Below are 115343 nucleotides of genomic sequence, written 5' to 3' on the forward strand. Positions count from 1 at the left end.
GAAGACGACCCCGGGCATGATCGACCCGGTCACCGCCACCAGCAGTGCCAGGACGATCCCCACCGCGATGGCGACGACCACCTGGAGGATCTGGTCGAGGCCGGTATACCCCCGCGCGAGGTTGACGACGTGTCCGAGGCCGAAGGTGACTCCCGAGATGACGACGGCCCTGCGCACACCGCTGCGGTGGGCGATGGCGCGGTAGAGGAAGCCGCGGAAGATCAGCTCCTCGGCGAAGCCGACGCCGACCATCAGCAGGATCACCAGGGCGATCGCGACGGCGTCCAGGTCACCGTCGAGCCCTTTGGCGTACTGCAGGCAGGCAATGACCAGCAACGGCAGGTAGAACAGGCAGGTCCGGTAGTCGGCGGATCGCGGGGCCCGCACGCCGTACTCCCTCAGGCGGCTCGTCGCCCCGAGGTACAGCACCAGTCCGACGGAGAGCGCCAGCACGACGACCGCCGTCGCGGAGTTCTCGCGACCGATGGACAGGGACAGGGTGTCCCCCACCCCGATGGCGACGATGTAGACGACGATCCAGACGATCGCGAGCCAGAGCGGGAAGATCCGGTGGCCTTGCGCCCTCGAAGGCTGCTCAGCGGTGTGCGGCATGTGCCTCCCGCCCCCGTTCCAGGGAGAGCGCGGCCCGCTGGGTGGAGCCCAGCAGGGTGGACGACAGGCCGAAGCCGGTGATCATGACGAGCAGGATCCAGATGTAGTCATCACTGGCCTTCGCGGCCACGGCCGTCCCCATCAGGGTGGCTGCCCACACCACGGCCATCAGGACGGTCAGACGACCAAGCAGGGCGGTCATGCAGGGCTGGGGATGTTCGATCTCAGGGTTCCTCTCGCGGGGACGGTACCTCCCACCCTCGCCTCCGGGTGCCACCGTGCCCAGAGGCGAAGGCCTGCACCCCGGGCAGGACCTTCTGCTCTACCTCTCGCCGCACGGGAGCCGGACCATGGGACGTGCCCGGCTCGATGGTGCCGTCCGTCGCCTCGGCACGTCCCTCGTCACCGCGTTGCGACGACACCCCACGCAGAGTCGGAGTCGCACGATGAGCACTTCCCTCCAGGACCGGCGCGGAGCAGGCCCGGAGCGGATGCCCCGAACGGCCACGCCGGCAGCCGTCTCCAGACCCAGCGCCCTACGGCGCGTCTCGCGGCCGATGACCCTCGCCGTCCTCTCGCTCGCCGGCGCATGGGGACTCCTCGCCGGGGTGTGGACCCCGCGTGGTCCGCTGACCTCTGGGGAGGCACTCTGGTCCATCGCGATCAGCCTCGGGGTGGGCCTCGTCGCCGGTCGTGCTCTCCGCAGCCGGTGGACCATGCTCCTGGCGCCGACGGTGTTCGTCATCATCTTCGAGCTCGCCCGAGTAGGCGTGGACGGCCCCATGGTCGACGGACTCCACGCGAGCTTCTACGGAGCGATCGCTCTTGCCACCGGTCGGGGCTTCCACGCCCTGGTGTCCCTCCTCCCGTTGGTTCTCGGCGCTGCGGTGGGGGCCGGTATGGCGCGCAGGCACGCGCATGACGTGGAGACGTCATTGCCCCGGTCACCGCGCGGCGTGCGGCGGACCGGGACCGTCCTCGTCGCGCTGATGCTCACGACCCTCGGCATCGGTCTCGCACGACCGTCGACCACCGCGCCCATCACCGGTCAGGACGGGCATCTCCTCCCCGGGTCGATCGCGGAGCTGACGACCGTGCGTATCGGGGGACACGACCAGGGTCTGATGATCCGAGGTACCGATACGGACAACCCGGTCCTGCTCTTCCTAGCCGGAGGACCCGGGGGCTCCGAGCTCGGGGCGATGCGCCGCCACCTGCCCGAGCTCGAGGAGCACTTCGTCGTCGTCACCTGGGACCAGCGCGGAGCCGGCACGTCCTACCCCGCGCTCGACCGGACGCGCACGCTCTCTCTCGAGAGCTACGTCTCGGACACCATCGAGCTGACCAACCATCTGCGGCGAAGCTTCGAGGCCGACGACATCTACCTGCTCGGGCAATCGTGGGGGACGACCCTCGGCGTGCTCGCCGTCCAGCGGGAGCCGGACCTGTACCGCGCCTTCATCGGCACCGGCCAGATGGTCAGCCAACGCGCCACGGATCGCATCTTCTACGACGACACCGTGGCGTGGGCGGCCCGGTCCGGTGACGCGACGTTGTCGCGACAGCTGGAGCAGGACGGGCCGCCACCGTACGAGGAGATGTTCCCGTACGAGACCGCCCTCTCGCACGAGAAGGACGTCTACCCCTACGACCATCGCGCGAACTCCGAAGGTGCCGGTCAGATGTCGGAGAACCTGCTGGTGCAGGAGTACACCCTGATCGACCAGGTGCACGTCCTCGGAGGCTTCATGGACACCTTCGCCGCTCTCTACCCTCAGCTGCAGGCGGTCGACTTCCGGGAGAGCGCCACCACCTTCGAGGTGCCGATGTTCTTCGTGCAGGGTGCCCATGAGGCCCGAGGGCGCCGCGAACCGTTCGAGGACTGGTACGCCATGGTCGAGGCGCCGACGAAGGGCCTCGTCGTGCTCGACAGCTCCGGCCACCGCCCCCTGTTCGAGCAGCCGGAGGAGTTCGTGGACTACCTGGTGGAGACCGTCCTGCCATCAGGTGGCTAGGTGCGGGTCGCCCTGCTTCGGCAGAGGCCCGTCCCGCCAGGGAATGGTCTGATCAGTCACCTGGGCTCCGCTCCGACGGACATCGTGCTGTGACCTCACCCACTCATTCCTCGGGGATCGGGGCCTAAGGGCCCTGCCGGTCTGGGGACTTCGGCTCTGGCCCGGTTCGAGGTGAACGACAAGGCTGAGGGTCGGTGGAGAAACGGCGTCTACGACACCGGACGGGTCATGATCGGCCCGACTACCGGTGGGCGACCCGCACCCACACCTCGAGGGAAGACCGGTATGAACACGCGAACAAGCCCGCCGAACACCCGTGAGCTGCCATCCTCCTACCGGATGCATGAGTCGGTGGACCTGAAGGAGAACGGCAAGGTCGCAGTACTCATCCAGGTGATATCGGTCCTAGTGGCCGTAGCCATGATGGGCCTGGCAGTCGTGCAGGATCTGGCCTTGGCCAGCGGCTGGAGCAGCGCGGTCACCGTCGCGGTCACCCTGTTCTCCTGCGTCGTCTACATGGCGGCGCACGAGCTCACGCACGGCGCCTTCCTCTGGGCCCTCACGGGTGCCCGCCCCCAGTTCTCGGTCCGGCTGCCCTACCTGACCACAGGCAACGAGGCATACCTGAACAAGCGGAGCTTCGTGGTCGTGGCGTTGGCCCCGCTGCTCGTGTGGGGCGTCGTCTTCGTCCTGCTCCTGCTCCTGGCCCCGCAGGATCTCCTGCTCACCACCTACGTACTTCTGGTGCTCAACCTCGCGAGCTCAGCGGGCGACGTCGTCCAGGCCATCGCCGCTGCACGGTTCCCGGCCGCTGCGCTCATCCGTGACAACGGCCACGACACGACCGTGTACCTGGCGCACACCTGATCGTCGTGAGCTGCGGCTGGCGCAGCCGTCCGGCTCACCCCTGCCTCGACCTGTTCGTCACCAAGGAGCCTCATGACCAGCTCGACCCCGCAGATCGCTTATCCGCTACGCATCGATGCCCAGCTCGACACAGAACTCAGCCGGTGGTTGTGGCTCGTGAAGTGGTTCTTGGCGATCCCGCACTACCTGATCCTCGCCTTCCTCTGGGTCGCCTTCCTCACCACCAGCGTGATGGCCTTCTTCAGCATCCTGTTCACGGGAAGATACCCACGCGCACTCTTCGAGTTCAACGTCGGCGTCCTCCGCTGGTCCTGGCGCGTCTCCTACTACACCTACGGTGCCCTCGGTACCGATCGCTACCCCCCGTTCACCCTGCACGAGGTGGCCGACTATCCGGCACACCTCGAGGTCGACTACCCACAGCATCTCTCGCGTGGGCTCGTGCTGATCAAGTGGTGGCTCCTGGCCCTGCCCCACCTCGTGGTCGTCGGTCTGTTCCTGGGCGGTGCCAGCTACGTCGCACGGGAGGGCTCCGGTGAGATGTCCGGGGTGGGCTTGATCGGCATTCTCGTGCTCGTGGCTGGCGTCTTCCTGCTCGTCGCCGGTCGCTACCCGACCCAGCTCTTCGACCTGATCCTCGGCCTCAACCGTTGGGTACTTCGTGTCGCCGCCTACGTAGGCCTGATGACTGACCGCTACCCACCGTTCGCGCTCGACCAGGGCGGCCAGGAGCCCGGCCCGATGCGCACCCGGCCGCACCCCGTTCCGGCCGCCCCGGCCGCCCTCGTCGGACACCCCGCGGGCCACGCTTCCGCGCGTTCCCATCAGTCAGACTGGACGGCTGGTCGGGTGGTTGCCCTGGTCATCGGATCTGTGCTGATCCTGTGCTCCCTGGGCCTGGGCGCGGCCTCTGGCACGCTGGCGCTGGTCGACCAGGGCCAGCGTGACCAAGACGGCTTCCTGATGAGCGACGCCCAGCTCTTCCAGAGCTCCGCTCATGCCATCACCTCGAGCAACCTGCAGCTGCACACCGATGCCCCGGGTGCCTTCCTGCCGGGTCGGATCCTCGGCGATGCGAGGCTCACAGCGGACCCGGTCGCCGCGCAGGAGCTCTTCCTCGGCATCGGCGCCACCACCGACGTGCAGAGGTACCTGTCGGGGGTGGACCACGACAAGGTAACCGACATCCGCGGCGGTGAGCCCGTGTTCACCGCCCGTACCGGTGGAGCACCCGCAACGGCACCGACCGACCAGCAGTTCTGGGTCGCCCAAGGCTCAGGTGGCGGCGAACAGAGCATCACGTGGCCCCTGGCAGCTGGTGACTGGACCGCAGTGGTGATGAACAGTGACGGCAGCCCGGCCATCGCGGCCGACATCACCATCGGCGCCGACATCCCCTCACTGACACGCCTCTTCATCCTGCTGGCAGTGCTGGCAGGCCTCTGTCTGATCGCCGGGGTCGTGCTGGTCACCCTGCCCCTGAGCAAGGTCTCCAAGGCGGGTCCGCGCTGATGCAGACCAGGCACCACCCCAAACCATCTCCCACAAGAAGACGCAAGCGTTCCAGGAGGAACCGTGAAGGCAGCAGTAGTCACCCGGCTGGGTGCGCCCTTGGAGATCCACGACATCCCCATCCCGACGCCCGGTCCTGGACAGGCTCTGGTCCGGATCGAGGCGTGCGGCGTGTGCCACACGGACATCCACGCCGCTAGGGGTGAGTGGCCAGCAGAGCCGAAGGACCCCCTCATCCCCGGCCACGAGGGTGTGGGTGTCATCGAGCAGGTCGCGCGGGTCGTCACCAGCAGTCGCCGCCTCGAGGACGTCAACGAGTGCTTCGAGGACGTCCTGTCCGGGAAAGCGCCAGCTCGTCTCGTGTTCGAGATGACCGAGAGCTCGTCGTGAGCACCCTGGTCGTGTACGAGTCGATGTGGGCCAGCACCCGCGCTGTCGCTGAAGCGGCCGCCCACGGGACCGGTCTCCGCAGCGACACCCCAATTCTCGCACCCGCAGCACCCACCTCACCAGGGGCCCACCTGCAGTCCGTCTTGGAACACCTCGGCCACCGCTGCCCTGGGGCCTGCCGCTCGACGGCAGAAGAGATCGGTGCCAGCGTCTGGTTCGCTCGTCGCCGCATCGTGGTGGACTCTGGGCGGCCGGCGGCACTGGTGGTCCTGGACTGCAGCGCCTATACCGGCCCACTGCTGATGCAGAGGCTGCTGCTCCGTCGCATCAACGCCTGCACCAGCATCGACGGCGTCCAGGTGTGCGAGCGGCGTTCGGGCGACGTGGGGCACGCTGTTGCGGCCGTGCGTGCCCTACGCCTGGGGACTCCATCGACCGATCTGGTCGCCGACCTGACGGCGTGTGGATCCTGATGGGACTGCTGGACGATCAGGTGAGGGGTTCCTCCCCGTCGTCAAGCGGCGTGCCGACCGTCACGCTCACAGCACGCCATCGGTCAGGGGGACGTTCGCCTCTAGTCGGACCTAGGTGCCCGCGCCACCCTGCTTCTATGACCCCGGCGCGCATCCGACGCTTCACCCCTACCAGCGCGGCTCTGGCCGCCACCCGACTCGCGAACCGCTGCCTGATCGCGGTGCTCGAAGGCCCGGCAGGCGGTGTCCTCGGGCGCCGACTGGCCGTGGTCCGATACACCGGGCGCCGAACGGGCCGGAACCACGAGCTCGTGGTCGCGTACACGGTCGACGGGCCGGCCGTGCGCATCGCTGTTGGAATGGCCGAGCACAAGACGTGGTGGCGCAACTTCAAGGACCCGCGAGGCCTTCGGCTGCGACTGCACGGCGTCGAGCACGACGCGATCGCTCATGTGGTCAACGACCGGGATCAGGTGATGGTCATCGCCGAGTTGACCCAGACTCCCGAGCGCCCACTCACCACCGCCCCGATCCATCGCGGCCTGCCCCGTCGTGGAACCGGACGACTGGTGCCGACGGTGCGGCTGCCAGGGGGTCACGCGCAATGCCGTAACCAGGAGCTGGCGCACGCGGCCAAGTGTGGCGCCAGGACACCACTGCGGTGGCGGGCTGTCACCAAGTGCTCCCGCGCAGGGCTGCGGTGGATGTGATCGTGTCCATCACTTGTCCATGTCCCGCGCCCCACTCACGCCATTGCCTTGATGACCACTGCGACTGAGGGCCAAGGACGCCGGGATCGGCGTCCTAGTGTGCGCACGTGTGGGGCGACGATCGGCATGCTGCTGAGAGCTGGAACAGGGATGGCGCTGGGGATCAGTCTGGTGAGGTCCCGTCGTCATGGCGGGTGCCGCGCTAGGCCTACGTCGATCAGGTAGGCGTCCCTATGCCGCTGTCGCGCCGACTCCTCCGATCGGCCCAGCAGTACTCGACGTTGTGTCACACGCGTGTACTTCAACGGTGCATCAGCGCGATCGTGCCGGTCTTCCCCGGGCGGCTACACAGGCGGATGGCGCTTGGAGCTGCGGAGGTCCGGTTCCAATCGGTTGCTAGGCTTCTCGCCGTGGGAGAGGATGCTCGGCACCGCCTGCGCCGTAAGTACTTGAATCTGGGCAGCGGGGAACTGGCAGCGGCCGGGCTGTCCTTGGGGATCGGAGTCGTGCAAATCGCCCCTTTGCTTGGCAGATCGGCCTCGGCCCTTCCGCTGTGGTTCGCTCTGGGACCCCTCGTTATGATCTTGCTCCAGGCGGGCGTGTACTGGCTCTGCGCCAGAAGTTGGGTGGAGCGAACATGCATGCCGCCCGGGCTCGCCGCGACCTACAAGGCGCTGCGGGGTCTCAATCCCGTGCTGCTTCTTGGGGCTCTCGTCGGGCTCATCATTACATGGCCGGACAACGCCGCCGTGGGGTTTGCCCTGCTTGGCGTCTGGGGCTTCGGGGTAATCGAATACATCAACTACTTCGTTGTCCGGTTGTCCTACCCACCTACCAAATGGGTGTCACGTATCAGGCAATGGCGCACACCTCGCCTCGTGCAGGACATAGAGGGCGCTCGATCCGGCACGCAATAAGTACAAGCGCTTGACCCTCCCCCACCGGTGGAATCGTCGAACGCGCCGCCGACCTGCGGAACTCAGACCTGTCCGACACCGACACCGACATCATCAGCCAACTGGAGCACTCCGCCCAGACCCTGCACCGCGCCACCGGGAACGCCGACCAGGTCGACCCCTTGCGTCTCGCCGAGCCAGCCCTGGGACCTCTCCAGTGCAGGCGCTATCAGCATGTAGAGGCCTGCACCTAGAGTGGGGCCGGCCGCGGCTCCCGTGGCTATCCGATCCACGCCCGAACCGCCCGATCGAGAGTTCGGGGCTAGGCCATGCTCAGCTCGCGTGTGGTCGGTGGACGAGTACCGGGCACGGGGCGTGGTGAACGCAGTAGTTGGCGGCCGAGCCCAGATGGAAGCCCTCCCCACCTCCGTGTCCGTGCGCGCCCACGACGAGCAGATCGGCCTGCTCCGCGCGGTGGCACAAGGCCGGCCCGGGCCGCGCCTCGGTGAATTCCCAGGCCACGGGCAGCCCCTCAGCGTCGGCGCTCACCAGTTCCTTGACGTGCTCGAACATTTCCTTGTGCGGTCGCTGGTAGTCGACCTCGGTCTTCGTGGGCGAGATCATGATGGTGGGTGGTACCTGCCACGTCATCAGCACGGTCACGGAGGACCCGTGCGCCCAGGCGAATCCCAGAGCCCAGCGCAGCGCGCCCATACTCACCTCAGAGCCGTCCACACCGACCACCATGGTGGCGGGAGTAGTCCACGTCATGGTCATATCTTCTCCTACGTTCTGTCTACACCCCGGAACTTCAGAAGTCCACGGACTGTGAAGAAGCAGACACTCTGCTACCTGGTTGTCATGGCCAGGGTGAGCAGGACAGCGAGGACCCCCACGAAGACCGACGTGTGAACAAGTCTTGAGCACCAGTTCTCCTGCGCGGTGGACTGCGGAATCAGGTCGGCGGCGGCGATGTAGAGAAAGTTCCCGGCATCAAACGGTATGAGTATCGCGACATCGACCGAACCTGCCAGGCCGTACGCGACCAAGCACCCGAGCAGGAACGTCAAGGTTGAGGCCACGTTGTACAGCACCGCGAGGCGGGGATCCACTCGCTATGCACCAGGAGGCCGAAGTCACCCAGCTCCTGAGGGACCCGTGCGGCCGCAACGATCCAGGTGACGATCCCCAAGCTGGACGTCGATGAGGAAGGCGCTGGCGACGGCGAGACCGCCGATGAAGTTGTGTAGCCGTCGGCCACCAAAAGGAGGTAACCGACAGGGCGGTGACGGCTCAGCCCGCGGTGGCAATGGTGCCAGTGCAGGAATTGCTCCAGCACGAGGAAAGTGACGAAACCCAGAGCGAGGGCACCGTAGACCGACAACTCGTTGCCCAGAGCGGTGACAGCCTCCGGCAAGGATGAATCGCCCTTGATCTAGTGGAGGCTCTCAGTCCAGGAGGATGAGAGTCATGGCAGCGACCTCGCCCGCCACATCATCCCGAGCTCCGTCCAGACGCCCGCGCTCGACCTCATCGACGCCGCACTCGTCCACGCCGCGAACACCCCCGACGCTCGGCTGATTCTCTCCATGCCTCCACCGGAGGGCAAGAGCACCGCGCCTTTGCTCGGAGATTCATGGACTGATCAAAGGATTCGGACACGCATGTGGTCCGCTCCACGGCACGGCGCCTGAACCGGCGATCCGCCGACCGAGGCTTCGCTTCCAGTGCAGCAGCACCCTGCGCGCTGGCCGCGAGGCACGCGTAGTCCCTGTGCAAGATGCACGCAAGGACAACTCGTGTGGGGTGAAGAGTGCATTTTTGCTGGTGAGAAGCCTTTCGGCGGGGTGGACGTGGAGGGACTCGAACCCCCGACCTCTCGCGTGTGAAGCGAACGCTCTAACCAGCTGAGCTACACGTCCGGACGCCCCTGCGGGCGCGGGTCAACTTTAGCCTCCCGCACGTCGGGGGCGAAATCGCACTCGCACCCGTTACGGGTCCGGGGTCGCGGCCGCCCGCCGGGCGAAGATCTCCGACGCCGCGCGGGCCACCGGTCCCGGGCCGTCCCCCAGCTCGCGGCCGGTGAGCGGCACCGCGGGCAGCTCCTCGCCCGACGCCAGCCGGACCCCCGGGGCGACGCCGATCGTGGTCACCGCGCTGACGTCGCGCAGGCTGCTGGTGAGCCATACCTCCTGCGCCTCGGCGAGCACGGACAACGGCAGCTGCGACTCGCACACCTCGATCCCCTCCTCCCGCAGCCACTCCAGGAGCAGCCCCCGGGTCACCCCGGCCAGCGGGCCGCAGGACAGTGCCGGGGTGTGCACGACCCCGTCCAGCACCACGAAGACGTTCGTCCCGGTCCCCTCGCACAGCAGGCCGGCGGTGTTCGCCAGCACCGCCTCGCTGTGCCCCATCTCCTTGGCCGCCGCCAGCGCCACCACGTTCTCCGCGTAGGAGGTCGACTTCACCCCGGTCAACGCCCCCCGCTCGTTGCGGGTCCAGGGCACGACCGCGACGCTCGACGTCGGGCCCGGCACCTCCTGGGCGACCGCGGTCACCAGGTGGGTGGCGGCCCCCTCGAGCCGGTCGCTGCCCAGTGGACCGACCCCCGCGGTGACCGTGTACCGCAGCCGGCCGAACGGCATACCCCCCTGGCCGAGCACCGCGTCGATCCCCTCCTGGATGCGCCCCCGGTCCACCGGTGGCAGCCCCAGCGCTGCCAGCGACCGGTCCATCCGGGCGTGGTGCCGGGAGAGCGCGAACGGCTGCCCGTCGACCACCTTGCAGGTCTCGAAGACCCCGTCGCCGACGGTGAGGCCGTGGTCGAGCGCGCGCACCCGCGCGTCGGGACCGGCGAGGTCTCCGTCGACCCACACCCGCACCCCGTCGAGGGCGGCGGCCGTGGCCCTGGCCACGTCCATGTCCCGGGTCGTCGTGCTGCTCATGTCCCGAATGCTATGCGCTGGCTACGCTGGGCCGGTGACCACCAGCCTGTATGTCGCCTCCGCCGAGTCCAGGTCGGGCAAGTCGGCGGTCTCCGTCGGTCTGCTGGCCGAGATGTGCGCCCGCGGAGGGCGCGTCGGCGTCTTCCGACCGGTGGTGCAGGACCGTGGGGCGGACCCGCTGGTCGAGCTGCTGCACCCGATGTCGACGTCCGGCGCCGACCCGCAGGACGCGATCGGCGTCACCTACGACGACGTCAACCGGCACCGGGACCAGGCCATCAGCACCGTCGTCGACCGCTTCCACCGGTATGCCGCCGAGCACGACAGCGTGCTGGTGATCGGCTCCGACTTCACCGGGGTCCCGGCGCCCACCGAGTTCTCCACCAACGCCGCGATCGCCGCTCACCTGGGTTCTCCGCTGCTGCTCGTGGTGCCCGGCTCCGGGCGGGACGCCGAGGACACCGCCACCGCCGCGCAGATCGGGCTGCAGGAGGCGCGCAGCCGGCACGCCACCGTCGCCGCGATCCTGCTCAACAAGGTGACCCCGGGTGACGAGCTGGCCGAGGTGGTGCGGGAGCGGCTCACCGGCGGGGACGACCCGGCCGACCTGCCCCTGCTCTTCGCGATCCCGGCCGACGAGCTGCTGTCGGCCCCCACCGTGCGGGACCTGGCGGAGGTCTCCGAGGGCACCCTGCTGGCCGGCGACGAGGGGTTGCTGGACCGGGAGGTCACCGGCCTCATCGTGGCGGGCATGACGATGCCCAACGTGCTGGACAGACTGCGCGAGGGCAACGTCCTCATCTGCCCCGGCGACCGCGAGGAGGTGCTGCTCGGGGCGATCCTGGCGCACCGCTCCTCGACCTTCCCGTCGCTGGCCGGGATCGTCCTCAACGGCGGGTTCCGGCCCAGCGCCCAGGTGTGGCGACTCATCGAGGGCCTGGAGGTGGAGCTGCCGATCGTCGGCTGCGAGGGCGGCACCATGCGGACCGCGATGGCGATGCACGAGGTCCCCGGCCGGATCCGGGCCCACTCGGAGCGCAAGCTGGAGCACGCGCGGTCGTTGGTGCACACCCATGTGGACCTGGACCAGCTGCTCTCCGCCGGCGACGGCGGCGGGCAGGGCGCCGACCACGTTCACGACCAGGGTCCCGCCCCGGTGGTCACCCCGTTGATGTTCGAGCACCAGATCATGGCCCGGGCCCGGTCCACCGGTGCGCACGTGGTGCTGCCCGAGGGCGGCGAGGACCGGATCCTGCGGGCCGCGGACACCCTGCTCACCCGCGGCGTGGCACGGCTCACGCTGCTCGGGGACGAGTCACGGGTGCGGGAGCGCGCCGCCGGGCTCGGACTCAGGATCGACGACGCCCGGATCATCGACCCGCACCAGAGCCCGCTGCGGGACCGGTTCGCGCAGACCTACGCCGAGCTGCGGGCGCACAAGGGCGTCACCGTCGACCAGGCCCACGACATGGTGACCGACCCGGCCTACTTCGGGACGCTGATGGTGCACGCCGGCGAGGCGGACGGCATGGTCTCCGGCTCGATCACCACCACCGCGCACACCATCCGGCCCGCGCTGGAGGTGATCCGCACCTCCCCCGGCGTCTCCGTGGTGAGCAGCGTCTTCTTCATGTGCCTGGCCGACAAGGTGCTGGTCTACGGCGACTGCGCGATCAACCCCGACCCCAGCGCCGAGCAGCTGGCCGACATCGCCATCTCCTCGGCCGCGACGGCCGCGCAGTTCGGGGTGCAGCCCCGGGTCGCGATGCTGTCCTACAGCACCGGCGGCTCCGGGCGCGGCGCCGACGTGGACAAGGTGCGCAGAGCGACCGCGCTGGTGCGGGAGCGGGAACCGGACCTGCTCGTCGAGGGCCCGATCCAGTACGACGCCGCCGTCGACCCGGCGGTGGCCGCCACCAAGCTCGAGGACTCCGAGGTCGCCGGGCGCGCCACGGTGCTGATCTTCCCGGACCTCAACACCGGCAACAACACCTACAAGGCGGTGCAGCGCAGCGCGTCGGCGGTCGCGATCGGCCCGGTGCTGCAGGGACTCAACGCGCCGGTCAACGACCTGTCCCGAGGAGCCACCGTGCGGGACATCGTCAACACGGTCGCGATCACCGCGATCCAGGCCCAGGCACACCGGGGTCAGCCGTGAGCCCGCAGGTGAGCGGTCCGGTGGTGCTGGTCATCAACGCGGGCTCCTCGTCGGTGAAGTACCAGCTGGTCGACCCGCGGACCGGTGAGGCCCACGCCAAGGGGCTGATCGAGCGGATCGGGCTGGACGACGCGGTGCTGCACCACACCGCCGGCGAGACGGCATACGAGCGGACGCTGGAGGTGCCCGACCACGCCACCGCCATCGAGCTCGCGACCCGGGCGTTCGCCGAGCACGGTCCGCACCTGGCGGAGGTAGACCTGGTCGCGGTCGGTCACCGGGTGGTGCACGGCGGTGACGACTTCGCCGACCCGGTCCTCATCACCCCGGAGGTGGTCGCAGCGGTGGAACGGCTGGTGCCGCTCGCGCCCTTGCACAACCCCGGCAACCTGCAGGGGATCGCCGCGACCCGGGAGGCGTTCCCGGACCTGCCGCAGGTGGCGGTCTTCGACACGGCGTTCCACCAGAGCATGCCCGCCGCTGCCTCCACGTATGCCGTGCCGCAGGTGTGGCGGACCGAGCACCGGGTGCGGCGCTACGGCTTCCACGGCACCTCGCACGCCTACGTCTCGCGCCGGGTGGCGGACCTGCTCGGCCGTGACCCCGGGGACGTCTCGTGCATCGTGCTGCACCTGGGCAACGGGGCCAGCGCCGCCGCGATCCAGGGCGGCCGCAGCGTCGACACCTCGATGGGGCTGACCCCGCTGGAGGGGCTGGTGATGGGGACCAGACCCGGTGACGTCGACCCCGGGCTGGCCGCGCACCTGGGCCGGGTCGCCGGGATGAGCCTGGACGACGTGGACCGCGCGCTGTCGAAGGAGTCGGGGCTGCTCGGGCTGACCGGGTCGGCCGACTTCCGGTCGGTGATGGAGCGCCGGGCCGAGGGTGACGAGGCAGCGGTGGTCGCCTTCGAGGTGGTCGTGCACCGGCTGCTGCGCTACGTCGGCGGGTATGCCGCGGTCCTCGGTCGGCTGGACGCGATCGCCTTCACCGCCGGCGTCGGGGAGAACAACGCCGAGCTGCGGGCCGCGGTGCTGGACCGGCTGACCGGCTTCGGGGTGGTGCTGGACGCCGCAGCGAACGGGTCGGTGGACGGTGAGACACGGATCACCACGGCCGACAGCGCGGTGGCAGCCTTCGTGGTGCCGACGAACGAGGAGTGGGAGATCGCCCGCCAGTCCGCCGCCCTCGTCACCACCCTCTGACCCTGACCCCTCCCCCCGACCCCCTCCCCGACCGAGCGTCGCGCATGGTTGTTCTAGGGCCCACCGGGCTAGGGCAACCACAAGCGACGCCCGGTCGGAGTGTGGGGCGGGCTCGAGCTCGTCAGCGGACGCGGTATGCCGGTGCGCTGGGGACGGCGGTCAGGAAGTGGGGCCTCTCCAGCCCGGCGTCGTCGAAGGCCGCCGCGACCGCACGAGCCACCTCCTCGACCGCAGCCTCCTCGACCAGCGCGATCGCCGACCCGCCGAAGCCGCCGCCGGTCATCCGGGCCCCGAGCGCGCCGGCACCGACCGCCGCCGCCACCGCCAGGTCGAGCTCCCGGCAGGACACCTCGTAGTCGTCCCGCAACGAGGCGTGCGAGGCGAGCATCAGCTCCCCCACCCTGTCGGCGTCCCGTTCCCGCAGGGCCGCGACGAGGTCCAGCACCCGAGCGTTCTCGGTCACCACGTGCCGCACCCGCCGCACCTCCTCCGGCTCCCCGCTCACCCTGCGCTCGCCGCTCGCCCCGCTCCCCTCATCCGACCGCTCTCCATGGCCCTCCCCCAGCGTCGCCAACGCCACCTCCAGGTCGTCGACCCCGACGTCCCGCAGGCTCCCCACGCCGAGCGTGGCCGCGGCCCGCTCGCAGGTCGCACGCCGCTTGCCGTACTGCCCGTCGGCCAGCGAGTGGTGCGCCCGGGTGTCGATCACCAGCACCTGGTGGCCCGGCAGCGTCCACGCGACCGGCGTGAGCGAGAAGTCGCGGCAGTCGATGAGCAGCGCGTGCTCGTCGACCGCCCGCAGCGACACGCTCTGGTCCATCCCCCCGGTCGCCGCCCCGGCGTACTCGTTCTCCGCGCGCACGCAGGCCGCCGCCAGCTCCGCCCGGTCCACCCCGGCCAGCCCCGGCACCAGCTCGGCCCACGCGAGCGCCGCCGAGCAGGACAGCGCGGCCGAGGAGGACAGCCCCGCCCCGAGCGGCACGTACCCGTCCACCAGCACGTCCGCCCCGAGGCCTGCCGGGTCGACCTGCTCGGCGAGCACCGCCGCGACCCCCGCGACGTAGGACGCCCAGCCCCCGGGTGAGTCCTGGCTCACCTCGGTGACCGTCCCCTCCCAGGTCCGGTCCGGCGCCTGCCGGGAACCGATCCGCAGCCCACCGTCGTCCCTGCTGCGGACCGCGACGTAGGTCCGGTGCGCCAGCGCGAGCGGCAGGCAGAAGCCCTGGTTGTAGTCGGTGTGCTCCCCGATCAGGTTCACCCGGCCGGGTGCCGCCCACACCCCGTCCGGTTCCCCACCGAAGGACTCACCGAAGGCCGCGAGCAACCCGTCGGCGACCACCGTGTCGTCGGCCGCCCTCGACCAGGTCAGCTCGCCCATCCCTGCACCCTCCACGTCATCGTTCAGATCCCCAGCCGGTCCAGGAAGTCGTTGCGCAGCGCGCCGCGCGGGTCGAGCCGGCCGCGCAGCGCGCGCACCCGCGCCAGCTGCGGGTAGAGCTCGTGCACCCGTCCGGCGAGCGCGTCCTCGGCGAAGAGCTTGGCCCAGTGCGGCCGCGCGCCCAGCGGCGCGAACCCGGCTTCGATCCGGGGAAGCAGCGCCGTCACCGCCGCCTGCTCCGGTCGCCAGGTGAAGTGGAAGGCCACGCAGTCGACCCCCTGGGTCATCCCCAGCCACTGACGCCCGGCGGCGACGGTGCGCATCTCGCACCCGTGCAGCACCGGCGCCATCTGCGCGGCCAGCCCCTGCAGCACCTCGATCGCGGCCGCCGCCCCGGCCCGCGGCAGCAACCACTCCGACTGGAGCTCGGCACCGTTGGAGGGGGTGAACTCCAGGCGGAAGTGGGGCAGTCGGTCCAGCCAGGGCCCCGGTATGCCGCCCTGCTCGGTGCAGCTGTCCGCCCGGTTCCCCCGGTGCGGGTGACGCGGCTCACCGGCCACGGTCAGGCCCAGGGCGTCCGGGTCCCCGCCGGGCCGGTCCACCCGCTGCTTGACCCACACCTGGGTGGTGCGGTCCCGGTCCAGCCAGTCGGTGAAGACCGACACGCTCGTCCCCAGACCGGTGACCGCGTCCAGGTCGGTGGCGACCTGCTCCCAGGTGAGCCCGTCGTAGACCGTCTGCGCGACGTCGTAGGTGGGCTCGATGTCCAGCTCCAGCGTGACGAGCGCCCCGAGCATCCCCAGAGCCACCACGGCACCGTCGAACTCCTCGTCCCCCCGCTCCAGCCGGACGTGCTCCCCGCCGGTGGTGACCACCTCCACAGCGGCCACGCCCTCGGCCAACGACGGTGCGCCGTCGCCGGAGCCGTGGGTGTCGGTGCTGACCCCGCCGGCGACGGTGATGTGCGGCAACGAGGCCATCGCGTGCAGTGCCCAGCCCTGCTCCTGCAGCCGGGCCCCGAGCTCGCCGAAGGTGATCCCTCCGCTGGTGCGCACCACCCGGCGGTCCTCGTCGACCTCGACCTGGACCGGCATCCGCCCCAGACCCACCATCGTCCCGGTGGTGTCGGCGACCCGGTTGAACGAGTGCCGCGACCCCAGCATCCGCACCCGGTCGGCTCCGGACAGCACGGCCGCCAGCTCCTCGACACCGGTGGGCTCGACGAGCTCGCGCGCGGAGTACTCGAGGTTCTTGGCCCAGGTGGCCCCTGCCGGACTGCTCACCGGGTCAGCATAGGTCGGCCGCCAGCACCCGCCAGAGCTGGCTGTGCTCGGGGTCCACCGGCTGCATCGGCAGCCCCACCTGCGCGAGCGCCCGCCCCGGCAGGGTGATCCCCTCGACCGCCCAGGGCACCACCCCGCGGCCGGCCTCCAGCGGGGGCCGACCGGGACGCTCCAGGCATACCCGGTAGCGACGCTCCGGCTCCAGCCCGGGCAGCCGCACCCGGTGCGGGCCGGTGGTCGCCGACCGGCGCAGCAGCGCCACCTCGAAGAGCGCCTCCGACGCGTCCTGGGCGACGACCCCGTGCACCCACGTCCCCTCGTCGTGGTGGTCGCCGTTGACGACCCTGCCGGTGTGCAGCAGCCCGCGGTGCTCGCGGTGGAAGGCGACCCAGGTGGCCAGCTCCACCAGCTCCTCCTCGGTGCACGTGGTCAGGTCCCACTCGATCCCCAGGTGCCCCCAGAGCGCGGTCGAGGCACGGAAGTCCAGGTCGTGCCGCCGACCGGTGGTGTGCGAGCGCCCGGAGGCCACGTGGGTGCCGACCAGCTCGGGCGGCACCAGCAGGAAGGTGCCTCGTTGGATCTGCTGCCGCTCCAGCGGGTCGATGCAGTCGGAGGCCCAGACCCGCACCGCCCGGTCCAGCACCCCCAGGTCGACGCGCCCTCCCCCACCGGCGCAGGACTCGATCTCCAGACCGGGGTGCGCCGCGAGCAGCTCGTCCATCAGCCGGTATGCCGCCAGCGTGTGGGCGCGCACGCCCGGCTCCCCGCCGGGGGTGTGCCCGGCGTCGTTGAGGTACCTGTTGTGGTCCCACTTCAGGTAGGCGATGTCGTAGCGGTCCAGCAGCGCCAGCAGCTGGTCCCGGACGTGCGCGTAGGCCCCCGGGTGCCCCAGGTCCAGCACGTGCTGCTGCCGGGACTCCAGCCCGCGACGCCCACCCGCGGAGAAGATCCACTCCGGGTGCGCCCGGGCCAGGTCCGAGTCGGCGCTGACCATCTCCGGCTCCACCCACAGCCCGAACTCCAGCCCGGCGGCGTGCACGTGGTCCACCAGCGGGTCCAGGCCCTGCGGCCAGACGTCGGGCGAGACGACCCAGTCACCGAGGCCGGTGGTGTCGTCCCGCCGGCCACCGAACCACCCGTCGTCCAGCACGAAACGTTCGGCCCCGACCCGCGCCGCCCGGTCGACCAGCGCGGTGAGCCGGGGCAGCGAGTGGTCGAAGTAGGTCGCCTCCCAGTTGTTCAGGGTGACCGGCCGGGGCCGGATCGGGTGCTGCGGCCGGGTCCGGAGCCAGGCGTGGAAGCGGGCGGCGACCTCGTCGAGCCCGGTCCCGTGCGCGGCATACATCCACGGCGTCGTGGTGCCCTGCCCACCGGCCAGCCGGACCTCCCCGTGCTCGAGCAGCTCCCCGGCGCCGAGCACCCGCGACCCGTTGTACTGCCGCTCGGCGTAGGTCACCTGGTTGCCGCTCCAGCCCAACTGCACCGCCCAGACCTCGCCGTGGCCGAAGCCGAAGCCGCTCTCCCCGGCGCACAGCAGGTGCACCGCGTCCAGGCCGGTCCGCCCGGTGCGCACCTCCCGGCTGTGCGCGCCGGCGGTGAACGCCTGCCGCTGCGGGGCCCGCTCCATCGTGTGCCGCCCGGTGAAGTCGAGCAGCTCGTCGGCGTGCTCGGGCACCGGCAGCGTGGTGCGCACGGCACCGAGGTCGTACACCTCCTCACCGGTGTTGGTCAGGGTGGCCCGGGTCCGCAGCAGGCCGCCGGGGTGCAGCTCGATCTCCAGCTCGACGGCGAGGTATGCCTTCTCGTCCCTCGCCTGCACCACCACCCGCTGGGTACCGTCCGCCAGCCGGTGCACGCCGGGTGCGGGCGCGCCGGTCGTGCGGAAGGCGGGCGACCAGCCCCGCCCGCCGCGCGAACCCTCGACACCCGGCCGCCCGATCCAGGCGCGGGCGTGCTCGGGCAGGATCGCCACCTGGTCCGCGCGGTCGAAGGGGCTGTCGTTGATCGCGACCCGGCTTGCCAGGGCGAGCGACGCGAGCTCGTCCTCGGTGAGCTCCCCGAGGTCGGAGCCCCAGTGCCGGACGACGGGGAGCAGGTCGTCGGCGAGCTCGAGGAGCAGCGAGGTGCCGGCGGCGCGCAGGTGGAGGTGCGTGCGGTGCGTCGTCATCACCCCAGCCAACTGAGCGCGGCCTCGGTTGTCCAGCCCGATGCCCGACGTCCGACCCGCGACCGGTCACGGGCTGTTCACGTCATGTCCACCGTCGACCACCCACCGGTGCACCTGCGCTGGCTAGGTTCGCCCGATGGCCCGTGAGCTGGAGTTCATCAAGGGTGTCGACAAGCTGCACGCGTTCTACACCGAGCACGTGCGGATGCTGGCGCACGCCTACGACCTGAGTGACGAGGACGCGGCCCGGGTGCTGGATCGGTTCGACTTCAAGAACGTGGCCCGATCGATCCTGCGCGAGCCCCGGGTCGACCTCTTCCAGGCACCGCCCGAGCTCTGAGGCCCCCACCCCGCGACCCAGGGAGGGTCCAGCCGCCCTCACTATGATCGAGGGGTCCCCACGGTGATCGTGTGCCCCGGCCGGTGATGCAGGGAGCACGAGCCCCGTCTCGCCGACCCCCGGACGTGTATGCCGACACCCGAGTCCCGCCCTCGCCCTGGCGCCCGCGCGCGGCTGCACGGTCTCGACCTGGCCCGCGGCCTGGCGATCATCGGGATGGTCATCGTCAACGTGGGCCCCACCGAGGTCGAGTCGCTGCTGCAGCGGATCTACCTGCTCCCCTTCGGCCGCGCGTCGGTGCTCTTCGTCGTGATCGCGGGGGTCGGCATGGGGTTCCTGCTGCGCAGCCGCCGCGGGCACGGCCTCTGGCGCGAGCTGTCGTGGCGGATCGTGCTGCTGCTCGTCATCGGCCTGGTCCTGCAGACGCTCACCGACCGGGTCAGCGTCATCCTCACCACCTACGCGCTGCTCTTCCTGCTGGCACCCCTGGCCTGGCGGCTCCCCTCGCGCTGGCTGCTGACGGCGGCCGGGGCGATCACCGTGGCCGGCCCGGGATGGATCGTCTGGCACGAGATCGCCCCGCACCGCATGCACGCCCAGGAGGCGGTGAGCCTGACCACGCCTCCCGGGGACGTCCTGCACTCCCTCTTCATCTCCGGTCCCTACCCGCTGGCCAGCTGGACGGTCCCCTTCCTGGTGGGCCTGTGGCTCTCCCGCATCGACCTGGGTGATCGCACGGTGCAGCTGCGGATGATGGCCTGGGGCGGCGGGGTCGCCGTGGTGAGCTTCGTCCTGGCCGACCTGTCCTACGCGTTGCTCGGGCCGGAGGCCGACGTCGGCTGGACCCGGCTGCTCACCGGCGTCGGCCACGGCCAGATGCCGCTGTGGATCATCAGCGCCACCGCCGGCGCCTGCTTCCTCATCGGGGCCTGTGTCAGGTGGGGGGTGCGCGGCCGGTTGAGCCGGTGGCTCACCCGGGCCGGCACGATGGCGCTGACGCTCTACGTCGCGCACGTCCTCGTGCTGGCCGTGGTCAAGCCCGAGGACGGCTTCGGCTTCGCCGCCGGGGTCGCCACCGCCACCGCCCTGTCCACCGCCCTGGTCGTGCTGGCCGTGCTCTGGCAGCGCGACGGCCGCACGGGCCCCCTGGAACGGCTGCTGCGCCGGACCTGGCTCCGACCGACCTCGTCCCCTCCTACCCCGCAGGAGCGCCCCTCGTGAACCTCCCCCGCACCGCCCTGACCGCCGTCACCCTGCTGGGTCTGGCCGCCTGCACGCCGTCCGAGCAGCCGGCCGACCCCTCCTCCTCGACCGGAGCCGAGGCAGCCGGGACCTCGGCACCGGACGACGACGCAGCGACGACGAGCCCGAACACGTCTACGGCAACGCCACCTCCTCCCGAGCCGTCCGCCGCGCCGGAGCCCGATCCGGAACCCGAGCCCGCCCTGGGCGCAGCGGGTGTCAGCGCCGGTCACCCGCTGGCCGCGGAGGCCGGGATGGAGATGCTGGAGCAGGGCGGCACCGCGGTCGACGCCGCGATCGCGGCCGCCTTCGCCGACGCCGTCACCCAGCCGGTCTCCTCCGGCATCGGCGGTGGGGGCGTCACGATCGTGGCCGAGGCGGGCAGCGCCACCAACTACGACTACCGGGAGGTGGTCAACGCCGCCGGTGAGGTGCCTGCGGACGGGGTCGGGGCGCCCGGCTTCGTCGCCGGGATGCAGCTGCTGCACGAGGAGCACGGCACCCTGCCCTGGCAGGACCTGCTGGAGCCGGCGATCGAGATCGCGGAGGACGGCCACCCCGTCTCGGAGTTCCTCGCCGCCGCCCTGGCCATGCCGCTGGGCCAGGAGGTGACCGCCGACCTCCCGCACTTCCGCGACGACACGGGCGCGCCCCTGGGGGCCGGCGACACGCTGGTGCAGACCGAGCTGGCGCAGACCATGCGGACGCTGGCCGACGAGGGTCCCGAGAGCCTCTACACGGGGTCGCTCTCCGGCGACGTCGCCCAGGTGCCGGGCCTGGACGCCGGCACCCTGGAGGACTACGAGGTGCAGGTCTCCGACCCCGCTGCCGGGCCGTTGGGCGAGCACATCTTCGTCTCCGGGGCCCCGGCCCTGCCCGGCGCGGCGATCATCCAGATGGCGCAGCTGGCCGAGGCCGGCGGCATCGCCGAGGTGGACCCCGACTCGGCCGGCTTCGTGGACCGCATCTCCCAGGCCTGGCTGGTCGCCGAGCGGTCGGTGCAGGACTCGTTCGGTGACCCGGACTACGTCGACGTGCCCGTGGACGAGCTCACCGACCCCGAGGCCAACGCCGCGATCGCGGCCGACCTCTACGACGGGGACGGCGGCACGGCCGCCGCCCCGCCGGGGGCCTACGACGGTGCCCCCAACACCACCCACATCTCGGTGGTCGACGAGGACGGCACCGGTGTCTCGATGACCAACACCGTCACGAACTACTGGGGCAGCGGCCGCTACCTGAACGGCTTCTTCCTCAACGACCAGCTCGGCCGCTTCGGGGACATCGGCGCCACCGGCAGCAACGACCCCGAGCCCGGCCGCCGGTCGGTGACCTGGAGCTCCCCCTCGATGGTGGTCGACCAGGACTACCGACCCCTGCTGGTGCTCGGCACCCCCGGCGGCCGGCAGATCCCGAACACCACCGCCGCCGTGGTGCTGCGCTGGGCCCTGCACGACCAGGACCTGGAGGAGGCCGTGCCGGCCGGCCGGTTCATCCTCACCGACGGCGAGCTGCGGCTGGAGACCCCGGAGCTGGCCGACGACCTGCGCGGGCTCGGCTACCCGGTCCGGGTCATCGACCCTCTCTACCGCTCCGACTTCGGCTCGGTGCAGGCGCTGGAGGTCGACTGGGAGGCCGGATCCGTCGCCGGCTTCGCGGACGACCGGCGGGCGGCCGGGTTCGTCCTCGACTCACCGTGAGCGACCGGTGAGCACCTCCGCGCCGTCCTCGGTGATGGCGATGGTGTGCTCGCTGTGCGCGGTCAGACACCCGGTGGCGCTGCGCAGCGTCCAGCCGTCGGCGTCGGTGACCAGCTCGGCGGTGTCCGCCATCACCCAGGGCTCCAGGGCCAGCAGCAGACCGGGCTGCAGCCGGTAGCCCCGACCGGGCCTGCCGATGTTGGCGATGTGCGGGTCCTGGTGCATCGTCGACCCGACTCCGTGCCCGCCGAAGTCGGTGTTGACCGGGTAGCCCGCGTCCTGCAGCACGGTCCCGATGGCGTGCGAGAGGTCGCCGACCCGGGCGCCCGGGCGGGCGGCGGCGATGCCGGCGTCCAGGGCCCGCTCGGTGGCCTCGATCATCGCCCGGCTCTGCGGGTCCCGGGCCTGCCCGACCACGACGGTGACGGCCGAGTCCGCGACGACCCCGCCCAGCGAGACCGCCAGGTCCAGGGTGAGCAGGTCCCCGTCGGCGAGGGCGTAGTCGTGCGGCAGCCCGTGCAGCACGGCGTCGTTGACGGAGGTGCAGATGTAGTGGCCGAAGGGGCCCCGGCCGAAGGACGGCGCGTAGTCGACGTAGCAGGACTCCGCCCCCGCCTCCTCGATCATCGAGCGGGTCCACCGGTCGATGTCGAGCAGGTTCGTGCCGACCGTGCTCCGCTCCACCATGGTCTGCAGGATCCGTCCCACCAGGGCACCGGTCTCCCGGGCGCGGGGGATCTGGACGGGGTCAAGGATCTCGATCACGGGGACCACTCTAGGACCAGCACGACCGGTCCCCCGGGGGGCACCCGGACCCACGTGACCGCTGTCGCCACCGCCGCACCGTCGTCGCCGACCGCGCGCACCGCATACCGACCGGGCACCGGCACCTCGAGGTGGAAGCCGCCGTCGGCACCGGTGAGCAGGGCCAGGTCGGGCAGCGGCACCGGCCCGTCCCCGAACGCCACCCGGGCGTCAGGGACGGGCCGGCCGCGTGCGTCGACGACGTGGCCGTGGATGCTCGGCGGCACCGCCTCATCCCTTCCAGAGCTGCAGGTTCGCGAAGACCGGCGCGTTGATCCGGGTGGCGCTGTTGCTGCTGGAGCCACCGTAGGCGTGGATCGCGACGCCGTAGCGCGCCCCGTCCCGGATGACGTAGACGGCACTGCCGCTCTGCCCGCCGGCGGTGTCCAGGCCGTAGTAGACCTTGCGCGGGCTGAGCGAGGCCACCGGGCTCCAGTGGTACCACTGCGTGCCCGAGGGCTTGTCGCCCGGATAGCCGGACAGGTTGAGCGTGCTGCCCTGCAGCGTGCTGTCCGACCAGCTCGCGAAGCCCAGCCACCCGGTCTGCAGACCCAGGTCGCTCGGCAGCACCATCGCGCCGTAGTCGTACTCGTGGTCGGGGCTGCTCACCCAGCCGTTGACGGTGCGCATCCCGGACCGCGGCACGACCACCCGGCCGTAGGGCAGGGTGGCGCCGTTGCGCCCGGGCATCACCTCCACGCTGCGTACCCACCCGTGCCGGGTGGTGCCCGGCGCGTGGATGAACACGCAGTGGCCGGCGGTCGCCACCGTGCGCGGACCGATGAACCAGCCGGTGCCGATCCACCGGCTGCCGTCGTTGGCGGTGATCAGCAGCGAGCAGTGCGCCCGCCACGGATAGCTGCCGGTCCCGGTGATCTGCACCCGGTTGTCCGGGCCCTGCACGGTCTCGGTCCTCGGGTCCGGGGGTCCGTAGGTCGCCTCCCCGACGGGGTGCAGGGCGCTGGTGTCGGGAGCGGTGGCCGTGGCGGCGAGCGCGAAGGCCTCCGCCATCGCGGCCGCGACCGGCTCCAGCTCGAGCCCCTCGATGCTGGTCTGCTCGCCGCCGTCGCCGGTGCCGGGGGCGTCCGAGGTCTGCTCGGTGATGACCTCATCGTCCACCTCCTGGTCCGGCGCGACGGGCTCGTGCGGGTTGCTGCTGGTGTCCTCGTGCATGGCTCTCTCCTCGGGCTTCGGCGACGCCGGGCGACGTCGTCCGCACAGCAGGAGGTATGCCGCCCGCCCGCAGATACGCCCCGCACCCACCCGTTGCGGACCTTAATCGATTTAGGTAGTCTGCCGAACACCAAGGAAATGGAGCTGGCAATGACGCACACATCCACCCGCACCCGGCACGCCGCCCGCACGCTCACCCTCGGGGTGGCCCTGACGCTGGCCCTGGCCGGCGCCCCTCCCCTGGCCTCGGCCGCCGTGCAGACCACCGGCCAGGACGGCGCCGCCCCCGCGCAGGAGTGCGCAGCACCCGAGGTGGTGGCGCACCGCGGCTCGGCCGGGACGAGCCCGGAGAACACCGTCGTCAGCATCCGGGACGCCCGCCGCAGCGGCGCTCAGTCGGTCGAGATCGACGTGCAGCTCTCCGCCGACGGGGTCCCCTTCCTCTTCCACGACGCCACCGGGGCGCGGACCACCGACGTGGCACAGGTCTACCCGGACCGGGCCGGCGACCCGATCGTCGACCTGACCTGGGCCGAGCTGCAGCAGCTGGACGCCGGCAGCTACTTCGCCCCGCGCTTCGCGGGCGAGGGCATACCTCACCTGAACGAGGCCGCGAAGGCGCTGGCCGGCGGCCGGACCACGGTGAACATCGAGCTGAAGAGCCCGGAGGACTCCCCCGGCGTGGAGGAGGTGCTCGCGCAGACCCTCGCCACCGACCGTCACTGGCAGCGGCTGGTCGCCCGCGACAAGGTCGTCGTCAGCTCCTTCGACGAGGCCTCGCTGACCGCCTTCCACGAGCTGGCACCGGAGATCCCGGTGCTGCAGATCGGGACCATCCCCGCCGACGACGCCACCCTCGAGCGGTGGGCCGGCTTCGCCGACGGCGTGGTCACCAACTACCGGACCCTGGACCCGGCCGACATCGAGCGGGTGCGCGCGGTCGGCCTGGACCTGGGCCTCTACACGCTGAACTCGCCGGAGGCCGTCGAGGCCGCGGCGGCCCTGTGCGTGGACGAGGTGACCACCGACTTCCCGACCCAGATGGTCCGGCTGCTACGCGACCAGGACCCCATCCCGGCCGCCAACGGCATCGAGGTCAGCGACGTCGTGGACAACCCGGACGGCAGCGACCTGCAGCCGGAGACCGGGGAGCACGTGGTGCTGACCAACACCTCCTCCCGCACCATCGACGTCAGCGGCTACCTGCTCCAGGACGCCGTCGTCAACCGGCTCGTCGTGGGCGAGGGCTACACCCTGGCCCCCGGTGCCGAGCTGCGGGTCTACACCGGCCCCGGGACGGACACCGCGGACCGCTACTACAACGACCTGGGCCGCAACGTGCTCAACAACACCGGTGACTCGGTCGCCGTGTACACCCCGCAGCTCCGGCTGATGGACCTCTATGCCTACTGAGCCCCGAGGGGCGAGGTGAGCTGGCCGCTGCTCGCGGCCGCCGTCGCCTTCGCCCTCGTCAACGGCGCCAACACCGGCGCCACCCTGCTGGCCGCCACGCACACGCTCGACTCCGTCGGACACGGCCTCGGCCTGGTCCTGCTCGGGGTCGGCGTGGTGGTCGGCCCGCTGCTGGTCGGCACCGGGGTGGCCGCGCGCTTCGCGCAGGAGATGGTGCCCTGGGGTGGTGAGGCCTCGGAGACCGGGATGCTGGTCGCCGTCGTCGTGTCCCTGGTCGTCGTGCTGGGCCTGACCCGGATGGGCATCCCGACCGGCCTGACCCTGGCGTTCGTCGGGGCGCTCGCCGGCTTCGGCGCGGCCTCCGGTGCCGGGGTCGCCTGGCACTCGGTGCTGGTGGTCCTCGGGATGATGGCGCTGGCCCCGGTCCTCGGTGGTCTGATCGCCGCCGCGGTGATCACGGTGCTGGCCCGGCGGATGCACTCCCGGCACGTCAGTCGCGCCCTGGGCCGGGTGCACGCGGTCTCCTTCCCGGCGCTGGCACTGGGGTACGGCGCCAGCGACGGGCAGAAGATGCTCGCCATCTCCGCGGTGGCGCTCGGCCTGACCGGCAGCGGGGCCGGTGGTGGCGCCGTCCCGGCACCGCTGATGCTGATGCTGGCCCTCGGGGTGCTCTTCGCCCTCGGCAGCGCCGCCGGGTACCGCCGGATGTCGCTGCGCCTGGGTCAGGGGGTGCTGCCGGTGCGTCCCCTGTATGCCGTGACCTCCGAGGTCGCCACCGCCGGCGCGCTCCTGGGCTCGGCCGGGGTGGGCGCCCCGGTCGGCGTCGCCCAGACGCTCACCGGGTCGCTGGTCGGCGCCGGGGCCAGCCAGGGGCTGAGCCGGGTCCGCTGGCCCCAGGTGTCGACCATCGTCACCGCGTGGCTGGTCACCCTGCCGGTCACCTTCGGACTGTCCGCCGCGGTGGCCGGCGGCCTACGAGCAGGAGGAGCCCTGTGAGACTGTCCCGCGTGCTGAACAGGCGACCCGACAGGACGTTGGTCGACCTGCTGCACTCCCAGGTCGCGAGCGCCATCTCCGGGGTCGAGCTGGCCCGCCGGGCGGTCTCCGGCGACCTCGCCCCCGAGGAGGCCCGCTCCCGTATGGCCCGTGTCGAGCACGAGGGTGACCGGCGCCGCTCGGCCACCGTGACCCGGCTGGCCACGGCCTTCGCGAACCCGATCGACCGGGAGGACCTGTTCCGGCTGTCCCGGTCCACCGACGACATCCTGGACAACCTGCAGGACTTCGTCCGGGAGCTGGACCTCTTCGCGGTGGAGCCCGACCCCGGCCTGGACACCATGCTCGCCGCGATCGGCGACGGCCTGCAGGACCTGGAGGCGGCGATCTCTGCGATCGCGGAGAACCCGCTGCAGATCCGGGCCAAGTCGCTGGCGGTCCGCAAGAACGAGATCCGACGGCGCTACCAGGTGTCGGTGGCCCGCACGCTCAGCGGCGAGGTCGACGCGACCTCGCTGAAGAACCGGGAGCTGCTGCGTCGCCTCGACGTCGTGGGGCTGCGCCTCGGCGAGGCGGCCGACGCCCTCGCCGACGGCGCCGTCAAACGCAGCCACTGACCACCACCGCAGACAGCCACACGTTGGGAGACCTTGGATGAGCGGGACGAGCGCAGGGACCGGACGACCGCACGACGGTCAGCACGGCGGGACGGGCACCGGGCGTCCCGTGGTGCGTGGGGAGGTCGTCACCCAGGGCAGCGTCGCGGCGTACCACGGCCTGTCCCTCGGGGACCCGGAGCGGCATATCGTGCGGACCGACCTGGTCGGCGGCACCCGGGCCGAGCGGCCCCGCAGCCTGTGGCACGTGGCCCACCTCACCGACGTCCAGCTCATCGACGCCCAGTCCCCGTCCCGGGTCGAGGCCGTGCACGAGCTCGGTCGGCGCCCGGAGACCCGGCTGATGCTGCCGATGCAGCGCCCGCAGGAGCTGCTGGCCGCGCACGCCACCGAGATGCTGGTGCGGCGGCTCAACGAGCACCCGGGATCCGCGGTCACCGGGGCACCCCTGCAGGCGGTGATGACCACCGGCGACAACATCGACAACATGCAGCACAACGAGCTGGTCGCGTTCCTGCGGCTGTTCAGCGGCGGGACCGTGGACCTCGACTCCGGGGGGACGGCATACCAGGGCTTCCAGGACGGCAGCGTCGACTGGGCGTGGGCACCCGAGGACCCGCACAACCGGTGGGGCCGCGAGCACGGCTTCCCCACCATGCCAGGTCTGCTCGCGCGCAGCCTGCAGCCGCTCGCGGCCAGCGGCCTGGAGATCCCGTGGCTGACCTGCTTCGGCAACCACGACGGGCTCATCCAGGGACGGGTCCCGGCCGGTCCGGAGCTGGTGGACATCACCCTCGGGCACCGCAAGGTGACCCGGGTCCGGGCCGAGGACGTCGCCGACTTCACCGGCGACCCGCTGCCCGCCTTCGCCGAGCTCGGCCGGGAGGTCACCCCGGACGCCCGGCGCCGACCGGTGGACCGCGCCGGGTACGTCGCGGCGCACTGGGACCGCGGCCTGCCCGACGGGCACGGCTTCACCGAGCGCAACCTGGCCGACGGCACCGCCTACTACTCCCACCGGGGCGTCGAGGGGGTCCGGCTGGTGGTGCTGGACACCACCAACCCGGCCGGCGTCTTCGAGGGCAGCATCGACCAGGAACAGCTGGCCTGGCTGCGCGAGGAGCTGCGGGCGGCGACCGAGGCCGACGAGCTGGTGGTGGTCGCCTCGCACCACCCCCGCAGCTCGATGACCAACGACCTGCTCCCCGCCGACGCCGACGACGCCACCGCGGCGCGGGTGCTCGGTGAGGAGGTGGGCGAGCTGCTGCTGGCGCACCCGCACGTCGTCGCCTGGTTCAGCGGTCACATCCACCGCAACCGGGTGCAGGCGCACCGCGGCCCGGACGGTGGCGGCTACTGGGAGGTGAGCACCTCCTCGATCATGGACTGGCCCACCCAGGGACGGCTGGTCGAGCTGCTCGACCACGGTGGGGAGCTGCTCTCGCTGCGCCTGACGATCCTGGACCACACGGGGCCGCTGCGGCCCACCTCGGTGGAGACCGTGGCCGATCTCGCCGGGTGGCACCGGGCGCTTGCGGCGAATGACCCGCACGGGGTCGGCGGCTTCGAGGCGCACGGCACACCGACCGACCGCAACGTGGAGCTGCTGCTGCCCGACCCACGACGCCGCGAGAGCCTCTAGTCCGGGGGCGCGGTGGACCCCCGGACGACCAGCTCGACCGGCTGCACGTGATCACCCAGACCGGAGTCCGGACGCAGCCGTCCGACGATGGCCCGGCCGATCTCGAAGCGGTCCAGCCGCAGCGTGGTCAGCGGTGGGTCGAGCAGCTGCGAGGTGGCCAGGTCGTCGTGCCCGACCACGGACAGCCGGGCGCCCACCTGGACACCCCGGTCCCGGGCAGCGCGGTAGACCGCGTGCGCGGTGAAGTCGGAGTTGGTGATGATCGCCGCCGGGGGCTCGGGGCCGTCCAGCAGCGCACAGGTCGCACGGTATGCCTCGTCCAGGTTGAGCTCGGTCTCGACCGGGTGCGCGGTCACACCCAGCTCGGCGCAGCGCTGCAGGAACCGCTCCAGCCGGTCGTGGTCGGCCATCACCCCGGCCGGGGCCGAGTAGAAGGTGATCCGGCGGTGCCCGAGCTCGTGCAGGTGGTCGACGGCGAGGTCGACGGCCCGGACGTTGTCCGGCCCCACCCGGACCACGCCCTCCTGGTGGGAGATGGCGTTCACCACCACGGTGGGCCGTCCGGGGCAGCGCTCCTGCCACAGGTCCACCGCGTCGCCGGAGCCGACCGGCGCGATCGCGAGGCCGTCCACCCGCTGCTGGGCGAGGTGGTGCACGTGCTCGCGCTCCCGCTCGACCGAGTAGGCGGAGTCCACGGCGAAGACGGTGCCCCCGTGCTCGGACGCCGCGTCCTGGGCCCCGCGCAGGATCTCCAGGAAGTAGGGGTTCTGCATGTTGCGGACGAGCATCCCGTAGCTTCCGCTGAGCCCGGTGCGCAGGGCGCGGGCCGTCGGGTCCGCCCGGTAGCCGAGGTCGGTGGCCACCTGCAGGATGCGCGCCTTGGTGTCGGCCGCGACCCCGTCCCGGTCGTTCAGCGCGAAGCTGGCCAGCGCGGTGGACACCCCCGCCTGCTCGGCGACGTCACGGATGCTGGGGCGGCCTGCCATGGTCACCTCCTGCGTGTCGACGTCGTCCCGGGACGGTACTGGACGACCGGGCCTGTTGACGACCTTAATCGATTTAGATAGCGTGCGTCCAGAGCCGCGTCCGACGACGCGGACAGGTGACACGTGCGCAAGGAGGCCCGATGTCAGAGGTGGAGCTCCGAAGGGTGACCAAGTCCTTCCCCGACGGCCACGGCGGTCGGACCGATGTCCTGCACGGGGTCGACATCGTCGCCCCGTCCGGTCAGTTCGTCGTGCTGCTCGGCCCGTCCGGCTGCGGCAAGTCGACGTCGCTGCGGATCATCGCCGGCCTCGAGGGCGCCAGCGGCGGGGACGTGCTCATCGGCGGTGAGCGCGTGAACGACAAGCCCGCCGCCCAGCGGCAGATCGCCATGGTCTTCCAGAACTACGCGCTCTACCCGCACCTGAGCGTGATGGAGAACATCGTCTTCGGGCTTCGCGTCCGGCGGGTGGGCAAGGCCGAGCGGCAGCAGCGAGGGGTGGACGCGGCCCGCAAGGTCGGCCTCGAGCCCTACCTGGACCGCAAGCCCAGCCAGCTCTCGGGCGGGCAGCGGCAGCGTGCCGCGCTGGCCCGGGCCCTGGTCTCCGACGCCAAGGTCGTGCTGATGGACGAGCCGCTGTCCAACCTGGACGCCAAGCTGCGCCACCAGATGCGGATCGAGCTGCGCAACCTGCAGCGGGACCTGGGCCTGACCGTCATCTACGTCACCCACGACCAGGTCGAGGCGATGACGATGGCCGACCACGTGGTGGTGATGCGCGACGGCTACGTCGCCCAGGCCGCCGCGCCGGTCGAGCTCTACACCGAGCCGGCCGACACCGACGTGGCCTCCTTCATCGGCTCTCCCCCGATGAACCTGCTGCCGGCCCGCGGCAGTGACGCCGGGCTGAGCGTCTCCGGCAACCCGCGACCGTGGTCGCTGGAGGTCCCGCACGACACCGACCTGATCGTCGGGATCCGCCCGGAGTCGCTGGCCCTGGACGGTTCCGGCCCGCTGGAGGTGGTGGGCCAGGTGCGCACCACCGAGATCCTCGGCGCCGAGACCCTGCTGACCCTGGAGGGCCGCGCCGGCGACAGCTTCGTGGCCCGGATCCCCGGGATCGCCCGGATCGACACCGGCACCGACGTCCGCCTCACCACCACCCCCGACGACCTGCGCTTCTTCGACGCCCAGACCGGGCTCAGCCTGACCACCCCGGCATCCGCCTGACCCCAGAGAGGTACTCCTCATGTCCGCACGTCCCCGCACCCTGGCCCTGGCCGTCACCCTGTCCTCCAGCGCCGTCCTGCTCGCCGCCTGCGGCGGTGGTGGCGGTGCCTCCTCCGACGGCTCGGTGGAGCTCACCATGTACTACCCCGTCGCCGTGGGCGGTCCGCTCACCGACGTCGTCGACGACCTCATCGCGACCTGCACCGAGCAGCACGAGGGGATCAGCGTCGAAGCCGTCTACAGCGGCACCTACGCCGACACCATGACCAAGGCGCAGACGGCCTCGCGCAGCGACCAGGGCCCTGACCTGGCGGTGCTGCTGACCACCGACCTCTACACCCTCACCGACGCCGACCTGATCGTGCCGCTGAGCTCCCTGGACGACGACCTGTCCTGGACCGAGGACCGCTTCTACCCGGCATACCTGGCCTCCGGCGAGGCCGAGGGCGAGCTGTGGAGCCTGCCGTTCCAGCGGTCGACCATCGTCCAGTACCACAACAAGGACGTCTACGAGGAGGCCGGGCTGGACCCCGAGACTCCCCCCACCACCTGGGACGAGCTCGAGGAGCACGCCGCCACCATCCAGGACTCCGGCGCCGCCGAGTACGGCCTGGAGATCCCCTCGACCCAGTTCGGCAACTGGATGTTCCAGGCGATGGCCATCCAGAGCGGGGTGGAGGACACCGCCGGGGTGGACGGGATGGTCGACTACCTCGACGCCCCCGGCTCGGTCGAGGCGTTGGAGTGGTGGCGCTCGATGGCCGAGGAGGGCATCATGCCGAGCGGCACCACCGAGTGGGCCTCGACGCCGGAGGACTTCCTGCAGGGCCGCACCGGCATCATGTGGCACACCACCGGCAACCTGACCAACGTGCGCAGCAACGCCGACTTCGAGTTCGGCGTCTCGATCCTGCCGGCGAACACCCAGCCCGGGTCCCCGACCGGCGGCGGCAACCTCTACGTCTTCGACCGCGGCGACGACGAGACCAAGGCCGCGGCCTACACGATCGCGACCTGCCTCACCGAGCCCGAGCTGGCGGCCGAGTGGTCGATGGAGTCGGGCTACGTGGCGACCGGCCCGGAGGCCTGGGAGACCGACACGATGGCGGAGTATGCCGAGGAGTTCCCGCAGGCCGCGGTCGCGCGGGACCAGCTCGAGGTCGCTGTGGGTGAGACCACCTCGCACGAGAACGGTCGGGTGTCGCAGATGATCAACGACACCATCGCCGCGGTGCTGACCGGCCAGTCCGAGGCGCAGGACGCCCTGACCCAGCTGCAGAGCGACATCGACGGCGTCCTCGAGCCGTACCAGGGCTGATGACCGCCGCGATCCCCACCGTCACGGCGGAGCCGCCGACCCCGGAGGGCGCACCCCCGGGGCGGCGCCGGATGCGCCTGGGTGACCAGGCCTTCGCCTGGGCGCTGCTCGCCCCGGCGTTCGTGGTCCTGGTGGCCTTCACCCACTACCCGATCGTGCGGTCGGCGTGGTCCTCCGCGCAGTCGCGCAGCGGCGAGGTCGGTGCCTCCCAGTACCAACGCCTCGTCGAGGACCCCGTCTTCTGGCAGGTGCTGCGCAACAACCTGTGGTTCGCCCTCGGCACCGTCCCGACGTCGATGGCCCTGGCGATCCTGATGGCGGTGTGGGTGAACAACAAGCTGCGGGGCAAGGCGTTCGTGCGGCTGGCCTACTTCACCCCGACCATCCTGCCGATGGTGGCGGTGGCCAGCATCTGGCTGTTCTTCTACTCCCCCGGCATCGGCCCGATCGACCAGCTGCTCTCCACCCTGGGCCTGCCCACCCGCAACTGGCTGGGCGACCCGGACACGGTGCTGCCGGCGCTCATCGTGATGATGATCTGGAAGCAGGCGGGCTTCTTCATGATCTTCTACCTGGCCGGGCTGCAGAACCTCTCCCCCGAGCTGGAGGAGGCCTCGAAGCTGGAGGGCGCCTCCCGGTGGTACCACTTCCGGCGGGTGACCCTGCCGTTGCTGATGCCGACGACGCTGTTCGTCTTCGTGGTGGCCCTGACCGATGCCTTCAAGATCATCGACCACCTGTTCATCATGACCGGCGGTGGACCCAACAACGCGTCCAACCTGCTGCTGTTCTACATCTACGACACCGCGTTCTCGTTCTTCGACCCGAACTACGCCGGTGCCCTGACCATGGCCCTGGTGGTCATCCTCGGACTGGCCGCCGTCATCCAGTTCGCCGTACTCGAGAGGCGGGTGCACTACCGGTGAGCACCGACGTGAACACCCTTCCCGGCCAGAGCGGCTTCCGCCTCGGGCGCACCCTGGAGACGGTGGGTGCCTGGCTGCTCGGCCTGCTGTGGCTGCTGCCCCTGCTGTATGCCCTGTGGGCCTCCGTGCACACCCGCGAGGCGGCCACCACCTTCGACCTGACCGCGCCGCTGACCTTCGACAACTTCGTCTCGGTCTGGACCGGTGCACCGTTCGGGCGCTACTACATCAACACGATCCTGCTGGTCAGCGGGATCCTGGTGGGACAGCTGGTGCTCGGCGTGCTGGCCGCCTACGCCTTCGCCCGCTTCCGGTTCGTGGGCAGCAACATCGCCTTCGCGCTGGTGCTCATCCAGCTGATGATCGCCCCGGACATCCTGATCTCGGAGAACTACGCGACGATGGCCTCGTTGCAGCTGGTCGACACGATCCCGGCGATCGGGCTGCCGTACATCGCCAGCGCGTTCGGCATCTTCCTGCTGCGGCAGACGTTCAAGTCGATGCCGATCGAGCTGGACGAGGCCGCCGAGATCGAGGGCGCCGGCCGGCTGGGCCGGTTGTGGCGGGTCTACGTCCCCTTGGCCAAGCCGACCCTGGTCGCCTACGGGCTGGTCTCGGTCAGCACCCACTGGAACAACTTCCTGTGGCCGCTGGTCATCACCAACAGCGTCAACGCCCGCCCGCTGACGGTGGGGCTGGCGGTCTACAACGGCACCGAGTCGGGGATCGACTGGACGCTGCTGTCGGCGGCCACCATCCTCGTCGTCGCACCGCTGCTGATCGCGTTCCTGATCTTCCAGCGGCAGTTCGTGCAGAGCTTCATGCGGGCCGGGATCCGCTAGGTCCTGCAGGTCAAGGTCCGGGGGTCCACGGCCCTGTGCTCAGTGCCGTCCGACGAGCCAGGCCCAGAAGCCGAGACGCTCCGGCGCCTGCCGCGGGGCCGGGGCGTCCTCGGCCCGACGGGCGAGCACACCGGCGTGCTCGCCGTGCGCCGCGGCGACCAGCCCCTCGGGGGTGGCCAGGGCCAGGTCCTTGGCCCCGATGTCCCCGGTGCGCAGATCGACCTGCTCGCTGAGGTAGCGCAGCAGGACCACGACGCTGGCCGCGACCGGCACCGCGAGGAAGGCGCCGATGATGCCGAAGAGCGTGCTGCCCCCGGCGACGGCCAGCAGGATGATGCCCGGGTGCATCTTCATGCTGCGCCCCTGCAGGGCGGGCTGCAGCACGTTGCCCTCGATCTGCTGGACGGCCAGCACCAGGACGAGCACCCAGACGGCGGTGGTGAAGCCCTGCGACACCAGGGCGACCAGGACCGCGATACCGCCGGCCACGACGGCACCGACGATCGGGATGAAGCCGCCGACGAAGGTCAGCACGGCCAGCGTCAGGGCCAGCGGCACCCCCAGGAGCAGCAGACCGGCCCCGATGAGGACGGCATCGACGGCGCTGACGATGGCCTGGGTGCGGATGAAGCCACCCAAGGTGTTCCAGACGCGGGTCAGCGACTCGGTCAGGTGACGACCCACGGAGCGACCGGTGGTGCGGCGCACCCAGGGCAGGAACGCAGGGCCGTCCTTGAGGAAGAAGAAGGTCAGCACCAGCACCAGGGCCAGGGTGACCAGGGCCGAGCCCACCGCGCCCAGGCCGGAGGCGACGGCACCGGCCGCGACCGCACTCTGGTCACGCAGCCACTCGATGGCGGTGTTCAGGTACTCGTCGACCTGGGCGTTGTCCAGGTTCAACGGCGGTCCGGAGATCCAGTCACGGACCGTCCCGACCCCCTCGTTGGCCTGGCTGAAGATCTCCTGCGACTGCTCGATCACCGACGGGGCGAGGGCGACGAAGACACCGAGAACCGCGGCGATGGAGACGACCAGCGTCACCAGCGTGGCCACGGCCGAGGGCAGACCGCGTCGCCGCATCCAGCCGACCACGGGAGACAGCACCGTGGTGACGATGAGCGCCAGCAGGATCGGGAGCACCCCGAACCAGATCTTCTCCAGGACCCACCAGAGCACCCAGAGCGCCGCGGCGACGATGAGCAGGCGCAGGCACCAGCCGGTGACGGACTTGAGCCCTTCACCGATGACGCCCATCCGGTCCCGGCCCACGTTGGTCACGGGAGCGGGGCGGTCGGATCGGTCGCTCACGCTGCCCGGGACCGCCGGTGGACGGTGGCCCGTCTCCGGTGCGGGGTCCTCCGTCCGGACGTTCAAGGACGAGACCTCGCGGGCCTCCTGCTGCAGATCTGACTCGGCCATGCCACTCCTGGTCATCGGTGCCGGTGAGCACCGGCACCGCCAGTGTCCCAGGTGTTCGGACCGGACGTGGCATGGCTCGCCGCACCCGACCGGGCAGCCCCGTCGACCAGCGGACCGGTGTGTAGTAGTCTCCTCCTCGCCTCCAAACCAGCGGGCTCGAGTCGTCCTCGCCCCTGGAGTGCATCGTGAGCCACCCGCTCCCTCGTTCCCACCGACCGCGGATCGCGGTCACCACCGTCGTGCACCACGAGCACGCCGCACTGCTCGGTCAGGTCGACGGGCTCGGGGCCAGCTCCTGGCCGCCCGACCTGCACGTGGTGCTGGCCGCCAGCGACCGCGAGCTCGCCCGGAACAGGCTGCCCATCCGTTCGGACCGGTGGGAGACGCTGGTGCCCCGCCTGCAGGTGACGCACAAGCAGCAGCAGCGGGCCTACGTCGACGCGGTGATGCTGGCGATGGACGAGGCCGTGGGCGCCGGCGCGCAGGTGCTCGTCCATCTCGACGTGCGGTGCATCCCCGCCCCGGACCTGCTGCAGGCCTACGCGGAACGCGTCGTCGAGGTCCAGGGCGCGGAACCGGTCCTGCTGGACGCAGATGTGCTGGCGCTGTCCCCTCCCGGCCCGCTGGGCTACCCGGTGTCGAGCGAGCTGCACGGCTGGGTCCGCGGGTCCACCGACCAGTCGGACGAGAACGACGTCGTTCCTGGCCTCCACTCGTTCGCCCTGCTCGGCAGAGACTGGCCCGCGGTGCGGGAGGCCTGGGAGCAGTTGGCCGTCGGGAACGCCTCGGTAGTCACACCAGCCGACGCGGTGCGGTCGCTCGGCGGGGTCTGCGCGCGGATCCCGGGGACAGCTGTCTACCACCAGCATCCCCATGCCGCCCGGATCCGCTACACGCCGGCGACAGGCGACCGGTTGGTGCAGGAGTCGGTCACGGACTCCGGCGCTGTGTGAGATGCGCCGGCACCGCACGGTGCCGGCCACCCCTGGGGCCCCGACGGGGCCTCGACGGCGCGTCTTCTCCAGTGGCATACTCGGGAGGCCATGACCGACATCGAGCAGGACCTGTCGCACCACACGGCGGAGATGGCCCGGGCCGTGCACGGTGAGGCATCGGTGGCACTGACCGCCGAGGCCGTCGTCGACCTGGCGGTGTCGCTGATCTCGGGATGTGATGCGGCGGGGGTGTCCCTGGTCCGCAAGGGCAGGGTCGAGACCGTGGCCTCCTCACACTCCCTGGTGACCATGGGCGACGCCTGGCAGTACGAGCAGGGCGAAGGCCCCTGCCTGGACGCCATGACACCGCACGAGTACCTGATCGAGAGCCCTGACCTCGTCACGGACGACCGTTGGCCGACCTGGGCGCCCCGGGTCATCCGCGAGCTCGGGGTGCGCTCGATGCTGTCCTACCGCCTGTTCACCACCGACAGCCTGGTGGGAGCGCTGAACCTGTACTCCCTCACGCCGGAGGCGTTCACCGCGGCCGACCACGCCGAGGGGCACATCCTCGCCAGCCAGGCCGCGATAGCGCTGGCCACGAGCGAGAAGGTGGAGAACCTCCAGATCGCCGTGAGCCGGCGAACGACGATCGGTCAGGCCCAGGGACTGCTCATGGAGCGCTTCGACCTGAGCCCGGACCAGGCCTTCGACGTCCTGGTGCGCCTGTCCCGGCAGACCAACCAGAAGCTCTTCGAGATCGCCGAGTCCGTCGTCACGACCCGCCGCCTCCCGCACACGGGTACCGCGCTGGAGCAGAGGAACGCTACTGCGGGCTGAGCCTGCTCAGCGCGGCAAAGTCCTCAGGGTGGGTCGTTGACGAACCGGAACTGCAGGCGTGCGGTGCCGTCGACCGGGACGACGACGGTCGAGTTGCTGGGCGTCCAGCGCTCGGGCACGAGGAACATCGTGTCGTCACCCTGCACCAGCAGTCGCAACCCGCGGTAGCGGTAGCGGAACGACTCACCCTCGGGTGTCGGGAGCACGCTCTCGGCGGTGACCCCGTCGGTCAGGTACAACCGCTCGGTGGTGTCCAGGATGACCAGAGGAAGCTGGTCGAGGTTCCGCGCGGTCTGCGCCGCGTTCCCTCGTCCGGTCCACTCCGCCACGGTCGCGGTCGCCCACAACAGGCAGGTCCCCACCACCACCACCCCCAGGGTGCTCACCGCGGGCCTCACCCACCGCGCCCGTTCGTCCTCGGAGCGGTGCAGCCACGCCGGCGCGGTCGGCACCCACAGCAGGTAGACGACCAGGGCGACGCCGATCCCGATCAGCGAGGGGGTGACGAGGGGGTAGGCCGCCCACCGGCCCAGGGCGAAGTAGCCGAACAGGAGGACCAGGCCCGTCACCAGGACCAGGAGCGCCGCCGACAGCGCCAGGAGGATGACGCGCGCCGACGGGGGTGACCGCCGGACGCGGACGTGCAGCAGCAGCACCACCATCCCCACCAGGGCCAGGACCAGCAGCGGCACGAGCAGGACGGCTGGGCTGCGCATCGCGTAGTCCGTGGTGGACAGTCCGATGGTGTCGACGTCGATGCCGAAGTAGCGGAACTGGGCCCGGGAGGACACGTAGCCGAAGTAGAACAGGAGCGTGGTGATCACGGTGATCGGCGCCACGACGCTGCTGGCGATGGCCAGCCACCGGTAGACCTGGTCGGTGGCGACCGGCCCGCTCACCGCTCAGCCGTCCTGGGTGGTGGCGGAGGTGTCGGTGGATCCGGTGCCCGTCTGCGTCTCCGCTTCCGGTTGCTCCACCACCGCGTCGTCCCAGCGGATCCGTTGCGGGTCGTCCGCCGCGACCAGCTGCGCCTGGAACTCGGCGCATCGCCAACCCTCCTCAGACGTTCAGGTGACGCGGCCTGCGACCACGCCGAGGCTGCCGACCCCGTCGGAGCTGGGCCCCAGCTGTCGCACGGGGACGCCGCACAGACCAGGGCGCTCGAGCACCCCCGGCCGGTGCAGACACCCTGGCAGGTCACCGGGGCATCCGGAGTCGACCGCTTCATAGACTCCCGCCGGGTGCAGGTCGATCTCGCTCAGCTCCAGACCCACACCAGGAGGCAGGTCCACCTCGCCGGTCCAGTTCACGTGCACGCACCGGAGGAACGGATCGTCGAGGGACACCTCGGCGAAGCCGCCGACCGGCAGGCCGGCCAGCAGGATCGAGACCCCCGCGTCCTGGACCGGTGCCGGTTCCTCCGTCTCACCGATGTCCTCCGTCGTCGGGGTGCTCGGATCAGGCTCGTCCTCGACCACCTGGGCCGGAGCGGACGGAGAGGCAGGGGCGGCCGCCGTGGAGGACACCTGGGCAGTCTCGGTGGTCGGCTCACTCGCTGCGCACCCGCCGAGCAGGAGGACGGCACACCACGCCGCCGCCGCCGGGAGGAACGGACCCACGGCGACCTGGGTCGACCGGGGCGCTGGCGGGGTGCGGGTCGGTGCCGCACCCGTGGTGCGCGGCATACCTCAGCATGGCAGAGCCGGACCCTGCTGAACAGGCCTGAGCGGAGCCGGCACGCGCCTGCCGGTACCGATCCCGTGGACCTCCTCAGGTGCGGTCGTCGCCGTCGGCGGCGACGGCCACCCGGAGGCGGGCACTGAACCCGGTGCCGACCACGTCGAGGAACCACCCCGGGCGGGTCCTGATCTCAGGCAGCCGCTGCACGGGCGCCGCGGCACCCAGGTGCGCGTCGTCGTGCGCCACCTGGCGCAGCCCGGCAGCGTCGTGGGTGCCGCGCTCGCTCAGGTACTGCTCGCCGGTGTGCAGGAACAGCTCGGCGTGCGTGCCGGGGAAGACCTGGACGTAGTACTGCTTGCGGAAGATCACGTTGTCGGAGAAGCCGATCCCGTACACGTCCCGCTCACCGACGTAGACGTCGAGCCGGAAGACCACCCCCTGAGCATCGGTGCTGGGCTTGATGCGCCCGTCGATCCACCCTTCCCAGATGAGGCGGTCGGGACCGGCCCACCCGGTGGTGCGGTCCCCCGGCTCGGACAACGGCTTGCTCAGCTCACCGGCCAGTTCGGGGAGCGGGTCGGACAGGTCGGGGCGGCTGAACGGTCCGTAGCAGTTCTCCGCCTCGGGGCTCTGATGGAAGAGCTCGAAGTCGACGTAGCGGGGCTTGATGCTGACGCCGAAGTAGTACTCGCTGCTGCCGAACCAGTCGCCGCCTCGGGTGACCTCGGCCTCGTCGAGCCACAGCGAGATCTTGTGCGTGCCGTGCAGGAAGCGCATGGCGATCTCGTAGGTCTCGCGCGAGTTGACGACGGAGTCGAAGCCCCCGTGGCTCTTGTGCACGAACGTCCGCGGTGCCCCGGGCAGCTGGGCGGCGGAGTGCTTGACGAGGCCGTCGCTGCGGTTGGTGGCCAGGGTGCCCTCGTCGACCAGGCTGGAGAGCCGGTTCAGCGCGCTGGCCGCGCCCACGGCATAGCTGCGGTAGTTGGTCCCCACCACCGTCAGGATGCGTTCGAGCGGGAAGACCTTGGCCAGCTCGAGGAAGCGGGTGCTGTCCGGGGAGAAGGACGACAGCTCGTCCGAGCCTGCCTTCGCTCCGGGCAGCGTCTCCACGAGCCACCGTGGCATCCGCTGGAACGCGATCCCCCGGTGCGGAGTGCCCAGTGTCACGATCCGGTGCACCAACCTGGCGGCCGATGCCGGCTCCTGACCGTCGAGGGTCAGCAGCGCCTCCCGCATCACCAGCCCGCCCATGCTGTGACACACCAGGTCGACCCCGTCGAACGCCCCCGGCTCGTTCTGCTCCTCCGCCTTGCGGATCAGTTCGATGAGCCGCGCCAGACCTTCCCCGTACCGCTGCAAGGACCGGGGTGAGAGGTCGTAGAACCGGTAGACCCACAGGGTGCCCTTGGCTGCCTCGCGCAGCACCCGTCGGGCCACCTGGTGGTCGACGACCACGGTCCCCTGGGTGTCCTCGGGCCCCCAGCCGTCCAGGTCGCCGGCGGGTGAGGAGACCGGACTCGAGTAGTAGCCGACGACGTTGGTGGCGTCGGTGTACGGGTAGTCCGTGGACTTCATCGCCCGCAGCAGGAAGCCCTCGTAGATGTAGTTCTCTCCGCGCCGCCCGGGATAGACCGTGCCCTCGTTGAACCCCTGGTAGGGGTTGGCCTGCTCCGAGCTCACGTCCAGTCCGCCGAACCCGCGGACGAGGATCAGCGGTCGCGTACGCACCTCGGCCATCGGCCCGTCTCCTGGTCGGCTCCGTCGAGTCACCGTGCCCGATCCCGCAGCACGGGCTGCTCGGGCCCACGCTACCGCTGGTGCGGCCTCGGGGGCACCCCCCTTTCGGACCACCGACGAGCGCCCGCGCCCACAGGTGGGTGCGGCGGCTGCGGGCGGACTCAGCGCGGGTCGCGGTGCTCGAAGAGGTCGGTGGACTCGAGCACGTCCAGGCACTGACGGATGGTCACCCCCAGGGCGCCGAACAGGACATGGTCGAGCTCGGTGCCGACCGAGGTCGCTCGCACCTGCTCCAGGAGTATGTCGATCTCCTGCAGGGAGAGGGCGAGGTTGTCGTCGTCCTGGCCGGGCACCAGTGCGAACTCGAAGGTGGTGGCTGCCTGCTCGAGCACCGCCGCCGCCTGGCGTCGCAGGTCCGCGCCGGAGTCCCCCTCGGCCGTCGCGGACTCGGCGACGATCATCGAGACCGCCTCGAGCGCGGCGGCGCACCGGCTCACGGCCTCGGCCCGGGTCAGGGCGGAGTCGTCCCGGTACCGGGGAAGACGTGCTCGCGCGTTACCCCGCCGCGCCCGGTGGACCTGGTCGATGGCACGGCGCAGCTGACTGCGGGAGTCGGCGAGCACCGGCGAGGGCCCGGCACCGGAAGGTCGCGACTCCATGCTGTCCGGACTGACGAGCAGGCGCCGAGCCTCGCTCCGCATCTGCTCCGGGAGCAGCTTCAGGACCCGGGCCATCGCACGGTCCAGCTCGTCGAGCCCGAGCGGCGCCAGGAGCAGCAGGTTGATCAGGATCCCGACGACCGCACCGAGGGGGACCTGCACCACGTAGGCGACCGCCATCGGTTCAGGATCGGGGCCGCCCGTAGCCAGGACGAACAACCCGGCCAGGGGTGCCCACGTCCGCTGCGCGCCGAGGAACGGCAGCGCACCGAGCAGGAGGCATACCAGCACGCTGGCGCCGACCATGAGCGGACTGGCCCAGGACACCGACTGCACCGCGACGGCGACCCCCACCCCGATCACCACTGCCGCCACGACCTGCGCGGACTCCTTGACCGACTGGCTCACGAACAGACCGACCACGGTGAAGGCGCCCAGGGCCGCGTAGTAGTTGTAGTCCCCCACCGGTGACGGGAGCAGCGACCCGAGGTAGAACGCCAGCCCGGTCGCGAGCGCCGCCTTGCCGGCCGGGACCACGACGTCGCGCACCGCGGTCCAGAACCTGCTGCCGTTCACCATCGTGTCCAATCGGGCGGGCGTGCCAGCGTAGCGTCGCCGCCGCCCCCGGGGAAGGACTCCGGCCTCACCCAGAGCCTCGGCGCCGCTCCCCGTCCCGTGCGGGGACCTCCGTGTACAGCTCCGGTCGGCGATCGTGCCACCGATGGGCGAGCTCCGTCAGCTCCTTGCGTCGAGAGGCCCCCGGGTCGACCCGCGCGGTCACCACGCCCGGGGCGGCCACGTCCTCGTCGACGGTCGCCGGTCCGGCGAGCAGGTACCCGTCAGGACCGCAGACGAGGCTGCCGCCCACCCAGTCGACCCCGCGCTCCCTCCCGCACCTGTCCGCCACCACGATCGTCACCCCGTACCCGGCGGCGGCGGCCTGCGCCTTGGCCACCTCGATGGCCCGCTCGCCCCGCGGACGCGGCAGCAGGGGCCAGTTCACCGGCACGGCCAGCAGCTCTGCCCCCGCCTGAGCAGCCCGGCGCACCCACTCGGGGAACTCGAGGTCGTAGCAGACCATGACGCCCACCCGCCCGACCGAGGTGTCGAGGACCATCGGCCCGTCCCAGCCCGCCGAGAAGAAGAGCTTCTCGCGGTCCCAGAGATGGGCCTTGCGGTAGACCCCGAGGACGGCACCCCGGTCGGCGACCACGGCGGAGCTGTAGAGCTCGTCGCCCGCCCGCTCGGCGAAGCCCAGCACGACCACCACCTCGTGCGTGGCCGAGAGGCGCAGGGCGAGCTGCACCGAGGCCCCGTCCCGGCTCTCGGCCCGCTCCTGCACCTCCTGCCGCGAGGCGAAGGCATACCCGCTGAGCGCCAGCTCCGGAAGGACGACCAACCGGGCACCGCGCCCGGCTGCCAGCGCGACCGCGTGCTCGAGCTCGGCCACCGGGGGCGCTCCCTCGACGCGGCCCGCGACCTGGCACGCCGCGACAGTCACCTCTTCCGGCACGTCACAGGCCTACCGGTTGCCGGAGCTCTCCAGCAGGCGCGCGGGCGCGAGGTAGCCGTTGGCATCGCGCACGTAGCCGTTCTCCTCGGCGGCGGTGACCACCTCGTCGCTCCACTCGATGAGCGCACGCTCGTCGCCCTGCACCACGCACAGCAGCTCGGCCGGCCCGTCCTCCCCCGAGGAGACCGCGCGGACGGTGCGCCAGGACCCGGCCGGGACGGACACCGCATCCAGCCGGCCGAGCTCGGCCGTCTCCTCACCGGCAGCGGTCTCGAAGGTGACCTGCCAGGTGCCCGTGCGGGCGGTCAGGACCTGCGGGCGGTCCAGCCGGTGCCGGAGCAGACCCTCACCCTCCTCGGCCGCCAACCAGGCCAGGCTGAACGAGTGCGGTTCCGGCAGCGGGGGGACGACCCCGCGGTGCTCGCTCAGCCCGTACCCGATGACGATGCTGAGCTGCGCTCCACCGTGCGGCAACGTGGAGCACAGGAACGGCCGGTCGTCCCACTGGCGGTCGGTCGCCCGGACCACGCGGGTGGCGAACTGCTCCTCGGTGAAGGAGTCCAGCCTGTCGATCTCCTCCTGGCGCATGGGCGCGACCAGGTCCACCCCGTCGACCGACTGGCCCAGCGTGGTGTCGATGAGGCGGTGGTCCTTGCTGAGGTACAGCCCGTGCTGTGCCGCCTCCTCGATGACGGACGGTCCCCAGATGATGCCCCCGGTCTCGTCCTGTCCCAGCACCGTCAGCAGCACGCCCTCGTCGGCACCCTCGTTGGTGAAGCCGCGGAAGATCCACGGCGGCACCGAGATGACGTCGCCGTCGACGGACCGGAAGGTGCCCTGCTTGCCGTCCGCGCCCCAGCGGAGCAGGTAGTCACCGTCGAAGTTGATGAACACCTCGGCGGTGAAGTGCAGGTGGAGGTTGTTCGTCGTCCCGTTCGGCATCCCCGCCGCACCGACGTTGAACCCGTGCGGCTCCGTCAGGTTGACGAACTGCTCGTCGCTCTGCGAGACGCCCGGCCCGACGAACGAGTAGTTGTCCTTCCGGTCCGAGCCCGGGGTGCGACAGTCGATGAAGGCCGTCTTGCAGGGGACCCAGTCGCTGCGCAGGATGGTGCGGCGGCGCCCCTCGTCGCTCTGGGGGATGACGGGTGTCGTGCTCATGGTGTGCTCCTGGTCACTGGGTGTGGATGGGTCAGTAGATGTTGGGGATGTAGGGGCTGGGCTCGTCCCCGCGGCCGGCAGCGATCTGCGCGCGGAGCGCGAGGTCGTCGTAGACGCGGACCTCACGCACGATGCGTCCCTCGTGGAACAGGAACTGCGAGACGCCCATGAGGTCGACCGGGGCGCCGGTCTGCGGACCGTAGGCGGGGACCCCCGTGTAGGTGCCGTGCATCTGCCACAGGACCGCGACCCGCAGCCCGGCATACCGGACGTGGTCGTGCGTCTGGATGTCGCGCACCGTGAAGGTGGCGTCCGGGAACGGGGCGACGAGCTGCAGCAGGTCGCGCTGGTACCCGTCGGGACGGATGACCGTCTGGTCCCCGACCGTGTGCAGGAACAGGTCACGGTGCATGTAGGTCGACAGCGTGTTCAGCCGCCGGTGGGACCACACGTCGTCCAGCAGGGCGAGCGCCAGCTCGCACTCGGCACGGTGGTCGTCGGGCCGAGGGCCGCTGTCGCCCACGGAGAGCGGGTCGGCGGGAGGGGGGCCGGACCAGGAGGACTGGTAGCCGACGAAGCGGAGCTGCGCGGCAGCCTCGTCGGGGTCCACGCCCATCTGCTGCGCCTGCGCCAGGGTGTCGCGGACCACCCACTCCTCCACCATCCGGCCCCGCCGGTAGAGGCAGTTCGCGATGGTGCGCGAACGTACCCGCCGCGGCTCACCACCGACGATGTGCTCGTCGCTGGAGAACACCAGGTGCGAGCTGAGGAAGGCATCCTCTCCCCTGGCCTCCCAGACCACGTCCTCCGCCTGCCCGACGTGCTGGGGCACCGAGGCGATCCGCATCGTGGTCCCCTCGATCACCCCCTGGCGGCCGGTGGTCGTCCCCAGGCCACCGTGGACGATCGAGCCCTCCTCGTAGTTCTCCACGATGTGGTCGATGTCCCGCTGCACCCAGATCCGGTCGGTCACCTCCCGGATGAAGTCGTCCGGGTCGGCGTACGGGTGATAGGCGATCGGGTCCAGCGTCATGGTGCGGGCAGCCTCCGGGGTGCGGGTACTCGGTCACCCGAGAGTATACGTATGCACCGCTGGTGACAAGCACCCGCCCGGGGTGGCCCTCTCCCAGGTATCGGTCAGGAGGGGGGAGCAGCGCCGAGCGTGCGCCGCTCCACGTAGGCCGTGGGGAAGGTCTCCGAGGTCGGCTCCGCGCCGTCGGCCAGGCCGACCCGCCGGACCATGAGCCGGGCGGCGGAGCGGGACATCGCGTCCAGGTCGTACCGGATCGTCGTCATCTGCACCAGCGGCCACCCGGCGATGGGCAGGTCGTCGAAACCCACGACCGAGACGTCGGCCGGCACCTCGAGGCCCTCCTCGGCCGCCGCGTTGAGCACGCCGAGAGCCACGATGTCGTTGGCGCAGATGATCACCGAGGGTCGGTCGCTCGAGCCCAGCAGGTCGCGACCGTGGGTGTGTCCCACCTCGAAGTCGAAGTCCCCGTGCCGGACGTCGGCCTCGTCGAAGCCGAGACCTCGCGCGGCCAGGGCCGCCCGGACCGCCCGCTCGCGCAGGGCACCGGTGCTCGTGTCCTGCGGACCGAAGACGGCGCCGATGCGCGTATGCCCGAGACGGACCAGCGCGTCGGCGAGGTCGGCGAAACCGACCGAGGGGTCGACGGTGACGGAGTCGGCGTGCACCAGGGAGCTGACGCGGTTGAAGTAGACGAAGGGGATGCCCTTGTCGTCCAGCCGGACCGGGAGCAGGGACTCCAGCCGGGGGGTGGCCAGGATCACCCCGCACAACCCGTGCGCCACGATGCGTTCGGCGATGACCTCCGCCTCCACCGTCTCGGTGATCAGCACCAGCTCGTGCCCCAGCTCGGCCAGCTCGTGGTGCATGGGGGCGATCACGTGCGGGTAGAACTCGTTCTGCAGGTCGGTGACGAGCAGCCCCACCCGGGTCGAGCGCCCCGTGGCCAGGGCCCGTCCGATGGCGTTCGTCGCGTACCCCAGCTGCCGTGCCGCCTTGCGGACCACGTCCTTGGTCGCCGGGGACAGCCGCGGGTCGTCGCGGAGGGCGCGGGAGACCGTCGGCTGCGAGACCCCCGCCAACTTCGCGACGTCGCGACTGGTGACCATGCACACCCTCTCCACACACAGCCCTGTCGCTGCAGCGGCTTGACTGAACTTCTGGCGTGCGACAGTATACGGCGTGACCGAGTGCATACGTATGTAAGGAAGCCATGGCCACGTCGATCAAGACCGCGACCCACGCCCGCGCCGCCGGGTCCTCCACCGAGGAGGTCACGGACCGGGTCCGCGAGATCATCACCGCCGTCCGGGAGCGAGGTGATGACGCCGTCCGGGAGTACTCGGAGAAGTTCGACCGCTGGAGCCCGCCGTCCTTCATCCTCGGCGAGGAGGAGATCTCCGCCATCGTCTCCGGGCTCCCGCAGCAGGTGCTCGACGACATCACCTTCGTGCAGACCCAGGTGCGCAACTTCGCCTCGGCCCAGCTGGCCACCATGTCCGAGCTCGAGGTCGAGACCATGCCCGGGGTCTTCCTCGGCCACCGGCACATCCCGGTGGAGGCAGCCGGGTCCTACATCCCCGGTGGTCGCTACCCGCTCACCGCCTCGGCGCACATGACGATCGTGACGGCCAAGGTGGCCGGCGTGGATCACGTGACGGCGGCCACTCCCCCGATCCAGGGTGAGATCCCGCCGGCCACCATCGCGGCCATGCACGCCGCCGGCGCCGACCAGATCCTGGTGCTGGGTGGGGTGCAGGCGGTGGCGGCGATGGCCCACGGCACCGAGACGATCCGCCCCGTGAACATGCTCGCGGGCCCGGGCAACGCCTTCGTGGCCGAGGCCAAGCGTCAGCTCTTCGGCCAGGTCGGCATCGACCTCTTCGCGGGTCCGACGGAGGTGCTCGTCGTCGCCGACGCGACGGCCGACCCCTTCACCGTCGCCGTCGACCTGCTCTCGCAGGCGGAGCACGGGCCGGACTCCCCCGCCGTCCTCATCACCACCGACCGCGACCTGGCGGTGCAGGTGCAGGACCTCGTCGAGAAGATCCTGGTCGACATGCCCACCCGAGACGTGGCGGGCCCCGCATGGCGGGACCACGGACGCATCGTGGTCGCCGACGACGAGGACGAGATGTGGGCCCTCGCGGACGCGGAGGCCTCCGAGCACGTCCAGATCCTCACCGCCGACCCGCGGCAGGCCCTGGACCGGATGCGCAACTTCGGCGCGCTGTTCCTGGGTGAGCAGACCTGCGTGTCCTACGGCGACAAGGTGATCGGCACCAACCACGTGCTCCCCACCATGGGTGCCGCGCGGTACACCGGTGGCCTGTGGGTCGGCAAGTACCTCAAGACGGTCACCTACCAGGAGGTCCGTGACCCGGCCTCGAGCGCCGAGCTGGGCCGGATCTGCGGTCGCGCGTCGCGCGTCGAGCGGTTCGAGGGGCATGCCCGGTCGGGCGACATCCGCGCCTGGCGGCACGGCGGCGACCAGGTCGACTGGATCGACGCGGTCCGCCGATGAGCCCGGGGCCGGACCCGGCGTCCGACATGGCCGGCCGGACCGCGCTCGTCACCGGTGGTGGGACCGGCATCGGCCGGGTCATCACCGAGCACCTGGTGCGCCACGGGGTGCGGGTGGTGGTCGCCGGGAGGCGGGCCGAGCCGTTGGTCGCGCTGCAGGAGGCTCATCCCGGACAGGTGCGGGCCGAGGTGTGCGACGTCGCCGACGTGCAGGCGGTCGACGACCTGTCCCACCGGCTGGCGGACGAGGAGATCTCCGTCCTGGTGAACAACGCCGGCATCGGTGGTCCGGTGTCCCACCTGGTCGACATCGACCCGCGGGAGTGGGACGAGGTGATGGCGGTCAACGTGCGGGGGGTCTTCCTCGCCTGCCGAGCCTTCCTGCCCCCGATGATCGCCCGCGGCCGGGGTGACGTGGTCAACCTGGCCTCGGTCACCGGCAAACGACCGCTGGAGGGCCGCACGCCTTACTGCGCCTCGAAGATGGCCGTCCTGGGTCTGACGAGCACGCTGGCCTTCGAGGTCGGCCCCCGTGGGGTACGGGTCAACGCCCTGTCCCCCGGACCTGTCGAGGGCGAACGGATGGACCGGAACTTCCGGCTCGAGGCCGAGCGGGTCGGTGGCTCCGAGGAGGAGGCCCGGAAACGTTTCGTCGACCGGGCCGCGTCCCGCCGGATGGTCACCCAGGACGAGGTGGCCGGCGCCGTCGTCGCCATCCTGCGTCTGACCGGGCTGAACGGGGCGGACGTGGACCTCTCCGCGGGGATGATCGCGTGAGGGCGTTGCTGCGCGAGGGCCGACCGCTCGTCGGGGGTCTGGTCAGGATGCCCGCCGAGGAGCTGGTCGAGATGCTCGCCGTGGCGGGGCACGACTTCGTCCTGATCGACTGCGAGCACGGGCCTGCTGACCTCGGCGCGCTGCGGCACCACATCGCCCTCGCTGACGCCCACGGTATGCCGGTCCTGGTCCGCCCCGGCGAGCGGGAGCCGACCTTCGTCCAGAGGGCGCTGGACCAGGGTGCGGCGGGCATCGTGGCCCCCCACATCGACGACGCCGGGGCCGCCGAGGAGCTGGTGCAGTGGTGTCGCTACCCCCCGCACGGACGACGCGGCTTCGCCACCTACACCCGGACCGGCCGCTTCGGTGAGGTCTCCCCCGAGCAGCACGAGCACGCGGCCCAGGACACCCTGGTCATCGCCATGATCGAGTCACCGCACGGGGTCGACGCCGCGCACGCCATCCTGGACGTGCCGGGGATCGACGGGTACCTGGTCGGCACCGGCGACCTGTCGCAGACCCTGCGGGCGGTGGGCGGCGACCACCCCCGCCTCGAGCAGTGCCTGGAGTCCGTGCATACCGAGGGGGTGGCGTCCGACTCGCTCCGCTGCGACATCGTCTCCACCGTCGAGCAGGCCGAGCTCGCGGCCCGACAGGGCGCCCACCTAGTCGTCTACAACGTGGCATCCGTGCTGATGGGCACGTTGCGGGACATCCGAGCGGTCCCGGGCACCCGTTAGCCCTGCGTGTCGACGCGGTCGTGGTCGACGTCGAGGCCGAGCCAGGCCCGGAGCTCACCGGCCACCCGCGCCCCCCGCTCCAGCGGGCTGAGGTGGCCGGTCCGCTCCAGCAGCACCAGACGTGAGCCGGGGACCAACCGGGCGATCTCCCGGTGCGAGGACGGTGGGCAGAGGGCGTCCTCGCGTCCGGCCAGCACCAGCGTCGGGACGGTGACGCGGCCCAGGCCGGGCCGTTCGTCGACCCGGGTCGCCTGCAGGCGGAGCTGTGCCGCGAGCAGCTGCTCCCCGAGGGTGTCCCCCATCCGCACCGTCGCCTCCCGGACGGACCGGCTCGCGCCCTCGTGCAGCAGCACCGGGAGGAGGTCCCGCTGGACGTCGGCGGCGCTCGCCCCCGCCTCCAGGCGGTGCAGCAGCGAGCTCCACCCCTGCCGCTGGCTGTCCGTGGGCGCCTTGGCGTTGGTGTCCAGCAGCGCCAGCCGCTCCACCCGCTCGGGCGCCCGGCGGGTGAGGGCCATCGCCACGATGCCGCCCAGGCTGAGCCCGGCCAGGGCGAAGCGTGGCGGGAGCCGGGTGAGCAGGTCCTCGACGCAGGCGTCGAGGTCAGGCTCGACCAGCTCGCCGTGCACGACCTGCACCTCCGGCAACGCCGGGACCACCTCCTGCCAGAGCTGCTCGGTGCAGTTCATCCCCGGCAGCAGCACGAGGGGCGGCGGCGCCACCGAGCCTCAGCCCTTGACGGAGCCGGCGTTGAGTCCGGCCACCATGTACTTCTGGGCGACCAGCGCGAAGGCGATGACCGGCAACGTCAGGATGATGGAGGCCGCCCCCGCCTGTTGCAGCATCGGCAGGTTCTGACCCAGCTGTGAGGCGATGAAGACGGGCACGGTCCTGGCGTCGACGTTCGTCAGGACGACGGCCGTCAGGTACTCCTGGAACGCGAAGAGGAACATGAAGATGCCTGCGGTGATGATGCCCGGGCCCATGAGCGGGATCATGATCCTGGTCAGGATCTGCAGTCGTGTGCAGCCGTCCATCATGGCGGCCTCGTCGAGGGTGGGCGAGATCTCGGCGAAGAAGTTGCGCAGCAGCCAGATCGAGAACGGTTGGTTGATCGCCACCAGGGCCGCCCCGAGCGCCCACTTCGTGTCGTAGACACCGAGGGAGATCGAGATCTCGTACATCGGCAGCACCACCGAGAAGCGGGGTAGCGCACGGAAGACCAGCGCGAGGACCAGCAGGGCGGCCGAGACCCACCCCGGTGCCCGGGACAGGGCATACGCCGCAGGGAGCCCGATCACCAGCGCCACGAACGTCGAGCCGACCGCGACGATGACCGTGTTCATCAGGTCCCGGTAGAAGTTCGTCGTCTGCCACAGGTCGACGAAGGCGTCGAAGGTGGGCGTCCAGGCGAAGACCGGCGGGTCGAGGAAGGCGACGTTGGTGGGCTTGCTGACGGCGAGCATCGTCCAGATGACCGGTGACAGCATGATCACGCAGACGGCCAAGAGGAACAGGCCGACGAGGATCCTCCGGCCCCGCGTGGAATCTGCCGGCTCCGCGGTGCGGGTCGCCTCCGGGGCAACGGTGTCGGTGCTCATCGGCGCGATCCTTCCTTGGCGACGTCACGGATGAACGGGATGAGGAGGACGAAGATGATCACGATCAGGAGCAGGTTGATGGCGCTACCCAGACCCAGCTGTTGTCCCCCGTCCCGGAAGGCCATGTTGTAGATGTAGAGCATGACCGACTCGTTGCCGATCTGGACGGCCTGCGGCGACAGCGGGATGAGCTGGTCGAAAACCCGCAGCACGTCCATGATGACGATCAGCGAGACGAAGCCCAGGACCCCGCGCAGGCTGGGGATGATGACGTGCCAGTGGATCTGGGGCTTGCTGGCCCCGTCCACCCGGGCGGCCTCCATCATCTCCTTCGAGATGCCTTGCAGTCCGGCCATGATCACCAGCATCGCGAAGGGCAGCATGCCCCAGATGACGGCCAGCGCCAGGAGCACCCGGTTCGGCCAGACGTCGGTGTACCAGAGCACCGACCACCCGAGCGTCTCCCGGACCAGGAAGTTGACGATGCCGCCGAAGTTCCGGTCGAAGAGCCAGCCGAACATCGTCGCGCCGATGACCTGGGGGATGACGTAGGACACGAGCAGGATGCCCAGGACCAGGGGCCGCGACTTCCTCAGGTCGTTGACCGCGATCGCCAGCACGTAGCCGCCGATGACGACCACGACGAAGACGCTCAGGGTCAGGCCGACCGTGAAGCCCACGGACCGGAGGAACCTCTCGTCGGTGAGCGCCTGGGTGTAGTTGCTCAGGCCGACGTACTCGCCCGGGGTGCCGTACGTCACCCGCTGCAGGCTCCACTGCAGGGTGCGGACCAGCGGGAGGGCCAGGAGTCCGATCATCACGACCAGGCTCGGGGCCAGCAGCATCCAGTACTCGCGTCGCCTCATTGCAAGCCGATCTACTCGATGGACGAGGAGGTCAGTCCTCGTAGGTCGCCATGATGTCGTCGGCAGCGGCCTGCATCTCCTGCAGGCCCTGGTCGATCTCCTTGTCCTCCAGGAAGACCTCGGCCACGATCGGCGTCACCGCGTTCGTCACCTCCGCGGTCCAGGGGTATGCCTCGGACGGCGGGACGTTGGCCATCGTCTCGTTGGCGGCCACCGCGTAGGGGCTGGTGTCCTCGGTGACCATGCCCTCGCGTGCCGGGTATGCCGCGGGGACGGCCTCCTGGGAGGCCTCCTCGGTGACGGATGAGGCGATCATCTGGAAGAGGGAGTCGGCGTCGAAGGCCGCGTTCTCCGGGATGGACCATCCGTCCACGGACAGTGACGCGAAGGCGGCCCCGCCGTCCAGGACCGCGGGCGGTGCCGCGAAGGCGAAGTCCGAGGCCAGGTCGGTGTTGTCCTCCATCGTCAGGTCGTTGACCCGGCCCGAGAACATGACCGCGATGGCCGCGCTGCCGTTGTACATCTGCTGCTGGACGGCCGGCTGGTCGAAGGTGGTGACCTGGGGGTCCATGTACGGCTTGAGCGAGATGAGCTCCTCGAAGGCCTGGGCGGCCTCGGGGCTGTCGAAGTTCGCGGTCATCTCCTCGGGGTCCGTGAGGTCCACGCCGAGGCTGCCCAGCGCCATGTCGTAGGCCGTGGCCAGGTCCGCGCTGGCCAGCAGCGGCATGGCCAGCGGGTACTCGATGTCTCCCTCGTCCTGGATGGCCTGCGCGACGGTGCGCAGCTCCTCGAAGGTGGTGGGCGCCTCGAGACCGAGGTCCTCGAAGACGTCCGAGCGGAACGCCATGACGTGCATCTGTGCCTGCATCGGCAGGCCGTAGAGCTCGCCCTCGTAGGACATCGCGTCGAGCATGGGCTGGCTGAGCTCGTCCAACCCGTACTGCTCGGAGTGCTCGTCCACGAAGTCGCTCAGCGACATGATCGACCCTTCGGCGGCGAACTGGGGGATGACGAAGCTGTAGGTCTCGATGATGTCGTAGGTGCCGCTGTCGCCGGCCAGCGTCGCGGTGGTCCGCTGCACCTGACCGCCGAAGTCGATGGGGGCGTGACGCAGGGTGATGTTGTCCTGGGTGCAGCTGTTCACCATCGTGTTGGTGAAGGGGTCGATCGCCGAGGAGTTGTAGGCCAGCACCTCGATCGTGGTGGCCGAGTCCGGCTGCGGGACGTCGCACTCGACCGTGGGTGCGTCTGCCCCGGGGGATCGCGACCCGGCCCCACAGGCTGTCAGGACCAGGGCGGCCGAGGCCCCCAGGACGATCGCACGAGCCTTCGGAGAGCTGGTGATCATGGTGTGCTCCTTTGCAGAATCATGGTGGGCGCTTCCTCAGGCCTCGTTGACGAGGCGTAGCCGAAGCAGTGCGGTGTCGCGGTGAGCCTGCATCTCCTCGAAGTCGGAGATGGTGACGACGTCCTCCGCCTGGCTCGCGGTGGACTCCTTGGTGGCACGCTGGTAGGTGAGGCACTTGAGGAAGCCTGCGACGGACAGGCCTCCGGTGAACCGGGCGTTGCGCCCGGTGGGCAGCACGTGGTTGGTGCCGGACATGCCCTTGTCCGCGTACGCCACCGTGGACCACGGACCGAGGAAGAGGGACCCGTAGCTGGTCAGGTTCCGCGTGTACCAGTCCAGGTCCTCGGCCAGCACCTCCAGGTGCTCCGGCGCCAACAGGTTCATCAGCTCGACCGCCGCCTCCCTATCGTCCGCCAGGTAGACGGATCCGTGGTCCCGCCACGCCGGACCCGCGACCTCACGCGTGGACAGGCCGGCGAGCTGACGCTCGATCTCGGCCTCGACCTCGTGGGCGATGCGTGAGGAGGTGGTCACCAGACACGCCGGGGAGGTGGGCCCGTGCTCGGCCTGGCCGAGGAGGTCCGCCGCGACCATCTCGGTGCTCGCGCTGTCGTCGGCGATGACCGCGACCTCGGAGGGCCCGGCCAGCACGTCGATGCCGACCCGCCCGAAGAGCTGACGCTTGGCCTCCGCGACGTAGGCGTTGCCCGCCCCGACGATCATGTCGGCGGGGGGTGCGTCGAGCAGGCCGAACGCCATCGAGGCCAGCGCCTGCACGCCGCCGAGGGCGTAGACCGACTCCGCACCGGAGACGTGAGCCGCGTAGAGGACGGCCGGGTGGGGGCGTCCGTCCCGGCTGGGTGGGGTGCAGCTGACCAGGTTGGGCACCCCGGCGACACCCGCCACCCCCACGGTCATGAAGGCGCTCGCGAGGAGCGGGAACCGGCCCGCCGGCAGGTAGGTCCCGACGCTCTCGACGGGGACGTACCGCTGTCCGCACACCACGCCGGGGATGACCTCGTCCTCGAAGTCGACGAGGCGTTCGCGCTGCATCTGCGCGAAGCGACGTGTGCGCTCGGCGCCGGTGCGGAGCGAGGCGCAGAGATCGGCAGGCAGCTCGGACTCCGCGCGAGCCATCTCCTCCGGACCGACGACGAAGTCGTCCCCGGTGTAGCCGTCCAGGTCACGGGCATACCGTCTGACTGCGGTCAGCCCCTCCTTCTCGATGCTGAGCAGCATCTCCGAGACGACAGCCGCGACCCTGGGGTCGGACTGGGCGGACTGGTCCCGCGTGGTCGGTTGCTTGACGGCGACCACCCGGTCCCCGAGGACTGCCTTGTCCGCTTCGCTCATGTGCATACGCATACATTACAGGTCGATCGTCGCTGCGCAAGTGGTGAGATCTTCCGTCAATCTGATCCTCTCGCCAGCGGCGTAGAGTCTGCCAGCACGCCGGACATAACTGCCGGAGCCAGAGTATGCGGATGTTCGCCGAAGGCCGGGGGCGCCCGCACATCGCCGCCGCGACACCGCGTTGCCGCCTCGCTGCCGGGTCAGGGGTCGGGCTGCTCCTTCTCCAGCGCGACCAGCAGCCGTTCGAGCAGTCGCTGCTGGGCGAGGGTGACGTAGTCCGTGGTGTGCTCCTGTAGCTGCGCCTCCGCCAGGCTCGGGGGTGGGGGTCCTCCGTCGCGGGTGAGCTCGGCGAGGACGGGCACGAGGAGCTCGGTGAGCTGGCCGACGAGGCGGTCGATGTCCGCCTCGGTGCTCTCGTCGTCGAGGTCGGCCCAGGCGGCCATGGCTGCGGCCGTCGCCGGTGCTCGGGCGGGTCTGCTCATCAGGTCGTACACGGCGGTGAGGTACTCCTGGCCGGCAGCGCCCAGGACCTGGGCCAGCAGCAGTGCGTAGTCACGGTCAAGCTCCGCCGCACTCTCGGTGAGCCCGGAGCGTCGGAGCAGCTCGTGGGAGGCCGCGATCTCCGGCGGGAGGTCCGGTGGAACGCCATGACGTCGCAGGTGGGCCAGGAGCTCGCGCTGGCGGGTGAGGCGCTCGATCTGCTCGGCGAACTCGGCGTCCAGGCTGTCGAACAGGTCCTCCGCGGCGGGCCCGCTGCCCTCGACGAGGGTGGCGATCTGGGCCAACGAGAACCCCAGCTCGGCCAGACGGCGGATGCGCAGGACCCGGACCAGGGCATGGGTGTCGTAGTCGCGGTAGCCGTTGCCCGAGCGGACCGGTTCCTCGAGGACACCGACCTGGTGGTAGTGGCGCAGGGTGCGCACGCTGATCCCGGCGAGGCGGGCGAGGTCGTTGCTACGCATGCTGCGGCACCTCGCCGTGGTCAGCGACCTCGGCCACGGGCCTGTCGAGGTTGCGCATCGGTCGCGCGAAGAGCGCGAACAGCAGGCCCAGGGCCCAGACCGAGGCGAGTACCACCAGCGCCGCGTGGACCCCGGTGACCTCTGTGATGGCCCCGGCGGCGAAGATGCCCAGGGGCGCGGCCGCGGTGACGAACGTGTTCTGCGTGCCCAGCACCCGCCCGCGCTTGCGCTCGGGGATGCGCTCGATGGAGAGCACCCCGATCAGCGCGCCGAAGAGACCGACCGAGAAGCCGAGCACGAAGGCGCCGGCGAGCAGGACCCATACCGAGATGAGGGTGGCCAGGGTGACCAGGCCGAGGATGCTGCCGAGGACTCCGGACACGAACCACCCCCGGCGAGAGCCCTTCGTCCCGGCAACGGCATAGATGCCTCCGCCGACGAGGGAGCCCGCGGCGATGGCGCTCATGACGAACCCGATCATCCCGGGCCGCTCGATCTCGGTGAAGTAGAGCGGCAGGATGATTCCCTGCAGCCCGGCGACGGCGGCCACCGCGACGATGGTGATGACCGTGGTGACCCGGACGAACCCGTTCCTGATCATCTCCGACCACCCCTCCTTCAACTGCCTCCACGCCCTGGCCGCCTGTGCGCCACCGGCCTCCTGCACGGCCTCGAGCTGCCCCACCCGGTGCGGGATCAGCAGGGTGATCAGCGCGGCGGCGAGCGAGGTCGCGGCGGTGACCCACAGTGCCGTGGTCCCGCCCCATACTGCCACCAGGACCCCGGCGACGGCCGGGCCCACGAGCAGGGCGACCGCGCCCAGCGCCTCGCGGGTCCCGGTGATGCGCTCGGCCGAGATGTTGCCGTGGCGGATGACCGCCGGGAGCAGCGCCTCCCGCGCGGTGATCCCCGGGACGTCGCCCACGGCGCCGATGATGCCGAACAGGACGAACCAGCCCACGGAGAGCCCGGTGATCATGTCCACGACCGGTAGGGCGAACATCGCCGCGGCAGAGATCAGGTCGGTGAGCACCGAGGACGTGCGCCGGTTGATCCGGTCGATGACCACCCCCATGAAGAGGCCGGCCAGCACCGCCGGCACGACGGTGGCCGCGGCCACCGTGCCCGCAGCCAGGGCGCTGCCGGTGGTCTGCAGCACGACCAGGGGGAGCACGATCGCCGCGATGGAGTTGCCGAGTGCGGAGAGTGTGTAGGAGGTCAGGTAGGCAGCGGGCAGAAGTCTCATACCGACAGCAGAAACTATGACGTCGCGACGGGGTCAAGACGGCACTGCGCAGGTGCTTACCCCCGATGCCGCGTCCACGGCGGACCCGTCGTCGACCCTAGTCGGGCGGGTCGCGCTTGGGCACCTCCACGTCGTCCTCGTCGTCGTCGTCTTCCCAGATGGTGATGAGGTGGGTCACCTTCGCCAGGGTGCGCCTTTCTGCGGCCAAAGGGAAGAGGGAGAGGCCCTCGGCATCGACGGATGCGTGCACCTCGATGTCACCTATCCGTCCTTCATTCCTCAGCTCTGTCCGCGTCCTCACGCTCCCGGGGGAGGCGGCGGACTCGAGTCACGGAGGTCCCCACGTAGACGAGGGACACCGTCCGGCAGCGGGATGGTGGGCATGGATGCCGACCCGGGCCCGGGCGATCCCGCGGTCGGAGTCCGCCACGCCTGGTCCTTGGCCAGCGCCACGGCCCGGGTCCTGAGGACTCCCCGTGCCAGGTAGGCGGCGTGCCCCGTGCTGCCGACCCAGATGGTGAGGAAGACGATGAAATCAGCATCAGAGGCATCCCCCTCGAACCCCATTGCGACGGCGGCGATGACGTACAGGACTCCCCATACGAGGGTCCACCACCACATCTTCTTGGAGCGCGAGAGGACGGCACCCAATGCCCACCCGAGCACCGAGAACATGACGAAGCCGACTGCGACCAGCAGCACCCACACGCTGCAGGCCAGCTTCCAGAACAGTGACCGCTGCGCCAGCAGCCGATCCCCCTGCTCAGCCCCACGGACATCTTGATCCATCCGTACACGATGTCATGTCTTCCGGCTGCACGCACAGACCGTGCCGGTCAGGAATGGAGCGTCCCCCGCAGGAACTGCTCCACCGCCGTGTCGACGAGGCCGTCGAGGAGTTCCGGTCTGACCATGTCTCCGTTGATCAGCGTGGCTATGCCCTGCATGGTGGCGAAGAGCACGATGCCGATCCGCTCGGGATCTCCCGGATCCAGCTCACCTGCCTCCTGGGCGTCCGTGATCAGCTCATGCATCGCGGTGAATGCCGGCAGGGCGGCCGCGACGACATGGTGGGCACCCGGTCGGTGCTTCGTCGCGAACATCAGGTCCAGCAGTGCAGCGTTGTCGGTGGCGAAGCGGATGTACGCCGCCACGGTGCGCCTGAGGCGGGACCCGACGTCCCGCTGAGCATCCTCGAGAGCCGCCCGCAGCTGGGTGTCGAGACGCTCGAAGCCCGTGATCGCCAACGCATCGAGCAGGGCCTGGCGGTCGATGAAGTGGCGGCGCGGCGCGGCGTGGCTGACCCCGACCTCTCGAGCCAGCTCGCGCAGGGAGAGCTGGTCGACTCCGTGCTCTCGCAGGGTGCGTTCGGCGGCGGCCAGCAGGGCAGGACGAAGCCGTCCATGGTGGTAGGAACGCTCGCTCGTCTCGGACACAGCTCGAGCCTAGCGATGTTGTCATTGACAACCTAGTAGTCACTGACTACATTTGCGCCATGGCCCCCTTCTCCCTGGCAGACATCCCCTCGCTGACCGGTCGCACCGCGGTCGTGACCGGCGCGAACAGCGGACTGGGCCGTGCCACTGCTCGCGCACTGGCGGCCAAGGGAGCGAGGGTCGTGCTGGCTGTGCGCGATCGCGTCAAGGGTCGGGAGGCCGCCGCGACGATGACCGGCGACCTCCACGTCCGTCGCCTCGACCTCGCCGACCTCGCTTCGGTCCGCGCGTTCGCCGAGGGTCTCGACGGGCCCGTCGACCTGCTCATCAACAACGCGGGCCTGATGGTCCCGCCGCTCGGGCGCACCGCGGACGGCTTCGAGCTGCAGTTCGGGACCAACCACCTCGGGCACTTCGCGCTGACGAACCTGCTCCTGCCGACACTGACAGGGCGGGTGGTCACCGTCTCCTCGAACGGTCACCGGGCAGGCTCGATCGACTTCGAGGATCTCCAGTGGGAGCGGCGGCCGTACCGGGCGGCGAGAGCATACGGACAGTCCAAGCTCGCCAACCTGCTGTTCACCGCCGAGCTGCAGCGCCGGCTTAACGAGGCCGGCTCCTCGGTGCTGGCCACCGCAGCGCACCCAGGTATGGCGTCCACGAACCTGTTGCGCCCGCCGGGTACCCGGCCCCGCCGCGAGGCGATGCAGCGGCGGGTCGCCCACCTGCTGGCCCAGAGCGATGACGACGGCTCGCTGCCCACCCTCTACGCAGCCGTCGCGGACATCCCCGGTAACAGCTACGTGGGCCCGAGCGGGTTCCTGCAGGGTCGCGGTGCGCCCACGCTCGTCAGCCGCTCCCGGCAAGCCCGCGACGGCGATCTCGCACGCCGTCTCTGGACGGTGTCCGAACAGCTCACCGGCGTCATCTTCCCCCTCACCGATGCGCGCTGATGACAGGTTCTTCCTGAGGCCCGCCCGTCCTGCTCGCCTACGTGCGCGGGGAGCCCTCCGAGCGGCGTCTCGTCGCGGCAGAGGGCGGGGCGAGGAGACGTTCGCTCAGGTCCCAGAGCCGGTGCGCCGAGAGCGGATCGATCGAGTGCGACATGACCTCGGACGGAGGTTCGAGGGAGGACATCGGCCGTGGCGCGTCGTCCAGGGGTGAGATGTCGTTGTCCTTGAGGTAGACGCCGCCGATGTCCGCGAGCAGCGGGCTCGTGGCGGCGAACACGATGGTGCTGGCGCCCTGCTGCAAGGTCTTCTTGCCGTGCCGTGGGTCGATGACCGGCCGCCCGGACTCATCGACCAGGCCCTGGGACCGGTGGGCATCCTCGCCCGCCGCGCTGTTCAGACCGGTGCCCACCACGACACCTGGGTGAGCGGCGTATCCGCGGATCCCCTCCGCCGCCCAGCGGCGATCGAGCTCGACCGCGAACAGGACGTTGGCGGTCTTGGACTGCGCGTAGGCCAGACCGGGCGAGTACTCGGTGACGTGGAAGTGGGGGTCCTCCCAGAGGATGTCGGAGAACCGGTGCGCCCCCGACGTGACGTTCACCACGCGAGCCCCGTGTGCGTCGCGCAGGGACGGCAGCAAGGCGGTGGTGAGCTGGAAGTGGCCGAGATGGTTGGTCGCGAACTGGGCCTCGTAGCCGCGCGCGTCGCGCACAAGCTCCCCGGGCGCCCTACCTGCGTTGTTGACGAGGATGTGCACGGGCCGTCCGGCGTCACGGTATCGAGCCGCGAACTGCTCGATCGAGGTGGGATCGAGCAGGTCGAGCCGAGCGATCACCACCCCGTCGATGCCCTCCAGCCCGGCAGCCGCCCTGTCCGGGTCCCGCGCACCGACGACCACCGAAGCACCGGCACGGCTCAGCACGCGAGTGGTCTCCCGACCGAGCCCCGCGTGACCCCCGGTGACGATCACGTTCCTGCCGGTGAGGTCGATCCCGGCGAGGACGTCCTGGGCCGTGTCGGAGGCGGTGAACCCCGAACCGATCGGATGCTGCTTGTGCGCGTCGTCGTGCGTCATGCCTCCAGCCTGCGGGGCCGTCGGGCCGGAAGGAATACGTGGCCGTTCACGCTTCTTGCGCGAGCGTCCGCCGGCGCCGGCGGAGCCGATAGCGCTGCGGGGAGACCCCCACCTCGCGCTTGAAAGCGTTCGAGAAGGCGCTCTCGGAGCCGTATCCCAGCTGGTCGGCGAGCACCCCCACCGGTACATCGAGGGTCCCCAGGGAGCGCCGGGCGAGCATCATCCGCCATCGTGTGATGTAGGCGCGTGGCGGTAGTCCCGCAGCGGTGCGGAACCGCTCGGTGAACGAGGTCCGCGACATGTGCGCCAGGCCGGCAAGATCGGTCACGGACCAGCCAGCGCGCGGGTCGGCGTGGATGGCGGCGACCGCCGGGCGCAGCCGCTCGTCGGAGATCAGCCGCAGCCATCCAGGCGGCCGGTCCTCCGGCGGCGCCGGTAGGCGAGCCACCTCGAGCAGCAGGAGCCGGCTGTACTGGCGCACGGCGAACGGCGAGCCTGGGCCGCCGGCCGCCGTCTCCTCCAGGAGGAGCCGAAGGCTGCGCTGCACGCCCTGCGCAGGCGACAGGGCGCCTCGAAGGTGCATCACAGGAGGGAGCGCTCCGGCCAGGACCGCCTGCCCGGTCTCGTCGAGGTCGACGTGGCCGCCGATCACGACGTCCGCGGGTGAGCCGTCCGTCGTCAGGTCCTCGACGTATCCGACCGGTGGCACGACCTCGCGTACCGACCCCGCCTGTCCCCCACCCGACAGCTCCAGCCACGCACGGCCGTTGAGCACAGCCACGTCGCCCTGTGCAAGGTCCAGGGCAGGTGCGGCGTCGGTGCGGAGCAGGGCGCGGCCCTGTGCGACCCCCAGGAACTTCAGTCGGTCACAGTTCTGGGTGCGCACCCGCCAGCGCCCATCGACCCTCATCATCCCGGACAGGGTCGCGCGCACATCGACGAGGTCCAGGAACTCTGAGAGGTGGTCCGACGGCACGCGTTCCACTCTTCCACCTTGCCGAGCCGGCGTCATCCAGCAGGCGGTGCCCAGCCGGTCGCCCGCCGGGAGCCGTGGCAGCGGGCGCTCGTGGGGGGAGCCAGGAGTGTGGAGTCGAGGTTCGCTCTTCGGAATCACGACACCGACGCCGTGGAATGCCGCTCCCGAGATCGGGGTTGGACGGATGCTCGCTGTCTCCCCTGTGTGCAGATGAAAGGCTTTCCCGTGCAGCGCTTCGACGTCCCCTCCTCCGACGCGACGACGGCTGGACCCCTGTCCGACCGTGCACCGACACCGGTTCGGACCCCGCCCGCGGACGCGCACGCGCTCGTGCTCGGCGCGAGCGGCATCACCGGTTCTGCGCTGGTGCATCAACTCACGGGAGCCGGGTGGAAGGTGACCGGCCTGTCGCGCTCTCCGGTCCCTGGCTCGCCGGCGGACCATGTGTCGGCCGACCTGCGGTCGCCGGAGTCGCTGCGCAACAGCCTGTCGGACCTGCGCCCGACCCATGTCTTCATCGCCGCCTGGTCGCGCCAGGAGACCGAGGCAGAGAACATCCGTGTCAACGGAGGCATGGTCCGCGACGTGCTCGGGGTGCTCGGGCCGCAGGGGTCGGTGCGCCACGTCGCGCTGGTCACCGGGCTGAAGCACTACCTCGGCCCGTTCGAAGCCTACGGACAAGGAGACCTCCCGGACACGCCATTCCTCGAGGACGCCGAGCGTCTGCCGGTCGACAACTTCTACTACGCCCAAGAGGACGAACTGTTCGCAGCGGCCGAGGCGCACGGATTCACCTGGAGCGTGCACCGATCCCACACCGTCATCGGCTACGCCGTCGGGAACGCGATGAACCTGGCCTCGACCCTCGCCACCTACTCCGGGATCCAGCGCCACCTCGGTCGTCCGTTCGTCTTCCCCGGCTCCCGCACGCAGTGGGACGGGGTCGTCGATCTCACCGACGCGGGACTGCTCGCCGACCACCAGATCTGGGCGGCGACCACCCCCGCTGCAGCCGACACCGCCTTCAACGTCGTGAACGGCGATGTCGTGCGCTGGCGGCGGCTATGGCCTCGCATCGCCGCCCATCTCGGTGTCGATCCCCACGGCCCCGGGGAGGTGCCGCAGACGTTGGAGGAGCAGATGGCGGGTGTAGAGGGTGCGTGGGCCGCTTTGGTGACCGAGCACGGCCTCGTCGAGCCCGATCTGGAGCGCGTGGCCTCGTGGTGGCACACCGATGCCGATCTGGGCCGGGACATGGAGGTCCTCGCCGACATGACCCGCAGCCGCCTGCTCGGCTGGACCGGTTACGTCAGCACGGAGCGCGCGCTGCTCGGGCTCATCGACCGCTACCGCGCCGAGCGTCTCGTCCCCTAGGAGCAGCTGCGGTGGCACCTCGGGCGGACCAGCCCGGACGCGGCGCTGTCGCGATCGGCGTGAGCGGTGCAGCTCGAAGGATACTTGCAGAGGTGGAAAGCACCTCATATGCTTGCCATTGTGGAAAATTCTCTTGACCCGTCCGAGCGCCTCCGGGCGCTGGAGCGCGCCGAGGCCGCGCCATACCTCGGGATGTCGGCGTCTCCCTGGTGGGTGCCTCCACTCTTCGGCGCATGGCTCGCTGCTCACCTCGCGTCGTTCGCGCTGTGGCGCGCCAGTGAACTCGCGTTCATCGCCATGACGGTCGCGCTCTGCGCGGGTATGGGAGCGTTCGTGGGCTGGCTCAGCCAACGAACAGGCGCCCTCCCTGTCCCCGGTCGCGGCACACCTCCGTCAGAGATCCGACACGAGTACCGGAGATACGCCGTCGGTGCGGTGGCTATTGCAGCCCTCGTGGTGTGCGCCTGGTGGTGGGCAGGTACGGCGGCAGCGTCCGTTTCCGTGTTCGTCCTGACGACTGCCGGGTTGTCCCTGTACCAGTACCGTTACCAACGCGCGGCGGCGTCTGTCAGGGAACGGCTCACATGACTGCGGGGAACCTTGATCCGGTCATCCATGCCCCCAAGCGTCTGATGGCGATGGCCGTGCTGGCGAATGCCGAGTTCGCCACATTCCAGTTCCTCAAGGAACACCTCGGGCTGACGGACTCGGACCTGTCCAAGCAGATGTCCACGCTCGAGTCAGTCGGCTACGTCGACGCCACCAAGCGCGGACGGGGGCCGGGGTCCACGACGACGTACACCATGACCCGGCAGGGTGCTCTGGCCTACCGGTCCCACCGCGCCGCCCTCTACGCCATGCTCGACGACCATGCAACTGCCGCGACGGGTTGTGCTGGCTGAATGGTCGGAGTGGGGTCGAACGCTCCTCGGAGCCCCGGGGCATACTCACCGGGTGTTCTGTGCGGTTGAGGTGAGAAAGGCCCACGTGGCCATCGAGGGTGTACCGACCCTGTCGCCGGTCTCGTTCTCCGTGCCTGAGGGCCAGTGCCTGGTCATCACCGGCAGCAACGGTTCAGGCAAGACCACCCTGCTGCGGGTGCTGGCAGGTCTGCAACGGCCCACCGGGGGCGCGGCGACCGTCCAAGGTCGCCGTTGCGACGAGCGAGACCACATCTTTCGTCGGGAGCTTGCCGCGCAGATCGGCCCTCCCCCCGTGGCGCGAGACCTGACCCTCGATGAGCACCTGCGCCTGGTCGCCCAGACCTGGCGCTCGAGGGGGACGAACTCACCGGAGCGGGCCACCGGGATCGTCCAGGAACTGGGTCTTGGTCATCTGATGTCCCGCTTCCCCCACCAGCTATCGTCCGGCCAGGCGCAGTTGTTCGCCCTGGCGCTGACGCTCGTTCGGCCCAGTTCGGTGCTGGTGCTGGACGAGCCGGAGCACCGGTTGGACGTCGACAGGATCGGCATGGTGATCGAGACCCTCCGTTCGCGGACCTGTGCCGGCACCACCGTCGTGCTGGCCACGCACGACTCCCGGTTCAGTTCCGAGCTGGGCGACCAGACCCTGCACCTGACGAGCGTGGCATGACCAGCGGTGCCGACGTGCTGTACCGGGTCTACGTGACCGTCCTGCTGCTGGCTGTCCTGGCCGGTCCCACCCTGTACACCTTGATGGTCTCCTTCAGCAGCCCTCCGCTGGTCACGTTCATCGAGCACGCACAGTTCCCGGCTCTCGTGGTGGCTGGCACTGGACTGCTGCTGGCCGCCGCTCTGGCCGCTGGCAGGACCCGTGGCCCCGTAGTCATGAGCCCGTTCAGGATCCACCTGATAGCTGGCGGTCCGCAGCCCCGCAGGGTGAGTCTTCGCGGCCGGTTCCGGTCCGTGTTGTTGCTGCTCCTACTCCTGGCGTCCGTCCTCGGTGCGGTCCCCCAAGCGGCGTTGTTACGTGCCGGGGCGGCTGGACCCACGACCCTCGGGGAGGGCGCGCTGGCGGGTGCGACGGTGGGGGTTCTCGTGGCGGTGGCCTGGTTGGCAGGACAGGCCCTGACCCCGCGGACCACGACCTGTGCGGCGGCAGCATGCCTGATCGTCATCGGAGGGCTGGCCCTGCGGTGGCCCGGCCCGCTGGGCCTGCCCGGACGGGGAGCGCTGTTCGCCGTAGCAGTGGGTCTGCTGGTGCTCGTCCCGCCGTTGCTCGACCGGCTCAGCGGGCCGATCTTGCTGGAGCAGGCGCGTCGTTGGCGCAGTGCCACGACCGCCGGTGGGGCCGGTGATCTGTCAGCCGCCGCAGGTGCCTACCGGACACGGCCGCGGCGCCCCGGACCGGTCCGTGCCGTCGGAGACAGCACGCTGCTGCCCGTTCTCTTCCTGCGCCGCGACCTGATCGGTGCGGCGCGTACCCCGGTCCGCAGCGTGGTTGCCGCGGCGGCGCTGTGCCTGGCGATCCTGGTGGGCGCCTTGTCCACCACGCTCCCGGACCAGATGACGTGGGTCGCCATCGGCACCTCCTCCGTGATGGGGTACCTGGCTCTGGGCGTGTGGAGCGACGGGTTCCGCCATGCGGTGGAGGCCAGCGCAGCACCGACCCTCTACGGTCTCTCCGATCACCAACTCGTGGGGATGCACGCCTTGCTGCCCTTCGCCGTGGTCCTGACCCTGGGACCTCTCGCCGGGCTTCTCGCCGTCCTGTTCGGAGGTCAACCTCTGATGGCGGCACTGGCCGTCGGCGGTGCGCTGTTCTGTGTCGTGGTCCGCATGTTCGACGCGGCCAAAGGCCCCATGCCGCTCATCCTGCTCATGCCTGCACCCACCCCGATGGGTGACGCCTCAGCAATTCCCATGGCCCTGTGGCAGGCCGACGCACTACTCCTCGCCACACTCGTGCCCACAGCCATTGGCGCCACAGCCCTCACGCTCGGCAGCGGCCTTCCCATTCTGGCCTACATACCCGCAACAGCAGCCGTGCTTGTCGCCCTACGCCAACGGGTCCGAACAACATAGTCCGGACCAGCATCTGCAACCGGCACCCGCTACAGCCGCCCCATCAGGTGACACCCGAGTGTGCGGCAGACCCTCCCGATTCAGGTGAGACTGCCGGGCGGGTGTCCGGGATCGTCGTCCGGGGCCGCTGGCCGCGACGACGGCATGCGGTCGAAGTCGGTGCGCGCCGCGATCTGACCCCGAGGGGGCGTCGAGCGCGAGCCCAGATCGATCACCTGACCATCTGAACCCTGACCCGAGGCAGAGTCCCCCGCGTGCGGGCTCAGCACCTCCAAGGGCACCAGGGCCGCCACCCCCTTGCCGTGCCGGGTGAGCACGATGCGCTCACCACCGAACCGGACCCGGTTCACCAACTCTGACAGTTGCCCACGGGCCTCAGAAACCGCCACTTCCTCGTCCATGACCACATGCTACGTTACGTACAAAACGTACAATTTGAAGGACGTGGCCCGATGAATGCTCCCCCACCACGCCGCGGATACGGCTGGCTTCTTGGCTCGACGGTCGGCGCCGCGATGGGCGACGGACTGTCGATGACGGCGCTTCCCCTACTGATCGCGAGCCAGACACGCGATCCGCTCGTGGTGTCGCTGCTGCAGGTGGCCAGCGGCTTGCCGTGGCTGCTGTTCGGTCTAGCGGCAGGCGCACTCGTCGATCGCTGGGACCGCCGTACGGTCATGTGGCGAACAGACCTCGCTCGCGTCGGTGTCGCCCTCGCACTCGGCCTCCTGGTCGTGCTCGATAGGGCGTCCGTGGCCCTGATCTTGGTCGCGGCCTTCCTGCTGGCCAGCGGAGCCACCCTGATCCGCAGCGCGGCACCAGCTCTACTGCCGACACTCGTCAACCGAGAAGACCTGGCAGCCGCGAACGGCCGCCTGCAAGCCGGAGCCATGCTTTCGGGAAGCTTCGCAGGTCCCTCTCTGGGCGGTGCTCTCTACGCCACCTCCGCGGCATCGCCCGTCATCGCCCAGACGCTCTCGCTCATACTTTCGGCGCTGTGCGCAGCTCGGATACCGAAGACGACGACGGCGCCTTCACCTCCTCGCGACCGACGATCGATCCGGCAGGAAGCTGCGGACGGCGTGCGCTGGCTGGCCTCGCACCGCGCGCTTCGCTCCATCGCCACAGGAACCGTTCTACTCTCGGCCGCAACCGGCGTTCTGCTCGCCGTGCTGGTCATCCACACCCTGGACTTCCTGCGCCTACCACCCACCGGCTACGGCATCCTGATCAGCGTCTACGCAATCGGCAGCGGGGCCGGCTCCCTGCTGACCTCCCGCCTTCACCGCTCTCTCGGAACCAACCGCTGCCTGCTGGCATCGGCGCTCCTTGGCACCGTCACGATCGGCGCACTTGCACTTGCCCCTACCCCGATCCTGGCCGGGTGCGCACTGTTCGGACTAGGCGTCGCGACCATGTTGTGGAACACCCTGGCCGTCACAATCCGCCAGGAACTGACCCCACGCCACCTGCTGGGGAGAGTGACGAGCGCCTTCAACGTCGTCGGGATCGGCGTCTCCCCGATCGCCGCCCTGCTCGGGGGACTCATCGCCTCCCTAGCCAACACGTCACTGGCAATCGGCGTCGCGAGCCTGCTATGCGCGATCGCGTGCGTCTTCCTATGGCGTCTGCCCGAGATCGACCAGGCCATCGCCGCCGCCCGGAAGGACTGACCGCAGCGACGGCGAACGTCAACGCGTGGACCAGGTCGCTCACCGCCGCCAGAAGCCCGACGCCCGTCGATTCGGGCCTTAGCTGCTACGGCGCTACCGCGGCCGCAACGTCGTCAGGCTGTGGGACTTGCTGGTCGGTGCAGTACACCAGTACGGCCGTGCTCAGTCTCTTCGGTCGTGACTTCCGGCCGGTGGCCCTCATTGGTCTCGGCCTGACCGACCCAGCCGCACAAGGTCTGCGATCAACCAGCGCTCATCCACCGGGCGCAGCCCACCCGACCTCGTCGCTGGATCACGCCGGAGATCGACCGACATTGGATCGTGAAGCAGTCCCCTAGCGGTGCCCGCACAACGGGCCAAGAGCAGAAGAGGCGTCGCAGGAGGCCCGAACGACTAGCACTGGGCGTCGCCGGTCACGGTAGAGATGGGACGCAGGAGCCGCTGGCGCCACCCCTGAAGGCAGCAGATCCGAGAATGTGTGACACAAACTGCAACCAGGCGCTGGACGCAGAACAGGTCAGCGCCCCTGCTTGAGGAGTGCTGACCTGCGGTGATGCTGGTGGGCGATACTGGGATCGAACCAGTGACCTCTTCCGTGTCAGGGAAGCGCGCTACCGCTGCGCCAATCGCCCGGGTCCGCGGCAGTCCTGAGCCGCGAACTGCGAGGTGGAGACGGGATTCGAACCCGTGTATACGGCTTTGCAGGCCGCTGCCTCGCCTCTCGGCCACTCCACCATCAAGGCATCCGGTGGTACTGCCTCCGAGCGGATGACCGGTCTCGAACCGGCGACCTTAACCTTGGCAAGGTTACGCTCTACCAACTGAGCTACATCCGCCTGCGCCGCTGTGACCAGCGGTGCGGAAGGAAACACTAGCCGACGCCTCGCCCGGTGCCAAATCTCGTCCGTGAGCCTTCACCGCGGCCCCGGTATGCCGTCCATCCCGGCCAGCTCCCGCTCCTCCTCCTCATCCGTCCGGGCCGCCGCAAGGCGCTCCTGCTCCTCCTGCCGGGCCGCGCGGCTCGCCTGCCGCTCCTCCCACCACTCGTTCACGCGTGCCTTCGGTCCGCGGTACTCCGGCGGCGGCCACAGCCGGCGGATCGCGGCGTTGAGCGAGGCCCCCACGAGCACGGCGAAGGACAGGAAGTACAGGTAGACCATCAGGATGATCGGCGCGGACAGCGGCCCGAAGACGGAGACCCCGCCGGAGGCCAGCTCCGCCCAGCGGCGGATGAGCACCGAGCTGACCACCCAGAAGATCACCGTCAGCAGCGCTCCCGGCAGGTCCCGCCAGAACGGCGACCGCTGCGGGGTGGAGACGTGGAACAGCCCCGTCAGGCTGACGAAGCCGAGCAGCCCCACCAGCGGCCAGTACAGCTCCACCAGCATCTCGAGCTCTGTGGGCAGCCAGCGCACCAGGTAACCGGGACCGATGAGCAGCAGCGGCAGCGTCATCCCCATCATCACCACCGCGCCGAGGTATGCCGTCAGCGACAGGATGCGCGCGGCCACCGGTCCGCGCTCCCCTCCCTGTCCGTACATGATCGAGATCGCGTCGAGGAAGATGTGCAGCGCCCGGGACCCCGACCACAGGGCGACCAGGAACCCGACCGAGAGGATGTCGGCACGGCCCGCGGTGAGCGTCTCCTGGAAGGTCGGCATGATCACCTGCTCCACCGTCTCCGGGGTCAGGAACGTCGAGGACCAGCGCTCCAGGGCGCTGCTCATCCGGTCCAACGTGGCCGGTCCCAGCCACTCGGAGGCGAAACCCGCGCCGGCGACCAGGGTCAGCAGCAGCGGCGGCAGCGACAGCAGGGTGAAGAAGGCGGCCTCGGCGGCCAGGCCCGTCGCGCGGTACCGGAAGGCGACCATCGCCGTCTCGGCGGTGACCCGGACCAGCGGCACGGCACCCGGGATCGGGGCGATGACCCGGCGCAGCCGCTGCCGGAACGTCGGGGCTGTGGGCACCCGCTCACGCTAGCCCCGGCACCCCGTGGGCACGGGGCGACGTGCCGAGGATCGCTTGGCGTCGCCCGTCCGCTCCCCCGGCCTCTAGACTGAACTGCTGGTGCCGACGCCGTCATACAGTTCTCACCCACCCCTGACAGAAAGCACCACCCGCATGGAGCTCTGGCCCGGTTCGGCCTATCCCCTCGGCGCGACCTTCGACGGTCGCGGCACCAACTTCGCGCTGTTCTCCGAGCACGCCACCGCCGTCGAGCTGTGCCTGGTCGACGAGCAGGACGTCGAGACCCGGTTGCCGCTGACCGAGGTCGACGCCCACGTCTGGCACGGCTACGTCCCCAACTGCCAGCCCGGTCAGCGCTACGGCTTCCGCGTGCACGGCCCGTACGAGCCGTCCGAGGGCCACCGGTTCAACCCGCACAAGCTCCTGCTGGACCCCTACGCCAAGGCGATCGACGGCCAGATCCAGGGGCACCAGGGCCTGTTCGCCTACGACTTCGGGGACCCGGCGTCCTACAACACCGAGGACTCCGCCGCGCACACCATGCTGGGCGTCGTGGTCAACCCGTTCTTCGACTGGGGGCACGACCGCCCGCCGAACCACGCCTACCACGACAGCGTGTTCTACGAGGCGCACGTCAAGGGCCTGACCATGAGCCACCCGGAGGTGCCGGAGGAGATCCGCGGCACCTATGCCGGGGTCGCCCACCCCGCCGTCGTGGAGCACCTGACCTCGCTCGGGGTGACCGCCATCGAGCTGCTGCCCGTGCACCAGTTCGTCGACGACCCGCACCTGCAGGACAAGGGCCTGGGCAACTACTGGGGCTACAACACGATCGGCTTCCTGGCGCCGCACAACGCCTACTCCGCCTACGGCCACGGCCAGCAGGTGACCGAGTTCAAGTCGATGGTCAAGACCCTGCACGAGGCCGGCATCGAGGTCATCCTCGACGTGGTCTACAACCACACCGCCGAGGGCAACCACCTGGGCCCGACGTTGTCCTTCCGGGGCATCGACAACGCCAGCTACTACCGGCTCGTCGACTTCGACAAGGCGCACTACTACGACACCACCGGCACCGGAAACAGCCTGCTCATGCGCTCACCGCACGTGCTGCAGCTGATCATGGACAGCCTGCGCTACTGGGTCACCGAGATGCACGTCGACGGCTTCCGCTTCGACCTCGCCGCGACCCTGGCCCGCCAGTTCCACGAGGTCGACAAGCTCTCCGCCTTCTTCGACATCGTCCAGCAGGACCCGATCATCTCCCAGACCAAGCTCATCGCCGAGCCGTGGGACCTGGGCGACGGCGGCTACCAGGTCGGCAACTTCCCGCCCCTGTGGACGGAGTGGAACGGCAAGTACCGGGACACCGTCCGCGACTTCTGGAGGGGCGCACCGGCGACCATGGGCGAGTTCGCCTCCCGCCTCACCGGGTCCTCCGACCTCTACGAGCACAGCGGCCGCCGTCCCTACGCCTCGATCAACTTCGTCGTCGCGCACGACGGCTTCACCCTGCGGGACCTGGTCTCCTACAACGAGAAGCACAACGAGGCCAACGGCGAGGGCGGCCAGGACGGTGAGGACCACAACCGGTCCTGGAACTGCGGTGTCGAGGGCCCCAGCGACGACCCCGAGGTGGAGTCGCTCCGGCTGCGCCAGCAGAAGAACTTCCTGGCCACCCTGATGCTCAGCCAGGGCGTGCCGATGCTCGCCCACGGCGACGAGATGGGCCGCACCCAGGAGGGCAACAACAACGTCTACTGCCAGGACAACGAGCTGTCCTGGATGGACTGGGACCTGGACGACGCCCAGAGCGAACTGCTGGACTTCACCTCCACGCTGATCGCCCTGCGCCGCGACCACCCCGTCTTCCGCCGTCGGCGCTTCTTCGCGGGTGACGCCGAGCACGGCGGGCAGAGCGACCTCGGCGACATCGTCTGGTACTCCCCCGACGGCTCGGTGATGACCGCGCAGGGCTGGGACAGCCACGAGCAGGCCGTCATGGTCTTCCTCAACGGCGAGGCCATCAGCGACCGGGACGAGACCGGGCGGGTGCTCACCGACGACCACTTCCTGCTGCTCTTCAACGGCCACCACGAACCGGTCGACTTCACCGTCCCGGACGGGATGGACACCCCGACCTGGCAGGTGGTCATCGACACCAGCGGCGACGACCTGGACGACGACGTGCCCTGGCAGACCGGGATGACCCACCAGATGCCGGCCCGCGCGGTCGTCGTCCTGCAGGCCACCCCGGACGCCGAGGACTAGGAGGAGGCGAGCCTCTCCTGGGCGGCGGCCACGTCGAAGTCGGCCTCCGGCCAGGACAGGTCCAACCCGCGCAGGTGCTCCAGGAGCAGCTGCTGCACGGCCAGCCGGGCATACCACTTGCGGTCTGCCGGCACCACGAACCAGGGCGCGTGCGCGGGGCTGCACCGCTCCAGCAGCGCCTGGTACGCCTCCTGGTAGGCGGGCCAGTGCTCACGCTCGTCAAGGTCGCCCGGGTTGAACTTCCAGTACTTGTCCGGGCGCTCCAACCGCTCCCCGAGCCGGGCCTTCTGCTCCTCCGGCGAGATGTGCATCATCACCTTGATCACGGTGACGCCGTCCTCGACCAGCTTCTCCTCGAAGGTGTTGATGGTGGCGTAGCGACGCCGCCACTGGGCCGGCGGGACCAGGTCGTGCACCCGCACGATGAGGACGTCCTCGTAGTGCGAGCGGTCGAAGACGCCGATCATCCCCGGGTCGGGCAGCGCCTTGCGGATCCGCCACAGGAAGGGGTTGCTGCGCTCCTCCGCGGTCGGCGCCTTGAAGGCGGTCAGCTCGACGCCCTGCGGGTCGACGGCACCCACCACGTGCCGCATGATGCCGCCCTTGCCGGAGGTGTCCATGCCCTGCACCACCAGCAGCACCCGGTTCCGGCCGCCGGCCCTGCTGCTCGCGTAGAGCTTCTCCTGCAGCGTGTCGAGCTCGTCGTCGGCCGCCGCCAGCGCGGCCTTCCCCTCGTCCTTCTTGCCGTCGAAGGCGGGGGTGGCCCGCGGGTCCAGGTCCGTCAGCGTGAACCCGTCCTGGACGCGCAGCGCGTCGGTGAACGGGGACGGCGACACCTGCACCGGGGTCGTGGTCTTCTTCTTCGCCTTCGTCTTCGTCTTCGTGGACTTCTTCTTCGAGCTCTTCGACGTCTTCGTGGCCATCCGGTCAGTCTTCCACGGTCAGCGGAGCCGTGTCCGGACCAACAGGTCGCCCTCCCACTCCAGCAGGTGCGTCGCGCGTCCCAGCAGGTCAGGTCCCGACGACCCACCCCCGTTCGACCGCAGCGGCTGCAGCAGCGGACCGGACCCACCGGCCAGCACCGGGCGGACGGTCACGCAGAGCTCGTCCACCACCCCCTGACCCACCCAGCTCGCGAACAGCTCCGGGCCGCCCTCCAGCAGCACCCGGACCCAGCCGTGGTCCCGGAGCAGCGCCAGCACCTGCTCCGCCTCGACGTCCTGGCCTCCCCCGTCCACCACCAGCACGTCCTCCACCTCCCGAAGCTCCTCGGGGACCTCGGCCACCGCCCGGGCCACCACCACCAGCGGGGAGGTCGACAGCGGGGCATACCCCTCGGCCCGGGCGGTCCCGGCGCCGACCACGACGACGTCCGCCCACTCCCGCAGCGCACCGAAGACCGCGTGGTCCCCCGGGGAGCCGGCGTTCAGGCTGCCGCTGCGTCCGTCCGCGCCGGTCACCCTGCCGTCCAGGGTGGTCACGAACCCGGCGCGCACCCACGCCGGTCGCGGGGCGGCATACCAGTCGGCGAGCTCCTCCGGGCCCAGCGGCCCGGCCGCCAGCCGCACGCTCACCGCAGGAAGGAGGCCACGAGGTCCTCCCACAGCGAGGGGTTGGTGTTCCACTCCTGGCAGTGCCGCGCCCGGGGCCAGACGAAGGTCTGCACCAGGCCGGGCCGTCGCCGGGACAGGTCCTGGGACGGGCCGAAGGGCACCGTCTGGTCGGTGGCCGAGTGGATGATGAAGATGCGGTGCCCCACCTCGTCCGCCCGGTCGATCCAGTTCGTGGCCGCCACGTCCACCGGCTCCGCGATCCGCAGCAGGTGGTGCGAGAGGCGGCTGCGCATCAGGCCCCGGGCCAGCCGTTCGATGGGTCGCGGGATGAAGTGCAGGTCCGCCTGGTGCGCCAGCACCGAGCCCCAGTCGATGACAGGGGCGTCCAGCACCACCCGGTGCACGCGGTGCGCCACCGGGGACCGGTTCAGGGCCTGCAGCACCACCGCACCGCCCATCGACCAGCCGACCAGGACCAGCCGGCGCGCCCCGTGCGCGAGGGCGTACCGCATGGCCGCGTCGATGTCCTGCCACTCGGACAGGCCCAGGCTGTAGCGCCCGTCGCTCGAGGGAGGGGCACCCACGTCGTTGCGGTACATCGGGACCAGGCAGGTCAGCCCGAGCCGGTGCAGCACCGGGACCGCGCGCAGCGTCTCGGCCCGTTGGGCGCTGCGGCCGTGCACCAGGATCGCCCAGTCACCTCTGTCGGTCTCCGGCTCCGGGCGCACCAGCCAGGTGGGCAGGTCGCCGATGTCGGAGGTGACGAGCACGTCCTCGTGCGGCAGGCCGTGGGCGGTGGTGGGGTCGCCGCTGTAGAAGTACCCGTTCCACCGGGCGGGTCCCGGGCCCAGGTCCCCGCGGTCGACCCCCAGCAGCCGCCGGGTCACGGTGGCCGTCCCACGGTGGGCCCGGCCCTCCTCCGCCGCCGTCTCCTCCAGCACCTCCCCCAGCCGCGCGTGCCCCTGGCCGCCGTCCAGCCACAGCCCGAACCGGCCGGGCGAGGTGGTCTGGACGTCGGCCCGCAGGGTCACGGTCCCGGCCTCGGCGTCCACCGCCAGCACGGTGACGTCGTCCTTCTTCTCGTGCTCGGGGGTGATCACCCGGTGCGCGAAGTAGGTGGCGGTGCCCATCGAGACCGCCCCGCCGAGGGCTGCTCCCCCGGCGACGCTCGCCCCCACCACCGCGGCCCGCCGCGCCGTCCCGGTGACCGCCCTCGTCGCGTCCCCCATCAGTGCCCGCGCGGGGTGACCGGTGCGCCGAGGACGTCGGCCAGCGGGAAGTCCTGGACCAGCTCGAGCTGGTCGTAGGTGCAGCTGGCCGGCTCCCGGTCCTGCCGCCAGCGCACGAACTGGGCGGTATGCCGGAACCTGTCCCCCTCGAGGTAGTCGTAGCGCACCTCGACCACCCGTTCCGGACGCAACGGCGTGAAGGACAGGTCCTTGCCCGCGGCCCAGCGCGACCCCTCGCTCTTGCGCGGGGTCCGGTCCCCCGCGACCAGCTGCGCCGCCCAGTCCCACGGGTGGCCCTCGAACTCGGTGACCAGGGGCGCGAGCTCGGTGAACAGCTCCCGGCGGCGGGCCATCGTGAAGGCGGAGGAGACGCCGACGTGAGCGAGCCGGCCGTCCTCGGCATACAGGCCCAGCAGCAGGGAGCCGACGGCCTCGTCGCTGCTCTTGTGGGTGCGGTACCCGGCGACCACGCAGTCCGCGGTGCGGGTGTGCTTGAGCTTGGTGAGCACCCGCTTGCCCGGTTGGTAGACGGCTTCGGGGTCCTTGCCGATGACCCCGTCCAGCCCGGCCCCCTCGAAGTCCGCGAACCAGCGCATCGCCAGCTCCGCGTCGTCGGTCAGCGGCGACAGGTGCACCGAGCCGGCCGAGTGCGCCGGGAGCACCGACTCCAGGCGTTCGCGCCGCTGGCGGAAGGGCAGACCCGTCAGGTCCTCGTCGCCCAGCGCGAGCAGGTCGAAGGCCACGAACGCGGCGGGCGTCGACCCGGCCAGCATCCGGACCCGTGAGTCCGCCGGGTGGATGCGCTGACCGAGGGCCTCGAAGTCCAGCCGCTCACCGGCCGGGTCGGCGAGCACGATCTCCCCGTCCACCACGCAGCGCGGCGGGAGCTCGCGCCGGACCGCGTTGACGAGCTCGGGGAAGTAGCGGGTCATCAGCTTCTCGTTGCGCGAGCCCAGCTCCACCTCCTCCCCGTCGCGGAACACGATCGAGCGGAAGCCGTCCCACTTCGGGTCGTACAGCCATCCGGGCGGCAGCACCGCGGCGGGCTTGGCCAGCATCGGGCTCACCGGGGGCATCACGGGCAGGTCCACAGGGGTCAGTCTGCCTGATCGCACCGACATGCGCCGGGTGCCCGGGATCGCCACGTACGCTCAGCCGTGATGACACGCCTGACCCCCATCTCCGGCACGGTGAAGGAGTATGCCTGGGGTGCCGCCGGCGGGATCGCCGACGCCCTGGGGCAGCGGTCGACCGGCACGCCCGAGGCCGAGCTGTGGCTCGGCGCCCACCCGGGTGCGCCGAGCCGCCCTGCCGACCCCACCGACGGCGGGTGGCCGGACCTGGCCGCCTGGGAACGGGAGAGCGGGCAGCGACTGCCCTACCTGCTCAAGCTGCTGGCCGTGGGTGCGCCGCTGTCGGTGCAGGCCCACCCCGGCGCCGAGCAGGGACGCTCCGGTCACCGCCGCGAGCAGGGGGCCGGTGTCCCGGTCGAGGACCGCGCCCGCAGCTACCGGGACCCGCACGGCAAACCCGAGCTGCTGATCGCCGTCGAGGACGGCTTCGACGGGATGAGCGGCTTCCGTCCGCCGGCCGAGACCCTGGCCCTGCTGGAGCTGGTCACCGCCAGGACCGAGGAGGACCCGCCGGGTGCCGGGCTGCGGCACTGGCAGCACCTGCTCAGCGACGCCCCGGACGCGACGTCGGCGATCCGGGACGCGGTCTCCTGGCTGCTCTCCGGAGACCCACGCGTCGCCTCCACGGTGCAGGCGCTGAGCAGCGCGGACCTGCGACCGCTGCCCGAGCACGACCTGGTGGCGCTGCTCGCCCGGCACCACCCCGGGGACCCCGGGATCGCCCTGGCACTGATGCTCAACCGGGTCCGGCTGGGCGCGGGAGAGGCGCTGTGGATCCCACCGGGTCAGGTGCACTGCTACCTGTCCGGGCTGGGCGTGGAGCTGATGGGCCCCAGCGACACCGTGCTGCGCGGCGGGCTCACCGACAAGCACGTGGACGTCGCCGAGCTGCTGCAGGTGCTGGACTTCACCCCCGGCCCGGCCCCGCGCCTGGTGCCGGTCGAGGTGGGGCCGAGCGCGAGCGCATACCGGCCGCGGACGGTGCCCTCGGGCGCGGACGTCTCCTTCGAGCTGGTGCACGTGCGTGGCGACGCCGAGCTGGTCACCGGGACCGCGTCCATCGCACTGGTGCTGCAGGGTCGCTTCGAGGTGACCGTCGACGGCGACACCCGCGAGCTCGCGCGCGGGCAGGCGTGCCTCGCCGACGGCGCAGGGACCTGGTCCCTGCGCGGGCAGGGGTCGCTCTACCTGGCGACCACGCTCACCGGCTGAGGCGCTCCGACCTCAGCCCTAGATCCTGTTCCCCTGCTCGTCCCAGTGCTCGGCGACCTTCTTGCTCGGCTGCACCCGGGGCGGCTCCCCCGGCATCTTGGGGTGGTCCGGGGGGAAGTTCAGCTCCCCCAGACCCCGCTCGAGGTCGGCCTCCCAGAGGGCGTAGGCGGCGTCGACGACCCCCGGATCCCGGTGCAGACCCTCCCAGGCGTCGCCGTGCTCGGCGAGGAAGCCGGGGACGGTGTGCACGGTCAGCGAGGCGGGATCCACCTCACCCAGCCGGTCCCAGGTGAGCGGCACCGACACCGGTGCCCCGGGCAGGATGCGCGGGCTCCAGGCGGCGGCCAGGGTGCGGTCCCGGGTGGCCTGGTTGTAGTCGACGAAGATCTTGCTCCCCCGCTCCTCCTTCCACCACGCGGTGGTCACCAGGTCCGGCATCCGGCGCTCCAGCTCACGGGCCAGGCCGATGACCGCGTGCCGCACCTCGAGGAACTCCAGCCGGGGCTCGACGGCGGCGAAGACGTGCACCCCCCGGTTGCCGGTCGTCTTGACGAACGGGGTGAGCCCGGCGTCGGTCATCACCTCGCGCAACCCCCGCGCCGCCTCGACGACGTCCGCGAACGCACGACCCGGCTGTGGGTCCAGGTCGATGCGGACCTCGTCGGGGTGGTCGTTGTCACCGGAACGGACCGGCCAGGGGTGCCAGGTGACGGTGCCCATCTGCGCGGTCCACAGCAGGGTCGCCGCGTCGTCGACGACGAGCTGGGGGTGGCTGCGGCCGGAGGGGTAGGTGCAGATGGTCGTCCGGGAGAAGTCGGGCACCCCCTTCGGCGGGTTCTTGGAGTAGAACTCCTCACCCTCGATCCCACCGCGCACCCGCTGCAGGGTGACCGGCCGGTCGGCCAGCCCGCGCAGCATCGGGACCGCCACCGCGTCCAGGTATGCCGCGAGGTCGGCCTTGGTGATCGCCGGTCCGTGGTCGGTGGCCGGCCAGACCACCTTGTCCGGGCTGGAGAGGCGGACCTCCCGGGGGTGACCGTCCGGTCCGGCGGCGGTCAGCGTCAGCGCGTCGGCAGGCATACCGTCAGAATGTAGTCGCACGACGCTCGCCCGGTCGCGGCACGACGCTCGCCCGGTCGGAAGTAATCGCGGGGCTCGGTCGTTCCCCTCACATGGCCCATCACCACAGCACCCCCGAGACCGACGCCGCCCGGAACAGCGACACCGGCGGCAGCTACACCCGCGCGAAGTCCGAGCAGGAGTGGCGCGAGCAGCTCAGCCGTGAGGAGTACCACGTGCTCCGCGAGGCCGGCACCGAACGGCCCTTCGTCGGTGAGTACACCGACACCACCACCGAGGGCGTCTACGCCTGCCGCGCGTGCGGCGAGGAGCTCTTCCGCAGCGAGACCAAGTTCGAGACGCACTGCGGGTGGCCGAGCTTCTACTCCCCGCTCGCCGAGGACCGGGTGCAGTACATCCAGGACGACTCGCTGGGGCGGACCCGGACCGAGGTGCGCTGCGCCTCCTGCGGCTCGCACCTGGGTCACGTCTTCGAGGGCGAGGGCTACGACACCCCCACCGACCAGCGGTTCTGCATGAACAGCATCGCGATGACGCTCACGCCGAAGGCCTGAGCGCAGGTCACCCCTGGGCAGGGGCCTGCTGCGCCAGCCGGGTCGCCACCACGTCGCGGCGCAGGGCGTGGCGCAGCAGGAACGCCCGCTCGTCCCGGCGGGTGCGCCGCAGCCAGGTGGTGACCTCGACGTTGCCCTTGCTCGCGTTGCAGGACGCGCACGCCGGGACCACGTTGTCCAGCGTGTACCGCCCGCCGCGCGAGACCGGGAGCAGGCAGTCCTTCTGCAGCGCCCCCTCGTGCCCGCAGTAGGCGCAGCCTCCCCACACCTCGCGCAGCAGCTGCCACTGCTCCGAGGTGAGGTCCTGCACCTGCGCCGCCAGGCGTCGGGCACGCCGACGGGCATACCGGGCGGAGCGGGCGCGGGTGGGCACCTGCCCAGGCTAGGGCAGCGAGGCCACCAGCTCCTGGACGCTCACCCGCGGCCCGGTGAAGAAGGGCACCTCCTCGCGGACGTGCAGCCGCGCGCGGGTGTCGCGCAGGTCGCGCATGAGGTCCACGATCCGGTGCAGCTCGTCCGCCTCGAACGCGAGCAGCCACTCGTAGTCGCCGAGGGCGAAGCTGCTGATCGTGTTGGCCAGCACGTCCTTGTAGTCGCGGGCCGCCTCCCCGTGCTCGCGCAGCAGGGTGCGGCGCTCGGTCTCGTCCATCAGGTACCACTCGTAGGAGCGGACGAACGGGTAGACGCAGAGGTAGTGCTTCGGGTCGTTCCCGGACATGAACGCCGGCACGTGCCCACGGTTGAACTCCGCGGGCCGGTGCAGACCGACGTTGGACCAGACGGGCTCCAGGTGCTGGCCCAGGTGGGTCTGCCGGAAGCGCTGGTATGCCCGCTGCACGGTCTCCACGTGCTCGGCGTGCCACCAGATGAGCAGGTCGGCGTCGGCCCGCAGCGCGGACACGTCGTAGACGCCGCGGACGACCAGCCCATCGGCCTGCAGCTCGGACAGCAGGGTCTCGACCTCCTCGACCATCCCGGCCCGGGCGTCGGCCGGCAACGGCGCGGCGGCGCGGAAGACCGAGTAGGCGGCGTAGCGGATCGAGGCGTTGATCTCCTCGGCCTGCTCCTGCGTGGGGTGGGTGAAGTCAGCCATACCTCTCATTGTGCGGGGTGCAGGTCGGCGACCGACCGGCGGGCCGAGGCGATGCAGGCGGGCACCCCCACCCCGTCGTAGACCGCGCCGCACACGGCCAGCCCGGGCACCGTCGCCAGGGCGGCGCGGACGCCGGCGACCAGGTCGAGGTGGCCGACGGCATACTGCGGCAGGGCCCCGCCCCAGCGCTGCACCTGGTGCGTCACCGGGGTCGGCAACGCGCTGCCGCGGACCGGCGCGAGGGCGTCCCCCAGGTCGGCCAAGCAGGCCCGGGCCAGCTCGTCGTCGTCGCGCTGCAGGGCCGCCTCCTCCCGGTGCCGGCCGACCGACGCACGCAGCAGGGTGAGGCCGTCGCCGGCACCGAGCTCGCGCACCCAGGCCCACTTGTTGGCGCTGAAGGTGGCGGCCTTGGCGACCCGACCCTCGACCGGTGGCACCAGGAAGCCGGAGCCGGGGATCTCCCCCAGCTCGGCGCTGCGGAAGGCGAAGGTGACCACGGCCATTGAGGCCGTCTCCACCTGGCCCAGCAGCCGGGCCGCGTCCGGGGCCAGGGTGCCCAGCAGCCGGGCGGCCGGGGCCGCGGGCAGCGCGAGGACCACCTCGTCGGCCCGGTATGCCGTCGGCGCGGGCCGGGGCCCGGTCACCACCTCGAAGCCCCCGTCGGGCAGCCGGCGCAGCTCGCGGGCCAGGGCGCCGGTGACGACCCGCACACCACGACCTTCCAGCACCTCGGCGAGGCGTGCCGGCAGCAGGTGCAACCCGCCGGCCAGGCTGGCGAAGACGGGTGCGGCGGACCGGGTCTGGGTGCCGTCGTCGGGGTTCGGCAGCAGCTGCGCCGCGGCGTCCTGCAGGCGTCGCCCCTGCTGGGCGGCGGTCAGCATCGCCGGCAACGCGGCCCGCGCCGAGATCAGCGAGGCGTGACCGGCATACACGCCCCCGAGCAGGGGCTCCAGCAGCCGCTGCGTCACCGCCGGCCCCAGGCGGTCGGTGACCAGGTCACCGACCGAGACGTCGTCGGACTCCAGCGGGTCGGGGCGCTCGGCAGCGGCCCGGCGGACCTCGTCGCCGGTGAGGAGCCCGCGCAGCCCGCCCGGGTCGGCGGGGACGCCCATCAGGGTCCGGCGCGGCAACGGGTGCAGCTCGTCCCGGCTCCAGACCTGGGCGCCGGCCGCGGTCGGGTGCACCAGGAGATCGCTCAGCCCCGCCCGGTGCATCAGGTCGACCGCCTCGGGGCGGCGGGCGAGCACCGCCTCGGCACCCACGTCGACGCGCAGCCCGGCGACGTCCTCACCGCGCAGCTTCCCGCCGACCCGGTCCGCCCCCTCGAGCACGGTCACCGACCGGGTGGGGTCCGCGTCCAGGAGGGCCTCGGCGGCCGCGAGACCGCTGATGCCGCCACCGATGACCAGTGCGAATGTCATCCCACCAGCGTCTCATCCTGGCGGCGGGCACCGACGGCCCGCCCGTCCGGCATCGTGACGCGATCGTGACCGGTGGCCCGGAACGTCCCGGTCCGTGCCCGCCGTCGCACCCCCGTCACCGTGGACGACCCGCGGTCGAGGGAGAGGACGGACCATGAGGACGAGGATGATCGCCGGGATGCTGGCGGGGGTGCTGGTGCTGGCCGGGTGCAGCAGCGACACCGGGGGTGGGGACCAGGCCGAGTCGGTGGGTGCCGGTGCGGACAGCGCCGGGGCGGACGACTCCGGCTCCGCAGGTGAGGACATGGGTGCTGAGGACGCTGGTGGTGAGGACGCCGGTGGGGGCGAGGACGGCTCCTCGGGTGACGAGGCCGCCGGCGTGGGATCCGTCGACGCGGCCTCCCTGGAGACGACCGGGCCGCTGATGGTGCGCAGCGTCGAGCTGGACCTCGTGGTCGACGACGTCGGGGCGGCCGTCACCCGCGCCCGGGCCACCGCGGTGGGACTCGGCGGCTGGGTCTCCAGCGAGGACGTCCGCCCCGGCGGCGGGTCCGACGTCGGGGCGGACTCCGGCGGTTCCCGCGGCGGCTACGGCTCGATGGTGCTGCGGGTGCCCTCGGAGGACCTGGACGCGGCGGTGACCAGCCTCGAGGAGCTCGGCGAGGTGCAGGCCAGTCGGAGCAGCGCCCAGGACGTCACCACGGAGTACCGGGACGTCGAGGCACGGGTCGCCACCCTGGAGGCCGGTGCCGAGCGGCTGCGCGAGCTGGTCGCCGAGGCCCCCTCGGTGGAGGCGGTCGCCAGCCTGGAGAGCGAGCTCGCGCAGCGGGAGTCCGACCTGGACGCGCTCAAGGCGCGGCTGAAGGTGCTCTCCGAGGACGTGTCCCGCTCCACCATCACGCTGCACCTGGCGCAGCAGGGCGAGGACCTCGGCGAGACCCGCCCGGACACCGGCTTCGTCGCCGGCCTGGGGCGCGGCTGGGACGCGTTCACCGGCTCGGTGAGCCTCGTCCTCACCGCCACCGGAGCCCTGCTGCCCTTCCTCGCGCTGGCCGCGCTGCTGGGGCTGCCGGTCCTGTGGTGGCGCCGCCGGTCAGCGCGCTGAGACCTCGTGCACCAGCTCGACCACCCTGGTCAGCACCTCCGGGTCGGTGTCGGGCAGCACCCCGTGACCGAGGTTGAAGAGGTGGCCCGGCGCCGCCCGGCCCTCCTCGACGATCTCGGTCACCCGGGCCGACAGGGCCTCCCAGGGCGCGAAGAGCAGCGCGGGGTCCAGGTTGCCCTGCAGGGCATACCGGCCGCCGGTGCGTGCCAGGGCGTCGGTGAGGCTGACCCGGTAGTCCACCCCGATGACGTCCGCGCCCGCGTCCGCCATCTGCGGCAGCAGCTCGCCGGTGCCGACCCCGAAGTGGATGCGGGGGACACCGAGATCGGCCACCCCCTCCAGCACGGTGCGGCTGTGCGGCTCGACGTGCCGCAGGTAGTCGGCCCGGGACAGGTGCCCCGCCCAGGAGTCGAAGAGCTGGACGGCGCTCGCCCCCGCCTCCGCCTGCACCCGCAGGAAGGTGAGCGAGATCTGCGCGAGCCGGGCGCACAGGTCGCTCCACAGCTGGGGGTCACCGTGCATCAGCGCCTTGGTGCGCTCATGGTTCTTCGACGGGCCGCCCTCGACCAGGTAGGAGGCCAGCGTGAACGGCGCGCCGGCGAACCCGATCAACGGGGTGGCGCCGAGCTCGGCGACCAGCAGCCGGACCGACTCGGTGATGTCCGGGACGTGCTCGGGAGTCAGCTCGGGCAACCGGTCGAGGTCGGCACGGGTGCGGATCGGCTCGGCGATGACCGGGCCGGTGCCGGCCACGATGTCGAGGTCGACGCCCACCGCCATCAGCGGCACCACGATGTCGCTGAAGAAGATGGCGGCGTCCGTGCGGTGCCGGCGCACCGGCTGCAGGGTGATCTCGGTGACCAGCTCGGGCGTCCGGCAGGCGGTGAGCATGGCGACGTCCTTGCGCAGCTCCCGGTACTCGGGCAACGAACGGCCGGCCTGCCGCATGAACCAGACCGGGGTGTGCGGGACGGGCTGCCGGCGGGCGGCACGCACCAGCACGCTGTCGGCGGGGGATGTGCTGGGGTCGGTGGCGGGCGTCGCGGAAGGCTGTGGGCTCACGTGCCGATTCTCCCACGTGCACAATGCTCGCCCGGTCGGAGCAGAACGCTCGCCCGGTCGGAACACAACGCTCGCCCGGTCGGTCAGGGGTGACGGTCCAGGGCGGCGACGAGGACCGGGCCGACGAGGGCACGTTGCCAGGGGCGGGCCCCGAGCTCGGCGGTCATCGCCAGCACCCCCTCCAGGCTGCGGTCCTCCGGAGGCCGCCACAGCACCCGGCGCACCGTGTCAGGGGTCATCAGGTTCTCCACCGGGATGTCCAGCTGCTCGGAGAGCGCCGCCAGCTCAGCCCGGACCAGGGTCAGCCGGTCGGCGGCGTCCGGGTCGCGCTCGGGCCAGGCCCGGGGCGGCGGCGTCGCGTCCCCGCGGCGGGTCGGCTCCGGCAGCTCGTCCTCCGGCATCTCGGCCGCGGTGCGTATCGCCGCCAGCCACGTCTTCTGGTGCCGCAGCAGCCCCTGCTCGGCACGGCGCTGCCGGCTGCGCGAGCGTTCCTGCTGCTCGGAGGCCAGCCCGGTGGCCTGGGTGGGCATCCGTTGGGCCAGGTCGACCAGGGTGGCGTCCGGGAGCACCCGACCGGTGGACACGTCCCGCTCGCGGGCGATGCCGTCCCGGGCCAGCCACAACTCGCGCAGCGCTCCGAGCGACCGGGGCCTGCGCAGCCGGTGCATCCCGGAGGTGCGCCTCCAGGCGTCCGGGTCGTCGCTGCCGGGCGGGCCGGTGAAGGAGCAGAGCGCGTGGAACTCCTGCTGCGCCCACTCCAGCTTGCCCTGCTCGCGCAGGTCGCGCTCCATCCGGTCCCGCAGGTCCACCAGGAGCTCCACGTCCAGCGCGGCATACCGCAGCCACGGCTCCGGGAGCGGCCGGGTGGACCAGTCCACGGCCGAGTGCTCCTTGGCCAGCGTGATGCCCAGGTAGTACTCGAGGACGGCGGACAGCCCGACCCGTGGCAGACCCGCCAGGCGGGCGCCCAGCTCGGTGTCGAAGAGCGCACGCGGGCGCATCCCGACCTCGACGAGGCACGGGATGTCCTGGGTCGCGGCGTGCAGCACCCACTCGGTCCCGGCCAGCACCTCGTCGAGGTCGGTCAGCCCCTCGAACGGCACCGGGTCGACCAGCCAGGTCCCGGCACCCTCGCGGCGCAGCTGGATGAGGTAGGCACGCTGCCCGTAGCGGTAGCCCGAGGCGCGTTCGGCGTCCACGGCCACCGGCCCCCGCCCGGACCGCAGCGCCGCCAGGCAGTCGGCCAGCGCCTCGGGGGTGTCGACGACGGCAGGGACCCCCTCGTCGGGCACCTCCAGGCGTTCGAAGTCGGCGGAGGGGTCGTCCACCGTCGGCGGCGCAGGGTGCTGGTCGGGACCCGTGCCCATGTCAGCGTCGGACACCGGAGAGCGCCACCACGCCGTCGGGCAGCGGGGGAAGACCGGCCAGCGTGCAGAGCAGGTCGGCCCAGGCGCCGAGATGGGCGGCGAGCTCGCGCGGCTCGTCGCCGGGGGTCAGGACCGGGGTCCAGGAGGCGCGGATCTCCAGCTCGACCGAGGGCTCGCGCTCCGAGAGCGCCCCGAAGCTCTCCGAGGTCACGCAGGTCACGGTGCCGGCCGGAGCCGCCCAGCCGAGCTCGGCCAGCTCCAGCGCATCGGTGAGCCAGGACCACCCGGCCTGCCCGGCGAGCGGGTCGTGGCCCACCTCGGGCTCCATCTGCGCCTTGGCGTAGGTGACCGCGCGCCACGTGCCCTCCCAGGGCTCGGGCCCCTCGGGGTCGTGCAGCACCACGAACCGGCCGGTGGCGATCGGGTCGTCGTCGGACTGGTGCGAGGGCACCACCTCACCGGAGAGGGCCACCGCGTGCGGGGCCAGCCGGGTCGGGGCCGGCACCTCCTCGAGGATCATCTCGGGGCGCACCTGCGCGGCCCGGATCCCCTCCAGGGCGAGCGCGAAGAGCCCCGCCTCGGGCGCGACGGCGCCACCCGCAGGGCTGCGCCGCGGGCGCTGGTCGGAGATCCGGCTTACCACGTCCATCAGCCTAGGTCGCACCACCCCGGCAGACCAGCACCGCAACGCCGGGGGTTCCTGGAAGGAGCCGGTGTCGGCTCCGGTCGAGGTCGTGCACGAGGTGTGTCACGCTGGAGGCGGGCCACCCCGTCCTCAGATTTATCTCATATATGTGATCTACAGTGGACGGATGACCGAGAGCTACCTCTCCCGCATCGGCGGGCTCATCCGTGACGCCCGCCGACACAAGGAACTGACCCAGGCCCAGCTCGCAGAGCTGCTGAGCACCAGCCAGAGCGCCGTGGCGCGGATCGAGCAGGGCAAGCAGAACCTGTCCCTGGAGATGATCGCCCGGATCGGCGAGAAGCTCGACTCCGAGATCGTCCAGGTCTCCTCCGGCGTCCCGCAGAACCTGCGCATCACCGGTGGCGTCAAGCTCTCCGGCGAGATCGACGTGCGCACGTCCAAGAACGCCGCCGTCGCGCTGCTGTGCGCCTCGCTGCTCAACAAGGGCCGCACCACGCTGCGCAACCTGGCGCGGATCGAGGAGGTCAACCGGATCACCGAGGTGCTGACCAGCATCGGCTTCAAGATCCGCTGGCTGCCGGACTCCTCCGACCTGGAGATCGTGCCGCCGGAGAAGATCGACCTCGGCTCCATCGACGAGGCCGCGGCCCGCCGTACCCGGACCATCATCATGTTCCTGGGCCCGCTGCTGCACGAGTTCGACACCTTCGAGCTGCCGTATGCCGGTGGCTGCGACCTCGGCACCCGCACCGTGGAGCCGCACATGATCGCGCTGCGCCACTTCGGCCTGGAGGTCACCGCGACCACGGGCAGCTACAAGGCCGCCGTCGAGGTGGGGTCCGGCCCGAGCAAGCCGATCGTGCTCACCGAGCGTGGCGACACGGTCACCGAGAACGTGCTGCTGGCCGCCGCGCGGCATACCGGCACCACCATCATCCGCAACGCCTCGTCCAACTACATGGTCCAGGACCTGTGCGTCTTCCTGCAGCAGCTCGGGGTGAAGATCGAGGGCCTCGGGACGACCACCCTCAAGGTCACCGGGGTCGCCGAGATCGACACCGACATCGAGTACGCGCCCTCGGAAGACCCGATCGAGGCGATGAGCCTGCTCGCGGCCGCGGTGGTCACCGGCAGCGAGATCACCATCCGCCGGGTGCCGATCGAGTTCATGGAGATCGAGCTCGCGGTGCTGGACACGATGGGCTACGAGTGCGACCTCACGCCGGAGTACCCGAGCGCGAACGGGCATACCCGGCTGGTGGACCTGACCACCAAGCCCGGTCCGCTGAAGGCGCCGCTGGACAAGATCCACCCGCTGCCCTTCCCCGGCCTCAACATCGACAACCTGCCGTTCTTCGCGATCATCGCGGCCTGCGCGCAGGGGTCGACGCTGATCCACGACTGGGTCTACGAGAACCGCGCCATCTACCTCACCGAGCTCACCACTCTGGGCGCCAAGGTGCACCTGATGGACCCGCACCGGGTGATGATCGAGGGACCGACCAAGTGGCGCGCCGGGGAGATCATGTGCCCGCCCGCGCTGCGCCCCGGCGTGGTCATCCTGCTGGCGATGCTGGCCGCGCCCGGGGTCTCCGTGCTGCGCAACGTCTACGTCATCAACCGCGGCTACGAGGACCTGGCCACCCGGCTGAACAACCTGGGCGCCGGGATCCAGACCTTCCGCGACATCTGAGCACCCGCTCCCCGCACCCCGCGATCGTCGTGCAGCCCGAGATCGTCCGCGACGAACGCGGCGGCGCCACCGTCATGCTCGACGGCCACCCGCAGTCCTACGTCGACCTGGACGACCCGGAGCTGCTGGTCTTCGAGTACGTCGAGCAGTTCGCCACGGTGCTGGAGGCCCTGCGCCCGGACCCGGCACCGTTGGCGACCACCCACGTCGGCGGGGCCGGGATGACGCTGGCCCGCTGGATCCACCGGAGGCACCCAGGGTCACCGCAGATCGTGCTGGAGCCGGACACCGCCCTCACCGAGCTGGTCCGGCGGGAGCTGCCGCTCCCGCGCGGGCACCGGATCCGGGTGCGCCCGCAGACCGGCCAGGAGGGGGTGGCCGGTCTGCGCGACGACTCCGCCGAGGTGGTCGTGGTGGACGCCTTCCAGGACGGACAGGTGCCCGGCGAGCTCGCCGGGCAGGCGTGGGCGCGGGAGCTGGCCCGGGTCCTCGCGCCGGGCGGGCTGCTGCTGGTCAACGCCGCCGACCGGCCGGGGCTGCGCTGGGTGGCACGGCTCGGCGCGACCCTGCACACCCAGCTCCCGCACGTCGGGCAGCTGGTGCTGCGCGAGGTCGACAAGGGCAAGCGCTTCGGCAACGTGGTGCTGGTCTGCTCCTCGGCACCGCTGGACGACGTCACCCTGACCCGGACCGCGGCCCGGGCCACCTTCCCGACCCGGTGGCGCCCGGCCGCCGAGGTCACCGCCGCCGCGCGCCGGGCCGGCGTCCAGCCGTTCGGCGAGGTGGGCGAGCCCTCCCCCGCTCCCCCGGACACCGGCCGGCTCGGGCTCCGCTGAGGGCTGCTCCAGGTATGCCGGACATCTGCCGGTCATCACGGCGCAACGCTGCGCAACGGAGCGGCACTACGCTGGTCGGTGTGCGTACCCGCGAGGACATCGACTGCTGGCTCACCGACATGGACGGCGTGCTCGTCCACGAGAACCACCCGCTGCCGGGGGCGCGGGAGCTCATCGACCACTGGAACGACACCCATACCCCCTACCTGGTGCTGACGAACAACTCCATGTTCACGGCGCGCGACCTCGCCGCCCGCCTGCACGCCTCCGGGCTGCCGGTCCCCGAGCACCGGATCTGGACCAGCGCCCTGGCCACGGCGGACTTCCTGGCCGACCAGAAGCCCGGCGGCTCGGTGTACGTGGTCGGTCAGGCCGGGATCATCACCGCCCTGCACGAGGCGGGCTTCACGATGACCGAGCACGAGCCGGACTTCGTCGTCCTCGGCGAGACCCGGCAGTACTCCTTCGAGGCGATCACCACGGCGGTCCGGCTGGTCCGCAACGGGGCCCGCTTCATCGCCACCAACCCGGACGCCACCGGTCCCAGCGCGGACGGCGTGCTGCCGGCGACCGGCGCGATCAGCGCCCTGGTCACCAAGGCCACCGGCCGCGAGCCGTACATCGTCGGCAAGCCGAACCCGATGATGTTCCGGTCCGCGCTGAACAAGATCGGCGCGCACAGCGAGACCACCGGCATGATCGGCGACCGGATGGACACCGACATCATCGCCGGCATGGAGGCCGGGCTGCACACCGTGCTGGTGATGACCGGCATCAGCGACCGCGCGAGCCTGTCGACCTACCCGTTCCGACCGGACGAGATCCTCGAGGGCGTGCACGAGCTCGTCCCGCAGGAGCCCATCACGTCCGTGATCGAGCCCCCGACGACCGAGGTGTAGGGGCTCCCAGCCAGTACGCTCAGGACGTGCGCACGGCATACCTGGACCACCCCGGCCCGATCCCGATGGCCCACCGCGGTTTCGACCGCGGCGGCGCCGGTCTGGAGAACTCGATGGCGGCCTTCCAGGCGGCGGTCGAGCTGGGCTACCGGTACGTCGAGACCGACGTGCACGCCACCCGGGACGGGGTCGTCGTCGCCCTGCACGACGAGACGCTGGACCGGGTCACCGACGCGCACGGCGTGGTCCCCGAGATGTCCTGGCGGGACGTCTCCCGGGCCCGGATCGCCGGGCAGGAGCCGGTGCCCCAGCTGGAGGACCTGCTGGGGTCGTGGCCCGAGCTGCGGGTGAACATCGACATCAAGACCCCCGGGGCGGTGCTGCCGCTGGTGCGGGCCATCGAGCGCACCCGGGCGCACGACCGGGTCTGCGTGGCCAGCTTCTCCGACCCCCGCCGCCGGGCCGCGCTGATGCGTCTCACCCGGCCGGTCGCCACCTCCGCGGGTCAGCGGGCGGTGGCCTCCTTCCGTGCCGCGGCGCAGCTCCCGCCGCTGGTCCGGGCCTCGGTGGGCGCCCGGGCCCTGCGCGGGGTGGACGGGATGCAGGTGCCGCCGGAGCAGTACGGCATCGAGATCGTCAGCGCCACGTCGGTCGCGGCGGCGCACGAGATCGGCAAGTTCGTGCACGTGTGGACCATCGACGACCCGCAGGAGATGCACCGGCTGCTGGACCTCGGGGTGGACGGGATCATGACCGACCGCGCGGACGTGCTCAAGGACGTGCTCGTCCAGCGCGGTCAGTGGTTCCCCTGACCTAGTAGGTGTCGCGCTGGTAGCGCTTGCCGTCGCGCAGCGCGGACAGGTAGTCCTCGGCCGCGTCGGCGTCCATCCGGCCGTGCTCGGCGACGACCTCGACCAGGGCGGCGTGCACGTCCTTGGCCATCCGGGTGGCGTCCCCGCAGACGTAGAGGTGCGCACCGCGTTCCAGCCAGTCGAAGACCTCACGGCCGTGCTGGGTGATCCGGTGCTGGACGTAGACCTTCTCGGCCTGGTCCCGGCTGAAGGCGACGTCCATCCGGGTCAGCAGCCCGGACTTCAGGTAGCCCTGCATCTCGACCTGGTAGAGGAAGTCCTGGGTGAAGTGCGGGTTGCCGAAGATCAGCCAGTTGTCGCCGTCCGCACCGAGCGCGTCCCGCTCCTGGAGGAAGGCGCGGAAGGGCGCGATGCCGGTCCCCGGACCGACCATGATGACCGGCACCGACGGGTCCTGCGGCAGCCGGAAGTGGTCCCCGGCCTCGACGTAGACCTTGACCCGGTCCCCCTCCTGGGAGCGACGCACGTGCCCCGAGCACCCGCCCAGGTGGTCCCGGCCGAAGCCCTGCCACTCGACGACGCCGACCGTGAGGTGCACCTCGTCCTCCACCTCCTGCTGGCTGGAGGCGATCGAGTACAGCCGCGGCTGCATCTTGCGCAGGGCGTCGACGAGCTGCTGCGCCCCGAGCCGGGCGGGGTGCTCGTGCACGATGTCGTAGATCTGGCGCTCCTCCAGGAAGGTGCGCAGCGCCGCCTTGTCCTGCGCCAGCTCCGCCAGGGTCGGGAGGGCGGCCGCCTCGGCATACCGCTGCACGAAGCCGGGGTAGGACTGGGTGAGCTCCAGGTCCTCGAGCAGCACCTCGCGCAGGGCTTCGGTGCTCTCGCCGAGGGTGACCTCCTCGGTCCCGTCCAGGCCCAGGACCTCGAGCAGGGCGTCGACGGCCTCCGGGTCGTTGCGGAAGAACACCCCGAGGGAGTCGCCGGGCCGGTAGGTCAGCCCCGACCCCTCCAGCGAGATCTCGACGTGCCGCACGTCCTTGGTGCTCATCCGCCCGGTGATCTTCTGCACCTCACCGATCTCGGCGAGGAACGGGCTGCGGCGCGAGTATGCCGTCGGTGCCGCCGCGAGCCCGGGCATCTGGACCACGGTGCCGCCGGCGGGGGTGACGGCGTTCAGCTCGGGCTCGAAGACGTCCAGGGTCGCCTCCACCCACCCGGCCACGTGGTCCTCGTGGTCCACGTCCAGCAGCAGGCGCTCGGCGACGACGCTCGCGCCGAGGGCACGCAGCCGGTCCTCGAAGTCGACGGCCGCCTGGCAGTAGAACTCGTAGCTGGAGTCGCCCAGTCCCAGGACGGTCACCTGGGTGCCGGACAGGTCCGGGGCCTTCTTCGAGGCCAGGAAGCGGTGCAGCTTCTCGGCGCTCTCCGGCGGGTCGCCCTCGCCATGGGTGGAGACGACGACCGTGAGGAACGTCTCCGACTTGAGCTGGGTGGGCTTGTAATCGGCCATGTCGGTGACGGACACGGTGAGGCCGCGGGCCCGGGCGGCCTCGGCGAGGTCGTTCGCCACGTGCTTGGCGTTGCCGGTCTGCGAGCCGTAGAGGACGGTGAGGGTGGCCCCCTCGGTCGACGACGTGGCGGTGGGACCGGGCAGCTGGGCCCCCTCGGTGCTGCCGGCGAGGTAGCCGCTCAGCCAGACCTTCTGCAGGGGCGTCAGCGTGGAGGCCAGCTCGACGAAGCGCTGGTGCTGCTCGGGCGACAGCGGGCTGGCGGTCTCCAGCAGCTGGGACGTGGTGGTCGTCATGCTCACCCCTGCTCCACGTGCAGGCCGCACTCACGGACGAGGCCGAAGAAGCGCGAGCCCTCGGCGTCCAGGTCGTCTCCGGGGCGCCGGGTGGTGTGCGTGTCGCCGATGCTGACGTAGCCCTCGTGGAAGAGCGGGTGGTAGGGCAGGTCGTGCTCGGTGAGGTAGCGGTGCACGTCGCGGTTGCTCCAGTCGACGATGGGGTGGACCTTGACCCTGCCGTTCTGCTTCTCCACCGGCTGCCGGTCCGCGCGACCGGTGGACTGCTCACGGCGCAGCCCGCTGAACCAGGTGCTGATCCCGAGCTCGTTCATCGCGCGCTGCATCGGCTCGACCTTGTTGATCCGGTTGTACTCGGTGATGCCCTCGGCGCCGTGCTCCCAGAGCCGGCCGAACCTGGCCTCCTGCCAGGCCGGGGAGAGCTCGGAGCGGTAGACGTGCAGGTTGAGACCCAGACGGTCGGTGAGCTCGTCGATGAAGCGGTACGTCTCCGGGAAGAGGTAGCCGGTGTCGAAGAGCAGCACCGGCAGGTCCGGCACGGTCCGCGTCATCAGGTGCAGCATGACGGCCGACTGGACGCCGAAGCTGGAGGTCACGGCATACCCTCCGGGCAGGTGCTGCAGGGCCCAGTCGATGCGGTCCTGCGCGCTGCGGTCCTCGAGCCCGGACGCGGCGGCCTCGAGGTCGTGCGGCAGCAGCGGGAGCGTGGTGCAGACGCCGTCGTTGCGGGCGAGAGCGCTCATGGGGTGTCCTCTCGGCTGGTCATGCGTAGAAGTCGGTGGCGGAGACCGTGACCTTGGCCACGACCCCGGTGCGGATGAGGAAGTCGCCGAAGCCCTCGCCGTCCTCGCGGCCGGCGACCCAGGCGCCGATGAGGTGGTCCAGCTCCTCGAGGATCACCTCGGGGCTGACGTTCTCCCGGTAGAGCTTCGGCACCCGGGTGCCGATGCGGTCCCCGCCGAGGTGGAGGTTGTACTTCCCGGGGCCCTTGCCGACGAGCCCGACCTCGGCGAGCATCGCGCGCGAGCAGCCGTTGGGGCAGCCGGCGACCCGGAGCACGATGTGCTCGTCCGGAATCCCGTGCTTGACGAGCAGCTGCTCGACCTGGGCCACGAAGCCGGGCAGGAAGCGCTCGGACTCGGCCATCGCCAGCGGGCAGGTGGGGAAGGACACGCAGGCCATGGAGTTGCGCAGCTGCGAGGTCGTGGCCTCGTCGATGAGGCCGTGCTCGCGGGCGATCTTTTCGATCGTGCGCTTCTGCGCGGCCGGCACCGCCGCGACGACGAGGTTCTGGTTGGCGGTCAGCCGGAAGTGGCCCCGGTGGACCTCGGCGATCTTGCGCAGCCCGGTCTTGATCGGCCTGTCCTCCTCGTCGCGGATGCGCCCGTTGAGGATGAACAGGGTGAGGTGCCAGGTGCCGTCCTGCCCCTTGACCCAGCCGAACCGGTCGCCCCTCGAGGTGAAGGCGTAGGGACGGGAGGGCTCGAAGGTCGCGCCCGCGCGACGCTCGACCTCGGCCTTGAAGACGTCGGAGCCGACCCGGTCCAGGGTGTACTTCGTCTTGGCGTTCTTGCGGTTGACCCGGTTGCCCCAGTCGCGCTGCACGGTGACGACGTGCTCGGCCACGGCCAGGGTGTCCTCCAGCGGGATGAACCCGAAGTCGTCCGCCGTCCGGGGGTAGGTGCTGGTGTCGCCGTGGGTCATCGCGAGCCCGCCGCCGACGAGGACGTTCCAGCCCACGAGCTCGCCGTCCTCGACGATCCCCACGAAGTTGAGGTCGTTGGCGTTGACGTCGACCTCGTTGTCGGGCGGCAGGGACACCGTCGTCTTGAACTTGCGCGGCAGGTAGGTCTCGCCCAGCACCGGCTCCTGGGTGGTGCGGGCCAGCTCGTGGTCGAGGAAGATCTCCACGTAGGCCTTGGTCCGCGGCAGCAGGTGCTCGGAGATCCGGGTGGACCACTCGTGGACCTCGGCGTGCAGCTGCGACTCCAGCGGGTTGCTGGAGCAGAGCACGTTGCGGTTGACGTCGCCGGCGGTGGCGATGGAGTCGATCCCGACGGCGTTGATCGCCTGGTGGGTGTCCTTGATGTCCGGCTTGAACACCCCGTGGAACTGGAAGGTCTGGCGGGTCGTCAGCCGGACCGAGCCGTAGAGCGTGTGCTTCTCGGCCCAGTCCTCGACGGCCAGCCACTGCTCGGGGGTCATCACCCCGCCGGGCACGCGGGCCCGGACCATGACGTTGATGAGCGGCTCGAGCTTCTGCTGGGCGCGCTCGGCGCGGATGTCCCGGTCGTCCTGCTGGTACATCCCGTGGAAGCGGATCAGCTGGAAGTTGTCCGGGCCGAAGCCGCCGGTGATCTGGTCCTGCAGGTCCTCGGCGATCGTCCCGCGCAGGTAGTTGCTCTCCCGCTTCAGGCGCTCGTTGTCGGACAGCTGACCGTCGACGATCAGCGGGCCGTCCTGCTGGCTCTGGGGCATGGCGTGCGTGACTTTCGCTCGGGTCGTGGTGGTCGTCGCGGCGGGCACCGTGGTGCTGACGTGCCTGCGCCAGGGTAAGCGATCATTATGGTTTCCCCTATTCCACGGCATGGGTATGACATAGGCCACACTGCGTCCCACGGCGTCCCGGGCGCACCCGCCCGCCGGGCCCTGTCAGGGGACGTTGGCCTCCAGCTCGGCCAGCCAGACCCGGGCGTTCGCGTCCGAGGGGGCACGCCAGTCACCGCGCGGGGACAGCGCACCGCCGGAGGAGACCTTGGGCCCGTTCGGCAGCGCCGACCTCTTGAACTGCGAGAAGGCGAAGAAGCGCTGCAGGAACAGCTCCAGCCACCGGCGGATGGTGGCCAGGTCGTAGGCGTTGCGCCCTTCTTCCGGGAAGCCGGGGGGCCAGGGGCCCCGGTCCGCGTCGTGCCACGCGTGCCAGGCCAGGAACGCGACCCGGCTGGGCGGCATACCGAACCGGATCACGTGGTGCAGGGTAAAGTCCTGGAGCTCGTAGGGCCCGATCTTGTCCTGGGTGGACTGCACCTGCCCGTCTTCCCCCGCCGGGACCAGCTCGGGGGTGATCTCGGTGTCCAGGATGGAGGTCAGCACCCGGCCGGCGCGCCCGTCGAAGAGGCCCTCGCCGACGACCCAGCGGATGACGTGCTGGATCAGCGTCTTGGCCAGCCCGGAGTTCACCGTGTAGTGCGACATCTGGTCGCCGACCCCGTAGGTGCACCAGCCCAGCGCCAGCTCGGACAGGTCACCGGTGCCGAGCACGATGCCGCCGCGCTGGTTCGCCGCGCGGAAGAGGAAGTCGGTGCGCAGGCCGGCCTGGACGTTCTCGAAGGTGACGTCGTAGAGCGGCTCACCGTCGGCGAACGGGTGGTCCAGGTCGTGCAGCATCTGCCGGGCCATCGGCGTGATGTCCACCTCCTGGAAGGTGACGCCCAGCGAGGCGGCCAGCTCGACGGCGTTGCCCTTGGTGTGGTCGCTGGTCGCGAACCCGGGCAGGGTGAAGGCCAGGATGTCGGTGCGCGGCCGCCCCGCCCGGTCCATCGCGCGGGCCGCCACCAGCAGCGCGTGCGTCGAGTCGAGCCCGCCGGAGATGCCGATGACGACCTTCGGGTCACCGATCTGCGCGAGCCGCTGGTTGAGGGCGCTCACCTGGATGCTGAAGGTCTCGTAGCAGTCCTGGGCCAGCAGCTCGGGGTCGTCCGGGACGAACGGGAACCGGTCGACCACCCGGCGCAGGCCGATGTCGGTGCGCGGCGGGTCCAGGGTCAGCTCGACGGTGCGGAACCTGCCCACCCGGTCGGCCAGCGCCAGCGCGTTGTCGTCGAAGGAGCCCTGCCGGGCCCGGTCCGCCCGGATCCGCATCAGGTCCACGTCGGCGACCGCCCGGTGCGCCCCCTGGGCGAAACGCTCCGACTCCACCAGCAGCCGACCCAGCTCGTGGATCATCGTCTGCCCGTCCCAGGACAGGTCGGTCGAGGACTCCCCCTCCCCCGCGGCCGCGTAGGCGTAGGCGCACAACATCCGCGAGCTCGCCCCGGCGCACAGCGCGTGCCGCTCCGCCGACCGGCCCACCGTGATCGGGCTGCCGGAGAGGTTGGCCACCAGGGTGGCACCGGCCAGCGTCGCCTCGGCCGAGGGCGGCACCGGCACCCACAGGTCCTCGCAGACCTCGACGTGCAGCACCAGCCCCGGGACGTCGGTAACCCGGAAGAGGAGGTCGGGGCCGAACGGGACGTCCACCACGTCGTTCCGCTGCTCCATCCCCCCCACCTCCCCCACCGAGCGTCGCGAATGGTTGCCCTCAGCCCCACCGGGCGTCGCGAATGGTTGCCCCTGGCCCGACCGGGCGTCGCCCGTGGTTGCCTCGGGCCGCCGGAGCCGGATCGTCTGGCCGTCGGTGCCGACCCCCGGCGCGAAGTGCCTCTTCTCGTAGAACTCGCGGTAGTTGGGCAGGTATGACTTCGGCGCGACCCCGAGGATCTCGCCCCGGTGCACCACCACCGCGCAGTTGTAGACACGGTTGCGGTGGCGCAGCGGCGCACCGACCACGATGAGCGGGCTGAGCTCCGCGCTGGCCGTGGCCAGGTCCCACAGCGCCTGCTCGGTGGCGTCGAGGACGGCGTCCTGCAGGAGCAGGTCGTCCAGGGCATACCCGGTGATCCCCAGCTCGGGGAAGATCGCGACCGCGACGCCCTCGCCGTCGCACTCGCGCACCTGGTCCAGGGTGCGGGCGAGGTTGGTGGCCGGGTCGGCGATCGCCACCGGGAGGGTGCAGGTGGCGACGCGGGCGAACCCCTGGTCGTAGGCGCTGAAGAAGTCCACGGGGCCAGTGTGTCAGGAGGCCACCATCGGCGACGCTCGGTCGAGGTGAGGGCAACCATTCGCGACGTCCGGTGGGACTGAGAGCAACCACGGGCGGCGCTCGATGGGATCTACTAGATGTGGGGTTACATCCGTGTCATTCGCATGTATATAGTGGGTCACGCAGCTGGTTCGGCCGGTGCGACCCTCGGGTCGTGGTGGTCGTCGTAAGAGGGAACCCGGTGAGAACCCGGGACTGCCCCGCAGCGGTGAACGGGAACGACCGTCGCACCACGGCACTGCACCCCCGGGTGTGGGAAGCCGCGACCAGTAGGAAGCCGGGAGGGATCTCGGCCGGCCCGTGAGTCCGAAGACCTGCCAGTGCACGGGTGTCCAGAAGGCATCCGTGGCTCGTGACCTCGTGGGAAGGTCTGGGGCCCGGCGACGGCATACCCGCCACGCTCCCCCCGTCAGTCCCCTGGTCCCGAGCTGCGACGAGCAGTTCGAGTTCACGAGGGGTGAGCCGATGGTCAGCACCACTGTCATCAAGCGCGACGGGAGCCGCGCGGACTACGACGGCGCGGAGATCGCGCGGTCGATCGAGAGCGCGGCCCGGGGGTTGGACGACGCCGTCCTGCGCAGCACCCAGCTGCAGTCCGAGCTGGAGATCACCCTCTTCGACGGCATCACCAGCGAGCAGCTGGACCAGTCCGTGATCCAGGTCGCGCTGCAGAACGTCAAGGACGACCCGGCCTACGACATGATCGCGGCCCGGCTGCTCGTCAAGACCATGTACAAGGCGGTCTTCGGGGACACCCGCGACCTGCTCGGCGAGGACGACCCTGAGGTCATCCGGGCCAAGCACCGCCAGTACTTCCCCGGCTTCGTGCACCGCGGCGTCCGCTCCGGGCTGCTCGACCCGCGGCTGGCCGAGCTCTTCGACCTCGACGCCCTCGCCACCGCGCTGGACCCCGCCCGGGACGACCTGCTGCGGTACATCGGCGCCCAGACCCTGCGCACCCGGTATGCCCTCAACGACGCCGACCCGGCGCGCACCGTCCTGGAGACGCCGCAGTTCTTCTGGATGCGCGTCGCCATGGGCCTCTCGCTCACCGAGGCGGACCCGACCGCGGCGGCGCTCGCGTTCTACGACGCGATGTCCCGGCTGGAGTACCTGGCGGCCGGCTCGACCCTGGTCAACGCCGGCACCGCCTACAGCCAGCTCTCCAACTGCTTCGTGATGCAGATGGAGGACGACATCGAGCACATCGGCAAGAGCGTGCGCGACGTCATGTGGTTGACCAAGGGCACCGGCGGCATCGGCATGTCGGTCAGCAAGCTGCGCAGCGAGGGCAGCCCGATCCGGTCCAACAACACCACCTCGACCGGTCCGATCCCGTTCATGCACACCATCGACTCCACGCTGCGGGCGATCAGCCGGGGCGGCAAGAAGTTCGGTGCGCTGTGCTTCTACATGGAGAACTGGCACCTCGACTTCGCCCAGTTCCTGGACCTGCGGCAGAACTCCGGCGACCCCTACCGCCGCACCCGCACCGCCAACACCGCGGTCTGGATCAGCGACGAGTTCATGAAGCGCGTGCAGGCCGACGATGAGTGGTACCTCTTCGACCCGCTCACCACCCCCGACCTGGTCGAGCTGACCGGCGCCGCCTTCTCCGCCCGGTATGCCCACTACGTCACCGAGGCACGGGCCGGTCGGCTGCGGCACAAGAAGGTGCGCGCCCGCGAGCAGTGGCGGGCCATCCTCATCTCCCTGCAGACCACCAGCCACCCGTGGCTGACCTGGAAGGACTCGGTGAACACCCGGGCGCTGAACCACAACACCGGGACCATCCACTCCTCCAACCTGTGCACCGAGATCACCCTGCCGCAGGACCGGGACAACGTCTCCGTCTGCAACCTGGCCTCGATCAACCTCTCCCGGCACGTGCACGGGCGGCACAGCACCGGTGAGGTCACCATCGACTGGGACCGGCTGGCCCACTCGGCCCGCCTCGCGGTCCGCCAGCTGGACAACCTGATCGACATCACCATCAGCTCGGTGCCGGAGTCGGAGCGTTCCAACGAGCTCAACCGGGCCCTGGGTCTCGGTGTCATGGGCTTCACCGACGTGGTGGAGCGGTTCGGCCTGTCCTACGAGTCGAGCGAGGCCTACGACCTCATCGACTCCCTGGTCGAGTTCGTCTCGTGGCACGCGATCGACGCCAGCGCGGACCTGGCCCGCGAGCGTGGGGCCTACCCGAACTTCGCCGGCTCGCGGTGGAGCGAAGGGATGGTCCCGGTCGACTCGCTGGACCTGCTGGAGGCCGACCGCGGGCTCACCGTGGAGGTGGACCGGCGCAGCGAGATGGACTGGGACGTGCTGCGGGAGAAGGTGGCCGGTGGCATCCGCAACTCCACCCTGATGGCCATCGCCCCCACCGCCTCCATCGGCCTGGTGGCCGGCACCACCCCGGGCCTGGACCCGCAGTTCAGCCAGATCTTCAGCCGCGCCACCAGCGCCGGCAAGTTCCTCGAGGTGAACCGCAACCTGGTCGCCGACCTGGCCGAGCGCGGCCTCTGGGAGGACCTGCGCGAGGACCTGCTGCGCCACCAGGGCGACCTGTCCAAGGTCGAGGGTGCCCCCGCGGACCTGCAGGAGATCTACCGGACCAGCTTCCAGCTCTCCCCGTACGCCTTCCTGCACGTGGCGGCCCGGGCGCAGAAGTGGATCGACCAGGCCATCAGCCGCAACATCTACCTGGCCAGCCGGGACGTCGGTGGGATGCAGGAGTTGTACTCCGCGGCCTGGCGGATGGGCGTGAAGACGACCTACTACCTGCACATGATGCCCCGGCACACCGCCGAGCAGTCGACGGTCAAGGTCAACAAGGCGGCCCAGCCCGCGTCCTCCTCCACTGCCGCGTCCTCCGGCGGGTCCTCCGTCGGCTCCGGCTCGTCGGGACCGCGACGCGGGTTCGGCGCGGTAGCCGGATCTCAGGCTGCGACGAGCCCGACGAGCCCGACGAGCGCACCGGTGCGACGCGGGTTCGGCGCGGCGACCGCGACCGCCGCCCCCACGCATACCCCGGAGCGGATCGCCCCCGAGCCCCCGCCGCAGGCCGAGGAGCTCCCCCTGGTGGACGAGGTCGACGGGCAGGCGTGCCCGATCGACCCGATGGAGCGCCTGCAGTGCGACTCCTGCCAGTGACCACCCCCTTCCCGACCGTCTGAGAGAAGTACACCGATGACCACCGACACACCCGTCAGCACCAGCAACACCGGGACCGCGACCGAGAGCACGACCACGACGACGACCGGGATCCTCGGGACCGGCATCCGGGAGGGTCTGCTGCTCAAGCCCGTCACCTACCCCTGGGCGATGGAGCTCTACGACCAGGCGGTGGCCAACACCTGGTTCCCGAACGAGGTGCAGCTGGGTGAGGACCTGGCCGACTTCGAGCGGATGAGCGACGACGAGCGGCACGCACTGACCTTCCTGATGAGCTACTTCAACCCCAACGAGCTGCTCGTCAACAAGGCGCTCGCGTTCGGCGTCTACCCCTATGTGAACGCCGCCGAGTGCCACCTCTACCTGGCGAAGCAGATGTGGGAGGAGGCCAACCACTGCATGAGCTTCGAGTACGTGCTGGAGACCTTCCCCATCGACCGGGAGAAGGCCTACAACAGCCACGTCGAGGTGCCGTCGATGGCGGCCAAGGAGGAGTTCGAGGTCGCCTTCATCCGGCGGATGACCGAGCAGACGCTGGACATCAGCACGACCGAGGGCAAGCAGGACTTCGTCCGGAACCTGGTCGCCTACAACGTCATCCTGGAGGGGATCTGGTTCTACTCCGGCTTCATGGTCGCGCTGAGCTTCCGGCAGCGGAACCTGCTGCGCAACTTCGGCTCGCTGATCGACTGGATCGTCCGGGACGAGAGCCTGCACCTGAAGTTCGGGATCAACCTCATCCTCACCGTGCTCGAGGAGAACCCGGACGTCGCGACGCCGGAGTTCGCCGCCGAGATCCGGCAGATGGTGCTGGACGCCGTCGAGATGGAGGAGGCCTACAACCGGGACATGCTCCCGAACGGCATCCTCGGCCTGAACGCGGACTACATCAACACCTACGTCCGCTACCTGGCCGACCGCCGGTTGGAGGAGCTGGGCTTCGAGCCGGAGTACGGCGTGGCTAACCCGGCGAAGTGGATGGCGGCCGCGAACGACACGCTGCAGCTGGTGAACTTCTTCGAGTCGATCAACACCTCCTACGAGGTCAACGCCCGCGCCGACTCCTGAGGGCCGCCGATGTCCTGCGTGACCTTCCTGACGGACGAGCAGCGGCGACGGCTGGCGCTGGGAGCCGCAGACACCGCACCGGTGTCGACCTTCCGCTCACCGCCGGTGACCGCGTCGGTGCGGCGCCGGGTCGCTGCGCTTGCCCGCGACCCCCGACCGGGGATCCGGGCCAGCGCGGCGGCGCACCCGCACGCGCCGCCCGAGGTGCTGCATACCCTGGCGCAGGACGAGGAGGTATGCGTGCGGGTGGCGCTGGCGCGCAACGCCTGGGCACCCCACGCTGTGCTGGCGGTGCTCGCGGTGGACCCGGTCCCGTCGGTCCGTCAGTGGGTCGCGGTGCACGAGCGGGCCGGTGTCGAGCTCCGCGACCGGCTCGGGGCGGACCCTGACCCACAGGTGCGGGCCGTGGTCGGGTGGGTGCACGCCGCGACGTCCGGATAGGCACTTCGGGACGCCCGGTCGGGCAGTTCGAGACGCCCGGTCGGGCAACTGGGGACGCCCGGTCGGGCAGTTCGAGACGCCCGGTCAGGTGCAGCCGGTGAACTCCCACAGCGAGGCGCTGCCGCCCTCGTCGACCTTGGTCCAGGCCGGGCCCTCGACGGGGTCGAGGTTGCGCAGGCCGGGGGTGGTCTCCTCCCACTTGGCGTTGAGGTCGTCGTCGAAGGTGAGGGAGTCGGCGTACACATGGGTCACGCCCAACGCCCGCACCGCCTCGCACACCTCCGGGTCGCTCGGCCACCGCTCGAAGCCCTGCTCCAGCACCGTCCGTTCGGGGCTGCCCGGGATGGGGCTCAGCTGGGGGAAGACGACGTCCACGCCGGCCCGGTGCAGCAGGTAGGGGGAACCGGCGACGGCCTCCCCCAGCACCACCGCGTCCTCGGGCAGCGTCTGTCCCGCACGGTCGATCATGTCGATCTCCGCCGGCTCCAGGATGCTGCCCCAGGCGATCGGGTAGGTCGTGTAGGTGGAGGCCATCACCTGCACCTGGCTGGTCCAGCGGAGCCCGGAGGTGAGCACCACCAGGGCCACCACCAGCACGGCGGCGGCCGCGGTCACCGGCACCCGGAAGGTGCGTGCCGCCCTGTCGGCCAGCCAGCCGCCCGCCCCGGCGGCGAGCATGATCGCCGGGATGAGCAGCAGCTGGTTGATCCGGGACGGCTGGGTGTACCAGAACCCGGCCAGTGCCCGCAGCGGCTGCTCCGCGGGTCCGGCCGCGAGCAGCGTCAGCGCCACCGCCGCCAGCAGCGACACGATCAGCCACCGGGCGTGCCGCCAGCGCAGCGCCAGGGCGATGCCCAGCCACACCAGCAGGGTGCCGACCAGGTTCACCGAGGTGACCTCGTAGACGTACACCAACGGGTGGTCGATGAGCAGCGACCCGAGGCCCGGCAGGTAGGAGTCCTGGCCGCCCCGCTCGTAGTCCAGGATCGAGAGCACCGGCGGGAACGTCAGCAGGAACACCGCCAGCCCGACGGCCCCACCCGCCAGCAGCAGACCGACACCCCAGGCCCACCACGGACGGCCGAGCCGGGCCTGCCGCCGCAGCTGGCGCACGGTGAGCACCGCCAGCAGCGGCAGCGCCAGCAGCGCCAGCGAGAAGAGGCCGGACGGGTGCGCCAGGACCACCCCGAGCAGCGCCCAGGCCAGCCCGATCCCGAGGGCCACGTGCATCCGCCAGCTCAGCACGCCGCGCAGGGTGGCGATGAGCAGCGCGATCGTTCCGGGCAGGCCGGCCGTCGACAGCGCGAACGGCCACACCGCCAGCATCGACACCGCGATCGCCGGGAAGGTCACGAAGCCGGCCGCCAGCACCGGCACCAGGATCGAGGGTAGCGCCCGGGCCGGCCAGACCACCCGGGCCAGCGCGATCAGGCCGGCGACCCAGATGACGCACCCGATCACCAGCGAGGAGGCGTTCGCCGCCTCGGTCACCCCGTCGAACCCGGGCGCCACCGCCACCAGCGAGTGCCACACCGCGGGGTAGAAGGGCGCCACGGTGTCCGCGTACATCGGGGACAGCCCGCCGAGGGAGCTGGCGTTCCCGGTCTCCCGCACGAACCAGAGCGCGTTCAGGTGGAAGACCGCGTCCCAGGCCTGCGGCGGCTGGTCGGCCCGGCCCATCCCGGTCATCATCGCCGCGGCCAGGGTCCCCCCGCCGACCACCCAGGTCAGGGCCAACCACGCCCGTTCGGTATGCCGCAGCCGCCGCTCCCCGGCGACCGTCACCCCGGCCGGGGCCCAGGTGGTGCGCAGGGCCGCGCCGATCCCGGCCGCGACGGCCGCCGCCAGGACGGCCCCGACGACGAAGGTCAGCAGGCTCCAGCGCAGACCCACGAGGTCGTAGCCGATGGCCAGCACCCCGGCCAGGCCGGTGGTGACGGCCGGCCCCGCGCCGAGGGCGAGCAGCCCGCGGACCCCGAGCAGCCGCAGCACGGCATACCCCGGCAGCACCCAGAGCAGCGCCAGCCCCGCGATGCCGGGCGTCACCGACGCCCAGCCGACCCCCTCACTCATACGGTGTAGCTCTCGCCCCCGCCGATCGTCAGGCGGGGCACACCGGTGAAGCGGGCGGCGTCGGTGATGCGCCGACCGTCGAGCAGCACCCGCAGACCGGGCAGGTCGTCGGCGGACAGCTGCGCGTACTCCGGGTGGTCCGCCTGGACGATCGCCACGTCGACCGGCTCACCGGACCGTCCGGGCGTCCAGCGGTAGGGCTCCCAGCCGAAGGCGGACAGCTCGGCGTCGGTGTACATCGGGTCGTGCACCAGCACCTGCGCACCGCGCGAGCGCAACGCCTCGACGGTTCCGAAGATCCCGGAGAAGGCGGTCTCCTTCACCCGGCCGCGGTAGGAGGCCCCGAGCACCACCACCCGCAGCTCGCGCAGCGAGCCGAGCAGCGTCTCGGCGCGGGCGACCGCGTACTCCGGCATCGCGGCGTTGGCCTCACGGGCGGTGCGGACCACGGTGGCGTCCGGGTCGGTGGACAGGTAGAGGCGGGGGTAGACGGGGATGCAGTGGCCCCCGACGGCGATGCCCGGGTGGTGGATGTGGCTGTAGGGCTGGGAGTTGCAGGCCTCGATGACCCGGTGCACGTCGATGCCGGCGCCGTCGGCGAAGCGGGCGAACTGGTTGGCCAGCCCGATGTTCACGTCCCGGTAGGTGGTCTCGGCCAGCTTGGCCATCTCCGCGGCCTCGGCGCTGCCCATGTCCCAGACCCCGTTCGGGCGCGGCAGGTCGTCCCGCTCGTCGAAGGAGAGGACGGAGCAATAGAAGTCCATGGCCCGCTCGGTGCCGACCTCGCTCAGGCCGCCGACGAGCTTGGGGTAGCGGCGCAGGTCGGCGAAGACCCGGCCGGTGAGGACCCGCTCGGGCGAGAACACGAGGTCGAAGTCGCTGCCCTCGACGAGCCCGCTGATCTGTTCGATCATCGGCTTCCAGCGGCGTCGGGTGGTGCCCACCGGCAGCGTCGTCTCGTAGGAGATGAGGGTGCGCGAGCCCGGGATCAGGTGCGCGGCGAGGCTGCGGGTGGCGGCGTCCATCCAGCCGAAGTCGGGCTGCCCGGTGGCCTCGTCGACGAAGAGCGGCACCACCAGCACCACCGCGTCCGCGCCGGGGATGGCGTCGGCGTAGTCGGTGGTGGCCCGCAGCCGCCCGGCCGGGACCAGCTCGGCCAGCTTCTCGGCCAGGTGGTCCTCGCCGGGGAAGGGCTCGGTGCCGGCGTTCACGGCCTCGACCGTCGCGGCGTTGACGTCGACCCCGACGACCTCGTGGCGGGGGTCGGCGTCGGCGAACTGGACCGCCAGCGGCAGTCCGATCTTGCCCAGGGCAACGACCGCGATCTTCATCGGTGGGATGTCCGTCCTCGAGTGGGGGTGACGTGCCTGCTCAGGATACGTCGCCGGCACGGCATACCCTGGAAGGATGGACGAGAGCACCAGCAGGTTCACCGGCCCGGACGGAACCCAGGTGCACGTGCGGGGCTGGGTGCCGGACGGGGCGCCGAGGGCGCTGGTGCTCATCGCGCACGGGATGCTGGAGCACTCGCAGCGGTATGCCCACGTCGCCGGGCGGCTGGTCGACCGCGGGTATGCGGTGTACGCACCCGACCACCGCGGGCACGGTCACAGCGTGACCGGACGCGGCACCCTCGGACACCTCGGGGACAAGGACGGCTTCGCCGCCGTCGTGGACGACCTGCTCGCCCTGTCGGACCACCTGCGGGCCGAGCACCCCGGCGTGCCGCTGGTGCTGCTCGGGCACAGCATGGGCTCGTTCCTGGCCCGGGCGTATGCCGCCAGGTACGGCGACCGGTTGGCCGCGTTGGTGCTCTCGGGCACCGCCGGGACCCCGGGGGTCAAGGGCCTGCTCGGGGAGCGGGTCGCGGCGGCCGAGGCCAGGCTGCGCGGGCCCCGGGCGCGCAGCCACCTGATGACGGCGTTGTCGCTGGGCCCCTACAACCGGGCGTTCCGGCCGAACCGCACGGACTCGGACTGGCTGACCCGGGACGAGGCTCAGGTCGACGCCTACGTCGCCGACGAGCTGTCCGGTGCGGTGGCCACGGCCGGTTTCTACCGCGACCTGCTCGGCGGGCTGCGCTGGGTGAGCGAGGACTCGACGGCGTCCCGGATGCCGCACGACCTGCCGGTCTACCTGGTCTCCGGCGAGGTCGACCCGGTCGGTGGGGCGGCGGCCGTGGCCGAGGTGGCCGCGATGTTCGAGCGGGTCGGGATGCGGGACGTGACCTCCCGGGTGTGGCCCGGGGCCCGGCACGAGGTGCTCCAGGAGACCAACCGTGGCGAGGTCGAGGACGAGCTGCTGACCTGGCTGGACGCGCGCTTCCCGGGCTGAACGGGGATACCCGCTCCTTGCGCTGTTTCCGCACCGCGGTGCGGAGGGGTGGCCGGCCCACCGCGGTGGCTACGGGTTGCCAGGGCTACCTCTTCCCACCGCGGTCAGCGTCGGGCGGCGAGCAGGGAGGCGGCCATGAAACGGGCCGGGGCCTCGGGGTGCAGCACGTGCCGCCACGACGAGGGCAGCAGGGTGCGGGGGGTGCCGTGCCGGCGTCGGGCAAGGGCCAGCCCCAGCAGCCGGTCGGCGGGGATCCGGGGGTCCAGGACCGCGGCGAGCAGGTCGTGGTCGGCCAGGCTCAGCGGGTCGGCGCACCCCGGGGCCGCCGCCAGCACCCGGGCGGTGACCCGGGCCAGCTCGGCCCTTTCCTCCGGCGTCCACCAGGCCGGTTCGGGGCGGGTCGGGACGGCACCGAAGACGTGGATGCGCAGCACCTTGGTGCCGACCGCTTGGCGTTGCGCGGGGCTCAGCCGTGCCGTCACCGGCAGGTCCCAGAGCGCGTCGATGCTGGCCAGCTGCTCCCGGATGGGGCGCGGCGCATAGGTCACCCGGTCCTGCGCGTCCTCGTGGATCAGGTATGCCGGTGCTCCCGCCGCGTGCACCACGCGCGCCTGCGACCACAGGGCGGTGACCATCGGCACGTCTCCACCGACCGGTGCCCCGGGCAGCAGCCGCGCGTCGGGCAGGGCCAGCGCGCCGCGGGAGAGCAGCCCCAGAGGTGCGGACCGGTAGCTCAGCCGGTCGGCGACCAGGTCCAGCCGCCGCCGGCGCCCGGTCCGGCCGGGGCGCCGTTGCGGGGTGGGAACGGGTCGTCCCGCCAGCTGCAGCGGGGGCACCACGGCGACGGGCTCGTCCGGGTCGAGGCCCCCGGCGGCGGCCAGCCAGCCGGCCAGCGCACCGGGGGCCAGGGTGTCGTCCGAGCCCATGATCGCCGCCCACGGTGCGGTGGCCGCGTCGAGCCCCAGCATGAACGGGCCGCTCGGGCTGGGGATGTCGTCGTGCAGCCCGAGCACCCGCACCCGCGGGTCGCCGCGGGTGGCCTCGTTCAGCGCACCGCGGACCTCATCGGCGGCGATGTTGTGGGCCACCAGGGTGACCCGGACGGCCACCCCGGGTGAGCCGTCGAACACCGAGCGGACCGCCCGCTCGACCTGCCGCCGGGACGAGTGCACGGCGATGACCAGGTCAACGTCCCGCACGTCACCGTCGTCTCTCTCGCCCTGTGCGCCCCTCTCCCCCCGACCGCGCCCCCTCTCTCGACCGGGCGTCGCCGGTGGTTGCTCCCAGGACGACCGGGCGTCGCTCGTGGTGGCGTACGCCTCGTCCATGAGGTCGGCATACCGGTCCTCGCCGTAGCGGGCCCGGACGTCGGCGGCGATCTGCTCCGCGGACAGGTCCGCCGCGCCGCGCCACACCGACGTCACCGCGTCCGCCCAGGTCGCCGGTCCGGCACCGGGGGCGACCAGCGCCCCGGCCGGGGCGCTGACGAAGGCCGCCGGTCCGCCGCTGTCACCGACCACGACCGGTCGTCCGGCGGCCAGCGCCTCGGCGGCGGCCAGGCAGAAGGTCTCCGCCCGGGTCGGCAGCAGGAAGAGGTCCGCCCCGGCCAGCACGTCCTGCACCTGCTCCGGGACCAGCGGTCCGGTGAGCTCCAACGGCACCGCGAGCTGCTCCGCCAGGGCCCTGACCTGCTGCTCCAGCGGCCCGGTGCCGACCCACGTCAGCCGGGCATCGACCCGGCGGCGCCGGAGCTCGGCGGTCGTCGCCACCGCCGTCAGCGGGTCCTTGCGCGCGATCAGCCCCCCGACCGCGATGATCTCCAGCGGCCCGCGCTCGTCCAGGGCCAGCGCGGGGTCCCGCCTCGGCACGGGCGCCGACGGCGCGCTCACGATGTTCGGCACCACCCGCACCGGCCCCGCCCGCAGTGCGCGCACCGAGCCGGCGAGCTCCTCCCCCACGACGACCACCAGGTCGGGTCGGGCCAGCAGCGGACGCACGGCGTGCCGAGCCATCCGCAGCGGCACGGTCAAGGTCTCCGGTGCCCCCAGCCCGGACCAGTGCTCGGTATGCACCCACGGCCGCCGGGGGCGACGCACCGCGAACGGCAGCAGCGCGGAGATGGCCATCGTGTGCACGACGTCCGCGCCGGCGGCCAGCTCGGCGGCGCGGCGCGCGGCGCGCAGCACCTGGTCGGGACGGCGGGGGTCCATCACCAGCCGCTCGACGACGGCACCCCCGGGTCCGGGCGGCAGGTCAGCGCCGGCCGCCTCCGGCTCCGCGAGCGAGGGCGCCACCAGGTGCAGCACCACCACTTCGTGCCGGGCGGCGACCGCGGCCACGTCGCGGGCCACGAAGATCCCGGTGGCGGGGGACGACGGGGTCGGGAACCAGGTCGTCACCACCAGCACGCGCACGGACCCACCGTAGCCGCGCGGCACGGCATACCCCGCGTCTGCCTAGGCTGGGGCCGTGAAGATCCTGTCCGTCGTCGGCGCCCGCCCCCAGTTCGTCAAGCTCGCCCCGATCGCCGACGCGTGCCGGGACCGCGGGGTGGAGCACGTGATCGTGCACACCGGGCAGCACTACGACCCGATGCTCTCCGACGTCTTCTTCCGCGACCTCGGCATCCCCGACCCGGACGTGCACCTGGGGGTCGGCTCCGGTGGGCACGGCGCGCAGACCGGGGCCATCCTGGCCGGGATGGACGAGGTCCTCGCGAGGCACCGACCCGACTGGGTGCTGGTCTACGGCGACACGAACTCCACCCTGGCCGGTGCCCTGTCCGCGGTGAAGCTGCAGCTGCGGGTCGCGCACCTGGAGGCCGGGTTGCGCTCCTTCAACCGGCGGATGCCCGAGGAGCACAACAGGGTCCTCACCGACCACGCCGCCGACCTGCTGCTCGCGCCCACCGAGGTCGCCCGCGACCACCTGGCCGACGAGGGGCTGGCCGAACGCACCGTCGTCGTCGGGGACGTGATGATCGACGTCCTGCACCGGGTGCGCGACGAGCTGGTCGACACGGACGCGGTGCTGCGCGAGCTGGGTATGCCGCCTGGCGGGTACTCGGTGGCGACCATCCACCGGGCTGAGAACACCGACGACCCGCAGCGGCTGCGTGCCGTGGTGGCCGCCCTGCAGCAGGTGGACCACCCCGTCCTGCTGCTCGCGCACCCGCGGCTGCGGGCCCGGGCCACCGAGCAGGGCCTGGACCTGGACGGGGGGTCGTTGACCACGCGTGACCCCCTGCCGTACCCGGCCCTGGTCGGGGCCGTCAGCGAGGCGCGCGGAGTGATCACCGACTCCGGCGGTCTGCAGAAGGAGGCCTTCGCGCTGCGGACCCCGTGCAGCACGGTGCGCACCGAGACCGAGTGGATGGAGACCGTCGAGCTCGGCTGGAACGTGCTCGTCGAGCCGGGCCCCCCGCTACGGGCCGCGGCCACCCGACCGGCCCCCGCCCCCACCGACGCCGCCCCCTACGGTGACGGCCACGCCGCCGACGCGGTGCTGGACGCGCTGCACGCCGGTGGCTGAGGCACCGCTGCCTCAGCGGGCCGCCGAGGTCGGCGCGGCCTACGACGAGCTCGCGGACAGCTACGCCGACCAGATCCCGGGCACCGGCCCGGAGGCGGCCGTGGACCTGACCATGATCGAGCACCTCGTCGCCCTGCTGCCCGCACGGCCGCGGGTGCTCGACGCCGGCTGCGGGGCGGGCAGGATGTTCCCGCTGCTGGAGGGTCTGGGCTGCCGGGTCACCGGGATCGACCTCTCTCCCGGCATGGTGCGGCGGGCTGCTCGCGACCACCCCGGTGTGCCGGTGCAGGTCGCCTCGTTGCAGGCGCTGCCGTTCGCCGACGCCACCGTCGACGGGGTGCTGTCCTGGTACTCCACCATCCACGGCGACGACACCAGCCTGCTCGCCTTCCTCGGCGAGGCCCGACGGGTGCTGAGGCCGGACGGGCTGCTGCTGCTCGCCTTCCAGTCCGGGACCGGGGTGCGCGACGTCGGCCCCGCCTACCACCCCTTCGGTCACGACGTCCGGCTGCTACGGCACGACCGGACGGTCGACGACATGCGCCCCCTGCTGGCCCGGTGCGGCTTCGCGGTGGTGTCCCAGCTGGAGCGTGCCCCGGTCGGCTCCGAACGGGGGCCGCAGGCGGTCGTGGTCGTGGGGAACCCCAGGAGGGCAGCCTGATGCACGCGGCCGCGGCCGCGGACGCCGCGCTGCAGCACGTCCGCAGCCTGAGCACCGGCCCGCCCGTGGACCGGCGGTGGCGGGTCACGCTCGCCTTCCACCCCGACGCCGAGGTCGACGGGGGGTCGGTGCTGTCCAGGATGGTCGGCGACGACCGCTACCGCTCGCAGTTCGAGACCGGCACCAGCAACGGTGGCCTGACGGCGCACCCCGGCGGCGCACGGTGGGCCTGGGAGCAGCGGATCTTCGGCGGCGCCTACGACGACGCACCACCGGAGCGACGGCCGGTCTACGGTGCGCTGGACCACCGGGGCGACCCGCTCGGCGGTGCACCCCGGTTCGGGTCGGCATACCTGCGGCTGCGCGAGGACGTCCTGGACCGGAGCACCTTCTGCTTCCCGGACTCGGTGCGGGAGCCGCGCTCGTTCGGCACCGCAGACAGCATCGACCTGGTCGCCGCCGCCGAAGCGTTCCGGGCGGCGCCGCGTGACGACGCGCTCGAACGCGCCGAGGGTGGCCTGCTCGACGCCTACGTCGAGGCGCACGTCCACGGCGGTGTCGTGCTCGGCCGGGACGTCGAGGCGCTGGTGCTGGACCCCAGCCACCGGGAGGGGCCGGTCGGCGCGCTCGCGCAGCGGCTCACGCTCCCGGTCGAGTGGCACGAGGGCCGGGTGCTGCACGTCGAGGAGCTGCGTCGCCACCCCGACTTCCGGGGGATCGAGGCGGTCCGCCTCGGTGAGCTGATCGCCGAGGACGACGTCCTCATGGCCCGGGTCGTGGGCGAGCGGCGTCGTCAGGGGCTGGAAGACCCGCAACGGCTCAAGGAGCTGTGGCACCTCGTCGCGCGCTTCGGCTCCCCCGCCGACTGAGCCCGCCTCAGCGCGGGGTCCGGGCCCGTTCCGCCAGGGCGTCGACGGCGTCGGCCCAGCCGCGCACCTGCTCCTGCGCGGAGAGCTCGTGGGCCGCCGCGTGCGCGGCGCCCTTGAAGGCGACCACCTGTGCGTCGGTCAGCCCGTCCAGGGTGGCGGCCAGCGAGGCGGAGGTGAAGTCGTCCAGCACCACGCCGAGACCGTGCGCGCGCACCAGGTCCGCCATTTCCGGGCTGGGCCCGACGATGATCCCGAGCCTCGCCTGGACGAAGTCGAAGAACTTGTTGGGCAGGGTGAACCTGTAGTTGAAGTTGACGGGTGGGAGCACGAAGACGCCCAGGTCACCGGCGGCGAGCACCACCCGCAGCTGGTTCGGGAGCACCGGCTCGTGGAAGCGCACCTGGGGCAGGTCCCGGGCGGACTCCCGCAGCTCCTCCAGGTAGGCGGGGTCGTTCGGCATCAGGTAGAGGTCGAGGCTCACCTCGCGCCGGGTCGCTCGGACGGCGTCCACCATGACGTGCAGGCTGCGGCCACGGCGGGCCAGCCCCGAATGCACCAGGCGCAGCGGTGACCCGATGGGGGTGGGGGCCAGGTCGGCGTACGGGGCGGCGTTGGGGACCACCGAGCACTCCAGCCCGAACTCACGCCGGTACTCCCGGGCAAGCCAGCGGCCGACGGTGCTCACCGATGCCGCGCGCGAGCCGTGGCGGCGCAGCAGCCAGCGGTAGTACGGCGCCACGAACAGCCGCCACCGCCACGACTCCTCGCTCTGCCGGGAGGCGTACTCGTGGAGGTCCAGGTGCACACCCCCGGCCGGCGCGAGGTCGAGCGCCAGCGGCAGGGTGTCGGCGTCGTTGGCGATCACCACGTCGAAGGGCGGGCGCCCCTGCCCCGCCCCGTCCAGCAGCGCACGCGCCGCCCGGGTCACCGGTGCGTCCAGGTATGCCCGCTCGAACCGGCGCAGCGCCAGCAGCCGGCGGTCCTTGTGCCAGTGCACCACCGCGTCGGGGATCCGCAGGTGCTCGACCACACCCTCCGGTGCCTCGCCGTAACCGAGGGTGGTGACGGCATACCGGTCGGCGAGCAGGGAGATCTGGCGCAGCACCCGGGCGTCCGAGCGCAGCGGGCTCCAGGCCATCACCAGCAGGCGCGGTCGCGGGTCCCCGGCCGGGTCGCCGGGCCGGACCGGGACCTCGGTCACCGGTCGGCACGGGCGCCGAGCACCCGCGCGTAGAGGCCCAGCATCCGCTCCGCCTCGCCCTCCCAGGTGAGCGAGGCGGACGCCGCGCCGGCGGCCCGCCGGTACTCGCCCGGGTCCGCGAGCACCGCGCGGATCGCCTCCGCCAGCTCGGCCGGGGAGCGAGCGTCGAAGACCTCGCCGACGCCGTACCGGCGGACGACCTCCGCCGTGTCCGGCAGGTCCGCAGCCACGATCGGCAGTCCTGCGTGGATCGACTCGAAGAGCTTGTTCGGCAGCGAGAAGCGGTAGCTCAGGCAGATCGGTCGCACGTAGACGACGGCCACGTCCGCGTCCGCCAGGGTCTGCGGCACCAGCTCCGAGGGCACCGCGCCGACCAGGTGCATGCGGTCCGCCACCCCCGCCTGCCGGGCCCGCACCAGCAGCCGGGTCACGTACTGCGGTGCGCCGTAGCCCAGCAGCACCAGGTGCACGTCGTCGCCGAGCAGGGCCAGCGCGTCGACCGTCTCCTCCAGGCCGCGCCCGGTGGTGATGCTGCCCGTGTAGGACACCACCTTGTCGTCCTCGCCCAGCCCGGCCATCGCCCGTAGCCGACCACCCTCGCGGGGCGGCACCTGCCTGGCAGTAGGGATGTTGCGCACCAGGGTGGGCGGGTCGGCGAGCCGGTAGCGGCGCTGCAGCCAGTCCACGATGGACGGGGACACGGTGATCACCCCGGCGGCGAGCCGGGTCCCCAGCGCCTCGACGAGCGCGTCGACGGCCGGCGCCAACCACCGGTCCTGCCGGGTGTTGCGTCGCCGCCACAGCTCGTGCGAGTCGTAGACGACCCGCCCCGGGGTGCCGGCCGTCGTCAGCAGCGCCGGGACCAGCGAGTTCGCGTCGTTGGCGTGCACCACGTCGGGCGCGACGTCGCGGGCGGCCCGCACCGCCCCCAGCCACCAGTACCCCAGGCGGGTGGTCTGGTAGAGCCGCATCCACAGGTCCACGGCCACCGCCTGCGCCGGGTGCACCGCAGGCGGCGCCGCCTCACCGCCCACCGCGGGCGGCGCGGACGCCGTGCTGGGGGCGGCACCGGTGGCCGGTTCGGGGACCGAGCTCACCGGGGTGGTCCCGTCCGGGTTCCGTCCGCGCCAGCGCCGCCAGCCCCGGGTGAGCCCGGGCAGCAGGCGGGTCAGGTCCAGGTCGTGGACCCGGTATACCGGCACTCCCGCCCCCACCGTCCCCGGCCCGGGCGCGTGGCCGGCGCTCTCGCGTGAGATCGCGACGATGCGCGCGTCGGCGCCCGCGGCCCGCAGGGTCGCGGCCGTCTTCTGCACCCGGGAGTCGGCGCTGGCGTCGTTGTAGACGAGGCTGACGACCCGTGCGGGGCGCCCGGCCACGGTCGGCAGCTGCGGGGTCTCAGGCACGGGCCTCACCTTCTGTCGTCACGGCACGGGACCCGTGCTGGGCACCCAGTCCGGCCAGGGCGGCCTGCACGGCGAAGTCGGGTTCGGCGGCGACGACCTCGTCGAAGGACCCGCGGGCCACCAGCTCACCGTCACGCATGAAGCACACCTGGTCGCTGTGCTGGATCGTCGCCAACCGGTGCGCGACCACGACGACGCTGACCTCGCCGGCCAGCTCCCGGATGGCGGCGGTCACCGCGGCCTCGGTGCTGGTGTCCAGGGCCGAGGTCGCCTCGTCCATCACCAGCACCAAGGGGTCGGTGTAGAGGGCCCGTGCCACACCCAGCCGTTGACGCTGCCCACCGGACAGGGCCAGACCGCGCTCGCCGACGGCACCGTGGATGCCGCCCGGCCGGGACTCCACGACGTCCAGCACCTGGGCTCGCTCCAGGGCCCGCCGGACCCGGTCCTCGTCGATGTCCTCGTCACGCCAGCTGAGCGCGACGTTGCGGGCCACCGAGGCGTCGAAGAGCGCGACGTCCTGCGGGACGTAGCCGACCCGGTGCCGCCAGTCGTGCAGCACCTCGGACAGCGGCTCCCCGCCGACGCTGATCCGGCCGGAGTCGGGGGGCATCAGGCCGAGGATGATGTCGACGAGCGTCGACTTCCCGGAACCGGAGGCCCCGACCAGGGCCAGTGTCCGGCCGAACGGCAGCTCCAGGCTGATCCCCTGGACCGCCGGGGTGCTCGCCCCGGGGTAACTGAAGGTGACGTCGTCCAGGACCAGGCTGCGCGCGTCCTCCGGGACGGGGCGGGTCCCGGAGGTCCGGCCCTCCTCGACGTACCGGCTGCCGCTCTCGATCTCGGAGAGCACCTGCCGGGCGAACGGGATGTTGGCCCCGGTCTGGGCCATGATCGTCTGGAACCGGGTCAGGCTGGGCAGGATGCGGAAACCGGCGACCCCGAAGAGCGCGATCGCGGCCAGCGCTCCCGGGGCGCCGTCCTGGGCATACCCGAGGGCGGCGGCGATGCCCAGGCCGCCGATCAGGGCCGCCTCCAGGATGTAGCGCGGGATGGCCCCGAGGAAGGCCTGGTCGGCGCGGGCGGAGGAGGCGACGGTGCGCACCTCGAGCACCACCTCGGCGACCTCCTTCTGCTTGTCCCGCAGGGTGATCTCCTTGAGCGAGTGCACCATCTCGCTGACCAGCCGGACGGCCCGGGTGGAGGCGGTCCGGTTGTCCTGCCCGGCCTTGATGGCGCGGCGCAGGACCACGGTGTAGAGCAGGAAGCCGACCAGGAAGAAGTAGATGATCGTGGCGGTGGCGAGCACCGGTTGGGCGACCAGCAGCACGGCCAGCACCGCGAGGAAGGTGAACAGCTCCCCGGAGAGCTGGCAGAACGGGATGAGCACCCCGGAGACCGTCGAGGCGACCCCGACGTCCGTGGAGCGCACCAGATCCGTGGAGTTGCGCTGCAGCCGCTCGGTCCAGGGGGCGGCGAAGGTGGACTCCAGCAGGCGCGCCCCCAGGCCCTGCTCGAAGCGGGCGAAACGTCGGGTGGCCCACCACTGCAGCGCCACCGCCAGCACCGACTTGCTGATGATCAGCGCACCGACCGCGATGAGGATGGTCCGGAACTGCTCGGGGGTGGAGATCTCCACCCCGACCACCGGCACCGTGAGGGTGGCGCCGGTGAGCATCGGCGCGAGCACCAGGGAGAGCAGGCCCAGCGCGGCGACGTCCAGGGTGGCGAGCAGCGACTGCAGCGCCGCGAACGTCATGATGAAGCGGCGGGTCCCCGGGGGCAGCACAGCCAGCAGGTCGCGCACGGTGCGCCACAGGGACAGCACATCGACTCCTCACCGGTCCGCTCGCAGGTCGCCTCAGCGTAGTTGACCTGGTCGCGGTCGTTGACCTGCGCACGCAGGCCCGCCAGGCGTCAGGACCGGTCGCGGCCCTCCCGCCAGGCCTGCACCATCTCCTCGACGTCGAGCCTGCCCACGATGGGCGGTGACCCGGCGCCGGCGTGCGGGCGCCGGCGGTCGGCGAGCACCCGCTCGTTGAAGTCCTGGACGACCGCGCGGACCGCGATCTCGTCCTGCAGGGCATACAGCGACTGCGGGTAGGTGGCCTTCTCCCGGCGCAGCTGCATGACCCCGGGCATCGCGCCGGACAGGTCGAGCTGCTCACGCTGGATGAGGCTCTTGACCCACCAGTCGGGGTCGGCGCGGGTGTCCACGTCCCGCAACGGCTTCCCTGCCCCGGGCAGGTTGTCGAACGCCCCCTGGCGCTGGGCCTGCTCGATGGTCTGGTCCACCCAGGAGTGCACCGCGCGGGCGGTCGCGGCGGCCGGTGGCCGGTCCTTGGTCACCCGCTGCTCCCGCAGCTGCTCCTGTGCGTCCGGTGCCCCCGGCCGCTCCCCTGGCCTGCCCCACCTGCTCATCGCTGCTCCCTCCTCCGTTCCTCTCACCACTGTGCCACAGCACCCCTGCGCGGAAACGGGGTGTCACATCCGTGCCCCTGGCGACGGATGTGACACACCGTTCCTGCTCCAGCGTCAGGCGACCATCCCGTGCGGGTCGATGACGTACTTCTTCGCGACCCCGGAGTCGCAATCGGCATAAGCCGCCGGGGCGTCGTCCAGGGACACCGTGGTGGCGTTGACCGCCTTGGCGATCTGGACCCGGTCGTGCAGGATCGCCCGCATCAGGCCCTTGTGGTACGTCATCACCGGGCACTGGCCGGTCATGAAGAAGTGCGACTTGGCCCAGCCCAGACCCAGCCGCAGCGACAGCGAGCCCTCCTTGGCCGCGTCGTCGACACCGCCCGGGTCACCGGTGACGTAGAGCCCGGGGATGCCGAGCCCGCCGCCGGCCTTGGTGATGGTCATCAGCGAGTTGAGCACCGCCGCGGGCTGTTCCTCGCCGGCACCGGCACCGTGCCCACGGGCCTCGAAACCGACGGCGTCCACACCGCAGTCCACCTCGGGCTCACCGAGCAGCTGGGCCAGCTGCTCACCGATGTCACCCTTGCTGACGTCCACGGTCTCGCAGCCGAACGACCGTGCCTGGGCGAGCCGGTCCTCGTTGAGGTCACCGACCACCACCACGGCCGCACCGAGCAGCTGGGCCGAGGCCGCCGCCGCCAGGCCCACCGGCCCGGCACCGGCGACGTACACGGTGGAGCCGACGCCCACCCCGGCGCTGACGGCACCGTGGAAGCCGGTGGGGAAGATGTCCGAGAGCATGGTCAGGTCCAAGATCTTCTCCATCGCCTGGTCCTTGTCCGGGAAG

General features: G+C 71.3%; 104 protein-coding genes, 4 tRNA genes and 1 riboswitch (2 of these 109 only partly in view). Of the genes, 46 read left to right on the plus strand and 62 right to left on the minus strand.

Features of this window, described 5'->3' with window-relative positions; all coding sequences use genetic code 11:
* Positions 1–612, minus strand: the 5' portion of a protein-coding gene (locus ACI3EY_RS06830; protein ID WP_405039881.1) for a CPBP family intramembrane glutamic endopeptidase. 219 nt of this gene lie to the left of the window's left edge; 612 of the gene's 831 nt are visible here — the first part of the coding sequence; it begins with the start codon at positions 610–612; its stop codon lies off the left edge, out of view.
* On the minus strand, positions 596–814 hold the full coding sequence (locus ACI3EY_RS06835) for a hypothetical protein (protein WP_405039882.1): 219 nt from the start codon (positions 812–814) through the stop codon (positions 596–598). The genes ACI3EY_RS06830 and ACI3EY_RS06835 overlap by 17 nt, the downstream gene beginning before the upstream one ends.
* Before the next feature lie 355 nt (positions 815–1169).
* Between ACI3EY_RS06835 and ACI3EY_RS06840 the strand changes: the two genes are divergently transcribed.
* From ACI3EY_RS06840 to ACI3EY_RS06865, 6 genes are all read left to right on the plus strand, one after another.
* Entirely contained in the window at positions 1170–2627 is a 1458-nt protein-coding gene (locus tag ACI3EY_RS06840; protein ID WP_405039883.1) for an alpha/beta fold hydrolase, read from the plus strand.
* A 285-nt stretch (positions 2628–2912) separates the two neighbouring features.
* Positions 2913–3494, plus strand: coding sequence for a DUF3267 domain-containing protein (locus ACI3EY_RS06845; RefSeq protein WP_405039884.1), 582 nt, complete (start codon positions 2913–2915; stop codon positions 3492–3494).
* Between the two features lie 72 nt (positions 3495–3566).
* Complete coding sequence (locus ACI3EY_RS06850) at positions 3567–5006, plus strand: DUF4389 domain-containing protein (protein WP_405039885.1); 1440 nt, start codon at positions 3567–3569, stop codon at positions 5004–5006.
* Between the two features lie 63 nt (positions 5007–5069).
* Positions 5070–5396, plus strand: a complete 327-nt coding sequence (locus tag ACI3EY_RS06855) for an alcohol dehydrogenase catalytic domain-containing protein (protein ID WP_405039886.1) — start codon at positions 5070–5072, stop codon at positions 5394–5396.
* On the plus strand, positions 5393–5869 hold the full coding sequence (locus ACI3EY_RS06860) for a hypothetical protein (RefSeq protein WP_405039887.1): 477 nt from the start codon (positions 5393–5395) through the stop codon (positions 5867–5869). The genes ACI3EY_RS06855 and ACI3EY_RS06860 overlap by 4 nt, the downstream gene beginning before the upstream one ends.
* Before the next feature lie 137 nt (positions 5870–6006).
* A complete protein-coding gene (locus tag ACI3EY_RS06865) occupies positions 6007–6579 on the plus strand; it encodes a nitroreductase/quinone reductase family protein (protein WP_405039888.1) in 573 nt (190 codons plus the stop codon).
* 1229 nt (positions 6580–7808) lie between these two features.
* Here the strand turns inward: ACI3EY_RS06865 and ACI3EY_RS06870 are convergent.
* The 4 genes from ACI3EY_RS06870 to ACI3EY_RS06885 all read right to left on the minus strand — a co-directional run bounded on the left by ACI3EY_RS06870 (position 7809) and on the right by ACI3EY_RS06885 (position 10396).
* On the minus strand, positions 7809–8252 hold the full coding sequence (locus ACI3EY_RS06870; RefSeq protein ID WP_405039889.1) for a universal stress protein: 444 nt from the start codon (positions 8250–8252) through the stop codon (positions 7809–7811).
* A gap of 71 nt (positions 8253–8323) precedes the next feature.
* Positions 8324–8587: a ZIP family metal transporter gene (locus tag ACI3EY_RS06875; protein WP_405039890.1), complete on the minus strand. Its 264-nt coding sequence runs from the start codon at positions 8585–8587 to the stop codon at positions 8324–8326.
* Positions 8588–9323: 736 nt separating this feature from the next.
* Positions 9324–9397: transfer RNA gene (locus ACI3EY_RS06880), tRNA-Val, on the minus strand.
* A 69-nt stretch (positions 9398–9466) separates the two neighbouring features.
* On the minus strand, positions 9467–10396 hold the full coding sequence (locus ACI3EY_RS06885; RefSeq protein ID WP_405040005.1) for an aminotransferase class IV: 930 nt from the start codon (positions 10394–10396) through the stop codon (positions 9467–9469).
* Positions 10397–10454: 58 nt separating this feature from the next.
* Between ACI3EY_RS06885 and pta the strand changes: the two genes are divergently transcribed.
* Entirely contained in the window at positions 10455–12578 is a 2124-nt protein-coding gene (pta, locus tag ACI3EY_RS06890) for a phosphate acetyltransferase (RefSeq protein WP_405039891.1), read from the plus strand.
* A complete protein-coding gene (locus ACI3EY_RS06895) occupies positions 12575–13783 on the plus strand; it encodes an acetate/propionate family kinase (RefSeq protein ID WP_405039892.1) in 1209 nt (402 codons plus the stop codon). Before pta ends, ACI3EY_RS06895 begins: the two co-directional genes overlap by 4 nt.
* 121 nt (positions 13784–13904) lie before the next feature.
* Here ACI3EY_RS06895 and galK read toward each other — a convergent pair whose 3' ends face one another.
* Genes galK through ACI3EY_RS06910 form a run of 3 tightly spaced genes read right to left on the minus strand, consistent with a single transcriptional unit; the run spans position 13905 to position 18611 of the window.
* Positions 13905–15161 carry a galactokinase gene (gene galK / locus ACI3EY_RS06900; protein WP_405039893.1) on the minus strand — a complete coding sequence of 419 codons (1257 nt, stop codon included), beginning with the start codon at positions 15159–15161 and terminating at the stop codon, positions 13905–13907.
* Between the two features lie 23 nt (positions 15162–15184).
* A complete protein-coding gene (locus ACI3EY_RS06905) occupies positions 15185–16444 on the minus strand; it encodes an FAD-binding protein (protein ID WP_405039894.1) in 1260 nt (419 codons plus the stop codon).
* 4 nt (positions 16445–16448) lie between these two features.
* Complete coding sequence (locus ACI3EY_RS06910) at positions 16449–18611, minus strand: alpha-galactosidase (protein WP_405039895.1); 2163 nt, start codon at positions 18609–18611, stop codon at positions 16449–16451.
* 136 nt (positions 18612–18747) lie between these two features.
* On the opposite strand from ACI3EY_RS06910, the gene ACI3EY_RS06915 reads away from it, so the two are divergent.
* The 3 genes from ACI3EY_RS06915 (at position 18748) to ACI3EY_RS06925 (ending at position 21893) form a co-directional block, all read left to right on the plus strand.
* Positions 18748–18951 (plus strand): hypothetical protein, encoded by a 204-nt coding sequence (locus tag ACI3EY_RS06915; protein ID WP_405037089.1) that lies wholly within the window; start codon positions 18748–18750, stop codon positions 18949–18951.
* 129 nt (positions 18952–19080) lie between these two features.
* Entirely contained in the window at positions 19081–20172 is a 1092-nt protein-coding gene (locus tag ACI3EY_RS06920; protein ID WP_405037088.1) for a DUF418 domain-containing protein, read from the plus strand.
* The gene (locus tag ACI3EY_RS06925; RefSeq protein WP_405039896.1) at positions 20169–21893 is read left to right on the plus strand and encodes a gamma-glutamyltransferase; all 1725 of its coding nucleotides are present in this window, start codon (positions 20169–20171) and stop codon (positions 21891–21893) included. Before ACI3EY_RS06920 ends, ACI3EY_RS06925 begins: the two co-directional genes overlap by 4 nt.
* Here the strand turns inward: ACI3EY_RS06925 and map are convergent.
* From map to ACI3EY_RS06940, 3 genes are read right to left on the minus strand one after another with little or no spacing between them, the layout of a single operon-like run.
* Positions 21885–22658: a type I methionyl aminopeptidase gene (map, locus tag ACI3EY_RS06930; RefSeq protein ID WP_405037085.1), complete on the minus strand. Its 774-nt coding sequence runs from the start codon at positions 22656–22658 to the stop codon at positions 21885–21887. The genes ACI3EY_RS06925 and map overlap by 9 nt on opposite strands.
* Positions 22655–22924, minus strand: coding sequence for a carboxypeptidase-like regulatory domain-containing protein (locus ACI3EY_RS06935; protein ID WP_405037084.1), 270 nt, complete (start codon positions 22922–22924; stop codon positions 22655–22657). The genes map and ACI3EY_RS06935 overlap by 4 nt, the downstream gene beginning before the upstream one ends.
* A 4-nt stretch (positions 22925–22928) precedes the next feature.
* A complete protein-coding gene (locus tag ACI3EY_RS06940) occupies positions 22929–23870 on the minus strand; it encodes a trypsin-like serine peptidase (RefSeq protein WP_405039897.1) in 942 nt (313 codons plus the stop codon).
* Positions 23871–24020: 150 nt separating this feature from the next.
* Here ACI3EY_RS06940 and ACI3EY_RS06945 point away from each other — a divergent pair, with 150 nt between their 5' ends.
* From ACI3EY_RS06945 to ACI3EY_RS06960, 4 genes are read left to right on the plus strand one after another with little or no spacing between them, the layout of a single operon-like run.
* Positions 24021–25283, plus strand: a complete 1263-nt coding sequence (locus ACI3EY_RS06945; protein ID WP_405039898.1) for a glycerophosphodiester phosphodiesterase family protein — start codon at positions 24021–24023, stop codon at positions 25281–25283.
* Between the two features lie 15 nt (positions 25284–25298).
* Positions 25299–26279, plus strand: a complete 981-nt coding sequence (locus ACI3EY_RS06950) for an inorganic phosphate transporter (protein WP_405039899.1) — start codon at positions 25299–25301, stop codon at positions 26277–26279.
* A gap of 11 nt (positions 26280–26290) precedes the next feature.
* Positions 26291–26896: a DUF47 domain-containing protein gene (locus tag ACI3EY_RS06955; protein ID WP_405037080.1), complete on the plus strand. Its 606-nt coding sequence runs from the start codon at positions 26291–26293 to the stop codon at positions 26894–26896.
* Between the two features lie 37 nt (positions 26897–26933).
* A complete protein-coding gene (locus ACI3EY_RS06960; RefSeq protein ID WP_405039900.1) occupies positions 26934–28538 on the plus strand; it encodes a TIGR03767 family metallophosphoesterase in 1605 nt (534 codons plus the stop codon).
* On the opposite strand, the gene ACI3EY_RS06965 is transcribed toward ACI3EY_RS06960, so the two are convergent.
* The gene (locus ACI3EY_RS06965) at positions 28535–29524 is read right to left on the minus strand and encodes a LacI family DNA-binding transcriptional regulator (RefSeq protein ID WP_405039901.1); all 990 of its coding nucleotides are present in this window, start codon (positions 29522–29524) and stop codon (positions 28535–28537) included. The two genes, ACI3EY_RS06960 and ACI3EY_RS06965, sit on opposite strands and share 4 nt — an antisense overlap.
* Positions 29525–29664: 140 nt before the next feature.
* Between ACI3EY_RS06965 and ACI3EY_RS06970 the strand changes: the two genes are divergently transcribed.
* Genes ACI3EY_RS06970 through ACI3EY_RS06985 form a run of 4 tightly spaced genes read left to right on the plus strand, consistent with a single transcriptional unit; the run spans position 29665 to position 33839 of the window.
* Positions 29665–30753 (plus strand): ABC transporter ATP-binding protein, encoded by a 1089-nt coding sequence (locus tag ACI3EY_RS06970; protein ID WP_405037077.1) that lies wholly within the window; start codon positions 29665–29667, stop codon positions 30751–30753.
* Between the two features lie 19 nt (positions 30754–30772).
* Positions 30773–32071 carry an ABC transporter substrate-binding protein gene (locus ACI3EY_RS06975; RefSeq protein WP_405039902.1) on the plus strand — a complete coding sequence of 433 codons (1299 nt, stop codon included), beginning with the start codon at positions 30773–30775 and terminating at the stop codon, positions 32069–32071.
* Positions 32071–32997, plus strand: a complete 927-nt coding sequence (locus ACI3EY_RS06980; RefSeq protein ID WP_405039903.1) for a carbohydrate ABC transporter permease — start codon at positions 32071–32073, stop codon at positions 32995–32997. The genes ACI3EY_RS06975 and ACI3EY_RS06980 overlap by 1 nt, the downstream gene beginning before the upstream one ends.
* Entirely contained in the window at positions 32994–33839 is an 846-nt protein-coding gene (locus ACI3EY_RS06985) for a carbohydrate ABC transporter permease (protein WP_405037074.1), read from the plus strand. The genes ACI3EY_RS06980 and ACI3EY_RS06985 overlap by 4 nt, the downstream gene beginning before the upstream one ends.
* 39 nt (positions 33840–33878) lie before the next feature.
* Here ACI3EY_RS06985 and ACI3EY_RS06990 read toward each other — a convergent pair whose 3' ends face one another.
* Positions 33879–35147, minus strand: a complete 1269-nt coding sequence (locus tag ACI3EY_RS06990; RefSeq protein WP_405039904.1) for an AI-2E family transporter — start codon at positions 35145–35147, stop codon at positions 33879–33881.
* 296 nt (positions 35148–35443) lie between these two features.
* On the opposite strand from ACI3EY_RS06990, the gene ACI3EY_RS06995 reads away from it, so the two are divergent.
* Together ACI3EY_RS06995 and ACI3EY_RS07000 are read left to right on the plus strand one after the other, a co-directional pair.
* A complete protein-coding gene (locus ACI3EY_RS06995) occupies positions 35444–36211 on the plus strand; it encodes a hypothetical protein (RefSeq protein ID WP_405037072.1) in 768 nt (255 codons plus the stop codon).
* Positions 36212–36301: 90 nt separating this feature from the next.
* Complete coding sequence (locus ACI3EY_RS07000; RefSeq protein WP_405037071.1) at positions 36302–37033, plus strand: GAF and ANTAR domain-containing protein; 732 nt, start codon at positions 36302–36304, stop codon at positions 37031–37033.
* A gap of 23 nt (positions 37034–37056) precedes the next feature.
* On the opposite strand, the gene ACI3EY_RS07005 is transcribed toward ACI3EY_RS07000, so the two are convergent.
* The 8 genes from ACI3EY_RS07005 to ACI3EY_RS07040 all read right to left on the minus strand — a co-directional run bounded on the left by ACI3EY_RS07005 (position 37057) and on the right by ACI3EY_RS07040 (position 45922).
* On the minus strand, positions 37057–37932 hold the full coding sequence (locus ACI3EY_RS07005; RefSeq protein WP_405039905.1) for a hypothetical protein: 876 nt from the start codon (positions 37930–37932) through the stop codon (positions 37057–37059).
* Positions 37933–38100: 168 nt separating this feature from the next.
* On the minus strand, positions 38101–38559 hold the full coding sequence (locus ACI3EY_RS07010; protein WP_405039906.1) for a hypothetical protein: 459 nt from the start codon (positions 38557–38559) through the stop codon (positions 38101–38103).
* Between the two features lie 244 nt (positions 38560–38803).
* Positions 38804–40450, minus strand: a complete 1647-nt coding sequence (locus tag ACI3EY_RS07015) for an esterase/lipase family protein (protein ID WP_405039907.1) — start codon at positions 40448–40450, stop codon at positions 38804–38806.
* A 161-nt stretch (positions 40451–40611) separates the two neighbouring features.
* Positions 40612–41688, minus strand: a complete 1077-nt coding sequence (locus ACI3EY_RS07020; protein WP_405039908.1) for an aromatic acid exporter family protein — start codon at positions 41686–41688, stop codon at positions 40612–40614.
* A 64-nt stretch (positions 41689–41752) separates the two neighbouring features.
* Entirely contained in the window at positions 41753–42622 is an 870-nt protein-coding gene (locus ACI3EY_RS07025; protein ID WP_405039909.1) for a nitrilase-related carbon-nitrogen hydrolase, read from the minus strand.
* A 9-nt stretch (positions 42623–42631) separates the two neighbouring features.
* Entirely contained in the window at positions 42632–43783 is a 1152-nt protein-coding gene (locus ACI3EY_RS07030; protein WP_405039910.1) for a cupin domain-containing protein, read from the minus strand.
* A 31-nt stretch (positions 43784–43814) separates the two neighbouring features.
* Positions 43815–44816: a nuclear transport factor 2 family protein gene (locus tag ACI3EY_RS07035; RefSeq protein ID WP_405037064.1), complete on the minus strand. Its 1002-nt coding sequence runs from the start codon at positions 44814–44816 to the stop codon at positions 43815–43817.
* 104 nt (positions 44817–44920) lie between these two features.
* On the minus strand, positions 44921–45922 hold the full coding sequence (locus ACI3EY_RS07040; RefSeq protein ID WP_405037063.1) for a LacI family DNA-binding transcriptional regulator: 1002 nt from the start codon (positions 45920–45922) through the stop codon (positions 44921–44923).
* A gap of 104 nt (positions 45923–46026) precedes the next feature.
* Between ACI3EY_RS07040 and hisD (ACI3EY_RS07045) the strand changes: the two genes are divergently transcribed.
* Genes hisD (ACI3EY_RS07045) through ACI3EY_RS07055 form a run of 3 tightly spaced genes read left to right on the plus strand, consistent with a single transcriptional unit; the run spans position 46027 to position 48853 of the window.
* Positions 46027–47337, plus strand: coding sequence for a histidinol dehydrogenase (gene hisD / locus ACI3EY_RS07045; protein WP_405039911.1), 1311 nt, complete (start codon positions 46027–46029; stop codon positions 47335–47337).
* The gene (locus tag ACI3EY_RS07050) at positions 47334–48113 is read left to right on the plus strand and encodes an SDR family NAD(P)-dependent oxidoreductase (protein ID WP_405039912.1); all 780 of its coding nucleotides are present in this window, start codon (positions 47334–47336) and stop codon (positions 48111–48113) included. Before hisD (ACI3EY_RS07045) ends, ACI3EY_RS07050 begins: the two co-directional genes overlap by 4 nt.
* Entirely contained in the window at positions 48110–48853 is a 744-nt protein-coding gene (locus ACI3EY_RS07055; protein WP_405039913.1) for an HpcH/HpaI aldolase family protein, read from the plus strand. Before ACI3EY_RS07050 ends, ACI3EY_RS07055 begins: the two co-directional genes overlap by 4 nt.
* On the opposite strand, the gene ACI3EY_RS07060 is transcribed toward ACI3EY_RS07055, so the two are convergent.
* The 10 genes from ACI3EY_RS07060 to ACI3EY_RS07105 form a co-directional block, all read right to left on the minus strand.
* Positions 48850–49572, minus strand: a complete 723-nt coding sequence (locus ACI3EY_RS07060; RefSeq protein WP_405039914.1) for an alpha/beta fold hydrolase — start codon at positions 49570–49572, stop codon at positions 48850–48852. The genes ACI3EY_RS07055 and ACI3EY_RS07060 overlap by 4 nt on opposite strands.
* A 6-nt stretch (positions 49573–49578) precedes the next feature.
* Positions 49579–50451 (minus strand): carbohydrate ABC transporter permease, encoded by an 873-nt coding sequence (locus ACI3EY_RS07065; protein ID WP_405037058.1) that lies wholly within the window; start codon positions 50449–50451, stop codon positions 49579–49581.
* Positions 50448–51317: a carbohydrate ABC transporter permease gene (locus tag ACI3EY_RS07070; protein WP_405037057.1), complete on the minus strand. Its 870-nt coding sequence runs from the start codon at positions 51315–51317 to the stop codon at positions 50448–50450. The genes ACI3EY_RS07065 and ACI3EY_RS07070 overlap by 4 nt, the downstream gene beginning before the upstream one ends.
* A gap of 31 nt (positions 51318–51348) precedes the next feature.
* A complete protein-coding gene (locus tag ACI3EY_RS07075; protein ID WP_405037056.1) occupies positions 51349–52665 on the minus strand; it encodes an ABC transporter substrate-binding protein in 1317 nt (438 codons plus the stop codon).
* Positions 52666–52701: 36 nt separating this feature from the next.
* Entirely contained in the window at positions 52702–54018 is a 1317-nt protein-coding gene (hisD, locus tag ACI3EY_RS07080) for a histidinol dehydrogenase (RefSeq protein WP_405037055.1), read from the minus strand.
* Positions 54019–54218: 200 nt separating this feature from the next.
* A complete protein-coding gene (locus ACI3EY_RS07085) occupies positions 54219–54980 on the minus strand; it encodes a MerR family transcriptional regulator (RefSeq protein ID WP_405039915.1) in 762 nt (253 codons plus the stop codon).
* Positions 54973–56226, minus strand: coding sequence for an MFS transporter (locus ACI3EY_RS07090; protein WP_405037053.1), 1254 nt, complete (start codon positions 56224–56226; stop codon positions 54973–54975). Before ACI3EY_RS07090 ends, ACI3EY_RS07085 begins: the two co-directional genes overlap by 8 nt.
* Positions 56227–56323: 97 nt before the next feature.
* A complete protein-coding gene (locus tag ACI3EY_RS07095) occupies positions 56324–56476 on the minus strand; it encodes a hypothetical protein (RefSeq protein WP_405037052.1) in 153 nt (50 codons plus the stop codon).
* Between the two features lie 47 nt (positions 56477–56523).
* Positions 56524–57015 carry a hypothetical protein gene (locus ACI3EY_RS07100; protein ID WP_405037051.1) on the minus strand — a complete coding sequence of 164 codons (492 nt, stop codon included), beginning with the start codon at positions 57013–57015 and terminating at the stop codon, positions 56524–56526.
* A gap of 47 nt (positions 57016–57062) precedes the next feature.
* Entirely contained in the window at positions 57063–57662 is a 600-nt protein-coding gene (locus tag ACI3EY_RS07105) for a TetR/AcrR family transcriptional regulator (RefSeq protein WP_405037050.1), read from the minus strand.
* Between the two features lie 59 nt (positions 57663–57721).
* Here ACI3EY_RS07105 and ACI3EY_RS07110 point away from each other — a divergent pair, with 59 nt between their 5' ends.
* Positions 57722–58615, plus strand: a complete 894-nt coding sequence (locus ACI3EY_RS07110; protein WP_405039916.1) for an oxidoreductase — start codon at positions 57722–57724, stop codon at positions 58613–58615.
* Positions 58616–58652: 37 nt separating this feature from the next.
* On the opposite strand, the gene ACI3EY_RS07115 is transcribed toward ACI3EY_RS07110, so the two are convergent.
* The gene (locus ACI3EY_RS07115; RefSeq protein ID WP_405039917.1) at positions 58653–59690 is read right to left on the minus strand and encodes an SDR family NAD(P)-dependent oxidoreductase; all 1038 of its coding nucleotides are present in this window, start codon (positions 59688–59690) and stop codon (positions 58653–58655) included.
* Between the two features lie 46 nt (positions 59691–59736).
* Positions 59737–60675, minus strand: a complete 939-nt coding sequence (locus ACI3EY_RS07120; RefSeq protein ID WP_405039918.1) for an AraC family transcriptional regulator — start codon at positions 60673–60675, stop codon at positions 59737–59739.
* 99 nt (positions 60676–60774) lie between these two features.
* Here ACI3EY_RS07120 and ACI3EY_RS07125 point away from each other — a divergent pair, with 99 nt between their 5' ends.
* From ACI3EY_RS07125 to ACI3EY_RS07145, 5 genes are all read left to right on the plus strand, one after another.
* A complete protein-coding gene (locus ACI3EY_RS07125) occupies positions 60775–62040 on the plus strand; it encodes an SDR family oxidoreductase (RefSeq protein ID WP_405039919.1) in 1266 nt (421 codons plus the stop codon).
* Positions 62041–62148: 108 nt separating this feature from the next.
* Positions 62149–62628 (plus strand): hypothetical protein, encoded by a 480-nt coding sequence (locus ACI3EY_RS07130; protein WP_405039920.1) that lies wholly within the window; start codon positions 62149–62151, stop codon positions 62626–62628.
* The gene (locus ACI3EY_RS07135; RefSeq protein ID WP_405039921.1) at positions 62625–62942 is read left to right on the plus strand and encodes a transcriptional regulator; all 318 of its coding nucleotides are present in this window, start codon (positions 62625–62627) and stop codon (positions 62940–62942) included. Before ACI3EY_RS07130 ends, ACI3EY_RS07135 begins: the two co-directional genes overlap by 4 nt.
* An 85-nt stretch (positions 62943–63027) precedes the next feature.
* On the plus strand, positions 63028–63633 hold the full coding sequence (locus ACI3EY_RS07140) for an ABC transporter ATP-binding protein (RefSeq protein WP_405039922.1): 606 nt from the start codon (positions 63028–63030) through the stop codon (positions 63631–63633).
* Positions 63630–65045, plus strand: a complete 1416-nt coding sequence (locus tag ACI3EY_RS07145) for a hypothetical protein (protein WP_405039923.1) — start codon at positions 63630–63632, stop codon at positions 65043–65045. Before ACI3EY_RS07140 ends, ACI3EY_RS07145 begins: the two co-directional genes overlap by 4 nt.
* 80 nt (positions 65046–65125) lie before the next feature.
* Here ACI3EY_RS07145 and ACI3EY_RS07150 read toward each other — a convergent pair whose 3' ends face one another.
* Complete coding sequence (locus ACI3EY_RS07150) at positions 65126–65446, minus strand: type II toxin-antitoxin system Phd/YefM family antitoxin (RefSeq protein ID WP_405039924.1); 321 nt, start codon at positions 65444–65446, stop codon at positions 65126–65128.
* Between the two features lie 51 nt (positions 65447–65497).
* Here ACI3EY_RS07150 and ACI3EY_RS07155 point away from each other — a divergent pair, with 51 nt between their 5' ends.
* Entirely contained in the window at positions 65498–66718 is a 1221-nt protein-coding gene (locus ACI3EY_RS07155) for an MFS transporter (RefSeq protein WP_405039925.1), read from the plus strand.
* Positions 66719–67275: 557 nt separating this feature from the next.
* On the opposite strand, the gene ACI3EY_RS07160 is transcribed toward ACI3EY_RS07155, so the two are convergent.
* The 4 genes from ACI3EY_RS07160 to ACI3EY_RS07175 form a co-directional block, all read right to left on the minus strand.
* Positions 67276–67350 (minus strand) — tRNA-Val (locus tag ACI3EY_RS07160).
* A 32-nt stretch (positions 67351–67382) separates the two neighbouring features.
* A tRNA-Cys gene (locus ACI3EY_RS07165) sits at positions 67383–67453 on the minus strand.
* A gap of 28 nt (positions 67454–67481) precedes the next feature.
* Positions 67482–67554 (minus strand) — tRNA-Gly (locus tag ACI3EY_RS07170).
* A 78-nt stretch (positions 67555–67632) separates the two neighbouring features.
* Entirely contained in the window at positions 67633–68685 is a 1053-nt protein-coding gene (locus tag ACI3EY_RS07175; RefSeq protein WP_405038145.1) for a YihY/virulence factor BrkB family protein, read from the minus strand.
* A gap of 154 nt (positions 68686–68839) precedes the next feature.
* Between ACI3EY_RS07175 and glgX the strand changes: the two genes are divergently transcribed.
* A complete protein-coding gene (gene glgX / locus ACI3EY_RS07180; RefSeq protein WP_405038144.1) occupies positions 68840–70957 on the plus strand; it encodes a glycogen debranching protein GlgX in 2118 nt (705 codons plus the stop codon).
* Here glgX and ACI3EY_RS07185 read toward each other — a convergent pair.
* Genes ACI3EY_RS07185 through ACI3EY_RS07200 form a run of 4 tightly spaced genes read right to left on the minus strand, consistent with a single transcriptional unit; the run spans position 70954 to position 74830 of the window.
* On the minus strand, positions 70954–71880 hold the full coding sequence (locus ACI3EY_RS07185) for a PPK2 family polyphosphate kinase (protein ID WP_405039926.1): 927 nt from the start codon (positions 71878–71880) through the stop codon (positions 70954–70956). The two genes, glgX and ACI3EY_RS07185, sit on opposite strands and share 4 nt — an antisense overlap.
* A gap of 18 nt (positions 71881–71898) precedes the next feature.
* On the minus strand, positions 71899–72531 hold the full coding sequence (locus ACI3EY_RS07190; protein WP_405039927.1) for a dihydrofolate reductase family protein: 633 nt from the start codon (positions 72529–72531) through the stop codon (positions 71899–71901).
* Positions 72528–73739: an alpha/beta hydrolase gene (locus ACI3EY_RS07195; protein WP_405039928.1), complete on the minus strand. Its 1212-nt coding sequence runs from the start codon at positions 73737–73739 to the stop codon at positions 72528–72530. The genes ACI3EY_RS07190 and ACI3EY_RS07195 overlap by 4 nt, the downstream gene beginning before the upstream one ends.
* On the minus strand, positions 73739–74830 hold the full coding sequence (locus ACI3EY_RS07200) for an ATP-dependent DNA ligase (RefSeq protein WP_405039929.1): 1092 nt from the start codon (positions 74828–74830) through the stop codon (positions 73739–73741). The genes ACI3EY_RS07195 and ACI3EY_RS07200 overlap by 1 nt, the downstream gene beginning before the upstream one ends.
* Before the next feature lie 69 nt (positions 74831–74899).
* Here ACI3EY_RS07200 and manA point away from each other — a divergent pair, with 69 nt between their 5' ends.
* Entirely contained in the window at positions 74900–76084 is a 1185-nt protein-coding gene (manA, locus tag ACI3EY_RS07205) for a mannose-6-phosphate isomerase, class I (protein ID WP_405039930.1), read from the plus strand.
* An 18-nt stretch (positions 76085–76102) separates the two neighbouring features.
* Here manA and ligD read toward each other — a convergent pair whose 3' ends face one another.
* Entirely contained in the window at positions 76103–77164 is a 1062-nt protein-coding gene (gene ligD / locus ACI3EY_RS07210; RefSeq protein ID WP_405039931.1) for a non-homologous end-joining DNA ligase, read from the minus strand.
* 92 nt (positions 77165–77256) lie between these two features.
* Between ligD and msrB the strand changes: the two genes are divergently transcribed.
* Complete coding sequence (gene msrB / locus ACI3EY_RS07215; RefSeq protein WP_405039932.1) at positions 77257–77718, plus strand: peptide-methionine (R)-S-oxide reductase MsrB; 462 nt, start codon at positions 77257–77259, stop codon at positions 77716–77718.
* Positions 77719–77725: 7 nt separating this feature from the next.
* Here the strand turns inward: msrB and ACI3EY_RS07220 are convergent, their stop codons facing one another.
* From ACI3EY_RS07220 to hemG, 3 genes are read right to left on the minus strand one after another with little or no spacing between them, the layout of a single operon-like run.
* Positions 77726–78091, minus strand: coding sequence for an HNH endonuclease (locus ACI3EY_RS07220; protein ID WP_405039933.1), 366 nt, complete (start codon positions 78089–78091; stop codon positions 77726–77728).
* Positions 78092–78100: 9 nt separating this feature from the next.
* Positions 78101–78811 carry a hydrogen peroxide-dependent heme synthase gene (gene hemQ, locus ACI3EY_RS07225; RefSeq protein ID WP_405039934.1) on the minus strand — a complete coding sequence of 237 codons (711 nt, stop codon included), beginning with the start codon at positions 78809–78811 and terminating at the stop codon, positions 78101–78103.
* 5 nt (positions 78812–78816) lie between these two features.
* Positions 78817–80232, minus strand: coding sequence for a protoporphyrinogen oxidase (gene hemG / locus ACI3EY_RS07230; RefSeq protein WP_405039935.1), 1416 nt, complete (start codon positions 80230–80232; stop codon positions 78817–78819).
* Between the two features lie 154 nt (positions 80233–80386).
* Between hemG and ACI3EY_RS07235 the strand changes: the two genes are divergently transcribed.
* Positions 80387–81337 (plus strand): DUF4349 domain-containing protein, encoded by a 951-nt coding sequence (locus ACI3EY_RS07235; protein ID WP_405039936.1) that lies wholly within the window; start codon positions 80387–80389, stop codon positions 81335–81337.
* Here the strand turns inward: ACI3EY_RS07235 and hemE are convergent.
* The 3 genes from hemE to ACI3EY_RS07250 all read right to left on the minus strand — a co-directional run bounded on the left by hemE (position 81326) and on the right by ACI3EY_RS07250 (position 84409).
* On the minus strand, positions 81326–82399 hold the full coding sequence (hemE, locus tag ACI3EY_RS07240; RefSeq protein WP_405038132.1) for a uroporphyrinogen decarboxylase: 1074 nt from the start codon (positions 82397–82399) through the stop codon (positions 81326–81328). The genes ACI3EY_RS07235 and hemE overlap by 12 nt on opposite strands.
* An 83-nt stretch (positions 82400–82482) precedes the next feature.
* Positions 82483–83727 carry a ribonuclease D gene (locus ACI3EY_RS07245; RefSeq protein ID WP_405039937.1) on the minus strand — a complete coding sequence of 415 codons (1245 nt, stop codon included), beginning with the start codon at positions 83725–83727 and terminating at the stop codon, positions 82483–82485.
* A gap of 40 nt (positions 83728–83767) precedes the next feature.
* On the minus strand, positions 83768–84409 hold the full coding sequence (locus tag ACI3EY_RS07250) for a DUF3000 domain-containing protein (RefSeq protein ID WP_405039938.1): 642 nt from the start codon (positions 84407–84409) through the stop codon (positions 83768–83770).
* A 169-nt stretch (positions 84410–84578) separates the two neighbouring features.
* On the opposite strand from ACI3EY_RS07250, the gene ACI3EY_RS07255 reads away from it, so the two are divergent.
* The 4 genes from ACI3EY_RS07255 to ACI3EY_RS07270 all read left to right on the plus strand — a co-directional run bounded on the left by ACI3EY_RS07255 (position 84579) and on the right by ACI3EY_RS07270 (position 88655).
* Entirely contained in the window at positions 84579–86108 is a 1530-nt protein-coding gene (locus tag ACI3EY_RS07255; RefSeq protein WP_405038129.1) for a helix-turn-helix domain-containing protein, read from the plus strand.
* 29 nt (positions 86109–86137) lie between these two features.
* Positions 86138–86944 carry a spermidine synthase gene (locus ACI3EY_RS07260; protein WP_405039939.1) on the plus strand — a complete coding sequence of 269 codons (807 nt, stop codon included), beginning with the start codon at positions 86138–86140 and terminating at the stop codon, positions 86942–86944.
* Positions 86945–87024: 80 nt separating this feature from the next.
* Positions 87025–87843: an HAD-IIA family hydrolase gene (locus ACI3EY_RS07265; protein ID WP_405038127.1), complete on the plus strand. Its 819-nt coding sequence runs from the start codon at positions 87025–87027 to the stop codon at positions 87841–87843.
* A 26-nt stretch (positions 87844–87869) separates the two neighbouring features.
* On the plus strand, positions 87870–88655 hold the full coding sequence (locus tag ACI3EY_RS07270) for a glycerophosphodiester phosphodiesterase (protein WP_405039940.1): 786 nt from the start codon (positions 87870–87872) through the stop codon (positions 88653–88655).
* A gap of 1 nt (position 88656) precedes the next feature.
* Here ACI3EY_RS07270 and ACI3EY_RS07275 read toward each other — a convergent pair whose 3' ends face one another.
* From ACI3EY_RS07275 to ACI3EY_RS07290, 4 genes are all read right to left on the minus strand, one after another.
* Positions 88657–90459: an assimilatory sulfite reductase (NADPH) flavoprotein subunit gene (locus tag ACI3EY_RS07275; protein ID WP_405039941.1), complete on the minus strand. Its 1803-nt coding sequence runs from the start codon at positions 90457–90459 to the stop codon at positions 88657–88659.
* Positions 90460–90461: 2 nt separating this feature from the next.
* Positions 90462–91202, minus strand: a complete 741-nt coding sequence (locus ACI3EY_RS07280; RefSeq protein WP_405038124.1) for a phosphoadenylyl-sulfate reductase — start codon at positions 91200–91202, stop codon at positions 90462–90464.
* Positions 91203–91221: 19 nt separating this feature from the next.
* Entirely contained in the window at positions 91222–92937 is a 1716-nt protein-coding gene (gene cysI / locus ACI3EY_RS07285) for an assimilatory sulfite reductase (NADPH) hemoprotein subunit (protein WP_405039942.1), read from the minus strand.
* Between the two features lie 174 nt (positions 92938–93111).
* Positions 93112–95280: an NAD(+) synthase gene (locus tag ACI3EY_RS07290; protein ID WP_405039943.1), complete on the minus strand. Its 2169-nt coding sequence runs from the start codon at positions 95278–95280 to the stop codon at positions 93112–93114.
* Positions 95281–95429: 149 nt separating this feature from the next.
* Positions 95430–95656: riboswitch (cobalamin riboswitch) on the plus strand.
* A gap of 129 nt (positions 95657–95785) precedes the next feature.
* Here ACI3EY_RS07290 and ACI3EY_RS07295 point away from each other — a divergent pair.
* The 3 genes from ACI3EY_RS07295 to ACI3EY_RS07305 are packed head-to-tail and all read left to right on the plus strand — an operon-like array spanning position 95786 to position 100000.
* Positions 95786–98470: a ribonucleoside-diphosphate reductase subunit alpha gene (locus ACI3EY_RS07295; RefSeq protein ID WP_405039944.1), complete on the plus strand. Its 2685-nt coding sequence runs from the start codon at positions 95786–95788 to the stop codon at positions 98468–98470.
* 36 nt (positions 98471–98506) lie between these two features.
* On the plus strand, positions 98507–99559 hold the full coding sequence (locus ACI3EY_RS07300) for a ribonucleotide-diphosphate reductase subunit beta (protein WP_405039945.1): 1053 nt from the start codon (positions 98507–98509) through the stop codon (positions 99557–99559).
* 18 nt (positions 99560–99577) lie between these two features.
* Positions 99578–100000, plus strand: coding sequence for a hypothetical protein (locus tag ACI3EY_RS07305; protein WP_405039946.1), 423 nt, complete (start codon positions 99578–99580; stop codon positions 99998–100000).
* 84 nt (positions 100001–100084) lie between these two features.
* On the opposite strand, the gene ACI3EY_RS07310 is transcribed toward ACI3EY_RS07305, so the two are convergent.
* Both ACI3EY_RS07310 and ACI3EY_RS07315 read right to left on the minus strand, forming a co-directional pair.
* Positions 100085–102073 (minus strand): DUF6541 family protein, encoded by a 1989-nt coding sequence (locus ACI3EY_RS07310; protein ID WP_405039947.1) that lies wholly within the window; start codon positions 102071–102073, stop codon positions 100085–100087.
* The gene (locus ACI3EY_RS07315; RefSeq protein WP_405039948.1) at positions 102070–103404 is read right to left on the minus strand and encodes a nucleotide sugar dehydrogenase; all 1335 of its coding nucleotides are present in this window, start codon (positions 103402–103404) and stop codon (positions 102070–102072) included. The genes ACI3EY_RS07310 and ACI3EY_RS07315 overlap by 4 nt, the downstream gene beginning before the upstream one ends.
* Before the next feature lie 76 nt (positions 103405–103480).
* On the opposite strand from ACI3EY_RS07315, the gene ACI3EY_RS07320 reads away from it, so the two are divergent.
* A complete protein-coding gene (locus tag ACI3EY_RS07320) occupies positions 103481–104407 on the plus strand; it encodes an alpha/beta hydrolase (protein WP_405039949.1) in 927 nt (308 codons plus the stop codon).
* Positions 104408–104511: 104 nt separating this feature from the next.
* On the opposite strand, the gene ACI3EY_RS07325 is transcribed toward ACI3EY_RS07320, so the two are convergent.
* A complete protein-coding gene (locus tag ACI3EY_RS07325; RefSeq protein WP_405039950.1) occupies positions 104512–106821 on the minus strand; it encodes a glycosyltransferase in 2310 nt (769 codons plus the stop codon).
* A 55-nt stretch (positions 106822–106876) separates the two neighbouring features.
* On the opposite strand from ACI3EY_RS07325, the gene wecB reads away from it, so the two are divergent.
* From wecB to ACI3EY_RS07340, 3 genes are read left to right on the plus strand one after another with little or no spacing between them, the layout of a single operon-like run.
* Complete coding sequence (gene wecB / locus ACI3EY_RS07330) at positions 106877–107938, plus strand: non-hydrolyzing UDP-N-acetylglucosamine 2-epimerase (RefSeq protein WP_405039951.1); 1062 nt, start codon at positions 106877–106879, stop codon at positions 107936–107938.
* The gene (locus ACI3EY_RS07335) at positions 107931–108599 is read left to right on the plus strand and encodes a class I SAM-dependent methyltransferase (protein ID WP_405039952.1); all 669 of its coding nucleotides are present in this window, start codon (positions 107931–107933) and stop codon (positions 108597–108599) included. The genes wecB and ACI3EY_RS07335 overlap by 8 nt, the downstream gene beginning before the upstream one ends.
* Positions 108599–109468: a DUF3626 domain-containing protein gene (locus ACI3EY_RS07340; RefSeq protein WP_405039953.1), complete on the plus strand. Its 870-nt coding sequence runs from the start codon at positions 108599–108601 to the stop codon at positions 109466–109468. The genes ACI3EY_RS07335 and ACI3EY_RS07340 overlap by 1 nt, the downstream gene beginning before the upstream one ends.
* Positions 109469–109475: 7 nt before the next feature.
* Here the strand turns inward: ACI3EY_RS07340 and ACI3EY_RS07345 are convergent, their stop codons facing one another.
* The 5 genes from ACI3EY_RS07345 to fdhA all read right to left on the minus strand — a co-directional run.
* Positions 109476–110669, minus strand: a complete 1194-nt coding sequence (locus ACI3EY_RS07345; RefSeq protein ID WP_405039954.1) for a glycosyltransferase family protein — start codon at positions 110667–110669, stop codon at positions 109476–109478.
* Positions 110666–112072, minus strand: coding sequence for a glycosyltransferase (locus ACI3EY_RS07350; protein WP_405039955.1), 1407 nt, complete (start codon positions 112070–112072; stop codon positions 110666–110668). Before ACI3EY_RS07350 ends, ACI3EY_RS07345 begins: the two co-directional genes overlap by 4 nt.
* Positions 112065–113900 (minus strand): ABC transporter ATP-binding protein, encoded by a 1836-nt coding sequence (locus tag ACI3EY_RS07355; protein ID WP_405039956.1) that lies wholly within the window; start codon positions 113898–113900, stop codon positions 112065–112067. The genes ACI3EY_RS07350 and ACI3EY_RS07355 overlap by 8 nt, the downstream gene beginning before the upstream one ends.
* Before the next feature lie 89 nt (positions 113901–113989).
* On the minus strand, positions 113990–114493 hold the full coding sequence (locus tag ACI3EY_RS07360) for a DnaJ family domain-containing protein (RefSeq protein ID WP_405038109.1): 504 nt from the start codon (positions 114491–114493) through the stop codon (positions 113990–113992).
* Positions 114494–114607: 114 nt separating this feature from the next.
* Positions 114608–115343, minus strand: partial view of a formaldehyde dehydrogenase, glutathione-independent gene (gene fdhA / locus ACI3EY_RS07365; protein ID WP_405039957.1) — the 3' portion only. The gene runs 479 nt beyond the window's last position; the window shows 736 of its 1215 coding nt (coding positions 480–1215); its start codon lies beyond the right edge, outside the window; it ends in the stop codon at positions 114608–114610.

It is taken from the genome of Serinicoccus shuyuelongi (assembly GCF_045032955.1).
Classification (GTDB): domain Bacteria; phylum Actinomycetota; class Actinomycetes; order Actinomycetales; family Dermatophilaceae; genus Ornithinicoccus.

Bases quoted from the DNA above. Each gene is read 5' to 3' on its own strand.
- ACI3EY_RS07090 (WP_405037053.1), bottom strand. From the start codon at position 56,226: ATGAGACTTCTGCCCGCTGCCTACCTGACCTCCTACACACTCTCCGCA.
- ACI3EY_RS07340 (WP_405039953.1), top strand. From the start codon at position 108,599: ATGCACGCGGCCGCGGCCGCGGACGCCGCGCTGCAGCACGTCCGCAGC.
- ACI3EY_RS06870 (WP_405039889.1), bottom strand. From the start codon at position 8,252: ATGACCATGACGTGGACTACTCCCGCCACCATGGTGGTCGGTGTGGAC.
- ACI3EY_RS06980 (WP_405039903.1), top strand. From the start codon at position 32,071: ATGACCGCCGCGATCCCCACCGTCACGGCGGAGCCGCCGACCCCGGAG.
- cysI (WP_405039942.1), bottom strand. From the start codon at position 92,937: ATGCCCCAGAGCCAGCAGGACGGCCCGCTGATCGTCGACGGTCAGCTG.
- manA (WP_405039930.1), top strand. From the start codon at position 74,900: ATGACACGCCTGACCCCCATCTCCGGCACGGTGAAGGAGTATGCCTGG.
- ACI3EY_RS07280 (WP_405038124.1), bottom strand. From the start codon at position 91,202: ATGAGCGCTCTCGCCCGCAACGACGGCGTCTGCACCACGCTCCCGCTG.
- ACI3EY_RS07320 (WP_405039949.1), top strand. From the start codon at position 103,481: ATGGACGAGAGCACCAGCAGGTTCACCGGCCCGGACGGAACCCAGGTG.
- ACI3EY_RS07150 (WP_405039924.1), bottom strand. From the start codon at position 65,446: ATGGACGAGGAAGTGGCGGTTTCTGAGGCCCGTGGGCAACTGTCAGAG.
- ACI3EY_RS07310 (WP_405039947.1), bottom strand. From the start codon at position 102,073: ATGAGTGAGGGGGTCGGCTGGGCGTCGGTGACGCCCGGCATCGCGGGG.
- ACI3EY_RS06835 (WP_405039882.1), bottom strand. From the start codon at position 814: ATGACCGCCCTGCTTGGTCGTCTGACCGTCCTGATGGCCGTGGTGTGG.
- ACI3EY_RS06865 (WP_405039888.1), top strand. From the start codon at position 6,007: ATGACCCCGGCGCGCATCCGACGCTTCACCCCTACCAGCGCGGCTCTG.
- ACI3EY_RS07020 (WP_405039908.1), bottom strand. From the start codon at position 41,688: ATGGTGAACGGCAGCAGGTTCTGGACCGCGGTGCGCGACGTCGTGGTC.
- ACI3EY_RS06845 (WP_405039884.1), top strand. From the start codon at position 2,913: ATGAACACGCGAACAAGCCCGCCGAACACCCGTGAGCTGCCATCCTCC.
- ACI3EY_RS07185 (WP_405039926.1), bottom strand. From the start codon at position 71,880: ATGGCCACGAAGACGTCGAAGAGCTCGAAGAAGAAGTCCACGAAGACG.
- glgX (WP_405038144.1), top strand. From the start codon at position 68,840: ATGGAGCTCTGGCCCGGTTCGGCCTATCCCCTCGGCGCGACCTTCGAC.
- ACI3EY_RS06885 (WP_405040005.1), bottom strand. From the start codon at position 10,396: ATGGACGTGGCCAGGGCCACGGCCGCCGCCCTCGACGGGGTGCGGGTG.
- ACI3EY_RS07085 (WP_405039915.1), bottom strand. From the start codon at position 54,980: ATGCGTAGCAACGACCTCGCCCGCCTCGCCGGGATCAGCGTGCGCACC.
- ACI3EY_RS06975 (WP_405039902.1), top strand. From the start codon at position 30,773: ATGTCCGCACGTCCCCGCACCCTGGCCCTGGCCGTCACCCTGTCCTCC.
- ACI3EY_RS07100 (WP_405037051.1), bottom strand. From the start codon at position 57,015: ATGGATCAAGATGTCCGTGGGGCTGAGCAGGGGGATCGGCTGCTGGCG.
- hemQ (WP_405039934.1), bottom strand. From the start codon at position 78,811: ATGGCTGACTTCACCCACCCCACGCAGGAGCAGGCCGAGGAGATCAAC.
- ACI3EY_RS07065 (WP_405037058.1), bottom strand. From the start codon at position 50,451: ATGAGCACCGACACCGTTGCCCCGGAGGCGACCCGCACCGCGGAGCCG.
- ACI3EY_RS07070 (WP_405037057.1), bottom strand. From the start codon at position 51,317: ATGAGGCGACGCGAGTACTGGATGCTGCTGGCCCCGAGCCTGGTCGTG.
- ACI3EY_RS07155 (WP_405039925.1), top strand. From the start codon at position 65,498: ATGAATGCTCCCCCACCACGCCGCGGATACGGCTGGCTTCTTGGCTCG.
- ACI3EY_RS07040 (WP_405037063.1), bottom strand. From the start codon at position 45,922: ATGGTCACCAGTCGCGACGTCGCGAAGTTGGCGGGGGTCTCGCAGCCG.
- msrB (WP_405039932.1), top strand. From the start codon at position 77,257: ATGGCCCATCACCACAGCACCCCCGAGACCGACGCCGCCCGGAACAGC.
- ACI3EY_RS07300 (WP_405039945.1), top strand. From the start codon at position 98,507: ATGACCACCGACACACCCGTCAGCACCAGCAACACCGGGACCGCGACC.
- ACI3EY_RS07015 (WP_405039907.1), bottom strand. From the start codon at position 40,450: ATGGCCGAGGTGCGTACGCGACCGCTGATCCTCGTCCGCGGGTTCGGC.
- ligD (WP_405039931.1), bottom strand. From the start codon at position 77,164: ATGCCTGCCGACGCGCTGACGCTGACCGCCGCCGGACCGGACGGTCAC.
- ACI3EY_RS07315 (WP_405039948.1), bottom strand. From the start codon at position 103,404: ATGAAGATCGCGGTCGTTGCCCTGGGCAAGATCGGACTGCCGCTGGCG.
- ACI3EY_RS06960 (WP_405039900.1), top strand. From the start codon at position 26,934: ATGAGCGGGACGAGCGCAGGGACCGGACGACCGCACGACGGTCAGCAC.
- ACI3EY_RS07110 (WP_405039916.1), top strand. From the start codon at position 57,722: ATGGCCCCCTTCTCCCTGGCAGACATCCCCTCGCTGACCGGTCGCACC.
- ACI3EY_RS06965 (WP_405039901.1), bottom strand. From the start codon at position 29,524: ATGGCAGGCCGCCCCAGCATCCGTGACGTCGCCGAGCAGGCGGGGGTG.
- ACI3EY_RS07035 (WP_405037064.1), bottom strand. From the start codon at position 44,816: ATGACGCTGGACCCGATCGCCTATCACCCGTACGCCGACCCGGACGAC.
- hemG (WP_405039935.1), bottom strand. From the start codon at position 80,232: ATGACATTCGCACTGGTCATCGGTGGCGGCATCAGCGGTCTCGCGGCC.
- ACI3EY_RS06840 (WP_405039883.1), top strand. From the start codon at position 1,170: ATGACCCTCGCCGTCCTCTCGCTCGCCGGCGCATGGGGACTCCTCGCC.
- ACI3EY_RS07195 (WP_405039928.1), bottom strand. From the start codon at position 73,739: ATGGGGGACGCGACGAGGGCGGTCACCGGGACGGCGCGGCGGGCCGCG.
- ACI3EY_RS07360 (WP_405038109.1), bottom strand. From the start codon at position 114,493: ATGAGCAGGTGGGGCAGGCCAGGGGAGCGGCCGGGGGCACCGGACGCA.
- ACI3EY_RS07115 (WP_405039917.1), bottom strand. From the start codon at position 59,690: ATGACGCACGACGACGCGCACAAGCAGCATCCGATCGGTTCGGGGTTC.
- ACI3EY_RS07050 (WP_405039912.1), top strand. From the start codon at position 47,334: ATGAGCCCGGGGCCGGACCCGGCGTCCGACATGGCCGGCCGGACCGCG.
- ACI3EY_RS06940 (WP_405039897.1), bottom strand. From the start codon at position 23,870: ATGCACGAGGACACCAGCAGCAACCCGCACGAGCCCGTCGCGCCGGAC.
- galK (WP_405039893.1), bottom strand. From the start codon at position 15,161: ATGGGCGAGCTGACCTGGTCGAGGGCGGCCGACGACACGGTGGTCGCC.
- ACI3EY_RS06850 (WP_405039885.1), top strand. From the start codon at position 3,567: ATGACCAGCTCGACCCCGCAGATCGCTTATCCGCTACGCATCGATGCC.
- ACI3EY_RS07275 (WP_405039941.1), bottom strand. From the start codon at position 90,459: ATGACGACCACCACGTCCCAGCTGCTGGAGACCGCCAGCCCGCTGTCG.
- ACI3EY_RS07255 (WP_405038129.1), top strand. From the start codon at position 84,579: ATGACCGAGAGCTACCTCTCCCGCATCGGCGGGCTCATCCGTGACGCC.
- hisD (WP_405039911.1), top strand. From the start codon at position 46,027: ATGGCCACGTCGATCAAGACCGCGACCCACGCCCGCGCCGCCGGGTCC.
- ACI3EY_RS07000 (WP_405037071.1), top strand. From the start codon at position 36,302: ATGACCGACATCGAGCAGGACCTGTCGCACCACACGGCGGAGATGGCC.
- ACI3EY_RS07075 (WP_405037056.1), bottom strand. From the start codon at position 52,665: ATGATCACCAGCTCTCCGAAGGCTCGTGCGATCGTCCTGGGGGCCTCG.
- ACI3EY_RS07135 (WP_405039921.1), top strand. From the start codon at position 62,625: ATGACTGCGGGGAACCTTGATCCGGTCATCCATGCCCCCAAGCGTCTG.
- ACI3EY_RS07030 (WP_405039910.1), bottom strand. From the start codon at position 43,783: ATGAGCACGACACCCGTCATCCCCCAGAGCGACGAGGGGCGCCGCCGC.
- ACI3EY_RS06970 (WP_405037077.1), top strand. From the start codon at position 29,665: ATGTCAGAGGTGGAGCTCCGAAGGGTGACCAAGTCCTTCCCCGACGGC.
- ACI3EY_RS06920 (WP_405037088.1), top strand. From the start codon at position 19,081: ATGCCGACACCCGAGTCCCGCCCTCGCCCTGGCGCCCGCGCGCGGCTG.
- ACI3EY_RS07235 (WP_405039936.1), top strand. From the start codon at position 80,387: ATGAGGACGAGGATGATCGCCGGGATGCTGGCGGGGGTGCTGGTGCTG.
- ACI3EY_RS06945 (WP_405039898.1), top strand. From the start codon at position 24,021: ATGACGCACACATCCACCCGCACCCGGCACGCCGCCCGCACGCTCACC.
- ACI3EY_RS07295 (WP_405039944.1), top strand. From the start codon at position 95,786: ATGGTCAGCACCACTGTCATCAAGCGCGACGGGAGCCGCGCGGACTAC.
- ACI3EY_RS07130 (WP_405039920.1), top strand. From the start codon at position 62,149: ATGCTTGCCATTGTGGAAAATTCTCTTGACCCGTCCGAGCGCCTCCGG.
- hisD (WP_405037055.1), bottom strand. From the start codon at position 54,018: ATGAGCGAAGCGGACAAGGCAGTCCTCGGGGACCGGGTGGTCGCCGTC.
- ACI3EY_RS06910 (WP_405039895.1), bottom strand. From the start codon at position 18,611: ATGACGACGCACCGCACGCACCTCCACCTGCGCGCCGCCGGCACCTCG.
- ACI3EY_RS06915 (WP_405037089.1), top strand. From the start codon at position 18,748: ATGGCCCGTGAGCTGGAGTTCATCAAGGGTGTCGACAAGCTGCACGCG.
- ACI3EY_RS07145 (WP_405039923.1), top strand. From the start codon at position 63,630: ATGACCAGCGGTGCCGACGTGCTGTACCGGGTCTACGTGACCGTCCTG.